The organism is Acutalibacter sp. JLR.KK004 (assembly GCF_036941085.1).
Lineage (GTDB): Bacteria > Bacillota > Clostridia > Oscillospirales > Acutalibacteraceae > Acutalibacter.
This window is the reverse complement of record NZ_JAYMNQ010000001.1, coordinates 2,361,355-2,475,448: the sequence shown is the minus strand read 5'-3', so window position 1 is coordinate 2,475,448 and position 114,094 is coordinate 2,361,355. Positions and strand designations below refer to the sequence as shown.

Sequence of the window (114,094 nt, the reverse complement as noted above, 5' to 3'; positions counted from 1 at the left end):
CCACGCGGATGTGCCGCACCCCATACAGGGTCTTGACGGGCATCCTGTAGGCCGGGTAGCGGTCGCTGACAATGGCCTGTGGCGTTCCTAAAGGCTTGGCAGCGTTCAGCACAGTAAAAGCCTGAGGGCTGTCCCGATGGCGGTCCAGGTGGAAGCCCAGGACAAAGCGTGTCTCGCTGTCCAGGATGAGCCAGAGGTAATATTTCTCGCCACGAATTTTGATGACAGTTTCATCGGCGTGCCACTCATCCGAGTTGAAATTCAGGGCTGGAATGAGCTGCAAGGCGATATTCTGGAACATGGGCGCGAACTTGGTGCACCAATTGCTGATGGTGGTGTGGGAGACCTGGACATTCATCACAGTACGCAGGATAAGGGCAATATTGCGGAATGAATTCTTGCCCAAGTAGAACATGCTCAGAGCCGTGAGGATTACATGGACAGGATAGCGCATCCGCTTGAAGTCTGTTTTTCCAAACAGCTTGGACATGGATGGGGCCGAGATGGCCGTAGGCTTTGGCACGAAGAAAGAGTGGCTGCACTTTTTGTCACAGCAGCGGTAGTTGCTGTAATACTCCTTATCGTGGTGCAGGAAAGCAGCTTTGCCGCAGACCGGACATGAGGGGTAATTTTTCGTTCTGGGCCGCCCGATCTCCCGCCTCGCTTCCGGCGCCCACTGATGCCGGCATTTCTTGCACTGGTACTTTTGATGTCCGTGGGCGTCTTTTCCGTAGCGATAAATGTCTGTTTTGTTGTTGCATTTCGGGCACCTTATTTGGTATCTATAAATGAGCAAATTCAAAAAGCACCGAGAGAGGACCTACAAAGACGAAGGCCACAGCAAAAGGGCAAAATACGACCAAGGCCAGAGGAAAATAAGAAATGAGCCAGAGCGAGGACGAGCAACAGCCGATCAATCGCTTTGGCAGCCCTGACCATGAAAGCGTTCAACCCCATATAGCGTTTGTGAGAGCGGAAGAATACCGCAATAGACCAACGGTGAGCATAATAATCCAGAATTGTTTCATCGGAGAGGGAGGTATCGGAGCACAGGAATACCCGGAGGGCCTTTTTCTTGCCAAAAGCCCCCGCCGGATAGGAAAACAGCACCACAGCATGATCAATTTTGTTCAGGGTCCCCTCGTAGTGATACACCATATAGGTACGGCCTTTCACCGTTACAGGGTGAAAACAGCCGATGTCGAGAGAGGAAGCCAGGTCGGAGGCGGAGATACGCTTTCCCTCCGGGTACAGGATACGGTTGGTTTTCATTGCGCCGATTCAGATGGCAGCCCTTCTCCCGGCAGGCATCAAGAACGGCGTGGCTGGTATACCAGCTGTCCACGAGGACGTAGGCATCCGGCTCCTCCGGAAGGGAGCGGATGACTTCCAGGGTCATGTCGATTTTTGTACCGCGCTCCGGGCAGCACCGCCTCAGGGAGTAGCACAGGGAGGTCTCCCCCGTCCCCGCCATTGCCGCGTGGATCTGGTGGCCGTAGATCACTTTCCCCTCCAGATGGGAATAGTGCCATCCGGCACCCTGCGTTGGCCGTTTCGCCTTGGAGGACGGCTTCGTTTTGGGCAGGACAGTGTCGTCAATGCAGACAAACACCGGCGTCCTGTTTGTCTGCGCAAGCTCTGTGACCGTCTGGAAGCTCTCGCGTTTTTGCGTTTCTTCCAGCCGGGCATCATCCCACTTCCCCTTTGACAGAAAATGGCTGTAGGTCGTCCGGTGGACCGGGCCGGTCTCTGCGTAGTCCGTCATTACACCTCTTGCGAAAATAAAAATGGTGCGATAAAATAGAAGCATGAAATACGAAAAGCTAGCGGAATATTCAAACACAAAATTTTGGAGAATTACCGGGGTAAAGCGAGTAACATTTGACAAGATGGTAGAAATTCTGCAAAAAGGATATGCGGAAAAGCATCGGCGCCGTGGGAGGACGCCAAAGCTGAGCATAGAGGATCTGCTGCTGGCCACCCTGGAATATCTGCGGGAATACCGTACCTATGCTCATATAGCAGCCAGTTATGGGATAGCGGAAAGTAATATCTACCGAGGGATCAAGTGGGTGGAAGACACGCTGATCCGGGACGGTACATTTTCGCTGCCAGGACGGAAAGCGCCGCTGAAAAGTGATGCCGAGTATGAGGTGATTCTAGTTGACGCAACGGAATCGCCCATTGAACGACCAAAAAAAAGCAAAAGCGATACTATTCCGGAAAGAAAAAGCGGCACACACTGAAAACACAGCTGCTTGTCAGCCTTCAAACCGGAGAAATCCTTGCACTGGCATTTTCTAACGGAAAGAAGCATGATTTTCAACTATTCAAGGATTCTCATGTCCATGTCAAGGCAGAAACTGTGTTGGAGGCAGATACCGGATACCAGGGGATTGCTCAGATACATGCCAATTCTCTTCTGCCGAAAAAGCGTTCCAAGAATCATCCGTTGTCTAAACAAGAACGCAAAGATAACCGCAAGATTTCAAGGGAACGTATCTTGGTTGAACACGCTATCCGCTTTGTCAAAAGGTTTCGTATTCTCTCTGAACGCTATCGCAACCACAGGCATCGTTTCACGCTTCGCTTTTCTTTGATTGCTGGTATCGGCAATTTTGACCGCTTTGCCTAATTTCGCAAGAGGTCTAATATCATTCCTCCTGTCTTTTAGGCAGAGAAAAGCAGCCCCGAAGGACTGCTTTTCTCTGTGAAATGGGTTTAGAATTGGCTTGGGGAATAGCGCACCGTCACAACGATAACGGTCTTTTCCGCCTCGTCCACACGAAAGACAGCGGTGTAATTTTTGACAAATAGATGACGGTAGCCTTTGTTGGCATACACGCCGGTCCTGCGGATGGGACAGCGGTTCGGGAAGTGTTCCAGAGACAGGATTTCCCGCTCAATTTCCTCCACCAGCTTTAAGGCCGTACCTGGCTGCAACAGAGTTTCTGCAATATACTTGTAGATACCATCAAGATCGCGCAGAGCGCGGCTCATCAGCTTTACCGTATAAGAATCAGCCAAAATGCTTCCTTCTCAGAGAAGAAAGGGCTTCTCTGGCGTCATGGAGCTTGCCGTCATGGGCAAACTCGGCCTCCGCCTCTGAGATGGCTGCGTCAACAGCAGCGGTTTCCAGCATTTCCTCATAGGTTTCAATGCTCATAACCACCAAATCGCCGTAGGGGTTTTGGCGTTCTGCCTTTGGAAAGCCAACCCTCTTTTCCCAAGGCTCCAGGCCCAGCTGGACTGGATCAACGCTATCATGCAGGAGGACGTCTCCGGCATACGGATTATCAAAGCCTGTGTCCGGGAGGTTTATGAGAAGGCTCGGTTCGGCAGGGCAAATGATGAACTCATCAAGACACAGCTGAAGGTACTGGTAATTTTTGCCTTTATGAATCCGGCCATAAACGCCCTGATGTACCTGACGACAGCCGTCATCTGCCTTTCCAGTTCCCGGCAGGTAACCAGCGGCGGCGCGACCCCTGGGGTCATTATGGCGGCCATCACTTATACCACACAGCTGCTTCACGGCATCCTTATGCTGGTCAGAGCGTTTGTTTACCGTCCTGGACGAACAAGAGGAGGATATGTCCGGGGAGCCTCTGGAACCCCACCGTGCGGCGGTGGAGTTTTCCCATGTGGACTTTGCCTACGCTCCAGGGCACCCGGTGCTTCGCGACTTTACCTTGCAGGTGCCTCCCGGGAAAAAGGTTGCTCTTGTGGGGGCAACCGACAGTGGAAAGACTACAGTGGTCAACCTGCTCCGGCGTATATTTGAAAGTGCAGATATACATGAATGACCTCCTGTTAGGTATAAAAAATACCGGCAAGGCAGACCTTGACCGGCTGAATAGGGGTATGCGGTTATCTTGACTGATCCCGCTGGCGGCGTTTCGCCCAGCCCTCCAGCAGCTTGATGATGGTTTCCTGCATCCGCAGGGGTGAGTAGGAACACGGAAAGTATTTACGCAGTACCTAGCCGGAAATGCTGATGCCGTCGTTTTCCGGCTTTTTCTGCTCCATCATAATCTCCAGCATGGTATCGTCGTTTAGCTCGCCGGATTGAGAGAGCTTTTTCATTCGCTGCGCCTGTGACAGCGAGGGCGTGGCCTGTTCGCTGTCAATGGCAAGGAAATAGGCGGTGCTGTTTTGGATATTCTCCGTATGCGGTTCGGCACTGCGGGGAAAGTGATCGCCGCGGATGGAAAGTCCATTCGCGGTACAGCAAAATCAGGGGAACCCCCACAGCCTGCTGCAGATTCTCAGCGCATATGTGACAGAAAACGGCGTGGTGCTGGCGCAAGAGGCCATTTATGAGAAAACCAGCGAGATCCCCGTTTTCCAAGAGATGCCCACCTATCTGGATGTCGAGAGGAAAACAGTCACCGCCGATGCCATGCACTGCCAGCGGGAAACCTGCCGCAAGGGGATTCAGCGCAAAGGAAACGGACAGATCCCAGACTGTAGAGAAGAACGCGGGATGTCTCCGCAAGGCAACGGATGGGCTTACCGGGGAGCATTGGAAAATGAAGTCCATGCACTGGCTTTTGGATGTGGCTTTTTCGGGAGATGATTGCCGCTTTCTGAGCGAAAACGCCAACCGCGCCATGAATGTTTTACACAAATTCGCACTGGCTGTCCATAAAAACTTCCTTGCCTGCCATCACAAGAAAGTTTCCATAAAGGCTCATATGTTTTCTGCTCTTTTGCACCTGCCTTCTTCCTCTCTATCCTTCGCTTTTTATGTGACGGGCGTGAAAATGAGTGCCAAACCATTGACACCGGGGCGGGATGCGGCTATAATAGGAAAGAAATACAGAAAAAGCGCAGGGAAGATGCCTTTTGCCCGATTGCAGAGAGGCGGCTGGTTGGTGAAAAGCCGCGGGAGGGAAAAGGCAGGCCGCCCTTTCTGTGCCAGCGGCACAGGCGCACCGGTGCGGGGAGCACCGGCGTTTCCCGGCGTTAACGGGGACAAAGAGGCAGAATGCACAGCTTTTAAGAGGGCGGTCAGGCTGCAATTTGGGTGGTACCGCGGGCTTGCCCGTCCCATGTGGACAGGCAGGCTTGTTTTATTTGTGCCTCCGCGCAAACAATGGGCAGGAAAGAATTCCCCCGCCGCGGGGCAGGGGAATGGGATACAGCTTTCCGGGTATTTCACATCAACATTTAGGAGGGAAGTATATGAAAAAATTTCTTTTAGGGCTGCTGGGCACAGCCTGGGCCTTGCTGCACATGGCTTTGTGCTTTACCCTTGCCTGGGGATTTATGGAGTACCTGCGGCACAGGGAGGGGGATTCGCAATGAAAAAGGTGCTTATCGGCGGCTTTTTATCCCTCATCGGCTCCCTCTGGTGCCTGGCGGGCTTCTTTGCCGCCGCGGCCAATGTGCAAAACGTCACCGAATGGTCAACCCCGCCGGGCCGCTTCGGCACTTCCATGCTGGAGTGCCATATGGTGTGGCCTGTGGTTCTGGGCGGTCTGCTGCTCCTGCTGGGGCTTGCCATCATGGGCATAGAGTATTTCCGGAAGGAAAAATAAAAAAGGCGGGTTGCCCCGCCCCTTTGCTCACTTCTGCTCCAGGCCCTTCAGATATGCAAACATCATTTTTTCCAGCTCATCGACAGTATATGTCTTTTCCGGATCCTGTTTGAGGATTTCCAGCAGGTCGAGTACAGTGGCCTTTTGGTACATAATGAGTTCTCTTTCTATAGGCATACAAGGGCCTCCTTTTCTCTTAGTTTATCTTTATTTTACTTTGTATTATGTTTTCTGTCAATCCAATAATCTTTATAGAAAGGCTGATTACACATGCAGTGGACAGGATTAAACGAATTGCGGGAAAAATATCTCGCCTTCTTCCAGTCAAAGGATCATTTGCGCCTTCCCAGCTTCTCGCTGATCCCCCAGGGGGACAACAGCCTCCTGCTCATCGGCGCGGGCATGGCGCCCATGAAGAAGTATTTCACCGGGGAGGCAGAGCCGCCCCGCCGCCGGGTCACCACCTGCCAGAAGTGCATCCGCACCCCGGACATCGACAGCGTGGGCATCACAGACCGCCATGGCACCTTCTTCGAGATGCTGGGCAACTTCTCCTTTGGCGACTATTTCAAGCGGGAAGCCATCTCCTGGGCCTGGGAGTTCTTCACCCGGGTGCTGGAGATGCCGGAGGAAAAGCTGTACGTCACCGTCTTTGAAACCGACAATGAGGCCTGGGACATCTGGACAAAGGAAATCGGCGTGCCGGAAAGCCACATGAAGCGCATGGGCAAAGAGGACAATTTCTGGGAGCATGGCTCCGGCCCCTGCGGCCCCTGCTCGGAAATTTATTTCGACCGTGGGGAAGAGCATGGCTGCGGCAAGCCTGACTGCGGCGTAGGCTGCGAATGCGACCGGTACGTGGAAATCTGGAACCTGGTGTTCTCCCAGTTTAACAGCGACGGCGAGGGCCACTATGAAGACCTTGCCCAGAAGAACATCGACACCGGCATGGGCCTGGAGCGCCTGGCCTGCGTCATGCAGGGGGTAGACAACCTCTTCCTGGTGGACACTGTGCAGAACATCATGAAGCGCATGAGCGAAATCTCCGGCGTGGCCTATGGCCAGGGCGCCAAGTCCGACATCTCCCTGCGGGTGATTACCGACCACATCCGATCCACTGTGTTTATGATAGGCGACGGCGTGCTGCCTTCCAACGAGGGCCGGGGCTATGTGCTGCGCCGCCTGCTCCGCCGGGCCGCCCGCCATGGGAAGCTTTTGGGGGTAAACGGCCTGTTTTTGGCAGAGCTGGCTGACACTGTTATACAGGAAAACGAAAAGGCCTATCCCGAGCTGCGGGAGAAGCGGGAAACCATCCGGAAAATCATCGGCTTTGAGGAGGAAAGCTTCCTGAAAACCATCGACCAGGGCCTTGCCCTGCTCAATTCCTTTATCGACAAGGCAGACTCCAAGGTGTTCTCCGGGGAGCACGCCTTCACCTTAAACGACACCTATGGCTTCCCCCTGGATCTGACCCGGGAAATTCTGGCAGAACGGGGCATGGACGTGGACGAGGATCGTTTCCGGGAGCTGATGAAGGAGCAGAAGGAGCGTGCCCGCAGCGCCCGGAAGGATGCCGGGGCCGACGCCTGGAAGGGCGAGGGCACTGCCGCCGCAGGCCTTGCCGCCACAGAGTTCACCGGGTATAGCGAACTGGAAACCCAGGCAGAGGTGATAGCCATCATCCAGGGCGGGCAGCGGGTAGAGTCCGCCGGGGAAGGGGCGGAAGTGTCCGTAGTGCTCTCCCAAACCCCCTTCTATGGGGAAAGCGGCGGCCAGGTGGGCGACAGCGGCGAAATCGTGGCCCAGGGCCTTTCCATGGACGTGGTGGACACCACCCGGCACCAGGGGGTGTTCCTGCACAGGGCTGTTGTAACCCAGGGCGCACTTGCGGCAGGGGATAAGGTCACAGCCCGTGTGGACGAAAAGCGCCGGGCCGCCATTATGCGCAACCACACCGCGGCCCATCTTTTGCAGGCCGCATTGCGCAAGGTGCTGGGCGGCCATGTAGAGCAGGCGGGGCAGCTTGTCAACGAAAAAGAGGTTCGCTTCGACTTCACCCATTTCTCCGCCATGACCCCCGAGGAGCTGGCGGCAGTGGAAATCCTGGTCAACGAGGAGATTTTAAAGGCTGTTCCTGTGGAAGTGAAAGAAATGCCTATTGAGGAAGCCAGGAAGAGCGGGGCTATGGCCCTGTTCGGGGAGAAATACGGGGACGTGGTGCGGGTGGCCTCTGTCACCGACGGCTTCTCCCGGGAGTTCTGCGGCGGCACCCACATGGACAACACCGCCAAGCTGGGGCTTTTTAAAATTGTCTCCGAGTCCTCCGTGGCGTCCGGCGTGCGGCGCATTGAGGCCGTTACCGGCAGCGGCGTGCTGGGGATGCTCACCGCCCAGAGCGTCACCCTGCTGGAAACCGCCCGCGCCCTGAAAACCCCCAACCCGGCGGAGCTGCCCATCCGGGCCAAGCAGCTTATGGGGGAAATGAAGGAAAAGGATAAGCAGATTGAAGCATTGAACCAGCAGGTTGCCAAAGCAAACCTCCAGGGCGTGTTCCAGAATGCCCAGGAGGTGGCGGGTATAAAGGTAGTGTTCGCCCTGCTTTCCGGCACAGCCCCAGACGCCCTGCGGGCCTTGTGCGACAAGGCCAAGGAATACGAAGAGCCTTTGGCAGCCGTGTTCGCGGGGATTGCCGGAGGCAAGGCCTCCCTGGCGGCGGCCTGCAACAAGGCGGCCCAGGAAAAGGGCCTGAAGGCCGGGCAGCTTGTGAAGGAGGTTGCCATGCTCACCGGCGGCAACGGCGGCGGCAGGCCCGATTTCGCCATGGCAGGCGCCAAGGATCAGACCAAGCTGGACGAAGCCCTGGCGGCTGTGCCGGAACTTGTAAAGAAGCAGCTTGGATAAACTGCAACTATATGCCTTCTGTGCAGGAAAAGTTTTTGAAAGGTTCTTAGGGAAAATTTTTGCAAAATTTTCCCTAAGCGGGGTTTGGGGCGGCGCCCCAACCAGAAAGGACGGTAATGTATGAAAGACTGCATTTTCTGTAAAATAGCGGCAGGGGAGATCCCCTCCAACAAGGTATATGAGGACGAAACCGTTATCGCGTTCCACGATCTGGAACCCCAGGCCCCAGTACACGTGCTGGTCATCCCCAAGGCCCACATCGCCTCGGCCCAGGAGATAACCCCGGAAAACAGCGGCGTTGTGGCCCATATCTTTGAGGTGATAGCAAAGCTTTCAGGAGAGCTGGGCCTGGAAAAGGGCTTCCGGGTCATCAACAACTGCGGGGAAGACGGGATGCAGAGCGTGCAGCACCTCCATTTCCACCTGCTTGGGCAGCGCAAAATGGGCTGGCCCCCCTTCCCGCCGGAGGAATAATTCTTGAAGGTAAAATTCGTAACCCTGGGCTGCAAGGTAAACCAATACGAGTCCGAGGCCATGCTGGAGTCCATGGAGCAGGGGGGCTTCCAGCCGGCGGAAAGGGAGGAGCAGGCCGATGTGGTGGTGGTAAACTCCTGCACCGTTACAGCCCAAAGCGACCAGAAGGCCCGGCAGGCCCTGCGGCGGGCGAAAAAGCAGAACCCCGGGGCTGTGGCAGTGCTTACAGGCTGCTGGCCCCAGGCTTTCCCCGGGGAGGCGGAGGCCTTCCTGGAAGCGGACGTGGTGCTGGGCACAGCCAACCGCCGGGCGCTGCTGCCCCGGGTGCTGGAATACCTTTCCACCAAGCAGCGGGTGGTGGACATCCAGGCCCACAGCCCGGGAGAGGGCTTTGAGAAGCTGTCAGTTTCCGGGCTGCAGGGGCGCACCAGGGCTTTCCTGAAAATTGAGGACGGCTGCAACCGCTTCTGCTCTTACTGCATTATCCCCTATGCCAGGGGCCGGGTGCGCTCCAAGCCCCTTTCCGACATCCAGGAGGAGGCCCGGCTGCTGGCAGGCCGGGGCTATCAGGAAATCGTGCTCACCGGCATCAACCTTCCTGCCTATGGGCAGGATATAGGCCTGCACCTGTGCGACGCGGTAGAGGCGGTCTGCGGGGTGGAGGGCATCTGCCGGGTGCGGCTGGGTTCTTTAGAGCCGGAACAGCTTACGCCCCCGGTAATAAAGCGGTTTGCCGCCCAGGAAAAGCTGTGCCCCCAGTTCCACCTGTCCCTGCAAAGCGGCTGCGGGGAAACCCTGCGCCGGATGAACCGCCACTATACCCCGGCGGAATATAGGAAGATTGTGGAAGATTTGCGGGAAGCCTTTCCCGGCTGCGCCATCACCACAGACGTGATGGTGGGCTTTGCCGGGGAGACGGAGGAGGAGTTTCAGGAATCCCTTCGGTTTGTAGAGGATATAGGCTTTGCCCGTGTCCATGTGTTCGCCTATTCCCGCAGGCCCGGCACAAAAGCCTATAACGCGCCGGATCAGGTGCCCGCCCCGGTAAAGGAAGCCCGGAGCAAAAGGATGTCGGCGGCGGCCCGGGCAGGCCAGCAGGCATATTACCAGGGCCAGTTGGGCAAAATCTATCCTGTGCTCTTTGAACAGGAAACAGGGGGGCAGATCTATGAAGGACACACCCCCCAGTACACCCCCGTCCGGGTGCAGTCCTCCCGCCCCCTGTCAGGGAAGGTGCTGCCGGTTCTGCTCACAGCAGCAGAAGAGGAATTCTGCACCGGGGTTTTAGCGGAAGAACAAGGCACATGAGCCTTAATAAAGAAACGACACCTGGAAGTATCCAAAGCGAATATTTAAAAACATTTGTGAAACACAAAAGTTTCGTCCACCTTTTCAAAGGTGGTGGGGTCTTTAGGGGCAAAGCCCCTAAACCGCCGGAGGCGGCACATGCGCCTTGGACACTCCCGAAACACCCCCAAGGAGGGAAAGCTATGGAATTTCACCATGAACGAAACCGGATCTATGCCGCCGGGCCAGACGGCGCCCTGCTGGCAGAAATCACCTTTCCGGAAAAAGAAGGCGTGGCTGTTATAGACCACACCTTTGTCCACGAAAGCCTCCGGGGCCAGGGGGTGGCGGGGAAGCTGATGGAAGAGGCTGTTGCCGCCATTGAAGCCCAGGGCTGGAAGGTGGGGGCCTCCTGCTCCTATGCGGTGTCCTGGCTGGAGAAGCATACCAGGCAGGAGAAAAAGACGTGAGCCTGCAGGTGCTCCGCTGCCAGTCTCCCATAGGGGAGCTGACCCTGGCGGCGGAGGACGGCGCCGTTACCCACCTGCTTTTTGGGCGCGTATCCTTCCCCGGCGCCATAGAAGAGGAAACGCCCCTGCTAAAAGAAGCCCGCCGCCAACTGAAGGAATATTTTGCCTGTGGGAGAAGGGAGTTTGCCCTTCCGCTGAAGCCCCGGGGCACGCCTTTTCAGGAAAAGGTGTGGCAGGCCCTCCTGACAATCCCCTACGGGGAAACCCGCACCTACCAGGACATAGCCCTGCTGGCAGGCTCTCCCAAGGCTGTCCGGGCCGTAGGCTCTGCCAACCATCACAACCCCATTTCCATCTTCATCCCCTGCCACCGGGTTATCGGCAAAAACGGATCCCTCACCGGATACGGCGGTGGGCTTCCCGCCAAACGCTTTCTGCTGGAACTGGAAAAGAACTAGGAAGAACGGGCATAAAAAACCAGGCTGCGCAAAACGCCGCCTGGTTTCATTTTTTCCCGGACATGCCGGCAGGGATCACCCCGCCTTTTCCGCATCCGTCACCCGGGCCGTAATATAGCCCCGCACCTCGCTGCGGGGGATCTCCAGGGCGGCGGCCAGCTCTCCGAAAAGCAAGTCCTCCGCCTGTTTGAGGAAGCGTTCGTCCACAGTGCCAAAGCGCCGCTTCTGCCGGTGCATGTTCTCCTTTTTCGCGTAGATGGACATGGTCAGGTCAATAAGATCCTCGCATTTGTGGGACTTCAGCATAGTGTCATAATGCTGTGCCAGCTCCCGGGTAGCCCGGTTGTGATACGCCTCGCACTTGCGCCCAGGTATCAGGCTGATAAGCCGCTCTGCCTCGTCTTTCGAGATAATGGGCCGGATAAACACCTTGTCCGAATCTACCGGCACAGAGATAACGCAGGACTGGTACAGGGGCTTCAGCACATAATACAGCCGCCTCTCTCCTGTGCTGGGAAAATCCTGGGTTTTGATTTCACTGACCCTGCACACGCCAGTGCTGCCATACAGCACCAATTCGCCGATTTCATACATTTGCACAACCCTCCTATACACATAATCTTTTCATAACTCCTTGCATTTTCTCATAATTTCGTGAATACCCAGGCTATTTATACATATAGTATACCACGTTTTGGGGTAAAATGGTAGCCTTCCCGTAAAAAATCCGGCTTCACTCCATCCAATTTTATTCTGCTTTTTTTGGTGGTTTTTTTGGCAGCTGCCCCCCCATAAGCAGGGCGGAAAAACAGCGGGGCGGCTTTTTAGGCCGTCCCGCTTTGAAATATATTATAGAGGCTGCACTCCGGGGCGCAGGCAGGGCTTAATCCCGTAGCTGGGGGTTAAAGACCCGATCCAGGCCTGTAATCTGGGGCAGCATGGAGTGGCGGAACACATACCTCACAATCTTCCTGTCCTTTATCCCCCAAAAGCGCCCCCTATGCGGTCCGGCATAGGGGGCGTTTTTATGGCAGGCGGATTTCCACCGGGCGGCGGGCCGTAAGGGAGGAGGGGGTAACCAGGCAGTCCACCGCGTGGAGGGCTACCCCCTTTGCCTGGGCCTCCCGGAGGGCCAGGGCAAAGGCCGGATGGGTGCGGGCATTCGGCGTAAAATAGGCCACGTCCGCCATCTGCACAATGAAAAGCGCCATGGCCCGGTAGCCCGCCTCCAAGGCGGCGCACAGCTCGTGCAGGTGCTTCACCCCCCGCTCCGTAGGCGCGTCTGGGAACAGCACCACTCCGTCCTCCTCCAGGGTGACTCCCTTCACCTCCACAAACCATTTTTCCCCTGCCGCTTCGGCGTAAAAATCGAACCGGGAGGAGCCAAAGGCGGTTTCCGGCCGCAGGAGGGTTAAGCCGGGCAGAAGGGTGGGCAGATATTCCGCCGCCGCCTTGTTGGGGGCCTGGCTGTCCATGTTGATAAGCCTTTCCCCCTTTTCCACGGCAATCAGGTCAAACCGTGTTTTCCGCTTAGAGTTCCCGCTCTCCTCCAGATACACCGCAGCCCCCTGCACCAGCAGCTCCCGGCAGCGCCCTGTGTTTTTCACGTGGCAGGTTTCCACCTGCCCGCCTGTCTCCACCAGGGCGATAAAGCGGTTGGGCCGGGCTAAAAACGTCCCCTTCACCACCTTCCCGTATGTCATAGCCTTCCCTCCCGGGCCACAGTGAGGATTTCCACTCCCTCCCGCCCCAGGGCCAGCCGGGATTCCTCAGGCAGGCCGTCGTCTGTCACCAGCAGATCCACTGCCCCTCCAAGCTGTAAGGGCACCACCCCGTGGCGGGTGAACTTTTCGCTTTCCGTCAGCACCGCCACATGCCCGGCTTGTGCCGCCATGTCCCGCACAGCCTGCGCCCGGAGGTGGTCGCTGTTGGTAAAGCCCATCCGGGGGGTATAGCCGTCTGTGCCGATAAACAGCCTGTTTACAAAGAAGCCCTGGGCGCCCTGGGCCACCAGGGGGCCAACCATCACCTGCGCGTCGTTCTGGTATACGCCCCCCAGCAGCACCACATGGGCATGGGGCTTCTGCCGCACAAAGCCCGCGATAAAGGCGCTGTTTGTCACAATGGTCACGTCCCGGCGGGACGTGCAGATTTCCTCCGCCAGCAAGGCGCAGCAGCTTCCGCTTTCAATCATCACCGTCTCCCCGTCCGCCACCAGCGCTGCCGCCCGTTTGGCAATCCGCCCCTTGCAGGCGTAGTGGTAGGCCAGCCGGCTGGAGAGATCGTCCTCGCTTTTTAAGAGGGCATAGCCATGCTCCCGCCGCAGCACCCCCTTTTCTTCCAGCGTGTCCAAATCCTTGCGCACCGTCACACTGGAAACCCCCAGCACCTGGGCCAGGGCCGCCACCTCCAGCTTTTTCTCTTTGGCAAGCAGCTCTAAAATTTTCGTTTCCCGTTCCTTCACCCGAATCCCCATCTGCGCCCCATACCTTCCCTTTCCCGTTTTCTAATCAGTATAGCGCTTTTTTCTTACAGTTGCAAGGGAATTCCTTTCAAAAAAAGCAAGCCCCCAACTGGAGGCCTGCCCTTTATTTAGGTTTAGTTTGCCTGGCTCTTTACATTGCCAAACACTTCATAGCCATTGGGGTTGTCGGCCAGCACCTCGCCGGTGCTCTTCTTCACAACCTCTATCCGGTCGGTAAACTGGTTGTTCTCCGCTGTCCACTGGGGGTCTACCGGCTCATCCACATAGAACCGGAAACTGATGGCCCACTTCGGCCCGGCGGGATATTCCATAAACTGCATGGTTTCCCGCAGGTCGGCACAGTCGCGCATATAGAGGTCGCGGCCGTTTTCATCGGTGTAGTGGTACGTGCCATATTCGGTCTTTTCCCATTTGTCCATGGCCGGGGTGCTCATGGTGCCCAGCAGCTCGCCGCCCCGGTAGAATCGCAGTTCCAGATCCGGGTCGTCCACGCCGCAGTATAAGTCTGCCTGGTAGGTCCAGCCGTTGAGGTCGGTTTCCGCGTCAGCGCCATAAGAATGGCGGTCTACATAGCGGTAAGGCTCTATGCCGCCAGAGCCCATCATATATCCTCCGGTGATATCCGGGGTGTGCTGGGTGTTGATATATTCCTCCACATCTATTTTTTCAAACCCGTCCGCCAGATAGGTGTCGCTGGGCACGGCCTCCCCGGTTTCCAGGTCAATGGTCAGCTCGGTAAACAGCTTGGGCTTGGGGGCGCCTTGGGAGTCGTATTGCCAGTTAAACAGGCTGTTATCAAATATGCGCAGCTTCACCTTTTTGCAGTCTGCCGGGGCGCCGTTGAAGCCAAGGGTATGCTCTAGCATCTCGCCCTTCTTGGGCCAGTCATGTTCGCCCTGCTTCGCCCCCGCCAATTTGGGGTCTTCCTCCCAAAAATTGGAGTTGCGCGCCAGCTCCTGGCCGTCCTCGGTGTAGAGGAAGCACTCGTTGGGAATGCCCTTCACAATGCCGAAATGGTACATTTCCTCGCCCTCATAGCCCCACATGGGGGACTCGATCTTTATCTTGATATACCCCGGCGTACTCTCCACTTCTTTGACGCTCACGCCGTTGTCCTGGCCCTCTCCCACGCTGATGTGGTTATGGCTGGTGTTCACAGTCACCTCAAATTCCGCCTCAAAGCCTACGGGGATATAATCTGGGGTGGCATACTTCTCATGGCCCTTTCCATAGTGGGCCTCCAGCGCCGGGATGGACATCTCCACAGTAACCTTCTCCCCGTTTTCCGGCATTTCCCCGCCGTGGACGGGGAGGGCATAGGCAAGGCCGATTTTCCCCTCTGCCGGGGATCCGGTTAGGCCGCTGCTTTCCACGCCTGTCACAGTGCCGTTTATGGTATATCTTGCAGGGGCATAGGGTTCATCCTCCTGGGAGAGGGAGCCTGCCCTGTCGTAGGGGAAGATAGCTTCATATTCTGCCGCGCTTTCCGGGCACTCCATCTCCAGGGTGAAATATACATAGTTCCCGTCGCAGAAGGCCTCGTCCACAGTCAGTTTATAGCCGCTGTCCTGCTCTGCAAGGGCCACCTGGCTCACCTGCTCCAAATCGTCATAAGTGTCTAAGTTGGTGCCCATGGGGTTTTTGCCGTTTATCTGGGCAAACAGCCCCCCCAGGCCCGGCAGGCTTTCAGTGAAGCCCGGATTCACAGTGTTCAGCCCCATCAGCAGCACCATTGCCGCCGCCATGGCCCCGCAGGCCCCCAGCAGCCCCCGCACCGCCCGGTGCATGGGCTTCACCTCAAAGGGCGTCACCTCCACGAAGTCATCTTCCGCCCCGTATACAGGCCCCTCATAGGTTTGAGGCATTTCCCCGGGCAGTTCCGCATATATCCGGCGCAGCCTGTTCTCCACAGCCGCCGGAACCGCCGGGATTTCCAGTTCTTTGAGAAGCCGCCGGGTTTCTTCGTTTCCTCTCTGCAAATGCTTCATGTGCAGTCTCCCTCCTGTCCCAGATAGATTTTCTTAAACCGCTGCCGGCTGCGCATCAGCCGGGTTTTCACTGTGCCCTCTTTCACGTCCAGCAGGGAGGCGATTTCCCGTATGCGCAGCCCGTCCATGTAGTGAAGCGTCAGCACCAGCCTGTCGTTTTCCGCAAGCTGGGAAAGGCTCTGGCGCACGTCCATGGCCCTGTCATAGTCCGGGGCCTGTGCCGCCACCTCTCCCAGGCCCTCCATGGGCGCGGTGCGGCGGTGGCCCCGCAGCAGGTCGCAGCAGTTGCGTATCAGCACCCGGGTCAGCCAGGTTTTAAAAAACCTCGGTTCCCGCAGGGTGCATAGCTGGGAGAAAGCCGCCAGCACCGTCTCCCCGATGGCGTCCGCCGCGTCCTCCTCGTTGTGCAGGATAGAAAGGGCTATCCGGCTCATGGAAAGCTTCTGGCTCTCCATCAGCGCGATGAAGGCTTCCTGATCGCCCTTTTTTGCCCTTCTCACCAGCTTTTCAATAGATTCCGCCATGTTTCCCATCCTCTTTTCTCCCGCAGAATTGCTTTCGCCGCGGGGCTTCCTAACTATCATTTACACCCATTAGACGGCCCGGGCATGGGAAAGGTTCGCCCCCTGAAAAAATTTTTTCATAAAAAAGCGGCACAGCCGAAGCCATGCCGCCGAAAGGACTATTGCGTTTTAGAAATTGCCGTTTGTCAAGTCCTCCACCACTAAGGTGCGGGGGGAGTTGTCAACAGCATTTGCTGCCGCCGGGGCCTTGGAAGCGGTAGCAGGAGCGGGCGCTTCCCGCTTCTCGGGATGATCCCGCCAGTCCAGGAACTTTGTGGCAACCTGCTGGAACAGGGCGTAGCTCAGCACGTCCTCCTCGCAGTGGCCAATGCCCTTTTCCTTGCACTCGGCCCGCAGCTTCTCCATTTCAGGCTCCAGCAAATCGGCAGGACGGCAGGTGATAACCTCCGCGTCGCCAATGGCCTTCTTCCGCACGTCCTCGTTCACAGGCGCGGGAAGCTGGCCATATTCGCCCCGCAGCAGGCCCTTGCTCTCCTTGGTCACCATCTTATAGCGGTCGCCGGAAAGCACGTTCAAAACAGCCTGGGAGCCTACAATCTGGCTGGTAGGCGTTACCAGCGGGGGATAGCCGAAGTCCTCGCGGACGCGGGGCACCTCAGCCAGCACGTCATAATATTTGTCCTCGGCGTTTGCCTGCTTAAGCTGGGAGATAAGGTTAGAAAGCATGCCGCCGGGCACCTGATACAGCAGGGTGTTCACGTCAACCTTCAGCACCTTGGGGTTGATGTCCAGCTTCTCCGCCACGCCCCGGAAATGGGCGGCGGCTTCAGACAGCTTTTCCATGTCAAGGCCTGTGTCGCGGCTGGTGCCCTTCAGGGTTGCCACCATGGCCTCTGTGGCGGGCTGGCTGGTGCCGTTTGCCAGGGGGGACAGGGCGCAGTCCACAATGTCCACGCCGGCCTGGGCAGCCATGAGGTTTGTCATGTCGCCGGTGCCGGTGGTGTTGTGGGTGTGCAGATGGATAGGCACGCCCACGTTTTCTTTCAGCTTCTTCACCAGGGAATAAGCGTCATAGGGCAGCAGCAGGTTTGCCATGTCCTTAATGCAGATAGTGTCAGCGCCCATCTTTTCAAGCTCCATAGAGAGCTTCACAAAGTATTCCTCATTGTGAACAGGGCTTTTGGTGTAGCTGATAGCCACTTCCGCCATGCCGCCATACTCTTTCACAAACTTCACAGCGGCCTGGACGTTTCGGGGATCATTCAGCGCGTCGAAAATACGCACCACGTCAATGCCGTTTTCAATGGACTTCTTCACGAAAGCCTCCACCACATCGTCAGCGTAGTGGCGGTAGCCCAAAATGTTCTGCCCGCGCAGGAGCATCTGCAGCTTTGTGTTAGGCAGGCCCTTCTTCAGGGTGCGCAGGCGCTCCCAGGGATCTTCATTTAAAAAGCGCATGCACACATCAAAGGTAGCGCCGCCCCAGCACTCCAAAGACCAGAACCCAATGCTGTCCAGTACGGGCAGGATAGGCTCCATGTCCTCAATCTTCATGCGGGTGGCAGCCTGGGACTGGTGGGCGTCACGCAGGATGGTGTCCATGATCTTTAAAGGATTCTTAGCCATAATGCGATTCATCGCCTTCCTTTCTCATGATTTCAATACCCCGCCGCCCGGAGGCGCCTAAAAGGCTCCCTCCGCGCCGCAAGGCATCCGTTTTTACAAAGGCTGTGGTGTATCTGCAAGGCCCCCCGCGGGGGAAAACATTGCCTTACCCACAACAGCAGTGCGCGCAGCGCACGGATGCGCGACTCGGATCCAGCGTCACGCTGGTTAGCCGAACAGGGCCAGTAGTACGCCTGCGGCTACGGCAGAGCCGATAACGCCGGAAACGTTGGGGCCCATGGCGTGCATCAGCAGGAAGTTGGAGGGATCCTCCTTCTGCCCTACCACCTGGGACACGCGGGCCGCCATGGGAACAGCGGATACGCCGGCAGAGCCAATCAGGGGGTTTACCTTCTCCTTGGCAAATACGTTCATCAGCTTTGCCAGCAGCACGCCGCCGGCAGTGCCCATGCCAAAAGCCACCACGCCCATAAGCAGGATGCCCAGGGTTTTCAGGTTCAGGAAGTTGGCGGCAGTAGCGGTAGCGCCTACGGAAATGCCCAGGAAGATGGTGACGATGTTCATCAGCTCGTTCTGCACGGTCTTGCTCAGGCGGTCAACCACGCCGCTCTCGCGCATCAGGTTGCCAAGCATCAGGCAGCCCACCAGGGGGGCTGCACTGGGCAGCATGAAGGAGACAAAAATGGTGACGATGATGGGGAAGAGGATCTTCTCCGTCTTGGAAACAGGGCGGAGCTGGCTCATCTTGATGCGGCGCTCCTCCTTGGAGGTGAGGGCCTTCATGATAGGGGGCTGGATAACCGGCACCAGGGCCATGTAGGAATATGCCGCCACAGCGATAGGCCCTAAGAGATGGGGGGCCAGGGTGGCAGTGGTGTAAATGGCGGTGGGGCCGTCTGCGCCGCCGATAATGCCGATAGAGGCGGACTCAGGGCCGGTAAAGCCCATCAGGTGGGCGCCGATGTAGGTGATGAAAATGCCAAGCTGGGCGGCAGCGCCCAGAAGCAGGCTCTTGGGGTTTGCAATCAGCGGGCCGAAGTCGGTCATAGCGCCAACGCCAACGAAAATCAGGCAGGGATAAATGCCCAGCTTCACGCCCAGATACAGGTAGTCAATCAGGCCGCCGTGCCCGGTGCCAAGCTCTGCCCAGTTGATAACGCCGTCTGCAAAATACTCGGCATGATACATGCCCGCGCCGGGCAGGTTTGTCAGCAGCATGCCAAAGGCAATGGGCAAAAGCAGCAGCGGCTCGAATTTTTTCACGATAGCCAGGTACAGCAGCGCACAGGCCACGACGATCATCACCAGGTTCAAGGGGTTTTCCCCGATGAGGGCGAAGCCGGTGCTCTGCAAGAAGTTCATAATAGCTTCCATGGATTCCACTCCTTATTTTTTGATTTCATCCGGTCGCGCTCAGGCGATGGTGCACAGGAGTGTGCCGCTCTCCACGGAGGAGCCCTTGGAGACGGAAACGGCTGTAACAGTGCCGTCCTTGGGGGCCATAATCTCGTTTTCCATCTTCATGGCTTCCAGCACCATCAGCACCTGGCCAGACTTCACAGCCTGCCCTGCGGCAACCTTCACGTCCAGGATGGTGCCGGGCATGGGGGCGGTAACCTGCTCGCCGGCGCCGGCAGGAGCGGCTGCGGGGGCCGGGGCGGGCGCGGGTGCAGGAGCGGCTGCGGGAGCGGCCACAGGGGCAGCGCCGCCCTTTACTTCTTCTACTGTAACTTCATAAGCGGTGCCGTTTACGTTTACATGATAGTTTCTCATAATACCAGTTACCTCTCAATCAAATTTAACTTCTGGCTGCAGCCTGCACGCCAGGCTCACAGCTTGCGGATAGAATGGATCTTAATGTGGTTCACGTCCGCGCCCATGTCTTCAGCAATGGCAGCCGCGATGGCAGCCACAACCTGCTGCTTGCTGCCTCCCGCGGCGGGAGCCTGCGCCACAGGGGCGGGGGCCGCGGCCGGTGCGGCGGCAGGGGCAGGGGCTGCGTTGCCGGTGAACTTCGTCATGATTGCGCCCATAATCTTGATGATGATAATGAGGCAGATCAGCACCACGAAAACCGTGCAGAGTCCCATTGCGATAACCTGTACAAAGCTGGGTTCGTTCATAAAAATGACCTCCTTTCCCCCAAGATTATTAAAAAAACATGATAATGAAGCGTGTTATAGCAAAAAACGGGACATTCTTTCAGGGTATCCCTGTTTTCTGCTAAACTGGCCCGAAGGGGAACCCCCTCCGGCGAATCTGCCCTCCCTTTCCCTGCAAAAAGCTATACCCGCAGGCAGGAGGGGCTTCTTTTTGACAAAATGCCCTTCTTCCGCATTTTATCAAAAATCAAATAAATCATAGCACACCCCAGGGATTTTTACAAGTAGCTCTGTACACAATTTGTTAAAATATTTTCAATCTTCCGGAAATGCCTCTTGCCTCCCCAGGCTGCCAACGGCTTTGCCAGGGCTGGCGTGTCTCCCAGCCCCCGGAAAAAAGAAACGGATGGGCAAAAACCCATCCGTCATGGGGCTGCGCCCACACCGGCAGCGCCGCTTTTTCCCGGGCGGCTTCAGGGCGCGGTTCCATTTAGCAAGCCCCTCCGCAAAGCGGAGGGGCAGCTATCGGCATCACGCACGCACCAGCAGCGCCGCCTTTTCCCGGGCAGCCTCATATTCATGGTTTAAAAGCAGGTAAGGCTTAGTGGGCTTTAAGGCCTCCGGGTCGGCGGGGCGCAGGGCATACCGGGCTGTCAGCACCTGCCCGCCCTCCTCCTGGGGCACAAAGCCCATAGCCGCAAAGAAGGCCCGGCCTGTCTCGTTGGGCAGGCCGATACGGGCAAAAACCTCCCGTCGGTTCCCCAGCTCCATCATGTCCCGCATCAGCGTCCACAAGGCCCGGCCCACGCCTATGCGCTGATACTCTGCCTTAACATAAAGCTGGAATTCCACAGAGAACAGATTTTCCGGATCATTCCGGTTTTCCGTCAGGTGGCAGAAGCCAGCCGGGGTGGAATCTATCTCGCACAGCAGCCATCCCAGCCCATACGTATAGGTATCTATGCGCCGGATATAGTCCTGCAGCTCTGGCAGGGCATCCTCCGGCGCCAGGGGCGTCCCCACATAGGGGGCATAAATTTTCAGCATGGAAGGCCCGTCCCATTCGTTAACGCGGCGCACCGCTACTTTTGCCATAATAATCGCCACACGATCCGGTTCTGCGCAAAAAGCCGGGAAAACAGCCCTTTGCCCCCGGTACCGCCCTTTCCTTTGGTTTCTGGATTGTATGAAATTATACCATATAAGCGGCAGGATCGCAAGCGGCCTGGGAAGCGGGAGGCTGCTTTCCGGCAGGATTTTTTCCTGTAGAACCTGTATTCACAACCAGTATCCGCCTTCTAAGCGGTCTTTTGGGAGCCGCTCTATGTTAAATTTTCCTGCCCAAAAAATTCTCGCTCATCCGGCAATTTTGATTATGAATACAGGTTCTTAATTTAATGGGCGCAAACGGTGTCCACCCTATCCTGCAAAACGGCTGCGCCATTTCATTGCAGGGTAGGATTTCAAACAAGCCCTAATCATAAGGAAGGCAGGCCCCGGGAGCGGGCCTGCCTTCCTCTTATGTCAGATAGTAAACGCACTTGAAAATCGGTATGTACCGATTTTCAAGCCGGACGGCTGCGCCGCCTGGTTCAAAAGAGGTATTCTGCCTCTTTTGAACTGCATGAACTATAATAGTATATTGCTTTTATCCAATCAGCATCCGGCCTTCAGGCAGGATGGAGCCGTTGGGCTTTTTGGCGCGCATCAGGATGGACAGGCCGAAGGACAGGGGGCCAACCCGCCCGATAAACATGGTCACGCACAGCAGCAGCCGGGATATCACGTCCAGCCGGGGGGTCACGCTGGCGCTCAGCCCCGCTGTCCCAAAGGCGGAAGCGCACTCATACAGCACGTCCAGAAAGGGAATCTGGGGGTTTAAAGCGCCGATAATGCCCGCGTCAATGAGAGTGACCGCCATGCCGCAGGCCACCACAGTCATGGCCTTGAACACCACTCCTGTGGCAAAGCGCCTGCCCAGCACCACCGCCTCGTCCCGGCCCCGGATGGTACACAGCAGGGTGGCAAACAGCACCACCATGGTGGTAACCTTCACGCCCCCGGCTGTAGAGCCAGGGCACCCGCCGATAAACATCAGCCCCACAGAGGCAGCCTTTGTAAAGTCCTTCATCCCCTGGATGTCCACCGAGGCAAAGCCGGCGGTGCGGGTGTTGGTAGATTGGAACACCGACGCCACCAGCTTTTCAAAGAAATTCAGGTGCCCCATGGTATTGTTATACTCGCAGATGAAAAACATCAGCGTCCCCGCCCCCAGCAGGATCAGCGTGCCCCGCAGGCACACCTGGGTGTGGAAGTTCAGCCGCTCCCTGTCCTTGCGGCGGAAAGCGGGGGCCAGCTTGCAGCGGTAAATATCCTGCACCACCACAAACCCCAGGCCCCCGGTGGCGATAAGGGCGCTGACCGTCAGGCTCACCAAAGGATCCCCGGCAAAGGCCGAAAGGCTCGCGTTGCCGGGCACAAAGCCCAAAATGTCAAATCCCGCGTTGCAGTAGGCGGAAACCGCCACAAACACAGAGGGCCATATGCCCCTTGTGCCATAGGCCGGCACCAGCCGCAGCATTAAAAGCCCGGCCCCCAAAGCCTCGCACAGGAAGGTAAAGCCCAGCATCAGCTTTAAAAGGGGCACAATCTCCTGCATGTCCCCGCCGGAAGCCTCCCGGGCCAGCACCAGCTCCCGTATCCCCAGCCGCTTGTGAACCAGCAGGGAAAAGCCGATGGCAAAGGTGGAAAGCCCCAGCCCTCCAATCTGGATGAGCACCAGCAGCACCCCCTGCCCGAACACGCTCCAGTGGGCGGTGGTGTCCACCACGGAAAGGCCCGTCACGCAGGTGGCGGAGGTGGCGGTAAACAGGGCGTCCAGCGGGTTGGTAAAGGTGCCGGAGGCGGCGGAAAAAGGCATAGTAAGCAGTGCTGTGCCCAAAAGGATGACCAGCACAAAGCTGCCCACAATCAGCCGCACCGGCGGCGTAACCTTCCGCTGCCCCTTGGCTTTGGCGGGTTTTGGCATGAAAAGCCCCCCTGTTCTCAAAAATAAGTATCGTTCCTATCAGCCCAGGGCCTTTTCCGCAATCCGGGTTTTCACCAGGGCAATCATCAGCGGATAGCCCAGCAGGGTGCAGACCACCAGCTCTCCCAGCCCCACAGACAAAGCTCCGGCCCCGAAAGCGGCGGGGGAGAAGTTCCCCCAGGAGAAGGCCCCGGCCTCTGAAAGGCAGGAAACCTCCAGCCCCACAATGAGCGCGTTCAGCACCACAGGGGGCAGGGGGGCCAGCACAGGAATCCCCCGCACCTGCACGCCGGAAAGCATCCGGGTGCCCAAAGCCGCCAGCAGGGTGGCGCAGGTGCCGAACACCCAGTCCACAATCCCCAGGGGGCTTAGGAGGTTTGACAAAAAGCAGCCCAAAGCAAGGCCCGGCACAGCCGCCGGGGTAAAGGCGGGCAGCACGGTGAGGGCCTCGGAGAAGCGGAACTGCACCGGGCCATAGGCCAGGTTCAGGCTTGCCGCCGCGTAGGTCAGCACCGTATACAGGGCGCAGATCATGGCGCTCTGGGCTAAGAACCGTGTTTTCTCGTTGTTTTTCATAGATTTCTTCCTCTCTGTTCCGAGGGCTGAAGCCTGGAAGCAGGCCCCGCCCCCTAGTTTTGTTTTAGGTCAGGATCTCCCGACTGACCCGGCCCCAAAAGGAGCCGCATGGGTAGGATACACCTTTTCCGGGGAAAATGCAAGAACTTTGGGCCTTTTTCTTGTGGTTTTGCGTGGCCCGCCCTTTCCACCCTTATACAAAAAAAGGAAGCCGCCTGGGCTTCCTTGGCTTTACGGCATCTATGGGTTTTCAGAACCAGCATGGGAAAAAAGTTCCTCCAGGATTTCCTCTGCCTGAGGCTTTTTCTCTGCGGGAACAAAAACTTGTAGCCGCTCCATAATCCCCGTCCGCATGACAAACCCAGCGCCATGCACAGGCAAAGACGTGCAGGGAATGCCATTTTCCTTTAAGGCCTGCATCAGCATTTCTGCCCACATGGCTTCTTTCTCAGAAAGAAACTCATAGCCTGTGCCGGAAAAACTCTTGTTCTCCATAACAAACTCCTTTCCAAACGGCGTTTCAGCCGCTTCCTGTCGAATTCCAGATTCTAATGCCGTCTCTATTTTAATTATAACACCGCGGCCCCCCCTAAAGCAAGGGGAGCGGAAACGGAATTTTTTTTCCTATTTGACGGGCGGCGTGGGATTTGCTATAATATGGGATAACGATATTATATGTTAAGAGAGGGCGAGACAGCTTGGCGGACAAAAGGGATTTTTATGAAGTGCTGGGCGTGCAGAAGGGCGCGTCCGAGGACGAAATCAAGAAGGCATACCGGAAGCTGGCAAAAAAATACCATCCCGACCTGAACCCTGGGGACGCCCAGGCCGAGACGAAATTCAAAGAGGTAAACGAGGCATACGAGGTGCTGTCCGACGGCGACAAGCGCGCCCGGTACGATCAGTTCGGCCACGCGGGGGTAGACCCCAACTTTGGCGGCGGCGCGGGGGGGAACCCCTTCCAGGGCGGCGGCTTCGATTTCACCGATATTTTCGACAGCTTCTTTGGGGGCGGTTTTGGCGGCGCCCGCCGCCAGAACCCCAACGCACCCCGGCGGGGCACGGACGTGCAGGCAAGTGTGGCCGTCTCCTTTGAGGAAGCGGCAAAGGGTGTGAAGAAAACCGTAGAATACCAGCAGATTGAAACCTGCGGCGACTGCCATGGCACAGGCGCGGCGGCAGGCACCACCCCCAAAACCTGCCCCCACTGCAGCGGCACAGGCCAGGTGCGCATTAACCAGCGCACCCCCTTTGGGGTGGTGCAGTCCTCCCAAACCTGCGACCGCTGCCGGGGCACAGGCAAGCTGGTTGAAACCCCCTGCAAAACCTGCGACGGCAAGGGCCGCGTGCGCCGGAAGAAGTCGGTGGAGATAAGCATCCCTGCCGGCATAGATGACGAGCAGATTCTGAACGTGGGCGGCAGGGGCAACGCCGGGGCGAACGGCGGGCCTAACGGGGATCTCCATGTATATGTCTCTGTGCGGCCCCATCCCATTTTCCAGCGCCGGGGCACAGACGTGCTGTGCGATATGCCTGTCACCTTCACCCAGGCAGCCCTGGGCGCAGACGTGGAAGTGCCCACCCTGGACGGCAGGGTAAGCTACCATATCCATGAGGGCACCCAGCCCGGGGATGTGTTCCGCCTAAAGGGCAAGGGCATCCAAAGCCTGAACGGGCGCTCCCGGGGGGATCAGTACGTCACCGTAACCGTAGAAGTGCCTAAAAACCTTTCCAAGCGCCAGAAGGAGCTGCTGGCAGAGCTGGATAAGGCTTCCGACGACAAGAATTACCAGAAGCGCAAAAACTTTTTCTCAAAGCTTAAGGGCCTTTTTGAGGACGGCATCTAAACGGCTTTGAGATTTCCCAGCTTCCCGGCCCCCGCAGATTTATGCCTGCGGGGGCTTTTCCTATAAAAAATCCTCCTGGCCCCCTGAGGTATAAAAGGACGCTCCCCTTAACGCGGGGGGCTTGCAAACCCTATGAAGGGATGGTATAATAGTTGCAGATAAAACTATTTTAGGAGTGAGAGCGTTGCATTTTGTAAATGCCCAGCGTGTGTGCAGGGGAATGGAAATGGGGGAGGTGCCCCCGGAGAAAACCATTATCCGGGACGTGCTCCATGTGGCCTGGCCCTCGGTGCTGGAGTCCTTTTTCGTAGGCCTTGCGGGCATGGTGGACACCATCATGGTAGGCGCGCTGGGGTCTTACGCCATTGCCGCGGTGGGCCTCACCACCCAGCCGAAATTCTTAGGCCTGGCCCTTTTCCTGTCCATGAACGTGGCGGTTTCTGCCATTGTGGCCCGGCGCAAGGGGGAAAACGACCGGGAAAGCGCCAACAGGGTGGTGCGCATGGTGCTGCTTATCACCGTCCTGCTTACGGCAGTGATAAGCGCGGCCTTTGTGGCGTTTGCAAGCCCCATTGTAGCCATGGTTGGCTCCCAGCCGGACACCCACGAATACGCGGTGGACTACCTGCGCATCATCATGGGCGGGCAGATTTTCTCCACTGTGTCCCTGGTTTTAAACGCCGCCCAGCGGGGGGCGGGGAACACCCGTATCGCCATGGTCACAAACCTGATTTCCAACATTGTAAACGTGCTGTTCAACTACCTGCTCATCGGCGGCAACTTCGGCTTCCCAGCCCTGGGGGTGCGGGGCGCGGCCTTAGCCACAGTGATTGGCACCATCTGCGCCTGCGTGCTCAGCATCTGCTCCGTATTACATAGGAACGGCTTCGTCTACCTGGGCGCGGTAAAAGGCTGGCTGGCAGACAAGCTCAGTGTCCGCTCCCTTTTAAGCGTTGGATCCAGCGCTTTTGTAGAGCAGGTGTGCCTGCGCATTGGCTTCCTGCTTTTCTCCATGACCGTGGCCCATCTGGGCACCACAGAGCTGGCGGCCCACCAAATCGGCATGAACATGATGCACATGTCCTTCACCTTTGGGGACGGGCTGTCCGTAGCCTCGGTCACCCTCATCGGCCAAAGCCTGGGGCGCAAGCGCCCGGACATGGCCAAGATATACGGCAGCGTGGCCCAGAAAATCGGCCTGATCTGCGCTTTTGTTGTGGCGGTGTTCTATTTCTTCTTTGGCAAATCCCTGTTCCTGCTGTTCTCAAACGAGCAGGTCATCCTGGATTATGGCGCAACGATTATGCGCGTCTTAAGCGTCATGCTTTTCTTCCAAATCCTGCAGGTGGTGCAGTTCGGCTGCCTGCGCGGGGCGGGGGACACCCGCTTCACCGCCATGGTATCCCTCATAAGCGTCACCTGCATCCGCCCGGGCATAAGCTGGCTGCTGTGCTATCCCCTGGGCCTGGGGCTTGTCGGCGCGTGGCTAGGCACCTTCTGCGACCAGTGCGTGCGGTTCCTCATGAGCTTTGTGCGTTTCCGCAAGGGCCAATGGACAAAGCTGAAGCTGTAACAAGGCCGTGGGATTCCATCCCACACCCTGCAAACCTTTTTTGAAAAAAGGTTTGATCCAAAAACCAAATAAAGTGCCCGCCCAAAAGCGGAACCCCGGAGATGGCAGTCTCCGGGGTTTTGAGTTTTAGCGCTTTTTGTCAAAACAGCCTTGCCCTTTTTCTTTGAGTGTGGTATAGTCAGGACAGTTGGAAACAGCGGCTATAGTTAACGCAGTTCAAAAGAGGTATTCTACCTCTTTTGAACCAGGCGGCTCAGCCGTTCAACTTGAAAATCGGGATCTACCGATTTTCAAGTGCGTTTACTATAAGCCGCGGGAAAGGACTGAAAAAACGCAGATGAAAAAAATCACCTTTATGGGCGCTGGCAGCACAGTGTTCGCCCGGAATGTGCTGGGAGACTGCATGTGCAGCGAGGTCCTGCGGGACTGGGAGTTTGCCCTCTATGACATCGACGGCGTGCGGCTTTCGGAAAGCGCGGAAATTTTAGGGGCCATGAACGAAACCCTGGGGGGCCATGGGAAAATCACCACCTACCTGGGGGTGGAAAACCGGAAGGAAGCCCTGCGGGGAGCGGCCTTTGTGGTCAACGCCATCCAGGTGGGGCTGTACGATCCCTGCACCATCATCGACTTTGAGGTGCCTAAAAAGTACGGCCTGCGCCAGACCATTGGCGACACCCTGGGCATTGGCGGCATCATGCGCGCCCTGCGCACCATCCCCGTAATGGCGGACTTTGCCCGGGATATGGAAGAGGTGTGCCCAGACGCCTGGTTCTTAAACTACACCAATCCCATGGCCATGCTCTCCGGCTACATGCAGCGCTATACAAATGTCAAAACCATAGGCCTGTGCCACAGTGTCCAGGTATGCAGCGAAGGGCTTCTCAAGGCCCTGGATATGGAGGATAAGCTTCCGGGCCGCAAGGAGCTTATCGCCGGCATCAACCACATGGGCTGGCTGCTTGAAATCAAGGACAAGGACGGGAATGACCTGTACCCGGAAATCCGCCGTCGGGCTAAGGAGAAGAACGCAAAGGAACAGCACAAGGACATGGTGCGCTTTGACTACATCGACAAGTTCGGCTATTATTGCACCGAGTCCAGCGAGCACAACGCAGAGTACAACATGTTCTACATCAAATCAAAATATCCCGAGCTTATCGGCCGCTTCCAAATTCCCCTGGACGAATACCCCCGCCGCTGCGTGGATCAGATTAAGAAGTGGGCCAAGCAGCGGGACGAGCTGCGCCAAAGCCACCAGCTTCAGCACCAGCGTTCCCGGGAGTATGCTTCCCACATCATGGAAGCCATTGTCACCGGTGATCCCTACCAAATCGGCGGCAACGTGCTGAACACCGGGGGCTTAATCGAAAACCTGCCCCAGGATGCCTGCGTGGAGGTGCCCTGTCTTGTAGACGGCATGGGCATACACCCCTGCCGGGTAGGCCGGCTGCCTGTGCAGTGCGCCGCTATGAACATGACCAACATCAACGTGCAGCTTCTCACCATCGAGGCCGCTGTCACCGGGAAGAAAGAGCACATCTACCAGGCCGCCATGCTGGATCCCCACACCGGCAGCGAGCTGGATATAGACGCCATCATCAAAATGGTGGATGACTTAATCGAAACCCACGGAAGCTGGCTTCCCCAGTACCACTAAAAACCACAGTAAAACGGCAGGGAACCGGGCAGCATGCGCCGCTGTTTCCTGCCGTTTTGTGCGTCTTAAAAGTTTTTGGGGATTCTTAAGGGGTGTTTTTCAAAAACACCCCTTAAGCCGCCGGAGGCAAAACCCCAGAGGCAAACCCCGGAAGCAAAAGCTAGTTCTTTCCCTCCAGCACGCTGCGGGGATCCATGCAGGCCCCGTCCCGGCGCACCTCCAGGTGGAGGTGGGGCTGCTGGGCAGCTTCCTCAGGCACAGCGGTGATGGTGCCGATAGCCTGGCCCATGGACACTACGTCCTCCGGCTGCACCAGGAATTCCTCTCCCACGCCGCAGTAGTAAAACATATAGTCCCCATGTTCCACAACAATGACGTTGCCCAGCATACTGTCCGTATACGTCTCCTTCACAATGCCGTTGCCGCAGGCCAGCACCTGCTCCCCGCTTTCAGCGGCAATGTCGCACCCAGCGTGGACGCGCCAATCCTTCATAGTTTCAGAGTACATAGGCGCCCCGGAGCTGTAGGCCTTGTCAATCTGCTTGGAGGCCACCGGATACAGCATTTCTGTGCTGATTTCATAGAGCGGGGCCGTAGCGGGCACCTGGGAAGCCTCGCTCTCCTCAGGCGCGGGAGTGGGAGATGGGCTTTTGGTGGGGGCAATTTTCTTAGGCGTGCTGCCGGCTAACTTCGCCCCGGCCGAGGCAGCGGAGGAGGTTTTCCCGGAGGGGACGGAGGAGCTGGCGCTTTCCTTTTTAGGCGCTTCCGGATCGTCGTCTTTCAGGACGTTCTGGCCGCTGCGCACGTCCTCTTCCTGCTGCTCAACCAGCGCGGGATCTGTAGAGGCGTCCTCCGGGCCAAGATAGTCCTGCACTGCGTCATAGGTGCTCCAGGCGGCAATGCCCACCGCCACCAGACAAACAGCCAGGGCCAGATAAAAGCCGTTGCGCCTTGCCTTACCTTCTGAGAATCGTTTTCCATTCATGGTGGTTCCATTCCTTTCGGAGTAAAATACATTTTGCATGGCAACTGTATTCTGGCCCGCCCAAAAAGGAAATATACACAAAAGGAAGAAAGGCCGAGAAACTTTCGGCCTTTCTTCCTTTTGCTTGAGGGGTATTATTGAGGAGGGTTAGTTCACGCGGCCTAAAAGAGGCAGCCTCTTTTGGGGGCGTTCACTATAGAACATGTATCTCAAGAAAAGGTGCGGTCCATTTCTTTTGAGTACACCTCTATTATAAACCTTTTTTCCAAAGAGTTGTTACGGCCTTGTGAATAAACCTTAAAGAAATTCTGCCGGATTTGTGAATTTTCCCGAAAACTGTCGAAAACGCACCAGAAAAATTTTGAAAAGTTTTCAAACAAACGTTTCATTTTCAGAGAACATATGATATAATACAAATAAGAAACCTTGGTGTGGCCTCTCATAGGGCTATACCCCTCGTATAATCCGGGCGCTTTCCCCTGCCCATTTTCCACAGGAGGCATGGCAATGGAACCCTTAACGAAAAGCCAGCAAAAAGTTTTTGATTTTTTACGGGAGCAAATGCCCTCCGGCATCCCCCCCACTGTGCGGGAGATCTGCAACGCCACAGGCTTGCGCTCCACCTCCACAGTCCACGCCCATCTGAAAACCCTGGAAAAGCTGGGCTACATCACCCGGGAAGCTGGGCTGAACCGCTCCATCCGCATTGAAGGCAGCGAAGCCGCCGTACAGGTGCCCATTATGGGCAAGGTAACGGCAGGGCTGCCCATCCTGGCAGTGGAGGACATAGAGGGCTACATCCCCTTCCCCCAGAAAACCGGCAAGGAGCTTTTTGCCCTCCATGTCAGCGGCCTGAGTATGCGGGACGCAGGCATCCTGGACGGGGATTACGTAATTGCGGAACGGGTGCCCACAGCGGAGGACGGGGACATTGTGGTGGCCCTGCTGGAGGATGAGGCCACCGTAAAAACCCTGTACCGGGAGGAGGGCCGCGTCCGCTTGCAGCCGGAAAATCCGGATTTCTCCCCCATCTACGCCAAAGACGTTTCCCTGCTGGGAAAGGTTATTGCCGTGATACGGTATCTGTAAAGGGGAACAGCTTTCAAACAGACAAGGCGTGATACTTGTGTAAAGCATCATGCCTTGTCATGTATAGCCGCTATCTGCCCACCCGCAAATAGGCTTCCAGTTCCCGCAGGTTTTCCCGCTCCGCCTTGCTGAAGGAAGAAGCCACCGTCTGGATCGCTTCCTGATCCTCCGGCGTGGGATTTTTCTTGGCGCCCAGCATCTTGCGGAAAGCAGCCATCATGGCCTTGTCCACAAAGCCCATTTTTTCATAATTCAGCCCGCCCCACAGGTAAAATGCAGGCACCCGCTCCCTCGCCTCTGGAGGGACATTTTGCTGGACAGCCCGTTCAATCCCCACCGGATCCGGGGGCATGGCCCCAGTAAAGAATAAAGCCAGGCGTTTCCCCTCCAGCCTTGGCGCTTGTCTAAAAAACCACTTGGCTCCAGGGAGAATCCCGGCCCGCAGGCCGCTGCCAAAGGCAATGGCGTCAAATGTGTCAAGGGATATAGCTTTACGGCCTTTATAGGGAACACACGCGCAGCTCAAGTCTTGGGCCAGCCACTGGGCATATTGGGCGGTAAAGCCTGTTTTCGAGTGGTAAAGTATCAAAGTTTTCATGGGTTTCCCTCCTCTGTTCCGGCGGCGAAGCCCTGCTGCCGGGTGAATTGCCGCAAATGTGCCATAAAGCGGGGCTGGGCTTCCTCCCAGCTTTCACAGGTGTGCAGCAGCAAAAACACCCCGCCGTAAAAGCCCAGCGCCATGGCGGCAGGATCTCCCTGGGGGCACTTGCCTTCTGCCATCAGCCGCCGGAAAATCTCTTCCTCCACCTGTAAAGGGTAATCCCTATACAGTTTTTGATACACAGCCCCAGCCAGCTCGTGGGCATATTGGCTTACCACCAGCAGCCGGCGGAACTGGCTGTTCCAGGGATCTTCAAAGAAATACCGGAATATTCCGGCAAGGGTTTCTCCCAGCGGGGCAAGGCTGGACTGCCCGAAAACGGAGAGGTCATCTTCGGTGGAGAAGGGCAGACCCTGTGCCTGGAAATATTCCTGGGCCTTTTCCCAGCATAACTCCACCAGGCTGTCAAAAATGGCCTGTTTGCCGGGAAAATAGTGGTACAGCGAGCTTTCCCGAATGCCCACAGCCCTTGCCAGCTCCCGCACTGATACTGCGTCATAGCCCCGCTGGGAGAAAAGCCCCAGTGCCTCCCACAAAATTTTTTCTTTCATCTGCAAACGTATTCCTCCAAACGAACAACCGTTAGTTTCTATTATTATACTAACGATTGTTCGTTTTGTCAAGGGGCTAGGGCTTGTTTGAAGATAGAGCGCCTGCAAAAAAGAGGGCGGCACCAGCCACCCTCTTTAGAACCTGCCTGCCATATTTCAACCGAGCATGACAAGTTATATAACTTTACACGATTTTCTGACAATAAAGGTTCTGCCTTTACATACAAAATCTGACAAGCAACACGCCTTTACAGCCTTGGCAGCACCGCGCCCAGCAGTTTTCCGGTCTTTTCTGCGGCCATTTTGGTGAAGGCTGGGAAATCCATGGGAGAATCGTCGTTGGCGCAGTCGGAAATGGCCCGGAGCACCGCGCAGGGCACGCTGTTCATATAGCACACCTGGGCAATAGCCCCGCCCTCCATCTCCACAGCATGGGCCTCAAATTTTTCCTGTAGGAACTGGTTCTTTTCCGCGTCAGCCACAAAGACATCCCCAGTGCAGATAACCCCAAAGTGCGCGCCGCCATAAATGCTGCGGGCTTCCTTCAGCAGCAGCCCGGCAGCTTCCTCGCAGCAGGGCAGCAGCAGGATATCCTCGTTTTCCCCGCTTGCGCGGCGGATAAACAGGGTGCCCAGGGGATCGCCCATGGCAGTGGTGTCGAAATCATACTGCACGCAGGCAGCAGCCACCACCAGATCCCCAATGTGTACCTGAGGCCCCACGCCTCCCGCCACGCCCACGTTGATAACAAGCCGGGGGCTGTACCGCAGCACCATAGTCTGGGCGCACACGGCGGCGTTCACCTTGCCGGGGCCGCATTCCGCCACCACGCAGGCCACGCCCTCCAGGGTGCCGCTGTGAAAGGCAAGCCCGGAAAATTCCTCCACCTTTTCTTCCTGCATGGCAGCAAGCAGGGCCTCCACTTCTGTCGCCATGGCGCCGATAATGCCGATAGGTTTTTCAGCCATAGGAAATACTCCTCCTCATTTAAATTAGTTCATAAAACAGTTTCGTCTCAGTATACCATAAATCGCGCCAGGGGAAAAGGGGGGAAGCAGTCGAAAAAAATTTGCAAAAGCTGTTGACTTTTATACCAGCAGGTGCTATAATAAACAAGCGCTCAGGAAAGGGCGCAGATGAATATGGTATGCAGGTATGGCGGAATTGGCAGACGCGTATGGTTCAGGTCCATATGAGCGCAAGTTCATGCAGGTTCAAGTCCTGTTACCTGCACCAAACCTGCGGTGGGCGATAGGCGCACCGCAGGTTTTCTTTATTTTCTGTAGCTTTCAGCAAGCGGTTCCTTTGGCTGGGGCCTGCTTTCTTTGAGAAAGCCCTTTGGCTTTGGGGACGCGGCGTCTTATCCTCATCTTGGAGAGGGACAGGCGGCTACAATATTGGTAAAGTGATATGGCCTGCTTTCCCTTTGGGGCGGGGCATATTAGGAGGGCTTTGGCCCTTTGGAAAGGGGAAGCTGTGTATGGCCGAGGTAATCGGGGTACGCTTTAAAAATACAGGCAAGGTATATTATTTTGACCCAGGCCAGGAGCGCCTGGAAAAGGGCGACATGGCCATTGTGGAGACAGCCCGGGGCGTGGAGTGCGGCGAGGTTGCCATGGGGAACCGGGAAATCAGCGACGAATCCATTGTGCAGCCCTTGCGCCAGATGGTGCGCAAGGCCACCCGGGAAGATATCCAGCGAGTGATGGAGAACCGGAAAAAGGAGAAGTCTGCTTTTAAGGCATGTGAAAGGCGCATTGCCAGCCGCGGGCTGGAGATGAAGCTGGTGGACGTGGAATACACCTTTGACAACAGCAAAATCCTGTTCTATTTTACCGCCGATGGGCGGGTGGATTTCCGGGAACTGGTAAAGGACTTGGCGGGGATGTTCCACACCCGCATTGAACTGCGGCAGATTGGCGTGCGAGACGAGGCCAAAATGCTGGGGGGCATGGGGATCTGCGGCAGGCCCTTCTGCTGCGGTTCCTTTTTAGGCGGCTTCCAGCCTGTTTCCATTAAAATGGCAAAGGAACAGGGGCTGTCCCTGAACCCGGTGAAGATTTCCGGCACCTGCGGGCGGCTGATGTGCTGCCTGAAATATGAGCAGGAGGCCTACCAGGATCTGCTGCGCACCACTCCCAAGGTGAATGCTTTGGTGTCCACCCCGGACGGCAAGGGCGTTGTGATAGACACAAACCTGCTGACCCGGAAGCTCACTGTGCGGCTGGACAAGGATCCGGACGCGGCGCCCAAGGTCTTTCATGCCGACCAGGTGAAGGTGCTGCGGGACGGCAGGGTGAAAGTGGACAAAAAGGAGATTGAAGAGCTGAAGGATCTGGAAAACTGAGGCTGGCCTCCGGCGGGGAAGGGGCATTGCCCCCTCCACCCCCACCACTTTTGAAAAAGTGGACAAAACTTTTGATTTATTGAAACTGTACTATATTGATTCTTCTCAAATAAATGCTTCTTTGAAGATTTCATAATGATATTGCGGCCCATGTACCCGGCTGGCCTGCGGGCGCATGGGCCGTTTTTCGGGATTTTCAAGTGCGTTTGCTATAGGACAGGGCGCGGCCCAGGCGCTTTTTGGACTTTTGCAAATGCCTGCACACTGTGGCCTTGCCGATGCCCAGGGCTTTGCCTGCTTCCTCCATGGTCATGCCCTGGAAAAAATACAGTTCCACGCACTGCCGCTGCCGGGGGGTCAGCTCCTGCCGGACGGCCAGCCGCAGCAGCCGGAGGGCGGCTTCCGGGGGCGGGTTGTCCTGGGGGAGGCCGCCGCCCTCTGTCAAAAAAAACTGGGCCTTTTCCCAGGGGATACGCTTTATTTCCATGGCAGGATCTCCTTTCAAACAGATGTTCTGCTTTCAGTATAGCAGATGAAAGGGGAAAGCGCAAGAGGATTTGGAACAAAAATTCGGGTTTGAGGTTTCTTCTGGGCAGACAGGCAAAATGCAGGATGGCACAAAAAATCCTGCAAAACAGGTTGTGAACAAACTGTGAATGATGGTAAAATGGGTCGATTTTTTGGAAAAAGAGGGGCGTTTTGTAAACAAATTGTCATCTTTGTAACCTGTTGTTACTTTCAGGAAATGACTGCCCCGCATCATACTATATAATATGGGGAAAGGCGCAAGTATGAAAAAGCTTTTGCTGATTGCCACAGGGGGCACTATCGCCTCCACAAAAACAGAAGGGGGGCTGGCACCGGGCCTGCCGCCGGAGGAGCTGCTGGGCCGGGTGCCGGACGCCAGGACGTTCTGCCAGGTGGACGCGGTTCAGCCCATGAACCTTGACAGCACCAATATCACCCCCAGCCATTGGCTGGGGCTGGCGGGGGTGGTGGAAGAAAACTATCACCGCTACGACGGGTTTGTAATTTGCCACGGCACCGACACCCTGGCATACTCCGGCGCGGCTTTGTCCTACCTCATCCAGGGCACCCGCAAGCCTATTGTGCTCACCGGCGCCCAGAAGCCCATTGACCGGGAGGATACCGACGCCAGGCAGAACCTGCTAGACAGCCTGCGGTTTGCAAGCTGCGGGGACAGCGGGGTGTGCATTGTCTTTGGGGGCCATGTGATTGCCGGGACGCGGGCCAGGAAAACCAGGACAAAAAGCTATAACGCTTTTTCCAGCATCAATTTTCCCGATTTGGCGGAGATACGGGACAGCCGGGTGGTGCGCTTTTTGCCCTGCGGGGAGACGGGGAAGCCTGTGTTTACAAAGAAGCTGAATGACCGGGTGGCCCTGCTGAAGCTGATTCCCGGCCTTTCCCCAGAGGCCTTTTCCGCCCTGGGGGCCTGGTGCGACGGGCTGATTATCGAAAGCTATGGGGTGGGAGGCATTCCGGATGCGTACCTCCAGCAGCTTGACATGCTGGTGAAGGCGGGCAAGACGGTGGTGCTGGCCACCCAGGTGCCCCAAGAGGGCAGCGACCTTTCTGTGTACCAGGTGGGGCACAGGGTGAAGGAGCGCTACCACCTGCTGGAGCCTTATGACATGACGCTGGAATCCACGGTGACAAAGCTGATGTGGGTGCTGGGCCAGACCGCCGATCCGGAGGAGGCGCGCCGGCTGTTTTACACCCCGGTGAATTATGATCTGCTGTTTTAGGGTTTGTCCCGCATAAAACCCGGGAGAGCCGCCTATGCTGTATTGCAGAGGGCAGGGCGCTTGACAGGAAGGCCCGGGATAGAGTACAATAAGAATAGTGGCAGGATTTCCCTGCATGGAAACGGCATGACTGCGGCTGCTGCCGCATGTGTATAGATACGGAAAACGTGAAGGATGGCCCCGGGCGGGGCGATCAGGTGAAAAGGCGGCTTTTCGGCCCGCTTCTGTCCCTGCTTGCAGGCAGGGAGGGCAGGCCCCGGTTTTGTGCTTCCTTTTTTATGCGCGCGAGAGGTTTTTGCGCCGACATCCTTCCGTGCATCCGCAGACGCAAAGGGCGGAAAGATACTGAAAAGCCCTGTTACGGTAAGCGTATTTCCAGGGCAGGCTGGCGTAACAGCCGGCGCGGTTTGCAAAGGGGCGGAAAACCCCTTTGGAACCGGCGGCAAAGCCGCTTGCTGATGAGAAACCGCTTGAGCATGATAATTAGGAGGAAAAGAAGTGGCAGAAAACGGAAAAAAGAATAACAGGCCCCTGCCCAAGGCGGAGAAGGCTTCGGGCGGGACGGGGGAAACGCCCCGCATTGGAAAGATAGCAGGCCCCAGAAGGCCCCAGCAGCAGGAGGGGCAGAAGAACTGGTGGCCCGGCAGGGGGCGGCAGAAGGCGGATCAGCGGAAAACAGAAGCACGATCCAAAGGGGAAGCCAGGCCGAAGGGAGAGGCCCGGCCGAAAAATGACACTCGCCCCAAGAACGAAGCCAGGCCCAAGGGCGAGGCCCGGGGCAAGGCAAAGCGGCCCTCCATTGGCAGCGCGCCTATTGCCCTCTCGCAGCAGCAAGGGGCGGCAAAAGCTTTCCCGCCTCCCCAGCAGAACAAGCGGGGAAGCCGGAACGGGCGGGGCAGGCGCTCCCAGAAGCCTGCCATCCGGGCATACTTTTTGGGCGGGCTGAACGAGATTGGCAAGAACTTCACCCTTTACGAGTGCCAGGAGGACATGTTCATTGTGGACTGCGGGCTTTCTTTCCCGGACGAGGAAATGCTGGGCATTGACATGGTGATTCCGGACTTCACCTTTGTGGAGAAGAACCGGGACAAAATCCGGGGCGTGGTGATTACCCACGGGCACGAGGATCACATTGGCGCGGTGCCTTACCTGCTGAAAAAGCTGAACGTGCCTGTGTACGGCACAGCGCTGACCATCGGGCTGATTGAGGGGAAGCTGAAGGAGCATGGGCTGACTGGCTCTGCCCAGCTTCACGTGACCCCGGCAGGCTCCCATATCCCCATGGGCTGTATGCGGGTGGAGCTGATACACGTGAACCACTCCATTGCCGACGCGGTGGCCCTGGCTATCCACAGCCCGGCGGGGGTGCTTGTGCATACAGGGGACTTTAAGATTGACTTTACCCCTGCCGAGGGGGCTATGATCGATTTGGCCCGGTTCGCGGAGCTGGGAAAGGAAGGGGTGCTGGCCCTGCTGGCAGACTCTACCAACGCTGAGCGCCCGGGGTATACCCAGACAGAGCAGACGGTGAACAACTCCCTGGATTCCCTGTTCATGCGGGCCGAGGGCAAGCGGATTATTGTGGCCACATTTGCCTCCTCCATCAGCCGGGTGCAGATGATTATCAACTGCGCGGTGAAATATGGCAGGAAGGTGGCCCTTTCCGGCCGCAGCATGATAAATGTCATTGGCATTGCCAGCGAGCTGGGGTATCTGGACGTGCCTGCCGGGGTGCTGATTGACATCAGCATGATAAACCGCTATGAGGCGGGGCAGATTGTACTGATTACCACAGGCAGCCAGGGGGAGCCGATGTCGGCTTTAACCCGCATGGCTTTTTCCGACCACAGGCAGGTTTCCATTAACCCCAATGACTTTATTATCCTGTCGGCCCGGCCCATCCCCGGCAACGAAAAGACTGTGGGCACAGTGGTGGACGAACTGTTAAAGCAGGGCTGCACGGTGATTTATGAGACAATGTATGAGGTGCATGTTTCAGGCCACGCCTGCCAGGAAGAACTGAAGATGATGCAGGCCCTGACAAAGCCGAAATTTTTCATCCCCGTCCATGGGGAGCAAAAGCACCTGCAGAAGCACGCGGGGCTGGCGGTTTCCATGGGTATGCCCAAGGAAAATATCTTTATCGGCAACATCGGCAACGCTTTGGAAATCCACGAGGACTACATGCGGCAGATTGGGGACGTGCCTGCCGGGGACGTGATGGTGGACGGCCTGGGCGTGGGCGATGTGGGCAGCATTGTGCTGCGGGACCGGAAGCACCTGGCGGAGGACGGCCTGATTGTGGCGGTGTGCTCCCTGGAGGCGGAGACGGGCCATGTGGCCGCGGGGCCGGACATTGTCTCCAGAGGCTTTGTGTATGTGCGGGAATCGGAAGCCATGATGGAGGAGGCCCGCAAGCTGGTGGAGCGGGTGCTGGAGGACTGCGCCGACCGCCATGTGCGGGACTGGGGCACTTTGAAGCAGAACGTGAAGGATGAGCTTTCCCGGTATGTGTACCGCAAGACCCAGCGCAGCCCCATGATCCTGCCCATTTTGATGGAGGTATAGCAACGTAACGTTGCATCTGTGACGCGGGGACGTTCGCAGCGCATTCGCTGCTCACTGCTAGGTGTAGGCCATTCGCCGCGAAAAGAGTTTTCGCGGCTTACACGAGCCAGCGCGTTTTATGCAAAGCTGCCGTTGGTTTTGCCTCCGGCGGCTTAAGAAACTTTTTTGTAAAAACGTTTCTTAAGAATCTTCAAAAAACTTTGTGTTTGGGTGCGGGACTGTGCCCGCCCGCCGACGGGCGGGCAATTCGGGGAGCCAATGTATACAGCACACAGTTTTTAAGAAAACAGGAAGGTTAGTTTTTGGATCAAACCTTTTTTCAAAAAGGTTTGCAGGGGGTGGGACGGAGTCCCACGGTCTTGTGCGGCGAGAGCCTGGAAGCCCCCAAAGCTTGAGGGCCATCTGAAGGAGGGCGGAGGAAGGTGCGGAGGAAAAAAGTTTGGGTTATATCGCCGCTGTTCTACCTGATGGCGGCGGCTATGGCGGCTATGGCGGTGCTGAGCCTGCCCCACAGCAGAGTGCTGTTTATCATTGAGGGTACAGCGGCGGCGGTTTCCGTTTTGGCGGTGGCTGTTTCTGACTATCTGTACCGCCGGAACATCACCACAACGGTGCGCAGCGTGAAGCGGGTGCTGTCTGCCGAGGAGGAGCGGGCTTTCCAGGAATTTGCCCTGCCTGTGGCTGTGGTGGCCCCGGCGGGGGACATTGTGTGGGCAAACGCCGCCTTTGTGCAGTCCCTCTGCCGGGGCGGGGCCTACCAGGGGGAGAATGTTTTAAAGTATATCTACCCCAAGACCTTCCGGCAGGTGATGGGGGAACGGGGCGCGGCTGTGGCCTACCGGGGCCGGGAGTATACGGTATATGGCGCAAGGGCGGAGGAAGGGTATCTTCTGTACTTTGTGGACGACACCTACTTTAAGGCTGTGAACAAGGAATACCGGGAGAAGCGGCCGGTGGTGTGCCTTGCCGCCTTTGACAACCGGGATGAGCTTATCCGGGACAGCCTGGGGGACGAGGAGTCCCGCATTACCGCTGGGGTGGAGTCTGCCCTGCGCGTGTGGGTTTCCGGGGAGATGGGCGGCTTTATCCGGCGCCTGAGCAACGGGCGGTATCTGTTTTTAACCGACGACGCCCACATCGAGGAGGCGAAAAAGAAGCGCTTCCGGGTGCTGGACGAGGTGCGGGAAGTGAAAAACAGCAAGAACAATATGAGCGCCACCGTTTCCATCGGCGTGGGCCGGGGGGCCTCTGACATTGCCCAAAGCGAGCGCTGGGCAAGGCAGGCCCTGGACATGGCTTTGGGCCGGGGCGGCGACCAGGTGGCAGTGCGTTCGGAGGGCGATACATACGAGTTCTTCGGCGGGCTGTCAAAGGGCGTGGAGAAGCGGGACAAGGTGCGCACCAGGGTGATTGCCGCCACGCTGACGGATCATGTGCGGGCCAGCGACAAGGTGTTTGTCATGGGCCACAAGAATTCTGATTTGGACAGCGTGGGCGCGGCTGTGGGTATGTGGGCCGTTATCAGAAAAGGCCTGGAGAAGCCGGTGCATATTGTCATTGACAGGGCGCGCACTCTGGCGGCCCCGGTGGCAGACATGGTGGCGGACGCTTACCCGGAGGAGGATGTGTTTATCAGCCCCCTGGAAGCCCTGCAGTCGGTTACGGACAAGTCGCTGCTGATTGTGGTGGACACCCATTCCGTAAACTTTGTGGAGAGCCACGAGCTTTTGCAGCGGGCCATGCGGGTGGTGGTGATTGACCATCACAGGATGATGGTTTCCCACATTAAAAACGCGCTGATTTTCTACCACGAGCCTTATGCCAGCTCTGCCTCGGAGATGGTGACGGAGCTGGTGCAGTATATCAAAGGTTCCGCCATTGACGGGGTGGACGCGGAGGCGCTGCTTTCCGGCATTATGCTGGACACCAAGAACTTTGTGCTGAAAACCGGCGTGCGTACCTTTGAAGCCTCCGCTTACCTGCGCAGGCGGGGGGCGGACACAGTGGCAGTGAAAAAGCTGTTTTCCAGCACCCTGGACAACTACAAGCAGAAGGCCCAGCTTGTCTCCGGGGCGGAGATTTACATGGGCTGTGCCATTGCCACCTCCACCTGGGAATATGAAGATTTGCGGGTGGCGGCGGCCCAGGCCGCAGACGAGCTTTTGACCATCTTAGGGGTGCGGGCTTCCTTTGTGCTGTACAAGGTGGGGTCAGACGTGAGCATTTCTGCCCGGAGCCTGGGGGATGTGAACGTGCAGCTTATTTTAGAGGAATTCGGCGGCGGCGGGCACTTGACCATGGCCGGGGCGCAGATTAAAAATATCAGTATGCAGGACGCCAAGCGTTCCCTGCTGCGGGCGCTGGATCAGAAGCTCTCAGAAGTAAGCCAAGCGTAACGGAAGCGTGACGAAACGCTTTGCGGAGCAATGCGTTTTTGCACCCTAAGACGCGGGACGCTGTGTTTTCCGGGCATTTCCGGGGCTGGGCGGTGGTTTCTGCCCCGCGGGAATTGACGGCAGGGGATTTTTGCGGTATGATGAAGGAAACGCGGCTGTGCCCGGAGAGGCCCCTGCCCGCCCGGGCGCAGCCAGGGCGGCCCGGCCGGAAGCCGGGGCCTGGGGGCGAAGCCCCCAGAGGCAGGGGCAAAGGCGCGGTTTAGAGACATAGAAGGGAGAGACAGAAGATGAAGGTAGTTTTATTGCAGGACGTGAAGTCCATTGGGAAGAAGGGCGAGCTTTGCAATGTGTCTGACGGGTATGCCAGGAATTTCCTGCTGCCCCGGAAGCTTGCCAAGGAGGCAAACGCCCAGGCTATGAACGAGCTGAAGAACGCGGAAGCTGCCAAAGAGTATAAAATCAAGACGGAGACAGAGCAGGCAAAGAAGAACGCGGACGCCATAAAGGGCAAGACCGTTAAAATCTATGCCAAGGCAGGCCAGAGCGGGAAGATTTTCGGTTCCGTCACAGCCAGGGAGATTGCCCAGGAGATTGGCAGGCAGCTTCATGTGGAGGTGGACAAAAAGAAGATTGTGCTGGAGGGCGATATCAAAGCCTTTGGTACGTACAATTTCGATGTGAAGTTTTATAACGGCATTTCCGCCACCATGAGCGTCGCCGTCTGCGAGGCAACGTGACGTTGCATCCGAGACGCGGGGACGCGCGCGACGCATACGCTGCGCGCTGGTCTGCGGAATGAGTTCGCTGCGTTACGTTGTACCGCGCTTAATGGGATGCCGCGTGCTTTGGGTTGCTCCCGGCAAGCGTGACGCTTGACCTGAGATGCGGGGAACGTGAGAGGAGAGTTTTTCAGGCGGGCCGTCGCGCACCCTGGGTGATTCCGGAGACGGCGTGTAGAAAAAGATTTACAGGGTGGGAACCGGGCGGAAATGGCTGCGGTTCCCGCTGTGCATGGTACGGCGGTTTTGGGATGGATGTTCCTGATGGGAATTGGCTGTACCCAAAGGACAGGGAAATAAATGAAGATAGTGAAATTAGTTTTAGGGTCAACCCCTTTTTTAAAAGGGGTTGTAGGGTGTGGGGCAAAGCCCCGCGACCTTGGAGGGGCGCATGGATTTTGAGACGGGATATCTGGACACACAGGCCCAGCCGGGGCTGCGGGTGCCCTTTAGCCTGGAGGCGGAGCAGAGCGTTTTAGGGGCGGTGCTGCTGGATTCCTCCTGCCTGCCGACAGTGGCGGAGATTCTGCCCAGGGCAGAGTTTTTCTACGGGGAGACGAACCGGCAGATTTATGAAACTGTGCTGGAGATGTTTACCTTAGGCCAGCCGGTGGACTTTGTGACGGTGCTGGAAAAGCTCCACGAATATGAGGGGTTCGACGAGGATACGGGGAAGGTGTATCTGGCGCAGCTTGTGCAGATTGTGCCCTCTATCAGCAACGTGGAGGCATACGCCAAAATTGTGCGGGACAAGTTCGACGTGCGCACCCTGATGCAGGCGGCAAGGCGGATTCTGGACGACGCCAGCGAAGGGGCGGAGGAGTCCTCCATTTTGCTGGACGCCGCCGAGCAGAGGATTTTCGACATCCGCCAGGGGAAAAGTACTATCGGGCTTCAGCCTGTGCGGGAAATCCTTTTAGACACCTTTGACAGGCTTGACCAGCTTAATTCCGCGGACAAGGACAAATATAAGGGGCTGCCCACAGGCATTGGGGAGCTGGACACTGTGATTACCGGGCTGAACCGCTCGGATCTGATTATTCTGGCGGCAAGGCCCGGCATGGGCAAAACCAGCTTTGGCCTGAACATTTCCCGGCATATCTCTGTGGCGGCAGGGCGGCGGGTGGCCTTCTTTTCCCTGGAAATGGGCAAGGAACAGCTTGCGGCCCGGCTGCTTTCCTCAGAGGCCCGGGTGGAGGGCAGCAAGCTGCGCACAGGGGAGCTGACAAACGAGGAATGGGCCAGGCTCATTGAGGCCGGGGACATTTTGAGCAAAGCAAACCTCTATTTTGACGACGCTCCCGGTATTACAGTGCCGGAGATGAAAGCCAAGGTGCGGCGGCTGAAAGATGTGGACATTATTATTGTGGACTATCTGCAGCTTATGAACAGCCCCAAGCGGATTGACAACCGGGTGCAGGAGATTTCAGAGATTACCAGAAGCTTAAAGCTGATGGCAAAGGATTTGAACATCCCGGTGGTGGCTATGGCGCAGCTTTCCCGGGCCAACACCCAGCGGGCCGACAAGACCCCCATGCTGTCGGATCTGCGGGACTCCGGCTCTATTGAACAGGACGCGGACATTGTGCTTTTGTTCCACAGGGAAAATTATTACCAGACCGGCATGGATGTGCCGGACGAGAACGCGGATCAGAACGAGTGCCAGATTATTGTGGCAAAAAACCGCCACGGGGAGACGAAAACCATCCTCACCCACTGGCAGGGCGAATTTATGCGCTTTACGGCCCGGGAGGTTATCCGGCATGAATAAGGCGGAAACATCCTTGCGGCAGGCCGACCCGGCCCTGCTGCCCTTACAGGGCCGGGTGGTGGCGGGCTTTTCCGGGGGGGCGGACTCTACGGCCCTGGCCCACTGGCTTTTGGGGCAGGCAGGGCGGGAAAGACTGCTGCTGGCCCATGTGAACCACGGCTTGCGGGGGGCGGAAAGCGACCGGGACGAAGCCTTTGCCCGGGACTTTGCCCGGAAGATGGGGGTGGAAATCCGGGTTTTGCAGGCGGATGTGGGGAAGCTTGCCCGGGAAAGGGGCCTGGGGCTGGAGGAATGCGGCCGCCAGGTCCGGTATGCTTTTTTTGATTCCCTGGCCCCAGGGGCGCGGGACTGTATCTGCACCGCCCACACAGCGGACGACAACGCGGAAACATTGCTTTTGCACCTGTGCCGGGGGGCTTCCCTCGCCGGGCTGTGCGGCATACCCAAAAGGCGGGGGAAGGTTATCCGGCCCCTTTTGGGAGTGAGCCGCCGGGAGGTGGAGGCGTACTGCGAAAGGCATGGCCTGAGATTTGTGACGGACAGCAGCAACCTCTCACTGGACTATGCCCGCAACCGGGTGCGGCGCCAGGCGGTGCCTGTTTTGAAGGAACTGAACCCCCGGTTCCTGGAGGCCTGCGGCAGGGCCATGGAGCAGCTTTCCCTGGACAGGGACTTTCTGGAGGGGGAGGCCGCAAGGCTTTTGGAGGAAGCCAGAAGGCCTTTCGGGCTGTGCTGCGAGGCTTTGCTTTGCGCCCATGAGAGCCTGAGAAGCCGGGCGCTGCGGCAGTATCTCACAGCGGCAGGGTGCCATGACCTGGAGGAAAAGCATGTGGCCCTGGCGGAAAAGCTGCTTGCCTGTGACGGAGGGCTTTCCCTGCCCGGGGGCGTGCAGGCCCAAAGCGGGCTGGGGCTTTTTTTTGCGGGGGATTTGGCAGGGACGGAGGGCTTTTTCCTGCCCGCGGGACTGGGGAAAACCCTGCTGCCCGGGGGGAAAGGGCTGGTTCTCACAAAAATTTCCGGCGAAAACAGCCAAAACAGCGGAAAAATTCAAAATTTGTTATTCAAAAACGGGCTGGACTATGCTACAATATACCCTAAAGGCCAGGCCGGGCAGCTTTTCGTGCGCACCAGAAAGCCGGGGGACAGGTTTTCCCCCAGGGGCCGGGGGCTTTCCAAGCCCTTGAAGCAGGTGCTGCGGGAAAAGGGCGTGCCGCCCTGGGCCAGGGACAGGGTTCTTTTGCTGGAGCTTTCCGGGCAGATCGTTTTCTGCGAGGGAATAGGCCCGGCGGAGGGCTTTGGGGCAGAAAGAGGAAAAGACGCGCTGATGGTTACTGTTAAGGCGTGACGGGAAAAGGGGAGAGGGAAAATGAAGGAAAAACTGGAAATGCTGGAGGATATTGAGGACGTATTGTTTACCGAGCGGCAGATCGCCGTGATGGTGGAGCGCATCGGCCAGGAGATCAGCCGGGACTATAAGGGCAAAAACCTGTTGCTGATAAGCGTTTTAAAAGGCTCTGTGGTGTTCATGGCGGACTTGATGCGGTCGATTTCCATCCCGGCCCGCATTGACTTTATGGCAGTGTCCAGTTATGGCTCCGGCGTGAAAACCTCTGGGGTGGTAAAAATTAACATGGATTTGAACTTGCCCTTGGAGGGGTATGATATTGTTGTGGTGGAGGACATTCTGGACAGCGGCAAAACCCTGCACTACCTGATGGAACTGCTGGAAGGCCGGAACCCCAACAGCATCCGGGTATGCACCCTCTTCGACAAGCCCGACCGCCGGGAGGTGGACGTGCAGGCAAGCTATGTGGGTTCGGTGATACCCGACGCCTTTATTGTGGGCTACGGGCTGGATTACGCGGAAAAATACCGCAACCTGCCTTTTGTGGGGGTTTTAAAACCCCAGGTGTACGAATAAGGCAGGGGGCATATTATATAGAAACATGTGCAATGAAAGTTTAGTAACTTAGGAGGACGAGCTTTGGACGGTAACAAGAGAAGGCTGCGCAACATGCTGCTGTACGCGGGGATTCCGGTGGTGGTACTCTTTATCATCTTCTTCCTGTTCAGAAACAGCGGGAGCCAGCAGGAAACCTACAAGTATTCCGACATTCTGGATCTCTTTGAGAGGGGGCAGGTGGCGAAGTACCAGTTGAACCTGGGCACTGGGGAGATGCTTTTGACCCTGGAGGGAAACAATCCCACCAAGGTGGGCTTTGCTTTGCCCAGCGTGGATCTGTTCTACCGGGACGCCAGCGACGACATTGCCGCCTATAACGCGGCCCACCCGGACAAGAAGATGGTGCAGGACATTATCCGCCCGGCGGAAACAAGCTGGCTGATAAGCCTTCTGCCCACCCTGCTGCTGTTCGGCGCGCTGATTTTCTTCTGGGTGTTCATGATGCGGCACCTGGGGGGCATGGGCGGCGGCGACAAGCAGATGAACTTCGGCAAGGCCAAGGTCAAGCAGATGAGCGACGAGAAGCGCAAGACCACCTTTGCCGACGTGGCCGGGGCCGACGAGGAAAAGGAAGAGCTTAGGGAAATCGTGGAGTTTTTGAAGAACCCTGCAAAGTATAACACCCTGGGGGCGCGGATCCCCAAGGGCGTGCTGCTGGTTGGCCCTCCGGGCACAGGCAAAACCCTGCTGGCCCGGGCTGTGGCAGGGGAGGCAGGGGTTCCCTTCTTCTCCATTTCCGGCTCTGACTTTGTGGAAATGTTCGTGGGCGTGGGCGCTTCCCGCGTCCGTGACCTGTTTGACAAGGCCAAGAAGAACCGGCCCTGCATTATCTTCATTGACGAGATTGACGCGGTAGGCCGCCAGCGGGGCGCGGGCCTGGGCGGCGGTCATGACGAGCGGGAGCAGACTTTGAACCAGCTTCTGGTGGAGATGGACGGCTTTGGCGCCAACGAGGGCGTGATTATGATTGCCGCCACCAACCGCCCGGACATCCTGGATCCGGCCCTGATGCGGCCGGGCCGCTTTGACCGGCAGGTGATGGTAGGCTCTCCGGACATTAAGGGCCGGGAGGAGATTTTGCGGGTACACGCCAAGGGCAAGCCTCTGGCCCCGGACGTGGTGCTTTCCACCATTGCCAAGTCTACCGCTGGCTTTACAGGGGCTGATTTGGAGAACCTGTTAAATGAAGCGGCCCTCCTTTCCGCCAGGAAGAACCGCAAGGCCATTACCATGGAGGAAATTGAGGAGGCCACCATCAAGGTGGTGGTGGGCACAGAGAAAAAGAGCCGGGTGATGACGGAGAAGGAAAAGAAGCTGACCGCCTATCATGAGGCAGGCCACGCCATTGCTTCCTACTACTGCAAGACCCAGGATCCTGTACACCAGATTTCCATTATCCCCCGGGGCATGGCAGGGGGCTATACCATGCACCTGCCTACAGAGGACAGATCATATAAGAGCCGCAACGAAATGCTGGAGGAGCTGATTGTCCTTCTGGGCGGCCGGGTGGCGGAAGCCCTGGTGCTGGATGACATTTCCACCGGGGCGTCTAACGACATTGAGCGGGCCACCAAGATTGTGCGGGCTATGGTGACAAAGTATGGTATGAGCGACAAGCTTGGGCCTATCACCTATGGCCAGGACGGCTCTAACCCCTTCCTGGGCAAGGAAATGGGCCATGTGAGCAATTATTCCGAGCAGACCGCTTCGGAGATAGACGGGGAGATCCAGCGGATCATTTCCACTGCTTACCAGCAGACAGAGGAAATCCTCAAGGAGCATATGGATGAGCTGCACAGGCTGGCAGGCGTGCTGTTTGAGCAGGAAAAGCTGGACGCGGAAGCGTTTTTGGAGGTTATGTCCGGGAACCTGCTGCCCGGCGGCTCTGCCGAGCCTGCCTTGGAGGAGCCGGAGGAAGAGCCTGAGGCCCTGCCTGCCCCTGATGGGGAAGGCGGCGGGGAGGAAGGGCAAGACCCCGGGACAGGGGAGTAGGGTCTTGGGGCTTCCTTCTTGCATCCCAGCCTGGTCGGTCGCTGTGTGCCAGTGGCACACAGCGACCCTGACCCCCCAACGTGCTGCCTGCTTTTAGGTTGCCTGCTGGGCGTATGGCAGAAGGACAGGCGGGCTTTGGAAATTCCAGATTTTTTTAGGGTCAAGCCCTTTTGAAAAAGGGCTTGTAGGGTGTGGGGCGAAGCCCCGCTGGCCCGGACGGAACACCCTGAAAATAGCGGTAGGAAAACGACCTGTTGCAGAGCTTCTGGCTTTGCAGCAGGCTTTTCTTGCGGGACAGGAGGTTTACTGGCATGGCGAAAAAACCAGCCTATGGCAACGACAGCATACAGAGCCTGAAGGGGGCAGACCGGGTGCGGCTGCGCCCCGCGGTGATTTTCGGCTCGGACGGCATTGACGGGTGCCAGCACTCGGTGTTTGAAATTCTCTCCAACGCCATTGACGAGGCCCGGCAGGGCTATGGCTCGGAGATTACGGTTACCCGGTTTCTGGACTATGGGGTGCAGATTGAGGATCATGGCCGGGGCATCCCGGTGGACTATAACAAGAAAGAGGAAAAGTATAACTGGGAGCTGGTGTTCTGCGAGCTGTATGCCGGGGGAAAATATAACAACAACGACGACGGGGGGAACTATGACTTTTCGTTGGGGCTAAACGGCCTGGGGCTGTGCGCCACCCAGTATGCCTCGGAATATATGGACGCGGACATCCGCTATGACGGCTTCCGCTATACCCTCCACTTTGAAAAGGGCGAGAATGTGGGGGGGCTGCAGAAGGAGCCTTACAAGAAGAAGGACACAGGATCCATTATCAGATGGAAGCCGGATTTGCAGGTGTTTACAGACATTAACATTTCCGCCGACTATTATAGGGACATTTTAAAGCGGCAGGCTGTAGTGAACGCCGGGGTTACCTTCCATTTCCGCAATGAGACAGCCCCCGGGGTGTTTGAGGAGACGGATTTCTGCTATGAAAACGGCATTTTAGACCATGCCCGGGAGCTGCTGGGAGACAACGGCCTGACCCAGGTGCAGCTTTGGCAAAGCGAGAAAAAGGTGCGGGACAGGGAGGACATGCCCCTGTACAACACGAAAATCAACGTGGCGGCGGCCTTTTCCAACCAGGTGCATGTGACGGAATATTACCACAACTCAAGCTGGCTGGAGCACGGGGGCGTGCCGGACAAGGCGGTGCGCAACGCTTTTGTGTACCAGATTGACGCTTATTTGAAGCAGAACGGCAAGTATAACAAAAGCGAGGGGAAGATTACCTACCAGGACGTGGAGGACTGCCTGGTGATTGTAATTTCTTCCTTCTCCACCCAGACCTCCTATGAGAACCAGACCAAGAAGGCTATTACCAACAAGGGCATTCAGGAGGCTATGGTGGAGATGCTGCGGCACAATCTGGAGGTTTATTTCATTGAGAACCCCCTGGACGCGGAGAAGATTTGCAGCCAGGTGCTGATTAACAAGCGCAGCCGGGAGGACGCGGAAAAGACCAGGCTGAACATCAAGAGCAAGCTGACCGGCAAGATGGACATTACCGGGCGGGTGGCGAAGTTTGTGGACTGCCGCTCGAAGGACGTGCATGAGCGGGAGCTTTTCATTGTGGAGGGCGACTCGGCCTTAGGCTCTGTGAAGCAGGCCAGGGACTCCAACTTTCAGGCCATTATGCCTATCAGGGGGAAAATCCTCAACTGCCTGAAGGCAGACTATGACAGGATTTTTAAAAGCGAGATTATTACAGACCTGATTAAGGTGCTGGGCTGCGGGGTGCAGGTGAAATCCAAGGCCAACAAGAACCTGGGGGTGTTCGACATGGACAGCCTGCGGTGGTCCAAGGTGATTATCTGCACGGACGCGGATGTGGACGGCTTCCAGATCCGCACCCTGGTGCTGACCATGCTCTACAGGCTGACCCCGGCGCTGATTGAGGCGGGGAAGGTGTATATTGTGGAGTCGCCCCTATATGAGATTACCGCCAAGGACGAGACGTATTTTGCCTATGACGAGCAGGAGAAGGCACAGTTTTTGAAGAAGCTGGAGGGGAAAAAGGTGGTTATCCAGCGCAGCAAGGGCCTGGGCGAGAACGAGCCGGACATGATGAGCCTGACCACCATGAACCCCGCAACCCGGCGGCTGATTAAGGTGAACCCCGGGGAGGCGGCCTATACGGCCCAGATGTTTGACATGCTGCTGGGCAATGATTTGGACGGGCGCAAGGAGTATATTGAGCGGCACGGGGCGGAGTATTTGGATGATTTGGATGTGAGCTGAAGCGCCGCCCGCAAACGCGGGGACGAAGCCCACGCCTGCGCGGCCTTGGGCCGCGGCAGCGGCGGTTCCGGAGGAACCGCCGGTTTGCGGGCGGGGCTGGAGGCGCGCTGGGGGGTTCAATATATGGCGCCAGCCCCAGAAAGGTTTTTGAAGATTTTTTAGGAAAGTTGCCAAAGGCAATCTTTTGAACTTCTTTCCTTAAAAAAGTTTCTTAAAGCGGGTTTGGGCGGCAGCCCAACCCAAAGGAGGAAGAAGATGGCAGGAAAGAGAGAGAAAAAGCAGCCTAAAGCGCCGAAGGCAAAGGGGTATATTGCCGGGGCGGGGGAGATTGTGGAGCAGGACGTGGGGGAAACCCTGCGGAAAAACTTTATGCCCTACGCCATGAGCGTGATTTTAAGCCGGGCCATCCCGGAGATTGACGGGTTTAAGCCCTCCCACCGGAAGATTTTATACACCATGTATAAGATGGGGCTTTTGGGGCCGGGCCGGAAAAAAAGCGCCACCATTGTGGGCGAGGTGATGAAGCTGAACCCCCACGGGGACACCGCCATTTACGACACCATGGTGCGGCTTTCCCGGGGCTATGAAGCGCTTTTGCACCCCTTTGTGGACTCCAAGGGAAACTTTGGCAAGTTTTATTCCCGGGACATGGCCTGGGCCGCCCCCCGGTATACAGAGGCAAGGTTGGACGATGTGAGCCGCGAGCTTTTCAAGGACATTGACCGGGACACTGTGGATTTTGTGGACAACTATGACAGCACCATGCAGGAGCCTGTGCTGCTGCCTGTGGGGTTCCCCACAGTGCTGGTGAACGCCAACACAGGCATTGCTGTGGGCATGGCCAGCAACATCTGCCCCTTTAACCTTACGGAGGTGTGCAAAACCGCCATTGCCCTGCTGCGGGATCCCCAGGCGGACTTGTTTGAAACCCTGCAGGCCCCGGATTTCCCCGGGGGCGGGCTGCTGGTGTTTGACAAGGCCCAGATGGAGAAAATCTATGAGACGGGCCGGGGCAGCTTTAAGGTGCGCAGCCGCTATGCCTATGACAAGGGGCAGAACTGCATTGACGTGACCCAGATTCCCCCCACCGCCACCATTGAGGTGATTGTGGAGAAGGTGGTGGAGCTGGTGAAGCAGGGGAAGCTCAAGGAGATTGGGGACATCCGGGACGAAAGCGACCTGGAGGGTTTGAAGATTACCATAGACCTGAAAAGGGGGACGGATCCGGACAAGCTGATGGCAAAGCTTTACAAGATGACGGCTTTGGAGGACAGCTTTGCCTGCAACTTTAACGTGCTGATTGCCGGCGCTCCCAGGGTGCTGGGGGTGCGCGCCCTTTTGGAGGAATGGACAGCCTTCCGGGTGGAATGCGTGCGCAGGCGCACCCACTTTGACCTGCGGAAGAAAAAGGAAAAGCTGCACCTGCTTTTGGGATTGCAGGCCATTTTGCTGGACATTGACAAGGCCATCCGAATTGTGCGGGAGACGGAGGAGGAGGCCGAGGTGGTGCCCAACCTGATGATAGGTTTTGGCATTGACCAGATGCAGGCGGAATATGTGGCGGAAATCCGTCTGCGCCACCTGAACCGGGAATATATTTTAAAGCGCACAGAGGAAACCAGCCAGCTTGAAAAGGACATTCAGGAGCTGGAAGGGATTTTAGGCTCGAAAACCAAGGTGAGGAACATTATCATCGCGGAACTGACGGAAATCGCCAAAAAATACGGCAAGCCCCGGCGCACCATGCTGCTGTACGCAGACGAGGTGGAGGAGGCGGAAATTTCCGAGGAAATACCCGATTACCCGGTACACCTGTTTTTCACCCAGGAGGGGTATTTCAAGAAGATTACGCCCCAATCTTTGCGCATGAGCGGGGAGCAGAAGCTGAAGGAGGGGGACGCTATTGCCCGGCAGGTGGAGTCAAGCAACGCCGCGGAGCTGCTGTTCTTCTCTGACAAGGCCCAGGTGTATAAGCTGCGGGCCTCTGACTTCGACGACACCAAGGCCAGCGTCCTGGGGGATTACATTCCGGCAAAGGCCCAGATGGACGAGGGGGAGCGCGCTGCCGCCATGGTGGTGACAAAGGATTACAGCGGCTTTGTGCTGTTTGTGTTTGAAAACGGCAAGGCCGCCAAGGTGGAGCTTTCCGCCTATCAGACCAAGACAAACCGCAGGAAGCTTTTAAACGCTTACTCGGATAAGTCCCCGCTGGTGTGCGCGCTGTATCTCCCGGAGGACAGGGAGGTGCTGATGACCGCCTCTTCCGGCAGGATGCTTTTGTTCCACACGGGGCTTATTGCTTCCAAGACCACCAAGAACACCCAGGGCGTCCAGGCCATGAACCTGAAAAAGGGCCAGCGGGTGCTTTCCTGCGCCCCCTTTGCGGAGGGGGATTTGCAGAACCCCGGCCGCTACCGGAAGAAGCTGCCCGCTTTGGGGGCGCTGCCCGACGGGGAGGAAACCGGCGGGGAACAGCTTAGCATGTGAGGCCTTGGGGCTTTGCCCCAAACCCCACAAACCTTTTAAAAAAAGGTTTGATCCAAAAACTAACGTGCAAAATGGCGTGGACGGCGTGGGACTCGGTGATGAGGTTTGTCTCATTACATTCCAGGGCGGCTATTCAAAGAGAGCGTCCAAAAGATATCCATAAGATATAGTATAAAAAATCAGTTTTAGGCTCAAGCCCTTTTTCAAAAGGGCTTGCAAGGTTCGGAACGGAGTTCCGAGGTCTTAGGAGGGCGGTTGAAGGCTATGAAGGAGATACTCAGGCGGACGTGGGCGGAGATTGATTTGGACGCGCTGGCGGCGGATTTCCAGGCAGTGCGGGCCTGCGCCGGGGAAGGCGCCCAGCTTTGCTGCGTGATTAAGGCCGACGCTTACGGACACGGGGCGGTGCGCATGGCCCGGGAGTTTGAAGCCCTGGGGGCGGACTGGTTTGCCGTTTCCAACATGGAGGAGGCTTTGCAGCTTCGCAACAGCGGGATTAAAAAGCCGGTGCTGGTGCTGGGGTTCACCCCGGCGGAGGAGGCCGGGGCCTTGGCCCGGTTTGACATTTCCCAGTGCGTGTTCTCCCTGGACTATGCCAGGGAGCTGTCGCTGTATGCCCAGCGGGCCGGGGCTGTGGTGAAAATCCACATTAAGGTGGACACAGGCATGGGGCGGCTGGGGTTCTGCTATCAGGATTTTCAGCGGGACAGCGGCGCTGTGGCGGAGATTAAAGAGGCCTGCACCCTGCCGGGGCTGTATCCCCAGGGAGCCTTCACCCACTTTGCCTCCGCCGACGAGGGGGCGGGGGGCGACGCCTTTACCATGCGGCAGTTTGGCTGCTTTAAGGAACTGCTGGAAGCCCTTCTGCGGGAGGGGGTTTCCTTTGATCTGCGCCACTGCGCCAACTCCGGGGCTGTTTTGGACTATCCCCTTTCCCATTTGGACATGGTGCGGGCAGGGGTGATTCTTTATGGCTTGTACCCCTCCGGGGAGGTGCGCAGGCGGCCTGCCCTTAAGCCGGTGCTGTCCTTGCGGTCGGTGGTGTCCCATGTGAAAACCGTGTATCCCGGGGCCACTGTCAGCTATGGCCGGGATTTTACGGCGGACAAGGAGCTGCGGGCCGCCACCATCCCTGTGGGCTATGCCGACGGCTATCCCAGGCTTTTGTCTTCCGGCGGGGCGCAGGTGCTCATTCGCGGCGTGCGGTGCCCTATTTTAGGGCGGATCTGCATGGATCAGATGGTGGCGGATGTTTCCGCCCTGCCCTCTGTGAAGCCCGGGGACATTGTCACCCTTATTGGGCGGGACGGGGACGGCGCCGTGACGGCTGAGGACCTGGCCGCATGGGAGGGCACTATCAATTACGAGGTGGTGTGCGCCCTGTCCAAGCGGGTGCCCCGGGTGTACATAAAGGGCGGGAAGATTGACAGCGTGTATAACCAGCTTGTGTAGAAGCTTGTTGAAGCGCAAAACCCCCGGCAGCCGGAAGGCTGCCGGGGGCAGTTGTTTTGTGGGGATGTTCTCTTCAGATGGGCTGGCTGTCCATGTAGCAGGCATCCGGGCATAACTCCACCTTGTTTGACCATACCTTTTCACTGTCAATTTCCGGGTTGATATCCCAGGCGATGCAGTGCTCGCTATCCACATAGACCTTCTTGAACCGTTCCAGATCCAGGAATGGGGCAAAGACAGTTCCAGGCTTTAAAAAAGGCTTGCAGTCCAGAAGGCGGGTTTCCTGGCTGTCAAAGGATATGGTGAGGGAAAAATCATCGTTGGCCTTGACTGCGGCAATGCGTTTCCGCCCACTGGCAAAGTATTCTGCGCTTCGGCGGTCAAAACCTCTATCCAGGTATTCTTCTACCCTTTTGGAAAAAGCAGCGTCAGTATGCGCCATAAAAGCACCTCCTCAGCGTAAAGGCTCAATGGGGAACAGTTCCTGCTGCTTTTCTGCCAGAAGCCAGTTTTCCATCAGTTCTTCCTGGTGGAACGCGGCCCAGCCCAGCAGCATTTTTAACTGCTTGTTTGGAAGCCCGCCCTCTATAGCTTCTAAATCCCGAATGGAGACGATGACCTCCTGTCCGCCATAGGTGGCATGGAAGTGGGGAGGCTGGTGTTCCCGCCAATTGATATAGATTTTAATGCCTCGGAACATGCAGATTGTGGGCATAGAATTCCTCCTTTTTGGGGTTGCCTTAACTATATGTACCCATAAGCAGTTTTACCAGGTGGACGGCGCTGCCGCCGGCGGCTTCGATGCCCCGGGTGCAGCGGTTGCAGGTGGTGACGGTGAGGGGGCAGGTGTACTTTTCGCGCTGCTCTTTCATCAGGGGGATTTGGGCTTCCTCTGGGATTTGCCACAGGGGGATGCCTGGATATTTTGCCAGCAGGGCAATGTTTTCCGCCTTCTTCGGCTCAAAGTGCAGGTTGCCGCAATAGACAGATTTTTCCCGGTTTTCCGCCATTTCCACAATTTGCACGCCCATTTTCTGGAGCAGGCTCCGGGCTGCGTCCGCGATTTCCGGGTGCTCCCTGTCCCGCCAGCAGTCCTGGACGTTTACGGTGAGGGCGCTGTAATCGGGGAAGGGGAAGTCTGGCAGGGCGTCCAGGTACACGAACAGGTTCTGGGTGGAGGGGCGGTTTGTTTCCCGGGCCTCCAGGGTTTCCCGGCAGGCCTGGCAGAAATAGACGGCAATAGTTTCCTCTGTCACCGGGGTTTTGTCCACCCGGCAGCAGCCCGCCGCGGGCATGGTTTTTGTAAGATAGGTCCGCAGGCGCTTGGCGGCTTCAGGGCTGGCTTTGGTGAAGTTGCAGCTTGGGAAATAGATGAGGTTTGACATGGGGCGCCTCCTTGTATGGGTGGTTGGGGGGGGGCGGGCCGCCGTGCCCCTGGCATGGCGGCGGCGCGGCAGCGCCGGAGGGCTTGCCGTGTCCTTTGGCAAGCCCTTGCCCGGCCCAAGCTGGCGGTTAGATGGCAGTTTTGCCGGAGAGGATGTCCTTGTAGTCTGTGAGGTTCTGCTTTAAGAGAGTGGGGGTGTCCAGGCCGTAGGGGCACTTTGATTTGCACTGGCCGCACTCCAGGCAGTCTTCCACCTTCATCATCATGGCCTGGGACTCCGGGGTGAGCCAGTTTGCGGAGGGGCTGCGGCGGATGAGCTGGCTCATACGGGCGCACTGGTTGATGGTGATGCCCACAGGGCAGGGCATACAGTATCCGCAGGCCCGGCAGAAGTTGCCGATAAGCTCTTTGCGGTCTTTGTCGATGACGGCCTTGATGGCGGGATCATCCATGGAAGGCGGGTTTTCCATATAGCTGATAAACTCGTCCAGCTCGTTTTCCCGCTGCACCCCCCAGATGGGCAGGGTGTTGTCAAACTGGGCCTGCCAGGCGTAAGCGGCGGCAGAGTTGGTGATAAGCCCGCCGGAAAGGCCCTTCATGCAGATGAAGCCCACGTTTTTCTCCTTGCACAGGTTTACTAAGGCGATATCCTTGTCTGTGGCAAGGTAGCAGAAGGGGAACTGGAGGGTATCGTACAGGCCGGACTCCACAGCCTCCTGGGCCACATGGAGCCGGTGGTTGGTAAGGCCGATGAAACGGATTTTCCCCTGGGCTTTGGCCTCCAGCATGGCCTCATAGAGTCCTGTGCCGTCTCCGGGCTTGGGGCAGAAGGAGGGGTTATGGAACTGGTAGATGTCGATATAGTCGGTTTTCAGAAGGCGCAGGCTGGTTTCCAGATCCTTCCAGAAGCCTTCCACAGTAGTGGAGGGGGTCTTGGTGGCGATTACGATTTTGTCCCGGACATCGGCCAGGGCCAGGCCCATTTTCTCCTCGCTGTCGCTGTAAGAACGGGCGGTGTCGAAGAAGGTGATGCCCGCGTCATAGGCTTTGCGCAGGAGCTTCCCCGCATAGTCCGGGCTTACCCGCTGGATGGGCAGGGCGCCGAAGGCATTTTTGTTGGACACAATCCCAGTGCGTCCCAATGTAACAGTTGACATACAAATCACCATGTGATACAGAATTCGCACAAAGAGCCATGAAAACGCGGCTTTTTGTGCCCGGTATCGTTCCTTTCTTCAGTATTTTTCACACTATCATTTTCTGAAAGTGTTCTTACCTTATATTATCGCCTGTACGGGGGGTTAAGTCAAGCCCTCTTTGCAAAGGAAAAGGGCGGCGCCGGAAAGGCGCCGCCCCAAAATATGATAAGAGGTTGAAAAGAAGGAACAAGGGTTTCAGGGCCTAATCAGAAGCGCCCTGGACATGGGTTTTGAAAGAAACGTTACGCTGCTTATTCGCAGTTCTTCTTCAGGGTGGCAAGCTCCTCGCGCAGGGCGGCAGGCAGCTTGTCGCCGAACTTCGTGTAGAATTCCTCTACACCCTCGGCTTCCTTGGCCCACTTCTGCTTGTCCACTTCCAGAATGCCCTTCAGGGTTTCGATATCGAAGCCATCCAGGCCCTCCAGATTGATATCCTCGGGCTTGGGTACAAAGCCGATGGGAGTCTCCACAGCGTCTACCTCGTTCTCGCAGCGCTTGATAATCCACTCCAGCACGCGCAGGTTGTCGCCGAAGCCGGGCCAAATGAAGTGGCCTTCCTCGTCTACACGGAACCAGTTGACGTTGAAGATCTTGGGAGCCTTGTCGCCCAGAGTCTCGCCCATCTCGATCCAGTGCTGGAAGTAGTCGCCCATGTGGTAGCCGCAGAAGGGCAGCATGGCCATGGGATCGCGGCGGACAACGCCTACAGCGCCGGCAGCGGCAGCGGTTGTCTCGGAGCCGGTGATGGAGCCGATGAACACGCCGTTATTCCAGCTGCGGGACTGGTATACCAGAGGCACAGTGTCGGGGCGGCGGCCGCCGAAGATGATGGCGGACACAGGCACGCCCTGGGTGTTCTCAAACTCGCTGGAGAGGCAGGGGCAGTTCTGTGCGGGGGCGGTGAAGCGGCTGTTGGGATGGGCCAGCTTGTTGCCCTCGGCAATATACTCGGGGCCGTTGACCTCGGCGCCCTTCCACTCCTGGGCGTTGACGGGAGGATTCTTGTCCAGGCTCTCCCACCATACGGTGTTGTCGTCCAGGTTGCGGCCGACGTTTGTGAAGATGGTGCCCTTCTGGGTGGAGATGAGGGCGTTGGGGTTGGACTTCATGTTGGTGCCGGGAGCCACGCCGAAGAAGCCGTTCTCGGGGTTGATGGCATAGAGGCGGCCGTCCTTGCCGGGACGCATCCAGGAGATGTCGTCGCCCACAGTCCAAACCTTGTAGCCTTTGGCCTTGTAGCCTTCGGGGGGGATCATCATGGCCAGGTTGGTCTTGCCGCAGGCAGAGGGGAAGGCGGCGCAGACATACTTGACCTCGCCCTTGGGATTCTCAATGCCCAGGATGAGCATGTGCTCGGCCATCCAGCCCTCGTTCTTGGCCTGGAAGGAAGCGATGCGCAGGGCAAAGCACTTCTTGCCCAGAAGCACGTTCCCGCCGTAGCCGGAGTTTACGCTGATGATATAGTTGTCCTCGGGGAAATGGCAGATGTAGCGCTTTTCAGCATCGATTTCGCACTTGCAGTGCAGGCCCTTCACCCAGTCGGTGCTGTCGCCCAGGGCTTCCCAAACCTTGTCGCCCACGCGGGTCATGATGCACATGTTCAGCACAACATAGATGGAGTCGGTCAGCTCCACGCCGATTTTGGCAAGGGGGGAGCCTACAGGACCCATGGAATAGGGGATGACATACATGGTGCGGCCCTTGTAGCTGCCGCGGGCAATGTCGAACAGCATTTTGTAAGCCTTTTCAGGCTCCATCCAGTGGTTGGTGGGGCCTGCGTCCTCTTCCTTCTTGGCGCAGATAAAGGTACGGTCTTCCACGCGGGCCACATCGTTTACAGCGGTGCGGTGGTAGTAGCAGCCGGGGAGCTTCTCCTCGTTGAGCTTCATCATCTCGCCGGTGCTGCAGGCTTCCTTGCGAAGGGCCTCGATCTGCTCCTCAGAGCCATCGATCCACACCATGTTGTCCGGTGTGACCAGGGCCTTCATCTCTTCGATCCAGCTTAAAACGGACTTATTTTGGGTCATTGCCATTAACTCCTTTCGCCGCCAGGGCAAAAATTTTTAAGAAAAAGCAAATACTATCCGGGCACTTGTTGCCCAGCTTCCATTCTATCACAGGTTCTGGAAATAATCAACGGGTTTTTGTTAAATTATCTACAACCATGGCGGGGTGTTTCCCGCTACAGAAGCCCGGCGAAAAACCGGAACACCAGCGTGCCGTCTACGGCGTCTGCCCGGCGGCGGGAGAGCATCATGCGCTCCGGGTGCCACTGGACGGCGTATATGCCCTTTTCCGGGCACTGGAGGGCTTCTGGGACGCCGTCCTCCGCCTGGGCCGCTAAGGACAGGGCAGGGGGGATTTTATCCGCTCCCTGGTGGTGGGCGCTGTTTACCGGGAAGCGCTCCCCGTAAAGCTTTAAAAGGAAGCTGCCGGGCAGGGCCTGCACCAGGTGCCGTTTGTCCCCGGTTTCCTCCTCCCAGGCATGGGCGCGGGCTGTGGGCAGGTGCTGCACCAGGGAGCCTCCCAGGACTGTGTTCAGCACCTGCAGGCCCCGGCAGATGCCTAAGATGGGCAGGCCAGCGTCCATAAACTGCTTTACCAGATGGAACTCTGCCTCGTCCCGCTCCGGATCGAAATTTTTGCTGCCTTTGTTTTCCTGGCCGTACCGATAAGGCTCTATGTCCCCGCCGCCGCAGAGCAGCAGGCCATGGCAGCCCCGGGCGGCTTTCAGATCGGCGGAGAACACAGGCTCCATGCCGAAGCTTTGAAGGGCTTCGGCGTAGTTGGACTGTTTGTGGGCGTCGGCGTATGCGAAAACTTTTTTCATGGGGTTGTCAGCTCCTATAAGAGAATTTTTTTGGAAAGTTCCGGGATTCCACAAAATCTGTGCCGGATTTTTCCTATTATACTGTATGCGGGGGACTGGGAAAATAGAGGGGAGTATGCTTTGCAGAAGGGGGAAGCAGATTTTGAAAAAGGACAAGAAGGACAAACACCTGACCGAACCGGTGGCGGCTTTTATCATCATTGCCGCGCTGCTTTTGACCATGGCGGTGAGTATGCTGGGGGGCTGGGAGGCAGAGCGGGCTGCCCGGGACGCGGCCCAGCAGACGGTGCAGGCCGGGGCGCAGGCAGGGCCTTTTGGGGGCTGCCGCCAGCTTTCCGATCCCCTGCTGGTGCTGGTGAACGGCCAGACGCCCCTGCCGGAGGGCTGGCAGGTTACGCCCCGGATGGTGGATGACGAGCTGGTGGATATAGCGATGTATGAGGACTATGCCGCCATGTGCAAGGCCGCGGAAAAGGAGGACGTGTGGTTCTGGGTGGCCTCGGGCTACCGCAGCGTGGAGGAGCAGGAGGAAGTGCTGGCCCGGGCCATAGAGGAGAACCGGAAGGCCGGCATGGGGGAGAAGGAGGCAGAAGAGGACGCCTTGCGCACCATTGCCCAGCCCGGATGCAGCGAGCACCACACGGGCCTTGCCATTGACCTCAATGAGGTGAGCGACGCCTTTGAAAAGACAAAGGCATATGCCTGGCTGCAGGAGCACAGCGCCGATTACGGCTTTATAGAGCGGTATCAGGCGGAAAAGGCTTCCATCACAGGCATTGACAAGGAGAGCTGGCACTACCGCTATGTAGGGCGCAAACACGCGGGGGAGATGAAGCGGCTGGGGCTGTGCCTGGAGGAATATGTGGTATACCTGCAAAAGCAGGGGGTGCGGTGAGGCGTGCCTGGAGTCTGTTTTAAAACCAGAGAAATGCCAGTATTTTTGTTCAGGGCGGGCGGTTTCAAGAGGAAGAACCGCAAACGCATACATGCGTTTAGAAAGGCCGAACATTCCGTTTACGGAATGTTTTCGTCTCATCGCGGATTTTTAGCACAGATACCGTTTGCCCATAAGCGGCCATATTCTGCGTCAAAAATTCGTCATTTCCTCTATTTTCAAACAAGCCCTAATGGAAGGGCGTATTGCTGAGGGTTTCTTACATGTTGTTTCCAGTGCCTTTTACTCTGGCGTTTTTCCCCGCTAGTGTGTCCGGGAGCAGAAGGCCGCATTCATGTTCCGCGCGCATACCGCCATATAGCGTTTCATCCCACAAGTCTGGCGCTTCCTGATGCCGCCAAGGGGCCTTTGTGCTCTTTTGGAGGCAGGCGCCTCCTGCCATCATGGAAGGTGTTGGGAAGTACCCATTGGGAAAAGAATCCACCAGAAAAAACAATTGAAAGGACATTCAAATGCTTTATTGCTGAGCATATGAATCAATAAAGCAGATTTTGCCATACCCACTATCATTGCGCAAATCATTATTTCCATGCCAGAAATGCACTTGAAAAATCGCAATAGTTTCTTTATAATATATTTAAAAACGATACGGGATGGAGGTGTGCGTGATGCGTCAGACCACGAAAGAGGTCATCGCCCAGGCCTTTGAGGGCCTGCTGGAAAAACGGAGCATTGACAAGATAACCGTCAAGGATATTGTGACAGAATGCGGCGTAAACCGTCAGACCTTTTACTATCATTTTCGGGATATCTACGACCTTATGGAATGGGCGCTGGCAAAAAGTATTGAAAAATACGCAGGGCTGCATCTGGCCGGAGAAATGGATTGGCGGGAGCAGATAAAGCTGCTCTTTCATTTTTTCTACCTGCACCGTATGGTCATCTTGCACGGCTACGACGCCACCAACAGGATGCAGTATGAGCGAGCCGTTGTCAAGTGGGTAACCCAGATGGTACGCGGGCGGATGGATACCTATCCCCAGGCAGCACAGGTGCCGGAGGAGAAAAAGCGGTTTATCTCCATAGTCTATGCCCGGGGATGTGCCGGGTTCCTTTTGGAATGGGTGGAGGAAGGAATGCCCGATGAGCGCCATGTACGGCTGGACGACTATTTCATCATGATAGACGGCAGCATCGGGCACGTTCTGGACAAATTCATAAAATCATGAAATAGGTTAATTTATGATCTGCATCATTTTTATACAAAGCAGCGCCTCTGTCTGTTTTTGCGACAGAGGCGCTGCTTTGTATATTGTTATCCCTCAATCTTATACTTATAATGATATCCATAAAATTCCTCACAACATAAGGAGGTCATAATATGGATACATCAAATAAAATCGTCCGATACGGATTAAAGAAAGCCTTCAGCTACATAGAGCGGGACCCGGAAGAAAACCTTCCCCGGCTCATGGATTGGGTAGACCGCTTCGCTCCGGCAGGCAGCCGGGGATTCCCGGTACAGCGGGCGGCGTTCCGCAAGGTCATCGAAAATCCGGACTGCGCTATGCACAAGCTGATGCACCGTATCTTTACCGAAACGGACAACGACGTGCTCAAGGCCATATTCGAGAATTTCATCATCAACGGCAATCTGGTGGGCTGGCCCCGGCAAGAGGAACTGCGGGAGGAATACGGCTGCAATATTCCATGGGCCATCCTGCTTGATCCTACCTCTGCCTGCAACCTGCACTGCACCGGCTGCTGGGCAGCGGAGTATGGCAATAAGCTGAATCTCTCTTTCGACGAGATAGACAGCATCATCACCCAGGGCAAGGAGCTGGGAGTGTACATCTACATATACACCGGCGGCGAGCCTCTGGTGCGCAAAAAAGACCTCATTGCCCTGTGCCGCAAGCACAGCGACTGCCAGTTCCTGTGCTTTACAAACGCCACCCTTATAGACGAAGAGTTTGCCGAGGCCATGCTCAGCGTGAAGAATTTCATCCCCGCCATCAGCGTAGAAGGCTTCGAGAGCGCTACAGATGGGCGCCGGGGCGGGGGCACCTACAGAAAAGTGGTGCAGTCCATGGCCCTGCTCAAGGAGAAGAAGCTGCCCTTTGGCATCAGTTGCTGCTACACCAGCCAGAACTTTGCCTCTATCAGCAGCGATGAATACTTCGACCAAATGGTGGAATGGGGAGCGTCCTTCGTGTGGTACTTCCACTATATGCCCATCGGAAATGATGCCGTGCCTGCCCTGCTTCCCACCCCGGAACAACGGGAATTCATGTACCATAAGATTCGGGAGGCCCGGCAGAACAAGCCCATCTTCGCCATGGATTTCCAGAACGATGGTGAGTTTGTGGGGGGCTGCATTGCAGGCGGGCGCAGATATTTCCACATCAATGCCAACGGTGACTGTGACCCCTGTGTGTTTATCCACTATTCCAACGCCAATATTCGAGACATGAACCTGCTGGATGTGCTGCGCTCCCCCATCTTCATGGCCTATCACGACGGCCAAGCCTTCAACGACAATCACCTGCGGCCCTGCCCAATGCTGGAGAACCCGGATAAGCTCAGAGAGATGGTGGGAAAGACTGGGGCCCGCTCCACCGACCTGCAGTCTCCGGAGAGCGTGGAGCACCTGTGCGAAAAGTGCGCCGGATATGCACGGGATTGGGCGCCCACAGCGGAGCGGCTCTGGCAGTGTTCCTGTCAGGAAAAGCAGGCGGCCGGGTCCGATAGCCATAGGCAGGCCGTTTAAGACGTGATTTTAACTTCTACAGAAGGGACAGGTGTGATTTTGGGAAGGATCGCCCGGGGTATCGTGCGCCGCCGCAGGCTGGTGTTGGTATTCAATGGCCGGCGCTGGCCATGAGCAAGGCGTAAACCATCTTCTGTTCGCAGACAAGATACCCGTCCGGTTTTTGATTTTTTCCCAAGTGGAACACGCCCCGTCCTTTGATTTCCTTTCCATTATAAAAGGTTTTGAAAAGAAAGACAAGCAGAGAACGGGGACTATATCCTGGACACGTGCCTCAGCAGCGGGGAAGCCGGAAGGCGTTACACCAATCTTAATACCCTTTGCCTTTGAACAGCCATACAAGCCTCCGGGCCGCTTCTTCTGTGTCCTGGGGATTGCCAAAGGTAGAGAAGCGGAAAAACCCTTTTCCACAGGCCCCGAAGCCCTCGCCGGGGGTGCCAATCACCTGGACCTCTTCTAACAGGTAATCAAAAAGCTGCCAACCCGTCATGCCGCCAGGGCATTTTAACCAAATATAAGGGGCATTTTTCCCGCCGCAGTACCATAGGCCCAGTTCATTAGCCGCACGCATAAAAACCTTGGCATTGTTTTTATATATCTGCAGGTTTTGCCGGATCTGCCGTTGGCCTTCCTCTGTAAAGACCGCCGCGCCGCCTTTTTGCAGGATGTAAGATACGCCATTGGTTTTAGTGGTGCGGTTGCGTACCCACATGGCGTGCAAATCCATACCGCCGCGCTGAAGGCCTTTCGGCAAAATGGTATAGCCTAATCTTGTGCCTGTAAAGCCTGCCGTCTTGCTTAAGGAACATATCTCAATGGCACAGGTGCGGGCGCCTTCCAGCTCAAAAATGCTGTGGGGCAGGTCGGGGTCCTCAATGAAGGCTTCATAGGCTGCGTCAAAAAGGATGAGTGCCTCTTTTTCATTGGCATAATCCACCCAGGCTTGCAACTGCTCTTTAGAAAAAACCGCGCCAGTGGGATTGTTTGGCGAACAGATGTAGAGGATGTCCCCTTCCAGACGGTCGTCTGGCTGCGGTAAAAAGCCGTTTTCCTCCCCCGCCGCCAGACGCACAATTTTACGTCCAGCCATAAGATTGGCATCCACATAAGCGGGGTAAGCCGGTTCCATAACCAAAGCCGTGCTGCTGCGGTCAAACAGATCAAGGATGTCGCCTAATTCATCGCTGGCCCCGCTGCTGACAAAAACCTCGTCTGCGTCCAACGGGACGCCGCGTTTTTGATAATGGGCTGCAATAGCCTCCCGCAGAAAGGGGGCGCCGCATTCGGGCATGTAACCGTGGAAGCGTTCTTTCACCCCTTGATCCGCCACCCCCTGATGCAGGGCTTTGACCACAGCGTCACACAGGGGCAGGGAAACGTCCCCGATGCCCATCCGGTACAGCTTTGCGTCTGGGTGGGCTTCCAAATAGGCTTGGATTTTCTGGGCAATATTATAAAACAGGTAAGAGTCTTGTAAATTCCCATAACATTTGTTTGGCTTCAGCATAGTTCCACTTCCCCCTCATATACCGTCACCGCCGGGCCGGTCATGACCACAGCGCCCTTTTCGTCTATCTCAATTTGCAGCGTACCCCCATCCAGTTCCACAAGGACTGGCCTGCCTTTAGGGCAATGGCCCATAGCGGCTGCTGCTGCCACACAGGCGCAAGCCCCAGTGCCGCAGGCCAGAGTAATCCCGCTGCCCCGTTCCCAGACGCGCATGCGCAGCCGTCCAGGCCCCAACACCTGGACGAATTCTACATTGACCCCGCCGGGGAAAGCGGGATGGCGTTCGATCTGGGGGCCAAGGGCAGACAGGGGGGCAGCGGCCATGTCTTCTACAAAGAGCACCGCATGGGGGTTCCCCATATCCACAGGCGTACAGGCAATAAGCGCGCCATCCAGGGAAAGGGATAGGGTATCCCCCACCTGGGCCGTACCCATATCCACCGCCGCGCCGACAGCCTTCCCGTTTTCGATTTGCAGGGCCAGGGTGCGCGGGCCTGCCAGCGTCTCGATGGTCAAGCGGGTCTTGGAGGTGAGGCCCTTGTCGTATACATATTTGCCCACACAGCGGATCCCGTTGCCGCACATATTGGCCTCGCTGCCATCCGCGTTGAAGATGCGCATTTTGAAATCAGCCGCCTTGGAGGGGCTGATCCAGATCATCCCATCGGCCCCGGCGCCGAAGTGGCGGTCGGAAAGCCTCTGGGAGAGGGCCTGCGGGTTTTGCGGTTCGCCGTAGACATAAAGGTAGTCATTGCCTAAACCGTGCATTTTTGTAAAATGGAGCATGTTCATCCCTTCCTCTTCTGTTTCTCCAACGCGGCCCGTACAAACCCGGTAAAAAGCGGGTGGGGCCTGTTGGGGCGGCTCTTAAATTCTGGGTGGTACTGCACGCCCACAAAGAAATCCTGGCCAGGCAGTTCGACAGCTTCTACCAGGGCGCCGTCTGGGGAAAGGCCGCTGAAGACCATACCGGCTTCTTCCAAGGCGGCCCGGTATTCGTTGTTGAATTCATACCGGTGCCGGTGGCGCTCAGAGATAGTGGGCTTGCCATAGCAGCGGGCCAGTGTGGTATGGGGGCGAATCTCACAGGGATAGGCCCCCAGGCGCAGGGTACCGCCTTTATCGGTTTCCTGGCTCTGGCCAGGCATGAAACTGATGACTTTATAAGGGCAGCCGCTGTCAAATTCCCCTGAATTAGCGCCGGGAAAGCCCCCGGCATGCCGGGCGAATTCTATGACGGCGATCTGCATCCCTAAGCATATGCCGAAATAGGGCACATGGTTCGCCCGGGCAAACCGCGCGGCCTCTATCATGCCCTCTATGCCCCGTCTGCCAAACCCGCCCGGTACCAGGATGCCGTCTATGCCGCCTAAAATTTCTCCGATGGCTTCCGGGGCGATCCCCTCGGAATCGATCCATTCTATCTCTACACGGGCGCCCAGGATAAACCCGCTGTGGCGCAGGGCTTCGGCTACAGAAAGGTAAGCGTCGTGCATCTGCACATATTTGCCCACTATGCCGATCCGTACTGTTTTATCGGCCGATTCCATACGCTGTACCATTGTTTCCCACTCCGAGAGTTCAGGGGCCGGGGTATGCAGGGCCAGCCGCCGGCAGACCACCCCGGAAAACCCGGAACGCTCCAGCATCAAGGGGACTGCGTAGAGGTTGGGGATGGTGCGGTTTTCAATGACGCAGTCGGGCTGTACATTGCAGAACAGGGAGATTTTCTGGAAGATAGAAGGTTCCAGCGGCTCATCGCAGCGCAGAACGATCAGGTCGGGGTTGATGCCCATGCCCTGCAATTCCTTCACGGAATGCTGGGTCGGTTTTGATTTGTGCTCATTTGACCCCCGCAGGAAAGGCACCAAGGTCACATGGATAAAGAGGCTGTTTTCCCGGCCGGCCTCCAAGGAAACCTGGCGCGCGGCCTCTAAAAAAGGCTGGCTCTCTATGTCGCCGATGGTGCCGCCAATCTCCGTGATGATCACATCGGCCCGGGCCTTTTGCCCTACGCTGTAGACGAAGCTTTTGATCTCATTGGTGATATGGGGGATCACTTGTACGGTTGACCCTAAGTATTCCCCCCGGCGTTCCTTATTAAGCACGTTCCAGTAGACTTTTCCAGTGGTGAGGTTTGAAAATTTGTTCAGGTCCTCATCAATGAAACGCTCATAATGCCCCAGGTCTAAATCGGCTTCTGCGCTGTCCTCTGTGACGTAGACCTCGCCATGTTGATAGGGACTCATGGTACCAGGGTCCACATTGATGTAGGGGTCCAGCTTTTGGGCCGCTACCTTAAGGCCCCTAGCCTTCAGGAGCTGCCCCAAAGAGGCCGCTGTGATTCCCTTGCCCAGCCCGGAAACCACGCCCCCCGTGACGAAGATGTATTTTTTATCCATCCGTATCATCCTGCCTTTCCGCCGCGCCGCAGCGCCTCTAATGCCCGCTTTCTCCATAGTTCCCCAGCACCCGGGCCGAAGGGTCGTTTACGCCGCAGCCTTCCCAATCCCGGTTTGGCATCCAAAAGTCCTGTATCATTTCACCCTGTCCAGGATAATATTTTTCAAAAAGCTCCCGGTACAACAGGCTCTCCTTTGTAAAGGGCGTGCCATGCCGGTATGCCCGCCGCCTTTCTTCCCATTCCCTGTCCGTATAGCGCCCTTCAGCGTATTCCTTTAAGTCTTCTACCATGCTATGCCCCACCGCGTCGGAAAACGCGGCTTTCTGCCGCCAAAGGATGTTTTCCGGCAATAACCCATCCCCTTCAAAGGCTTTGCGCAGCAGATACTTCCCTATGCCGTAGGTGTTTATTTTCAGATTAGGGTCGATGCCCATTACATACCGCACAAAGGCCAGGTCCCCAAAGGGCACCCGCGCTTCCAGGGAGTTGACGGAGATACAGCGGTCAGCCCGCAAAACATCGTACATATACAGCTCCCGCACGCGTTTTTCCGCTTCTTTCTGGAAGGCTTCCGCGCTTGGGGCATAGTCTGTATATTTGTAGCCAAAAAGTTCATCACTGATCTCCCCGGTCAGCAGCACCCGCAGGCCTGTCGTCTCGTGGATGGCCTTGCAGCATAAATACATCCCTATGCTGGCCCGGATGGTAGTAATATCCCAAGTGCCCAGCAGCGCAACGACCTCCTCAAGGGAGCCTACCACCTGTTCCCTTGTCATGATAACCTCGGTGTGGTCCGCGCCGATGAAATCAGCCGCCTGCCGGGCGTATTGCAGATCGATGGCATCGGAATCCATCCCAATGGCAAAGGTACGGATGGGCTTCTTCATAAGCCTTGCCGCTATGGCGCACACCAGACTGCTGTCCAGCCCGCCGGAGAGAAGGAAACCTATCGGCGCGTCTGCATCCAGCCGCTTTTCCACAGCCTTTATCAAGCGGTCGTGTATACCCTGGCAGATTTCTTCCACAGGCCCTGTATGGAGGACAGGGGCGGAAGCCGGATCGGCGTACCGCACAAACTCGCCCTGGGCGTAGTAATGCCCCGGCGGGAAAGGCTTGATCTTCCCGCACAGGCCCAGCAAGTCCTTTGCCTCGCTGGCAAAAGCCATAGAGCCGTCTGGTAAGGCCCCGTAAAATAGGGGCCGGATGCCAATGGGATCCCTGGCGCAGATGAAATCGCCCTTTTCACCATCGTATAAGATCATAGCGAACTCCGCGTCCAGCCTGGCGAACATGTCTAATCCATACTCTCGGTAAAGGGGCAGCAGCAGCTCGCAATCTGAACCGCTTTTAAAGCGGTAGCCTTTTCCCTCCAGCATGGCCTTGGCCTCCCGGAACCCGTACAGCTCCCCGTTGCATACGCAGGCCGTTTCGCCCAGGTAAAAGGGCTGCATGCCGCTTTCCTCCAGCCCCATAACAGCCAGGCGCTGGAACCCCAGATAGCCTGGCCCCACCTCCCGCACCCGTTCCCTGTCCGGCCCCCTGGAGCGGGTGCGGGAAAAACATTCCTGTAAGGTTTCTTTGCTTATCCCCCGGCGGGTAACCCCTATGATTGCGCACATATCCTTTCCTCCTTATCCTTTGATTTTTCCCTCAAACCGCGCCTTTTCTCCGTGGGCCGGGATCGCCGTCGGATAGCCGCCGCCAAAACACGCCAGGCACACCCTGCCGTCTGCGGCGTAGGCTTTGGCGTGCTCTAAGCTTAAATAGCCTAAGCTGTCCGCGCCTATCTGCTCCCCAATTTCCCTGACACTGAACTGGCTGGCAATAAGCGCGCCCGGGCTGTCGATGTTTGTGCCGTACCAACAGGGCGACACAAAAGGCGGGGCGCTCACCCGCATATGGATCTCTTTGGCCCCGGCCTGGCGCAGCAGGGTGATAATGCGCCGGCAGGTGGTGCCCCGCACGATGCTGTCGTCAATGAGCACTACCCTTTTTCCCGCTACAGCCGAACGTATGGGGTTGAGCTTTAAGTTGACCGCGGCTTCCCGCAGGGCTTGGTTCGGCGCAATGAAAGTCCGGGCAATATATTTGTTTTTGGTGAACCCCATAGCATAGGGGATACCGCTTTCCCGCGCATAACCAATGGCGGCGTCCAGCCCGGAATCCGGCACGCCAATAACCACATCCGCATCCACGGGATGTTCCTGAGCCAGCCGGGCCCCGGCTTTTTGGCGGGCCAGGCTGACGCTTACACCGTCTAGTACGGAATCGGGGCGGGAAAAATAAATATATTCAAAGGCGCATAAGGTCTTGGGGGATTTGTTGCAGTGCCGCTTATCGCTGCGGATGCCTCCCTTGCTTACCGTCACCACTTCGCCCGGCAAAAGATCCCGGACATAAACCGCCCCAGCAGCGTCCAGGGCGCAGGTCTCCGATGCGAACAACAGGGTGCCGTCGGGGCGCTTGCCCATGCACAGGGGCCTAAAGCCGTTGGGGTCACGGGCTGCCATAAGCTTGCGGGACGAACAGATTACCAGCGAGTAGGCCCCCACCAGATGCTCCATAGCCCGGCACACGGCCTCTTCGATGCTGCCACAGCGAAGGCGCTCCCGCACAATAAGATGGGCGATCACCTCTGAATCTGTAGTTGTGTGGAAAATGGAACCCTGTTCTTCTAAAAACGTGCGTAATTCATAGGCGTTGACCAAGTTGCCGTTATGGCACAGGGCCATACGCCCCTTATGGTGGTTAACGAGCAGGGGCTGCGCGTTGCGCCTGCTGTCGGCCCCGGTGGTGGCGTACCGCACATGGCCCACCGCCATGTTGCCCTGCCCCAATCCCGCCAACCGTGCCGGCGTGAAAATCTCGCTGACTAACCCCGTTTCCCGGCAGGCGGTAAAGCAGCCTTGGTCATTGAGGACAATGCCCGCGCTTTCCTGCCCCCGGTGCTGCAGGGCAAACAGCCCGTAGTAACAAAGCGCGGCCAAGTCTGTTTTAACCGGGGCGTAGGCCCCGAACACGCCGCATTCTTCATGCAGGGCATCCTGCTTTGATTCCATCTTGATCCCCTCCCGACAAAAAGCCAAAGCGGGGGCAGCCGTAAAACCGCCCCACAGGCTTGTGGCCGATATGCTTTTATCCCTTATCTTGCAAGGCTGCAAAGCCTTCCTCTCCGGTTCGGACTTTGACGACATTCTCCACATTATAGATAAAAATTTTTCCATCGCCGATGTGGCCGGTATACAGAGCTTTTTTTGCTGTCGCAATCACGTCCTGGACAGGGACAGCGCTGACCACGATACTCACCTGTACCTTAGGCAAAAGGCTTGTTTCCACCGCCACGCCGCGGTAATATTCAGGCTTGCCCTTCTGGACGCCGCATCCCATGACATGGGAAACTGTCATACCGGTAATGCCCAGCTTGGACATAGCTTCCTTGAGGGCATAAAGGCGTTCCTCTTTACAAACAATGTCGATTTTGGTGAATTTCCCCTCTGCGGGGCTTTCCGAAGCGGGCACCCAATCTGCGGGCAGGATCTCTGCGGGAGATGTGGCGCCGGCCGCCGGTACCAGGCCGCCTTCCAAGGCAAAACCGCTATAGCTGTCCACTGCCGGGGCGAAATCCGCATAGGCACTGGGCAGGCCGTGCTCGCTTGCGTCCAAACCGCGGAGCTCCTCTTCCATGCTGGCCCGCAGGCCTACCGTCCTTTTCATGATTTGGAAAGTGAGCACCATAGCGGCTGCCGCATAAGCCGACACGCTGGCAACACCTATAAGCTGTGTGCCCAATAGGGAAGCGCTGCCAGTGTATAGCAGCCCGGAAAGCCCTGCCGGGGCTGACGGCGCGGCCAACAGCCCCACCGCCAGTGTGCCCCAGATACCGTTTGCCATGTGCACCCCTACCGCGCCTACCGGGTCGTCAATATGCAGCTTCAAGTCAAGCGCCTCAACGACCACTACCACCAGGATGCCCGAAACAACCCCTACGATTGCCGCGCCAACCGCGTCCAGGGCGTCGCATCCGGCTGTGATGCCCACCAGGCCTGCCAGGGATGCATTTAAGCACATGGACACGTCCGGCTTGCCGTTTTTAACCCATGTATAAACCATCGTGGTACAGGTTGCCACAGAAGGGGCAATGGTGGTGGTGAGGAAAATAGCGGACAGCTCTGTGGCTGTGGTGGCCGCCGCGCCGTTAAAGCCGTACCAGCCCAGCCACAGGATAAACACCCCCAAAGCCCCTAAGGGGATCGAATGCCCGGGGATAGCGTTGACCTTCACCACTTTCCCGCTTGCGTCTTTAACATATTTGCCGGTACGCGGCCCTAAAATCACAGCGCCTACTAAAGCTGCGATGCCGCCCACCATATGGATGGCGCAGGAGCCGGCGTAATCATGGAAGCCCATTTGGGAAAGCCAGCCGCCACCCCAAATCCAGTGGGCCTCAATGGGGTATACCAGCAGGGAGATGACGCCGGAATAAACGCAATAGGAAGAAAACTTTGTGCGCTCGGCCATGGCGCCGGAAACAATGGTAGCGGTGGTAGCGCAGAATACTAGATTGAATACGAAATAGGAGGCGTCTGTAAATCCTTCTTGGGGCGCGGCGATAAAATCGCTAAAGTGGATGAATAAATCCAAATTAGGCAGGCCGATAAGGCCAAACAGAGCGTCTTCCCCCATCATCAATGTGTACCCCAGCAATGAAAACACAACGGTGCCGATACAAAAATCCATCAGGTTCTTCATGATGATATTCCCGGCGTTCTTCGCACGGGTAAATCCTGTCTCTACCATAGCAAACCCCGCCTGCATCCAGAACACAAGGGCCGCGCCGATCAAAAACCAAAATTCTATTGTCATTTTCTTTCACCTCTCAAGCGTTTTTCACACCCCGAACAATAAATCCCCATATGTCGGGAACGGCCAGTCTTTTTGGCCAACCATAGACTCGGCTTTGTCGCAGGGCTTCCGCAGGGCCTCCATGGCCGGGATGATCTCCCCCTTTACCAGGAGCGCCTGGGCGGTCACATCCACAGCCCTATCCAGTGCGGCAAGCTTTTCCGCAAGGGCATCCGCTGCCTGGTCAATCTCGTCCAGAAGCCCGGAGATCGCGGCGCTGGCTTTCTTCTCATATCCGCTCACAAGGGCTGGGTCAACTTTTGCCTTGTCGGCCATAGCCGCTGCCAAGCTTCCGGCGTACCGCTGCACAGCGGGCAAAATCTCCCGCCTGGCCATGTCCTCCATGGTCAGGGCCTCTATCTTGACTGTGCGGGTGTAGTTCTCCAGTTGGATCTCATAGCGGGAACGCAATTCCCCCTCTGTAAAGACCCCGTTCTTCAGCAGCATTTCCATATTCCCCTTGTCCAGCAGGTGCGCCATGGCGTCGGGCGTTGTAGGCAGGTTTAAAAGGCCGCGCTTTTCCACAGCTTCTTCTATCCATTGGCCATCGTAGCCGTTCCCATTAAAGAGGATGCGCTTGTGGGAGATGATGGTTTCTTTTATCAATCCATGCAGGATGGCGTCAAAATCGCCGGCCCCTTCCAGGATGTCGGCGAACTGCCGGAGGGCTTCAGCCACTGCCGCGTTGAGCATGATGTTGGCACAGGCGATAGAATCCCCTGACCCTACCATGCGGAACTCGAACTTATTGCCTGTAAAAGCAAAGGGGCTGGTACGGTTGCGGTCGGTAGTGTCCTGGGTGATGCGAGGCAAGGCGTCCACACCCAGCTTCATCTTTTTCTGGGCTGTCCCCTCATAGGGGCTGTCCATCTCGATAGCTTCCAGGATGGCCGAAAGCTCGTCACCCAGGAAGATGGAAACCACGGCGGGGGGCGCTTCGTTTGCCCCCAGGCGATGGTCGTTGCCCGCGGTGGCCACGCTTAAACGCAGCAGGCTCTGATATTCGTCTACCGCCTTGATGACCGCCACCAGGAACAGCAGGAACTGGGCGTTCTCATAAGGGGTCTCGCCGGGGGAGAGAAGGTTTACCCCGGTGTCTGTTGCCATAGACCAGTTGTTGTGTTTGCCGCTGCCGTTTACCCCGGCAAAGGGCTTTTCGTGCAGCAGGCACACCAGGCCATGCCTGCGGGCCACCTTCTTCATAATCTCCATAGTCAGCTGGTTGTGGTCGGTAGCCACGTTGGTACTGGCGTAAATGGGCGCCAGCTCGTGCTGGGCAGGGGCAACCTCGTTATGCTCGGTTTTCGCCAGGATGCCCAGCTTCCACAGCTCTTCATTGAGGTCATCCATATACGCCTGCACCCGGGGCTTGATGGAGCCAAAATAGTGGTCCTCCAGCTCCTGGCCTTTGGGCGGGTTTGCCCCAAACAGCGTGCGGCCTGTATAAATCAAATCCTTGCGCTTAAGGTACATGTCCCGGTCCACTAGGAAGTATTCCTGCTCCGGACCCACATGGGTGATGACGCGGCTGGCCGCTGTGTTGCCGAACAGCCGCAGGATACGCAGGGCCTGTTTATTTAAGGCTTCCATGCTGCGCAGGAGAGGCGTTTTTTTATCTAAGGCTTCCCCGCTGTAGGAACAGAACGCGGTGGGGATGCACAACGTCTTATCTTTAATAAAAGCAAAGCTGGTGGGATCCCATGCGGTGTAGCCCCGGGCCTCAAAGGTCGCCCGCAGGCCGCCGGAAGGGAAGGAGGAGGCATCCGGTTCGCCGCGGATGAGTTCTTTCCCGGAAAATTCCATAATAACCCGGCCGCCAGGAGCAGGGGTGATGAAAGAGTCATGCTTCTCCGCGGTGATGCCTGTCAACGGCTGGAACCAGTGGGTAAAGTGGGTTGCCCCGTTCTCTACAGCCCAAGTACACATAGCGGCGGCCACGGCATTTGCCAAGGATAAATCCAGCCGGACGCCCCGCCGGATAGTCTGCTTTAAAGAACGGTATACTTCTGGGGTCAGGCGGGCGCGCATGGCCTGTTCATCGAAAACTTTACTGGCGAAAAAATCCGGCACATGATGTGGGGTCTGCATAGCTCATCTCTCCTTTTAGGGAATAGGTTTTCTAAAAACGAAGAGAGGCAACGGCGTCTGCGGGGGGCTTTCCCGTAGACGCCGTTGTCTCTCAACGCCGACTAGCATACACTCATTTTTGCAAGTTGTCAAGCCGTTTTATGCATTTTTGTTTATATAAACAATTTTTAAGGCGGAACTCCGAAAAACCTTACTGCTATATGCAAGGTTGACAAACTCAAGTTGCATATCGTATAATAAGAGGCAAGGACAAAGGCGTTCGTGGAATTGCGTCTTTATGTCCTTTTTTATTTTGGGAGGGACTTACCTATGATACGACCGGAGCTTTTTGAAGGGCAAGTCCGCATCCCTTCCGGCTGCGCTATTTCAGCGGTGATCTCGCGGGAGGGGCGGCTTATCAGCGGCCAGACCATTGTGGACAGTATGCGCCCCATGCATGAGCGGTCAAACGGGTTGGGGGGCGGATTTGCGGGGTACGGCATTTATCCCGAATATAAAGATTTCTTTGCCCTGCACATCTTCTATGATACGGATGAGGCCCGTGCCGCCGTTGAAGCCCATCTGCGCGCTGTGCTGGAGATTGTCCGGGCAGAGAACATCCCCACCCGCAAGCACCCAGCCATCACGGCCGAGCCTTTTATCTGGCGCTATTTCGTGGCCCCCCTGCGGTCAGTGCTGCATAGCTGCCAGCAGGATGAGGAGGAATTCATTGCCCGCCTGGCCATGCGCGTCAATACAGGCTATCCAGGGGCATACGTGTTCTCCAGCGGGAAAAATATGGGCGTGTTCAAGGCCGTGGGCTACCCCGAAGACGTAGGCGAATTTTACCGCCTGGAAGAATACAGCGGCTACTGCTGGACTGCCCACGGCCGCTATCCCACGAACACCCCCGGCTGGTGGGGCGGGGCGCATCCCTTTGCGCTGCTGGACAGAACCATTGTCCATAACGGCGAGATTTCTTCTTACGACTGCAACCGCCGCACCATCGAGATGTATGGCTACAAATGCACCCTGCAAACGGATACAGAGGTCATCACCTACATTGCCGATTTTTTACAGCGCAAGCAGGGCCTCACACTAGAAGAAATGGCCTCGGTAATCGCCGCGCCCTTCTGGTCTACTATAGAACGGCAGCCAAAAGGCAAGAGCCGGGAGTTGGCGTATCTGCGCACAGTCTACTCCAGTTTGCTGATTACCGGGCCGTTCTCCATTATTTTGGGCTTTCGCGGCGGGCTGATGGCCCTGAACGACCGCCTGAAATTACGCAGCATGGTGGTGGGCGAAAAAGATGACAAGGTCTACATAGCCAGTGAAGAAGCGGCTATCCGCGCAGTGGAGCCAGGCGCGGAAAACATCTGGGCCCCGGCGGGGGGCCAGCCCGTGGTAGTGCGGGTGCGGGAGGGGGCATATTAAAAATGGGGCAATGGGAAGTTTATCCGGAATTTGAAGTGGTGCGCAGCAGCGCCCGCTGTACAAAATGTTTGGGCTGTGTGGCCCAGTGCGCTAACGGGGTGCATCAATACGACGGGGTACAACTGACCTGCGACAGCGCCAAGTGTGTGGACTGCCACCGCTGTGTAGCCATGTGCCCCACCCGGGCGCTGAAAATCGTAAAGGCGGACTGTGCCCTGCGGGAAAACAGCAACTGGGACAGCCAGACTATCAAAGAGATCTTTAAGCAGGCCCAGAGCGGCGGCGTCCTCCTGAGCAGCATGGGCACGCCAAAGCCCTATCCCGTCTATTGGGACAAGCTGCTGCTCAATGCCAGCCAGGTGACCAACCCCTCCATTGACCCCTTGCGGGAGCCTATGGAGACCCGCGTCTGTCTGGGCAAGAAGCCGGACAAGCCCCAGCGCGGGCCGGACGGCCGCTTTACCTGTGAGCTGCCGCCCCAGCTGAAGCTTGCTATGCCCATGCTGTTTTCAGCTATGAGTTACGGCTCTGTCAGCTATAACGCCCACGAGGCCCTGGCCCGGGCGGCAGAGGAACTGGGCGTCTACTATAATACCGGCGAAGGCGGCCTGCATGAAGATTTTTACGCTTACAGCCCTAATACCATTGTGCAGGTGGCGTCAGGGCGGTTTGGGGTGCACGAAGGGTACTTAAACGCCGGGGCGGCCATTGAAATCAAGATGGGGCAGGGGGCCAAACCAGGCATTGGAGGGCATCTGCCCGGGACAAAGGTGGGGGCCGATATTTCCCGCACCCGCATGATACCCGAGGGCAGCGATGCTATCTCCCCGGCCCCCCATCACGATATTTATTCCATTGAGGATCTGCGCCAGCTGGTGTATTCCTTAAAGCAGTCCACCCATCACAAAAAGCCCGTCATTGTGAAGGTGGCGGCCGTGCACAACATCGCGGCTATTGCCAGCGGCATTGCCCGCAGCGGCGCAGACATTATCGCCATAGACGGCTTCCGGGGCGGTACAGGCGCCGCCCCCACCCGAATACGGGACAATGTGGGCATCCCCATTGAGCTGGCCCTGGCGGCGGTAGACCAACGCCTGCGGGATGAGGGGATACGGAACCAGGTAGGCATCATCGCCGGAGGGAGCATACGCTCCTCGGCAGATGTGGCTAAAGCTATCGCCCTGGGCGCAGATGCGGTTTATATTGCAACGGCGGCGCTGCTGGCGCTGGGCTGCCATCTGTGCCGTACCTGCCAGACGGGTATGTGCAACTGGGGCATTGCCACCCAAAGGCCGGAACTGGTGGCCCGTTTAGACCCCAAAGAGGGGGCGAAACGCCTGGTAAACCTAATGACCGCCTGGAACCACGAGATTATGGAAATGCTGGGCGGCATGGGCATCAATTCTATAGAGGCCCTGCGGGGCAACCGTTTGATGCTGCGGGGCATTGGGCTAACGGCAAAGGAACTGGAGATTTTGGGCGTAGCCCACGCGGGGGAATGATCCCTGCGCAAAGTAAAGGAGGCGCGGTATAATGGCCTATAAAATAATGGCCCAAGGCTTAGACGCGGCCGGGCTGGGCAGGCAGATCCAAGCGCACCCCGGCCCGGTAGAGGTTGTGGGATGCCTGGGGCAGCGGTTTATCGGGGCGGGGATGCACGGAAAGAAAATTCGTGTTACAGGCATACCGGGAAACGCCCTGGGGGCCTACCTCAACGGCGGTGAGATAGAAGTGTGCGCAAACGCCCAAGACGCTGTAGGCGACACCATGAATGCCGGCACCATTGTGATCCACGGGGATGTGGGCGATACGGTAGGATACGCCATGCGGGGCGGGGAAATCTATGTGGAAGGCTCGGCGGGCTACCGGGCTGGGGTGCATATGAAGGAGTACCAGGACAAGGTGCCGGTAATGGTCATCGGCGGCCGGGCCGGCAGCTTCCTGGGGGAGTACCAGGCTGGCGGGGTGATCCTGGTGCTGGGGCTGACGGGTTCAGGCCCCATTGCCGGGAACTTCCCCTGTACAGGAATGCATGGCGGCAAGGTGCTGCTGCGGTGCCGACCGGAAGAACTCCTTTTCCCCGGCCAGGTGACGGCCCTTCCGGCATCTCCCCAAGACCTGGATGCCGTGCGGCCATATTTAGAAGAATTCTGCCGCCGCTTCGGCAAAGACCTGGCGTTTATTCTAAACGCCCCTTTTACCCTGGCGGTTCCGGACAGCCGGAATCCGTACCGGCAGATGTATGTAGCCAATTGACAGGAGGATGCCTATGGAATTTACCCAAGACGATGTATTGTGTTATGTGAAAAGCGAAGATGTGAAATTTATCCGTTTGGCGTTCTGTGATACCGAAGGGCGCCAGAAGAACCTGGCCGTTATGCCGGAGACGCTTCCCCGGGCGTTCTCCCAGGGTATTCCAGTAGATGGCCAGGCATTACCGGGTTTTGGAACCGAGCCTGTGCTTTTGCGCCCAGACCCCACAACTTTGCTGCAAATGCCCTGGCGGCCCCAGCACGGGCGGGTGGTGCACATGTTCTGCGATCTGCTGACCCTGGACGGTACGCCCCACCCCCAGGATATCCGGTGGCAGCTGAAAGAGCTTGCACAGCAGATGGAGTGTACTGTAGCGGCAGAGATGCTTTTTGCCCTGTACAAACTGGACGAGCAGGGCCGCCCCACAACTGAACCCCAGGACGAAGCCGGGTATCTGGACATAGCCCCCACAGACCGCGGGGAGAATGTGCGCCGGGCCATCTGCCTAACCCTGGAGCAGATGGGCATCCAGCCGGAAAGCTCCCACCACGGGGCGGGGCCAGGAAGGAACCTGATCCGCTACCAGGGCGCAGGCCCTCTAAAGGCTGCGGACAACATGGTAACTTTTCAGGCAGTGGTACGCACAATGGCAGACCAAAACGGGCTTTTTGCAGAATTCCCCCATCCTCCCCGGCTCTTCATAACCCAGGGGGCTAACGTGCGGGAAGCCGTACCCCAAAAGGGCTGGCAGAACCCGTACCGGCTCATGGCAGCTCTGGTACGAGGGCAGGTGTAAGCATATGGTATTCGAACCGGAGCCTTATAGTGTACTTATTGTCTCCCCAGGCGACCGCTTCCGGGAAAGCCTGTCCCCTCTTCTGCCTCCAGGTTCCTTTAACCCGGTTTGCGTTGCCCGCAGCTGTGCCGAAGCAAGGCGGAAGCTGCTGGAGCGGGGGTTTGATTTGGTTCTTATCAATTCCCCCCTGCCCGATGGCCCAGGCCTGCCTTTAGCGGAGGATCTGTGCGCCGAAACAGAAGCCGGGGTCCTGCTGTTGGTTCCGGCGGGGATCTACGAGGAAACCGCTGCCCAGGCCCAGCAGAGCGGGGTAATCACACTGCATAAACCCAGCAGCCGGCTTCTGGCTTCACACAGCCTGCAAGCCCTCTGCGCTATGCGGGAACGGCTGCGGGCACGGGGCCGCAGGCAGGTTGCGGTAGAAGAGAAGATCCGGGAGTTGCAGATGATTGACCGGGCTAAGTGGGTGCTGATAGATAAGAAGGGCTTTACAGAGCCGGAAGCCCACCGGGCCTTAGAACGTATGGCGATGGAACAACGCATAACAAAGGTGCAGGCTGCTCAGCGGGTAGTGGGGGGAATATCAATTTGACAAGGGCAGCATGACGAGGCGGGCCGCGTTTTGCGTCCCGCCTCAAAATTTTCCGCGCGGGTGTAAGTTTTCAAGACCCGCAAAACCCAGAACGGGCCTGCTTTTCGATATGCAAGAATATGGAAAAACCCGGGAACCCGCATAAATACTAGGGCTTGAGGGTCTGGTAATGGGTCAACACTTCCGCCTGGTATTGGCCTACCCGGCCCTTATAGGTAGTAAAGTCATTGATTGGTGAATGGATTATAGCATATTGGGATTATCGAAAAAAGGTCCGATGTCGATTTTGCCCGAAAATCCGCTTAATCTGTCCGGTTTTACGCATACATATACTGGGCGATCACATCCTTCACCGCCTGGGGCTGCATAACGCCCACATGGCTCTCGACCAGCTGTCCGTCCTTGTAAAAGTGTACGGTGGGCACGGCGGTTATCCCGTACTCCTCCGCCAGCTCCGGGTTCTCGGTGGTATTGAGCTTGACGATGTTCAAGAAGGGAATTTCCGCCTCAATATCCTCCAATATCTTGGAAAACAGCTTGCAGGGAACGCAGGTTGTGCCGTAGAAGTCCGCGATCACGAAATCCTCTCCGATCAGCTCTTTGAAATTGGTCTTGTCCGCGTTTTGAATCGCCATGATGGGTTCCTCCCTTAATAAAATTCTCTGATATAGTTTTTCAGCACTGTATAGGCGTGCCCGGTGTATTCGTTGAAAATGAAGTTCTCAAACGGGTTAGCCTCCCGGGCGTTTTCCTCGCAGACGCGCCAGGTTTTGGCATAGTCCGCGATAAACGCCTCATACTCCGCCTCGCCGGAGTGGAAACTGTCCGTTTCGGCGTACCGGCGGCCCAGCAGATAGCGGCAGAGATTGTCCCAACCATCATATTGGAGCATGGCTACCAGCTCATGGTAGCTTTTCACTGGGATGCGGCCCTGGAACTGCTCCGGCGTCATTTCCTCCAGGACCATGCCCTCCTGGCGGCACAGCGTCCGGCAGCGGTCCAGCTCCCGGTTGATAGCTTCGGCCCAGTCCTCCCTGTATAGGATAAACTCCGAGCCGCTTATCACCTCCCGGGTGAGTTTCTTCAGCGCTTCAAAGGAGTCTTGTCCGAAGGCGGCCTCCCGCTGCTGCTCCAGCAGGTAGGCCCGGTATTCCGCCACAGTATGCACGCCGTCCAGCTCCAGCTTCTCCACCATCTCATCACTGGGTTCCGGGGCCACGCGGTTCATCACCCCCGCCAGCGTAAGGGACACCTTCCCCTCCGGCAGGCCGGCCTCCCGGGTCTCGCCCACCCTCATGCCGATGGAGAGATTTTCCAGCTCCCTTTGAAACATCCCGCTTCCTGCCACGAAGCGAACCTTCTCCTTATTGTACCTGGGGCAGTCTGAAGATAACCGGCACACCACCTGTTCCCCGGCAGAAACCGCCTCGCCGGGTTTCCAGCGGATATACGGGTTAGTCAGCCGCCTCAGCTCCGCCTCCAGCGCCGCTTCATCCGGCACAAAGGGCTTGAGCAGCGGCCCCGCGTCCACCTCCCGGTAGTCCTTTACCTTCAATATTCTCGATTTCATTCCCGCGCCTCCATTTCTTGCAGGTATTCCACCGCGCTGTGCAGGGCCACGTTGCCCTCGCCTACCGCTTTTGCGTACTGATAGGGCCGTCCCGTGCAGTCCCCGGCGGCAAAGCAGCCCGGCAGATTGGTCCGCTGTCCCCGGTCCACCCGGATGTGTCCGCCCTCTGCCGCCAGTCCCGGCAGCAGCGCCGCCGGGGCCACGCAGGAACGCAGGCAGAAGATTCCGTCCGCCGCTACCGTCTCGCCGCCGCAAATCAGGCCGGAAGCCCTGTCCTCTCCCAGGATTTCCGTGGGATACCCCACCGTGTGCCGCACATTGTCCCGGTGAACGCCGCAATCCTTATATTCTGTACAGATAGCGGACGTTCTGTCCCAGTCCAAAGCCGGTATGAAAAAGCGGGGAGTTTTGGCGAATGGGACAGAATGGCCGGGAAAATGAACAGAATAGTCATAGCACCTTGCGCCAGAGGAGAAAAGCTCCTATAATATTGGTGTCTAAGCCGGATCGAACAAGAGGGAACTCACTATAAGGAGGCTATTATGGAAAAGAACAGTATCCTTTCAGGTTTTATTGTCCTAACCCAACAGCGTGTTGACGAGCTGGAAGCGAACCTCTGGCAGATGGAGCATCAAAAGTCCGGCGCCCGGCTGGTGTGGCTGGAGCGCGCGGAGGAAAACAAGACCTTCGCCATCGCCTTCCAGACCCAGCCCTGGGACGACACGGGCGTGTTCCACATTCTGGAGCACTCAGTCCTGTGCGGCTCGAAACGCTATCCGGTGAAGGAGCCTTTTGTGGAGCTGATGAAAAGCTCCATGAACACCTTCCTCAACGCTATGACCTTCCCGGACAAGACCGTCTACCCGGTATCCAGCCGGAACAGCCAGGATTTTATCAATCTCCTGCGGGTCTACATGGACGCGGTACTGCACCCGCTGCTCCACTCCAAGCCGGAAATTTTCAGCCAGGAGGGCTGGCACTACGAGCTGGGCGAAGACGGTGCCCTCTCCGTCAAGGGCGTGGTGTATAACGAGATGAAGGGGGCCTTCTCCTCGCCGGACGCCCTTCTGGAGCGGGAAGCGGCCCGCCGCCTGTTCCCGGATACCTGCTACCGCTATGTTTTTGGGGGTGACCCAGCGCATATCCCGGAGCTGACCTACGAAGCCTTCGCTGCCGCCCACAGCCGCCTCTACCACCCATCAAATTCCTATATATTCCTGGACGGCAACGTAGATATCGCGCAGGTTCTTGAGATTTTGGACAGTGAATACCTCTGTGCATACGAGCGCTGTCCCGCGCCGGAAGGGATACCTCTGCAAAAGCCCGTTGAGGCGGGCCTGTCCGCTATACGCTATGAGCTGTCCGCACAGGAATCCCCTCAGGGACGCGCCCGGCTGGCGGATGGATACGCCGCCTGCACCTTCCGGGACAGGGAGACGTTAATGGCGCTGCAAGCCTTATCGGACGTGCTGTGCGGGGACAACCAGGCCCCCCTGAAGCGGCGTCTTCTGGAAAGCGGCCTAGCCCGGGACGTCCGCCTGGAGCTTCACGACGGTGTACAGCAGCCCTGGTTCCTGCTGGAGGCCCGGGACATTGCCGAGGACAAGGCCGAGGAGGTGTCCGCCGCCCTCCGGGATGAGCTGGAGCGGCTGTCCCGGGAGGGACTGGACCATCGGCGGGTCCTGGCAGCGCTGGACAACCTGGAATTTGAGGCCCGGCAGCGGGACTATGGGCAGACGCCCCAGGGGCTTATGCTTTGCTTCCAGGTGCTGGAAAGCTGGCTCTACGGCGGCGACCCGGCCAATGCCATTAAGTTAAGCATTTTGTAAAAAGATAAAGAAACCGGCAAAAAGCCCTTGACAAAATGAGAAAAATATGCGGCGAAGCCCCTTGAAAAATAAAAACTTCAAGGGGCTTATAAAATGAAACAAACCGCAAAAAACTTACGAAAAAAGCTGCTGTCTCAGGTAAGGAAAATGGGAAAGAATCCCCAAATTTACGCCAGCCGGCCGGGACGGGATTTCACCCGCCGCAGGGCGCTGGATTTTGAAAATATCATTTTCTTCTTGCTCACCATGAGCTGTGAAAGCGTGGGCAAAAATCTCATGAAAGCTTTCCGTTTTCAAGAAAAAACACCTTCTGCCTCCGCCTTTGTGCAGCAGCGGAAAAAGCTTTTGCCTAAAGCCTTGGAGGACTTATTTCACAGCTTTTCAAATTCACTTACCCCCGAAAAGAAGTACCGGGGATATCGGCTGCTGGCAGTGGATGGAACGTCCTTGAAATCATCAGCATACCCTGCAGATTTGCTTTCTTATCTGCCCGGAACAGACCGCCAGCACGGTTGGAACAAGCACCTGATAAACGCTCTTTTTGACTTGGAAAACGGCATTTATACAGACTTAATTGTCCAAAAGGAACACGAGAAAAATGAAGGCAAAGCTCTGTGTGAAATGACAGACCGTTCGCGGATTTCAGAGCCGGTTATCCTTTTAGCTGACCGGAACTATGCGTCCCTGAACAACTTGGCGCATCTGGAAAACCGGGGATGGAAATATGTCATCCGCCTGAAGGAAAGGGATTCGGTTTTTGGTGTAAAACTTCCTTGTTTTCCCGAATTTGATATACCCGCAAGCCTCACTTTGGGGCGCCTCACAAAACGAAAACTGGAAACAAGAAATATCCCTGTTCCGGCAGATTATTATAAGCTTACAAGTCAGCGTGTTTTCGATTTCCTGCCTGTAGAAAGCGTTGGCTTTTACCGGCTTTCTTTCCGTATCGTACGCGTAAATTTCTGCAATGGAAAAACGGAAACCTTCCTGACAAATCTGAATAAAAATCAATTTCCGCCCGAAACTTTGAAAGCTCTTTACGCCAAACGCTGGGGCATCGAAACATCTTTCCGCAGCCTGAAATATTCAGTGGCGCTCATTCATCTCCACTCCAAAATTCCAGAACTTATTTTACAGGAGGTTTTTGCTGCTTTCCTGATTTTTAACTTTGCACAGGCAGCAGCCTGGAACGTGAAGCTTTCCTGCCACAACACAAAACAAAAACAGCGCCTCAATTTTTCCGACGCTGTCTTTGCCTGCTGTGCTTTCTTACGGAAACCTTTTCGAGAACTGGAAGGGTTGCTTTACAGAAAACGCTTTCCGGTAAGGCGGGGACGGGCTTTCCAGAGACCTGTTTCCTCGGGTAATCGGATTTCTTGGTTTTATCTTCCGGCACGATAGCGGGGCTCTTTGGGGGCGCTTAACTTAATGGCATTGGGCGACCCGGCCGCAAATCTCAGCGCCGGGACGCTCTTTGACGGCCTGCGGGACAAGTGCGGGACAGGCTGTTTTGAAGAACTGCTGAAGCGGCTCATTTTAGAGAATCCCCATCACTGCCGGATTCTGGCGCTGCCCTCCCACACCATAGGCCAGGAGCGCCAGGCCCAGGAGAGGGAGCGGCTCAGCGCCGTCCAATCCGGCTGGGAAACTGGGGAAGCCGCCGCCGCACGCCGCTTCCAGGAAGCTGTCGCCGCTTGGCAGAACACGTCGGACACGCCGGAGCATCTGGCGTCCATCCCCAGGCTTCGCCTTGACCAGATCCCCGCGGAGCCGGAAAAGCTGCCCATAGAGGAGGAATCCGTCGGCAGCATAACGCTCCTTCGTCACCGCCTGCCCACCAACGGTATCACCTATTGCAATCTTTATTTCGCGCTGGATGATCTGACCCCGGAGGAACTGGCTAAGGCGTCTTTCATGGCCCAGCTGTTCGGCTGTCTGGATACGGCGAAGTACACTCTGGCAGACCTGAGCCGGGAGATGCGCTCCCTGTTCGGGAATATCTGGTTCACGGTAGAAGCGTATGGGCGGCAAAACGCCCCGGACCGCTGCCGGACGTTCCTGTGCGTTTCCTGCAGTGTTCTGGACACGAAGCTGGAAAAAGCCCTGTCCCTCCTGACAGAGCTTTTAGTGGGGCAGCAGTGGGAGGATTCCCAGCAGGTGCTGGCATTTCTGCACCAGAGGCGGGCGGCAATGGCAGAGCAGATGGTCACGGCAGGCCACAGCGCCGCCATGTCCAGGGTCCTGGCCTGCTCCACCGCCGAGGGGGCCGTGCAGGAGCAGGCGTCCGGCATCACCTTCCTGCGGTGGCTGACAGCGCTGGAGCAGGACTTCCCCGCCCGCTTTCCTGCTTTGGCGCAAGACCTGAAATCTCTGGCCCAGCGCGTTTTCTGCCGCGCCCGCATGACGGTCAGCGTTACCGCCGGGAATGAAGCTTCTGCCAAAACTGTCACCCGCCTGCTTGCGTCCAGCCTGCCGGAGGGCAGCTTTGCCCTGCCCTGCGCGGGGGCTGTTCTGCCCTGGAAGCCCCGGCGGGAAGGGTTTGTGATTCCATCCGGCGTATCCTACGCGGCACTGGGCGGCGTTTTCCAGGGAGCCGGAAGCGGCGCGGCGAAGGTCATGGGCCGTACCGTCTCCCTTGCCCACCTTTGGAACACGGTGCGGGTCCAGGGCGGGGCCTATGGCACGGGAATGGTTTTACGGGATACGGGGTTTGCGGGATTCTACTCCTTCCGTGATCCCAGCGCCGCCCGGACGATTGACTGCTACCGCGCCTCCCCGGATTTCCTGAGAGGCATTGATATGGAGCTGGCTGGCATGATCATCGGCGCGGCGGCGGAGTCCGACCCGCTTCTGACAGCCCGCATGAAAGGCAGGATGGCAGACGCCCTCTACTGGCGGCAGATTGGCCACGGGGACCGGCTCCGGATCCGCCGGGAGATACTTGCCACCGTGCCGGAAGATCTTACCGCCCTGGCGGGTCCTGTGGAGGAACTGACAGCGCGGGGCAGCGTCTGCGTCCTCGGCTCCCGGCAGCAAGTAGACGCCTGCGCCGGATGGCTGGATCATATAATGGTGCTCTGATATGAGAGAGCTTGATTTGAAACGCTTGAAAAAAGCTTCGGAGGTTGGCTTTGCCATCATAGCTGGAAATGTACTGCTGGGGTTCGCGGTGGCGGCGTTCATCCTGCCCAGCGGCGTGATCATGGGAGGGGCCACGGGCGTCGGGGTTGTTCTGGCAAGGTTCATCCCGCTGGACACCGCCTTAATCGTTTTATGCGTGAACCTGCTGGCCCTGGCGCTGGGCTGGGCGGTGCTGGGATGGAAGTTCGTCCTGGCTACAGTGGCAAGCTCTTTGCTCTACCCCGTCTTCCTGGGCGCGGCCCAGAGGGTGCCGGGTATCGAAGGGCTGACTGCCGACCCGCTGCTGTCGGCCCTCCTGGGCGGCGTGCTGTGCGTAATCCCGCCCAGGAAGCTCTATGCCGCACAGTCGCTGATACAATCGGTTGACCCCCATGCGTTCCTTACCATCACGCAGATCAGGGAAGTACGGGGGCAGGGCTTTTCCAGCGAGCGGGTCTATGTGGAGCCGCCCGAAAGCCCTATAGAATAAGAGGAGGGTAAATTTATGTTGACTGCAGAAACAAAAAAAGCGTATCTGACTATTTTAAGGGAAGAGCTGGTTCCCGCCACGGGCTGTACGGAGCCCATTGCCCTGGCTTATGCCGCCGCCCGGCTCCGGGATATCCTGGAGGCCTGGCCGGAAAGGATACGGGCGGAGGTCTCCGGCAATATCATCAAAAACGTGAAAAGCGTGGTCGTCCCCAACACCGGAGGGCTAAAGGGCATCTCCGCAGCCATTGCGGCGGGGGTAGCGGCGGGGGAGGCTGAAAAGATCCTACAGGTCATTTCCACCGTTCCGGCGGAGCGGCACGGGGCCATCGCGGCCTATTGCCAGGATACCCCCATTGAGATCATTTGTGCCGACACTCCTCGGATGCTGGACATCTGCCTGACCGGCTGGGCTGGGGAGCATTCCGCCCAGGTACATATTGCCAACAGCCACAGCAATATTGTTCGGGAGGAAAGGGATGGCGAAGTCCTATTGGATAAGCCGGTAACAGATTCTGCCGAGGACAGCCTGACGGACAAGAGCGTGTTGAATGTGGCGGATATTCTGGAGTTTGCGGACACAGCGGAGCTTGAGGAAGCCATACCGTTATTGCGGAGGCAGATAGACTGCAACACCGCTATCGCGCAGGAGGGGCTGCAACATGACTGGGGCGCCAATATCGGCTCCGTCCTGCTGGCGGAGTATCCCGGGGACATCAAGACCGAGGCAAAGGCCTGGGCCGCCGCCGGGAGCGACGCCCGGATGAGCGGCTGCGAGCTGCCGGTGGTGATCCTCTCCGGCTCCGGCAACCAAGGGATAACAGCCTCTGTGCCGGTAGTCCGGTACGCAAGATTCCTGGGGGCAAGCCAGGAGAAGCTGTACCGGGCCTTGCTGGTCAGCAACCTGGTGACGATCCATCAGAAAAGCGGCATAGGCCGCCTCTCGGCCTACTGCGGCGCGGTCAGCGCCGGGGTCGGGGCAGGGGCCGGAATCGCCTATCTGCTGGACGGCAGCTACGAGGCCATTGCCCACACCATCGTCAACGCGGTGGCTATCATCAGCGGGACCATCTGCGACGGGGCAAAGCCGTCCTGCGCCGCCAAAATCGCTGCCAGCGTGGACGCGGGGATATTGGGCTACGCCATGTATAAGAACCATCAGGAGTTCAAGAGCGGCGACGGCATCGTGACCAAAGGCGTGGATGACACGATTGCGAATGTGGGCTTTTTAGCACAGCAGGGAATGCGGCAGACAGATCAGACGATATTGTCCATTATGACCGAGCGATGCAAATAACAGGAACATTCCCTGGGCAGTGACCTCGCCGTAGTGTGGTATGCCGATGCCCGCCTCACCCAGGTAGTCGTAGCCCGTCCAGGTGAAGTCGCCTATCACATGGGGGTTGTCCCGGACAATGGGCCACAGCCGTTAATTGTAGCCCGCCACGTCCACGCTGCTGACAGACGGCTCCAGACGTTGGGTGAGCAGTGGGCTTTCGGAAAACTTATCGGTCTGCTCCCACTGGGACGTGCCCATCATGCTGTTCAATGCTTCGCTGCCCGCCCCGGCGGCCCCAGCATTGACAGTTTCCTTCTTCTCCTGCTCCATCATGGAGCCTAGGCAGTCGGACACCGCCAGGAAGCCGTTGATGCCACATGTTGTGTTAGAGTTCGGGACTGTCCACGGTGATGCGCTGGAAGAAACCGCTTTCCCCGGGGGCCAGACACAGCATGGCGGAGAGTGGGGCCGCTCCATCAATAGCAATGCGCAGTTCAACGGTTTTGGGCTGGGTGCTCTGGTTCACGGCTATACCGTCCACACGGAGTACAGCGTAGCCCTCCTCAATAGACTCAGTGGTAATCTTGATAGCACTTATATACGCACCGCCGCCCTGCAAGAGATACACATCCCGGTAAATCCCCATACCGCTGTACCACCGGGAGGCCTTCTCCTGACCCAGCGCAAGCGCCTTCAGCTCGTTCTCCTGGCCGTAGCGGAGGTAAGGGGTCAGGTCGACGGTGAAGCCGGTGTAGCCGTAGGCGCGGCTCCCCAGAAACTCGCCGTTCAGGTAGGTCATGGCCTTCTGCATGACGCCCTCAAACTCCACCAGGGTACGCTGGCCCTGCCAAGTTTCGGGGGCAGTGAAAGTTTTGGTGTAAGTGTAGGACTTCGCCGGATAGAACCCTGCCTGCCCGCCGCCTTCGCACTTGGGATCGCGATCCTCCTCTATCATCGCGTCGTGGGGCAGGGTCACGGGCTTGCCCTGGGCCGCGCCGCCGAAGAGGGCGGAGAATGGGTCTTGGACTCCGGGCTTGACGGTCCAGTTTTCGTTGAATAATGTCTTTTTCATGGGTGCCTCCTTATATATTTGGTGTTTGCCATTGTCTAAATCGACCTGTGGAACCAGGCAAGCCATATTGTCCTTGACGCATACCTGCTCGCCATGACCGCCCAAATCCAGAATCGGCTCCCTACGGCTGGCTTTCCACAGAGTGTTATTGGCTATCACACAGCCCTAATGTTCCCGGACAAGCGCCGTACCCGGCAGTCCTCGATAACAAAGGCGTCCTCCTCCAGCCGCGCAAAAAAGGCGCACCGAAGCTTTCCGGTACGCCTTTCAAATTCCTTATTCCTGGGGCTTTGCCACAACCCCGTCGCTGGAGCCTGCCGAAGCAGTCTCCACGCCTGCGCCGGCCTGGATGGTAACCGCGTCAGAGAGGGTAACAGTGGCGGTATAGCTGCCCGACACCCAGCAGGCTTCCCCGGCAGTGCCGGAGATGGTAACGGCTGCGGGAGCCTCTATGCTGCCTGTGCGGTTTGCCACATTGGCCAAATCAATCTGCACAAAGATGGAATCCCCGGCCAGCTTCCCAACCTGGGCCTGGGGGCCAATCACTGAAACCTCCATGCTCCGGGTGGTCAGCCGGGCGTCCTTCCCGGCAGGGGGATTGAGAAGCTGGATGTTCGCCTCCGGCACAGTCAGCGTGGCCCGGCTGTAGCCGTTTAAGTTAATGGAAACCTTTGCCTGGGTAACGGTGTTCTCCCCGGCGTTTGTAATGTTGCGCACGCCGCTGGGCAGGGGGATCTCCATGTCAAAGGCGGCTGGGCGGGACAAATCCAAATCGGCAAAGTCAATGGCGCTGCCAAGGCAGATTTCGCTGATGCCGTCCAGCACCTCCTGGGAGCCTGCAATGGCAATCTCCGCCGGCTCTATGCTGATGCGGTTCTGGGCAAAGCTGTCAGGCTGGTGTACAGTGTTCACCACCAGGGGCACTGTCTTTCTCGCCATCACCGGGATGGTGGCCTGCACTGTGTCCACGCTCAGCGTAAGGTACAAGGAAGCTGTGTCCGTTATCTCCTGGTTGTTCTGGTCATACAGGCGGATGGGGCAGGAGAACTCCTGGGAGTCCCGCAGGGGAGCGTCCAGGGTGTAGCCCACCGCCGCCCGGCTCACCCGGTTCACAGCAGACTCCGGCCCGGAAATAGTCACGCTGTCCTGGGACAGCACAGGGGAGCCGGGATAAAAGCCCGCGTCCGCGCTGTACACAATCTCGTCCTCCAAAGGCAGGGTAACTTCCTTATAGCGGTCATACTCCAGGTTGATTTCCTCCGGGTTGATGGAAACAATGTCATATTCCGAAAGGGCAGAGTTTTTCACCGCCTGCACAGGCACCGTCATCTTCTGCAGGGTGTTGCCCGTCAGCTTGGTGGAAGTGGGGTTCAGGCTCACTGTCACCTTGAAGTCCTCCGCCGTCAGCTTGGAGGTAATCAGGCTGTTGCCGGAAACGTCGATGTCCGCCGCGGCATAGGACATGTTGAACACCCGCAGGCCGTCAGCCTCCGCCTCCGTAGAGGGCACCACCACAATAGGCACGTCCTGGATGGTAAAAGTGCGGTTCATGTCGCTGTTATAGGCCATCACAAACCATGTCACCAGGGCAATGGCAAAGGAAAAAACCAGCACAAAGGTGTTGTGGTAAAAAATATTCCGCAGGGAAAGCTTTCCCCGTTTTTTCTCCATGGGCTTTCCGTCTTTCATGGCTCAGCCCTCCTTCCGGCCGGAGCCAAAGCCCAGCCTGCCCAGAATGCGCTTGCTGCCGGAAGCGCCTTTGTCCTCCGCGCCGATAAGGTATTTCTCCAAAGCGTCGGAAAGGGCCGCCCTGGTGTAATCCCGGGTCAGCCTGCCTCCCACGGCAATGGAAATCTGGGCCGTCTCCTCAGAGACGACCACCACCACCGCGTCAGAGTTCTCGCTCATGCCCAAAGCCGCCCGGTGCCGGGTGCCCAGCTCCGCGCTTACGCTGTCGCTGCTTGTCAGGGGCAGGATGCACCCCGCCGCGTGGATCCGTCCGTCCCGTATCACCATGCCCCCGTCGTGGAGGGGGGCTTTGTTGAAGAAAATATTGGCAATAAGCTGGGCGGAAGGGTCGGCCTCCACAATGGTGCCTGTCTCCACAATTTCCCCCAGCTTGGTGCGGCGCTCAAACACAATCAGCGCCCCCATGCGGAGCTGCTGCAAAATGCCCACAGCCCCCACCACCCCGGCAATGGCCCGCCGGGTGCCAAGCTTGTCCCCGTCCCTGTCCTTGCCGCCGATAATGCCGCCCAGGGAGCTGACCTTGCTGTGGCCCACCTGCTCTAAAGCCTTGCGTATCTCCGGCTGGAAAAGGATAATCACCACAATAAAGGCAGACTGGAAGAAATACCGCAGAAGCTGGTTGAGCATCAAAAAGTCAAGGGCCTCTGTGGAGGAAATCAGGAACAGCCCCACCAGAAGGATAATGCCCTTGACAAGCTGCCCGGCCCGGGTTTCCCGCACCAGCTTGATAATGCCGTACAGCAGTACGGTTACAATAGCCACGTCGATAGCGTCTTTAAAGGTAAACTGCCGCGCCAGGTTCAAAAAGGTCTGCCCGAACCGCGCCGCGGCGTCCATCATGTCCCCCACTGCCGTCATCCCTTTCCGTATGTAGTGTGCCGCAAAAGCTTTTAGGGCCTGTCTGTGTCTTATTGTATCACAGGCAGGCCGCAAATAAAAGGCTTTTTTCGTTTTCTTTCAAAATTTCACAGGCCGCCCGGAAAACCGTCAGCCAGCCAAAGGCTTCCCCGGCGGGATATCGTAAACACACTTGAAAACCGGCATGTTCCGATTTTCAAGCCGAGGGGCTGCGCCGCCTGGCTCAAAAGAGGCATACTACCTCTTTTGAACTGTGTTAACTATGGCCCGCACCCTGCGGGCAAGGGCCTCCATCTCCTGGGGCCTGGTGAAGGCGGAAGGGGATACCCGCACAGTGCCTTTGGTGCCCATTTTCTCATGGGCGCAGGGCGCGCAGTGCAGGCCGCAGCGCACAGCAATGCCGGACTTTGCCAGAATCTGCCCTATTTCCTCGCTGGGGCGGTTTTCTATATTAAAGGAAAGCACCGGCACAAAATAGGGGATTGCCGGGGGCGGGGTGTAAAGCTTCACATGCCCCATGCGGGAAAGCTTTTCATATAAATAGGAAACCTTTCCCATTTCCTCCCGGTAAATCCGCTCCATCCCCATGGCGCTTACAAACCCCATGCCCGCGTAAAGGCCTATAATCCCCGGCACGTTCAGGGTGCCGCTTTCATAGCGCTCCGGCGGGTCGTCGGGCTGCAAAAGGCTTTGGGACTGGGTGCCAGTGCCCCCCTCTGTCAGGGTGGCAAGGGAAACCCCGGGATCCCGCAAAACCAGCAGCCCGGTGCCCATAGGCCCGTAAAGGCCCTTGTGCCCGGCGCAGCACAAAAAGTCTATGCCGCCTTCTGCCACGCTGATGGGAACCACCCCGGCTGTCTGGGCCGCGTCCACGCAGATTTTCGCGTCATACTGGTGGCACAGGGCCGCAATGCGCTCCACAGGCAGCCGCACGCCAAACACGTTAGAGCCTGCCGTACACACCACCAGCCTGGTGCGCGGCCCCATGGCCTTCCGGAAGGCGTCCACCGTGGCGTCGTTGTCCCCCGGCGCCACCACAGCCTTTGTATACGTGACGCCTTTTGCCTCCAGGGCCTGCAGGGGCCGCATCACAGCGTTATGCTCCATGTCGGAAACTACCACATGGTCCCCCGGCTTTAAATATCCCTTTATCACCAGGTTCAGGGCCTGGGTGCAGCTTGGCTGGAACACCACGCACTCCGGCCCCGGCGCGCCCAGCAGGGCCGCCGCCCGCTCCCGGCAGTTATACACTGCCTGGGAGGTGCGCACGCTCATATCATAGCCGCTGCGGCCGGGGTTTGCCCCCAGCTCCCGCAGGGCCTTCTGCATCTGCTCCCGTACCACAAGCGGCTTGGGGTACGTGGTAGCGCTGTTGTCCAGATAAATCACGGGCCATCCTCCTGCTCCATGCGGCGCAGAACCCGGATGCGGTTTTCCTGTAAAATCCGTTCCGCTTCGTCAGCGCCGGCCGGCACGTATATCCCATAGCCGCAGCCGGACTCCTCCGTTTGGGGGATGCGCTCCACATAGCCGCGGATCCCCCTGCGGAAGAGCAGATCCCGGCCCTTCATGGCATATGTGACGGAGCTTACCACAAGTAAGGGCTTGCCCAAAAAATCACCTCGTTTAGGGGCTTGCCCCCCAAGCCAGGGAACAAGCCCAGTCGTTTGCCGCTCAGAAGCTGTGCCAGAAAGGGCTGCCTTGCGCCCTGCTGGTACGGCTTCTCACTTCATCTTATGCGCGCCCCCTTCTTTTGTGCGCTTTTTCGAGGCTTTTTTCCGGAAAAGGGATTCCCTGTCCCCAGCCCCGCCCGGAAAATTCTTTTCCCGGGAAAAGAAAATCGTTAAAAATCCTATTTTCCTATAGAAATGTGCCGCACAATATGGTATAATAGGCAGGTAATTGACTACATGTTGTGATTTGCACAAAAACAGCGCTTTTACCCAGGCAAATCACATAAAAATATTTTTCGCAGCCGGCAGCCGGCCTGCTTTTTTAGAAAAGAAGGGGCGCCCCCTGCCAGGGCGCCTCCGAAAAAGGAGTTCGACGACATGACAAGCTTCATCATTGTTCTTCTCTGCTCAGCCGGACTTTTCGCCATCCTGATGCAGGACAGGTTCCGCTTTTGGACAACCCTCCTGGTAGGGGGGATTGCTTTCCTCCTGGCCCTTTTGGCGGGGGTACTCTTAGGCCGCCTGATAGAAGATCCGGCCCTGGGAAAGCTTCTGGCCTGCTGGGCAGGCACGCTGCTGCTTTTCGCCGCCTCTCTTGCCATACATAGCAATAATATCCTGCAAAAGCTTTTCGTGCTTCTGCTGTGCCCCTGCTGCCTGGTATACGCGGAGGTGCTTCTGCCCCAGCTTCTGGGAACCCTGCCGCTGCGCACCGCGGGGGTTGTGGGCGGCGTGGTTTCGGCGGCGGGCACGCTGCTGCTGTACCTGCTTCTGGGCCTCTGCCTGTACCGGCCCTTCCATCATTTCAGCGACCGCGGCCCTTCGGCCTTTATGGCAGGCATGTGCCTGCTGCTCTGCCTGATTTACCTCATCTGCACCGGAAAAGCGGATCTGCTCTTCCCGGCCAATGCCCTGGCAGGCCGCCTGCTGTTTTCCTCCCTGCTTTTCATCGTGCTGGTTTTCTGTTTCCGCAGCGTATACCAGGCTGGACGGTTCCGGACGGCTGTGCTGGAGGAAGCCACCCGCCGGAAGCTGCTGGACAAAGACGCGGAGGATTTCGGGGATCTGCTGGCGGCTGTGCGGGAGGCCCATGCCGTCCAAAAGAAAGGGGAATATGCCCTGGATACCATCTCCGTCATGCTCCAGGACGGTGTGCCCGAGCAGGTGCCCGCTTACATTTATATGGCAAAACATGCCGCTGCCCGGGAGCCTGTCCTGGGGGAATACCATGAAAACCCCTATCTGAACGGCGTCATTGCCGCTAAGGCTGCTTTTGCTTCCCAGAACGGCATAGAGTTTCAGTGCAATGCCTGCACAGGCAATGTCCCCCTGAAAACCTCCGAACTGTGCGTGCTTTTCCATGAAATGCTCAGCCACGCCTGCAAGGAAACCCTGGGCTATACCGGGGAAGAACCCCGCCGGGTGCGCTTCACCGCCATCCCCGGGGAGGATTCCCTGCGGCTGGAGGCTGTATATGCGGCCGTCCCTCCGGCAGGCCGTTCCTTTGGGCTGCAGGAGCTAAGGGAAAAGAAGCTTTCCGATGTGCTCCAGTGGCTTTTTGACGACCGCCCGGCTGAGGGCAGCGATCTTTCCGGCTTGGAGAACACCGCTGAAACCGTCCTGCTCCACAGCGGCAGGCTCACAGTTTCCAGCACGCCGGGGGAAACCATCCTGCTGGCAGAAATGCGCTTTTAGAACCTGTTCAGTATCTAAAAGGTATGCCGGATGTGAGGAGTTTTTTTGTCCGGCAAGGAAAAAACCGCAGAGAATACTGCCGTATTCTGAGGATTTTTGACACAGCCGGGCGGAAAAAGCCCCCTCAGACGGCGTGCCTTGTGATACTAAACAGGTTCTTAGCAAGGTGCGCGGGATACCCGCCATACGAGGTGCCAGCGCTTCTGCCCCTTCCCATCGCCTTTAACACTACCAGCCGCCCCGCCCGCAAACCAGGGGAAGCGCGGGGCGCTTCCCCTGCCCTGCGCCTTTGGCGCAGGGGCGTGCCTTCGGCACGCGTTTGCGGGCGGCCCTGGAGTCTGTCTTAAAACTCCGAAAAACCGCCCGCCCTGAACAAAAATACTGGCATTTCCCTGGTTTTAAAACAGATTCCAGGCTTTACCTAATATACTTCAAATACAGAAAGGACGCAAACTCCTATGGACAACAGCCTTTGCACCCCGGAAATCCTCGCGGCCTTCGGGCTTCCCCCCCAGTCCGATGTCTCTCCTTTATACGGCGGGCACATTAACGATACCTTTGTGGCCCAAAGCACCGCCGGCAGCCCCCGGTACACCCTCCAGCGCATAAACCGCTTTGTGTTTCCCTCCCCGGAGGATATCACCGAAAATATGACAGGGGTCACCTCCTTTCTCCGGGAAAAAATTGCCGCCCGGGGAGGGGATCCAGACAGGGAAACCCTTAGCGTGCGCCCCGCTGCGGACGGCAAATTCTTATATATAGACAAGGAGGGGAACCCCTGGCGGTGCCTGGGCTATATTGAAAACGCCACCTCCCATGAAACCCCGGAAACCCTTGCCATGCTGGAGGAGGCAGGCCGGGCTTTTGGGGATTTCCAATGCCTTTTAAGCGGCTATCCCGCCCACACCCTCCACGAGATTATCCCCAATTTCCACAACACCCCTGCCCGGTTTGCCCAACTGCTGGAGGCTGTGAAGAATGATAAGGCCGGGCGCGCCGGGGAGGTGGGGCCGGAGCTGGAGTTTGCCTATAAGCGGGAAAAGGCCTGCGCCCTGCTGGCAGATTTGCTGGAAAAAGGGGAACTGCCCCTGCGGGTCACCCACAACGACACGAAGATGAGCAATATCCTGCTGGACGACGTTACCGGCAAGGCGGTATGCGTTATTGACCTGGACACCGTGATGCCCGGCCTTTGCGCCTTTGATTTTGGGGATTCCATCCGGGCCGGGGCCGCCACCGCCGCGGAGGACGAAACAGATTTGAGCAAGGTGAAATTTGACCTGGAGCGCTACCAGGCCTATGCCAGGGGCTTCCTGTCTGCCGCCGGGGATATCCTGACCAAACGGGAGCTGGAAACCCTGCCGGACGGCGCCATCCTCATGACCCTGGAGGTGGGCCTGCGCTTCCTGGCCGATTACCTTAACGGGGACGTGTACTTCCGCACCGCCCGGCCCAGCCACAACCTGGACAGGGCCAGAAACCAGTTTAGGCTGGTGGAGGAGATGGAAGCCGCCCGGGAGGAAATGGGCCGCGTTATCCAGGAAATGATGGGATAAAATTCGGTATTAGGAAAAAATCCACGTCCCTGCCCCTCTTAAGCGGAGCAGGGACTGCTTGCCTGTAAATGGTTGTGTAAACTGCACATATTTTGAGGCTGATGTCTCCTTTGCAAAGATGACATTTTGTTACAGAGGTAACAAAATGTTTACAAAACTGCTGGGATTTACCAAAAAACAGCCGTTTTTCACCCTGTTTTTACCGGGGATGCCCTGTGGGGAAAAGGCGGAAAAATGCCGCCTTGTGCAGTTTGACGAAGGATTTCATGCAGATTGGGAGGGAACCGCGATGGTGGAAATCAGGGCCTGGGCAGAGAGTTTTGCCCGAAAACTTCAGGGGCATTTTGGCCCCCGGCTGCTGTTTGTGGGATACCAGGGCAGCTATGGCAGGGGAGAGGCCACCCCGGAAAGCGACATCGACATTGTAACTGTGCTGGACGCAGTTGCTCCAGCAGATTTAGACGCTTACCGAACGCTGGTGCAGGCCCAGCCCCAGGGAGAGCTGGCCTGCGGGTTCCTCTGCGGGAAAAAGGAGCTGCGGGCCTGGCCCCGGTATGATCTGTATGGCCTAATGCTGGACACAAAGCCGGTTTTGGGAGATTTGCCTGCCCTGCTGCCCCGGCTTACAGAGGCGGACGCCCGGGGGGCCCTGGCTATCGGCGCGGCCAACCTGTACCATGCCGCCTGCCACACCTTCCTGTACAGCCCTGCGCCGGAAAAAGCCCTGCCGGGGCTGGGAAAGGCCGCCTTCTTCTGCCTGCGGCTTTGGGCGCTGCTGGAGGACGGGGTTTACAGGGCCTCGAAAAAGGAACTGGGAAAGGTGCTTGCAGGCCGGGAAAGGGCGCTGCTAAGCCTTTCCCTGGAGCCAGAAAGCCTGGAAACCAGGAAAGCTTACGAGTTGCTGATTGGCTGGTGCGGCGACGTGCTGGAGGCGCTGGAAAGGGAAAAGCAGCCGTAAAAAGCGGCTTTGCGCGGGGCGTGGCGGAGATTTTCAGAGCGGCGCTGCAGGAAACAGCGCGGGAATTGTGGAACGCAGAAGCCTGTTAGCGGGACAGAACTTCTTCGAACCAGCGGCATGGCGTGCATGGGAAGCAGGAAAACGGCGGTTTTCCCTGGAATCTCACCACTTCTGACCAAGAATTCGTCCCCTCTATTTCAAGCCCTAAAAAAGGAGAGGCACAGCCTCTCCCTTTGGCTTTGCGCGGCGTTCAGCCGTCCCCCAGCCACATATGGCGCTTTAAATCCACCCGCCCGTCCGGCAGGAAAGCCACGCCTTCAGCCTCCAGCATCTGCCGCTGGATCTCCTTGCCGCCAAAAGCCTGGTCGCAGCAAAGGGCGCCGTCCCGGTAAAGGACACGATGGCAGGGAAGCCCCTGAGGGGCATGCAGCATGGCGGCCCCCACAATCCGGGAGGCCCGGGGACTGCCTGCCAGAAGGGCCACGTGCCCATAGGTACACACCTGCCCGCGGGGGATGCGGCTGACAATTTCATACACCTGCTTGTTAAAATTCATGGGGAAAGCCTCCTTACATGTACCAGAAGCAGCCGCTGTTGGTGGTTTGAAGCCAGGCGCCCCGGGGCACCTGGCGGCGCACGCAGGCTACGCACATATAATCAGGCATGGGGGACAAAAGACCCATGACTGCCAAGGGCCAGCACACCCCCATAATTTTGCCCCAGGAGGCAGGGGCAAACAGGAACGCCAGCAAGGGTACAAGGCCCAGTATAGCAGGCAGAAGGCTCATCACCATAAAGCGCCGCCAGGAAATGGGCACATGGCACACGGCAAAAGCCGCCATTTTCTTGGGGATAAGCCCTACATAGACGGTGGAGCCTTTGGGATAGCACACCCCGTGCAGGTATTCATGGACAGGGATAAGCAGCAGCCCCAGCAGGATGCCCAAAGGGATATACCCGGTTTCCATGGGAAAACGGCCCAGAAGCCAGGCCTTGAAAAACAACGCCCCAAAGCACAGCAGGAGGGGCAGAAGCCCATAGGGGAGGGTGGCGGCGGAAAACGGATCCGGAGCGCGCAGGGGCTTTGCCCCATAGGGCAGGGACTGCTCCGGGAAGGCTGCGTCCGCGTCTTTCATCCCCACCCATTTGATTTCCGGCATGGTAAAAACCCCCTTTTCTGCGGCAGACAGAAGAATAAATTTAGAATAGTATTTAAAGGCATAAACGTCCAGGCTGGACACCTTATGCCCTTGACAGGCTTTGCGGGCTGCGTGTATACTTTGTGGAAGGCTGCGGCCTGTTTTTTATGAGAATGGAAAGGAAGTGCGGCATGAGAAGGAAAGACCGGGAGATTACCGACACAGCACAGATAATGGAGATATGGAAAAAATGCCGCGTGTGCCGTCTTGCCATGGCGGACGGGCCGCGGCCCTATGTGGTGCCTATGAATTTCGGCGTGGAGGAGCAGGACGGGCAGTTTACCATTTACCTCCACTGCGCCCCGGAGGGCCGCAGGCTGTCCATTCTGGAAAGGCGGCCCGCTGTGTGCGTGGAGGCCGACTGCGAATACAGCCCTATTGAGAGCAACACCCCCTGCCGCTATAGCTGCACCTTTGCAAGCATTATCGGGGAGGGGAAGGCGGAAATTTTGCAGGCCCATGAGGAAAAAGCCCATGGCCTTTCAGTCATTATGGAGCACCAGGCAGGCAAAAGCTTTTCCTTCAGCCCGGCCCAGACCGGCATGGTGGCGGTTATCCGCATCCGGCTTCAACTGGTTACGGCAAAGCGCCGGGCATAGTTCAGGCGCCTATCGCCTATATTATATATAATATAGTATAGCATAGCTGCAATGGGCTTCGCCCCTTGCCTGCCGCTGGCGCGGCAGAAAAGCAACTGAAGCTGCTTTTGGCTAGTCTTTTATATCCTGCGGATATTATAGCACAGGAGGCGGGCCGCCGCAAGCTTTTTAGGGCGTGTTTAGATAAGATGGTATGTGGATTTTTGGCAAAGAAGATGGCAGGAATCCGCCAAAAAGACGCTTGCAAACGCTTATGTGTACACGCCTTGGGGCGGGGCAAGGGGAGTTCTGACAAAAAGGTTACAAAATAGAAGCAAAAACGTCTTTTCCCTTGAAAATTCCAAACGGGTTTGCTATAATACCATACGACAGCGGCGGCTGGGACATACTGGCTGCCGGAATTCTCATATTTGTTTCAGAAATTAGGAGGAAACAACCATGAAAAAAGTTTTAGCACTGGTATTGGCTCTGGCCCTGCTGTGCACCTGCCTGGCCGCCTGCGGCGACGGCGGCAGTTCCAGCAGCACCCCTGCCAGCAGCACCGCTTCCAAGGCTGAGGAGTCTTCCAAGGCTGACGAGTCTGCAAGCACTGCTTCCGGCGAGAAGATGAAGATTGGCATTCTGGCCCCTGCTGTTACCCATGGCTGGGTGGCTGGCGTGGCCTACTATGCCGAGGCCCGCTGCAAAGAGCTGAGCGATACAGTTGAGTACCGCCTGCTGACCAGCAGCAACGCTGAGGAAATGACCAACCAGATCGACGAGCTGAAAACCTGGGGCGCCCAGGCAGTTGTGGCGTTCCCCCAGTGGGAAGGCATGGAAGACCCCATTAAGAGCCTTATTGACGAGGGCATTCCGGTTGTAAACTTTGACATTGTCATTGACGTGGACGGCGTGTACCACGTGGCGGGCGACAACAAGGACATGGGCACCCAGAGCGCCCAGTATATTGTGGACAAGATTGGCACCACCGGCAAGGTTGTGGTGCTGGAGGTTCCCTCCTCCGGTTCTGTTTCCGAGCTGCGCAAGGCTGGCTTTGAGGAGAAGATGAAGGAGATCGCTCCCGACATGGAGCTGCTGACCTACTCCACCCAGTTCACCCGCGAGGACGGGCTGAAGGATTTTGCTGACATCCTCCAGGCCAACTCCCAGATTGACGCTGTGTTCTCCATGGACGACGAAACCTCCATTGGCGTGCTGCAGGCCATTGCTGAGGCAAAGCGTACCGATGTGAAGGTTGTCACCGGTGGCGGCGGGTGCCAGGAATACTTTGGCATGATGCCCGAGAACGAGGAAATCTGGATCCAGTCCGCTCTGTACAGCCCCAACATGGTTATGGACGCTGTGGATATGGCTGTGTCCCTCCTGAAGGGCGAGTCTGTTGACAAGGAAAAGATTATCCCCACCACTGTGGTGGACAGGGACAACTGCGCAGACTTCCTGGACGAGACTTCTCCCTACTAAAAGGGGCTGCCCGGAAAATATAGTTTGGTAAATGAAAGGCTATGGCGTACTCGTCATAGCCTTTTTCCAAAATGGAGCGAGGAGTACAAGCGTGGAAAATCTGAAGAAAGGAACGATACCGGGCACAAAAGAATGATGTTTTATCCTTTTTATGCCAGTTTGGTATCGCATGGCGATGACTATGACGCTGGAAATGCGCAATATTGTTAAATCCTTCGGGGCAAACGATGTGCTCAAGGATATCAGCTTTTCCATAGCAGGCGGGGAAATATGCGCCCTGCTGGGGGAGAACGGCGCGGGCAAGTCTACCCTGATGAACATTCTGGGCGGCGTGCTTCCCGCTGACGCCGGCACCATACTGCTGGACGGGAAGGAGGTGCAGTTTTCCACTCCCGCAAAGTCTTTAGACGCGGGTATCGCTTTCATCCACCAGGAGCTGAACCTGGTAAATGACCTGGCTATTTATGAGAACATGTTTATTGGCAGGGAAATCAAGCGTAAAGGCGGCTTTCTGGATGCCCCTGCCATGATAGAGAAGTGCCGGGAAGTTTTTGCGCGCATGGATGTGGATATTGACCCCTCCTTGATGGTGCGGGATCTGGACGCTTCTTACAAGCAGATTGTGGAGATTGCCAGGGCCTTATTGATGAAAGCCTCTATTATTATCATGGACGAGCCTACCACCTCCCTGACAGAGCCGGAGATTGAGCGGGTGTTCGACATGATGCGCACCCTGCAGGGCCAGGGGGTGGCCATGGTGTTCATCTCCCACAAGCTGAAAGAGGTGCTGGCGGTGTGTACCCGGTATACAGTGCTGCGGGACGGGGCCATGGTGGCAGAAGGCCCGGTGGAGGGCGTTACGGTGGATGAGCTTGCCACCCACATGGTGGGGCACCAGGTGCGTACCGAGTCCCTGCGCCAGGAGCGGGAGCTGGGGAAAGAAGTGCTGCGGGCAGAGGGGCTTAGCCAGGAGCGCTTCCACGACGTAAGCTTTTCCCTGCGGGCTGGGGAGGTGCTGGGCTTTACAGGCCTTCTGGGCGACGGGCGCAGCGAGCTTTTCCAGGCTGTGTTCGGCAGCGGGGGAAAGGTTCGGGGCCAGCTTTACCTGGAGGGAGAGCCTGTGCAGGTGCACAGCACCCAGCAGGCCCTGGCCCTGGGAATTGGCTATGTGCCCCGGAACCGGAAGGAAAACGGCATTATCAAGGACATGGACATCCTGGAAAACGGCTCTATTGTCACCTGGCCCCGGAACGCCAGGCTGGGCGTGATAGACTGGGGGAAGGTGCGGGAAGGCTTCCAGAAGCAGGCGCAGGGGCTGCGCATTAAGATGGACAGCGAGAAAAACCCCATTGGCAGCCTGTCTGGCGGCAACCAGCAGAAGGTGGTGCTGGCAAAATGGCTGAACGCGGATCCCAAGGTGCTGATTTTTGACAATCCCACCCAGGGCGTGGACGTGGGGGCTAAGGAAGATATATACGACACCATCCTGGCCCTGGCAAACCAGGGCGTGGCAGTGGTGGTGCTTTCCAGCGAAGCCCAGGAGATTATCCGCCTGTGCGACAAGGCCGTGGTGCTGTATCACGGCAGGGTGCAGGGGGAGCTTTCCGGGGAGGACATGACGGATCAGGAGATTATGCGCCTGGCTACAGGCGGAGAAATGAGAGAGAGGGTGGAGAGTGTTGGATAACGTGGAGAAAAACAAGGCTGGCCTGCTGGAACGGTTTAAGCAGGCATGGCGCCAGAACCCCCTGTTCAGCACAGGCATGGCGCTTATCGTGATGATCATTGTGCAGACCCTGGCGCTGACCATGAATTCCAATTTCGCGAGCTTTGGGGACTGGTTCCAGAACTGGCTGTTTAACTGGATTTCCCTCCTGCGCAACAATTCGGCTATCGGCATTATTGCCCTGGGCATGACCTTTGTGATTATTTCCGGGGGCATTGATTTGTCCGTTGGCTCGGTGTATGTGGCGGTGGGCGCTTTCACCATGATGCTGCTGGACACAGGCACAAACGGCTGGCTCCAGAGCATTGGCCTTACAGGCGTGCCTGCTATCCTCATCGCTTTGGTGCTTGCCATGCTGTTCGGCGGGATTTTGGGAGAGGGCAACGGCCTGCTGATTTCCTACGGCAGGATGCCCCCCTTTATTGCCACCCTGGGCGCCATGCAGATTCTGCGCAGCGTCACCCAGTATTTTATGAAGCTGCAAAGCCCCACCCTGCCTGACAGCTATAAGGGCATAGCCCGGCTGAGCATTGGCGGGCAGCAGTTGATGCCCATCCTCTACTGGGCCATTCTGGCGGGGGCCATGTACTTCATTTCCAGGCAGACCACCTTTGGGCGCTATGTGTTTGCCATTGGCTCTAACGAGCGCACCACCCAGTTGTCTGGCGTGAATGTGCGCAAGGTGAAGCGCCGGGTGTACGCCCTGACCGGCTTCCTGGTGGCCATTGCCGCCATTATCCAGACCTCCCGCATTGGTTCCATGGACTATGCCAGCGCAGGATCCGGCTTTGAGATGGACGCCATTGCGGCGGTTATTGTAGGCGGCACCAGCATGTCCGGCGGGCGCGGTTCTATTGTGGGCACCGTGTTCGGCACCCTGATTGTGGCGGTGATGAATAACCTTTTGAACCTTATCGGCGTGGATCCGTACCTCAGCGCCGCTTTCAAGGGGGCCATCATCATCGGCGCGGTGCTCTTGCAGCGCAAGGATAAGGCGTGAGCCTCCGGCGGCTAGGGGCTTTGCCCCCCGTCCCCTACCAGAGGGGCAAAGCCCCTCTGGACTTCCACGCTTCGCTTTCCGCGCAGGGACCCTGGCGCTATTGGCACCTATGCGGCCCGCAGTTGCAGGCGGGTGAATGAAATGTAATAGCATATGACCGAACTGTAATGGAAATCCCTCCTTTTATGTGGTATACTGGCTTTAGACAGATACCTGCAAAGGAGGGATTTTGTGAAGAAAATTTCTTTAATTTTTATATGCTTTACAGTTTGCCTTGGCCTGGGGGCCTGTTCTGCCGTTCGGAGCAGTCCACGTCACTCCTATCGCTTCTTAAAGGCTCTTCGTCGGGCTGCCTAACCTTTTCTCGTATATCTCTGGCTGCTGCGGTTTTCTGCCGTGCCTGTTTTTTACTGGAAAAAGAATAAGGACAGACCCGAATTCTTGGCATCTCAATGCAAATACAAACAGTAAAAGCCATAGTAACCTATCATCTGGAGAAGGTAATTCAGAATTCAATATATTTTCATTCAATCTTTCACAAAACAAGCATAGATATGTTGTTGCGTATACATGCAGTTTTTTGAAGAATGGCGGAGAGTAATTCAAATTGGATAATATGTACAAAATTGGCGCTAGAGTGTTGTGCGGATTCTGTACGACAATGTATTTAGACTCTCGTGAGGGATTATATTTTGGAAAGTTGTTAGGAAAAGAAAGTGTTCGAAGCGCCTTTCTTAATGCAGCGATGACATACCAACCGCAGCTCCCATTGAGAGATGTGGACGACAATTTAGTGCCGATAAAAGCACGTGCCATAGGATTGAAACGTGCAATTTATGAAAAAATAAATGCAGGTCAGCCTTTAGCTCCTAGTTATGTTAACAATAAGAGCCTTTTTGATATTTTGCAAACTTGTGATATACCTTACAAAGCAAATTACGATCCTGGATATAATTAACAGAAAGGAATGGATATAAACATGAAATATAGAAAACTTCTTGTAGGATCTATTTGCCTTGCCTTAGCCACATTTGTAGTAGGGGCCGCAGTAATAAAAACTCCAAGTTCCAACTTGCCAACGCCCACCATCCCGTTAAGTGGAAGTACAGAAGAAATAACCTATCAATTTTCGGACACTTTTGATACTCCGCAGGCGGAAACCGCAAAACTGTATGCGCTTGCTGTTCCCAAACCTGAGGTAATAAAGGAACAATTAACCAGCATAGTAGGTATAGAAAACCTTGAGGACTACTATCAATTCACCGGAGAAGGTTCGACATTTTACTATGTAGATGAACAAAATGCCACCATCACTATGGATACACAAAATGGTTTCTGGAGTATTACTGTTGAGGATGCGACTCAACCCTTTATCCCAGAAAACTTACCAAGCGATGCAGAAGCTGTTCAAATTGCAACAGATTACGTGAAAGAGCACAATCTTTTTGACGGCGATTTAGGCGAACCTGCTGTCGGTCATAGTTACACAGGAGATGAGTTAACTGGGGATAAACAAAATCTAGACGTTACAGTAGCCTTTTATCCTTCCATTGAAGGACATGAAGTTTATGGACTTTACCGCATTATGATAGTTGTTGGCAATGATGGCACAATCCAGAAAGTTTTTAAGCAGGCCAGCCCCGTCAAATCTTCTGAAGAAGTCCCTTTGAAGAGCAAGGAAGAAGTCATCGCGGAAGTTATGGAAAACCCCATGAGCTTTTCAACTACAGCTGATGGAATAGATGAAGGCATCATTACAGACTGTGAATTGAGCTATTATATGGACGGAGTAAGAATTTATTGTCTTTCCACAGCGCAAAGGAGCAGTCCCGGTTATCGCAGAAGAACCCTTTCTTGCCCTCATACACGGAAGCGCCGCAGCGGGGGCAGGTGCCCACCGCCTCCCGCCCGTTTTTTTGCGTCCGGGAACAGACTTGCGAAACATTCCTCCGGGGCAGTATGCTCCTTTACCAGCGCACGGCTCATGTCCGCGATCTGCCCCATAAAAACATCTGCTGCCAACTCGCCGCGTTCCACCTGTTTCAGCATGGATTCCCATTCCGCCGTCAGGACAGGGGATTTGATGTTATCCGGCAGCACCAGGATCAGGTTTGTGCCTTTCTCCGTGGGGATAAGCTGTTTCTTCCTGCGCTCCACAAAACCGGCAGATACCAGTTTTTCCAGTATGGCGGCACGGGTGGCCGGGGTGCCTAACCCCTTGCGCTCGACGTCCTCCGGCATCTCCCCGGCGCCGGCGGTCTCCATTGCCGCCAGAAGGGAATCCTCTGATAAGAGTTGTAAAGTGTTGACGTGGATTATTTATGATTTTTTTCAAGGCACTCATTGATAATCAGCTTTTGCACTCTGTCCTTAAAGGTTTTGTCAGAGTCCTTACTGAAATGTACTTTGACGGTGTAGATAAGGTAGAATAAGTTTCGCAAAAAGGAAAAGAGACATAGTTTGCAGAATTCTGGTAGAATGAAGTTACCACACACCATTCCGAAAAGAGACAGCAAACCATGTCTGAGAAGATTGTACAGCTAAACGAGGAAGTAATCAAGTGTCAGATCAAGGAACTTGTGCGAGGCAGCGTGGAGGAAACGCTGAACGAGCTGCTGGAGGCAGAGGCAGAGAAGTTGACCCAGGCGGCGCGGTACGAGCGCAATGAGCAGCGGCAGGGGTACCGCAGCGGCCACTACAGCCGTAATCTCACCACGACTTCCGGTGATGTCACCCTGAAGGTGCCCAAACTCAAGGGGATCTCTTTTGAGACTGCCATTATCGAGCGGTACCGCCGACGGGAGAGCAGTGTGGAGGAAGCGCTTATCGAGATGTATTTGGCTGGGGTGTCAGTCCGGCGGGTGGAGGATATCACCGAGGCGCTGTGGGGCAGCAAGGTATCTCCGGCCACCATCAGCGAACTGAACAAGAAAGCCTACGTCCATATTGAGGATTGGCGGAATCGGCCCTTGCAGGGCGGCAGATATCCCTACATTTATGTGGACGGGATCTATCTGCGGCGGAACTGGGGCGGAGAGTATGAAAATGTGGCAATCTTGGTGGCAATTGCGGTAAATGAGGATGGATACCGTGAGGTTTTGGGTGCCGCCGAGGGGATGAAGGAGGACAAGGCCAGTTGGGCCAGCTTCTTCCAATGGCTGCGTGGCCGCGGTCTGGACGGGGTCAAGCTGGTGGTTGGGGACAAGTGCCTGGGGATGCTGGAGGCTGTGGGAGAAGTGTTCCCGGAGGCCAAGTACCAGCGCTGTACGGTCCGCTTTTACCGCAATGTGTTCTCGGTAACACCTCGCTCCAAGGTAAAGCTGGTAGCCAAGAGATGCTCAAAAGATTTGCTTCGCAAACTTTGGCGATCCATGCTCAGGAGAGCAAAAAAGCCGCCCGGGAGAAGGCGAAAGCAGTTGTAGAGGAACTTCGTTCCATGAAACTGAAAGAAGCCGCCAAGAAGGTAGAAGATGGCATCGAAGAGACGCTTGCCTACTGCGATTTTCCCAGCGAACACTGGACGCGCATCCGCACCAATAATGTCATTGAACGGCTTAACAGGGAAATCCGCCGCCGCACCCGTGTGGTGGGCTGTTTCCCGGACGGAAACTCCGCCCTCATGCTGGTCTGTGCCAGGCTGCGCCATGTAGCCGGTACTCAGTGGGGCAGTAAGAGGTACATGAATATGAAGCACTTAGAGGCGAGCCTGGAAGGCGCATCTATCGCCGGCTGACTTCTTTCCCACAGAACCTGCTTACTATTTTGCGAAAAACTCTTGACACTACCACGGTGGGCTGTGGACAGCTTTTTTCGCTTTTTGAATGCCTGGGAGTTCGAGTCATGCGTGTTTCTGAAAACTCCAAAATTCCGCGGATTTGCATCTCCGGCGCGTTATTTTTATTTTACGCCTCTCGATTTTTTCAATGTGGAATAATTGTTCTTGATTTATTCGCATTTTATGAATTTATGTGCAAAAATCCCGCACCGAAGTGCGGGATTTTTGAGTGCATCTCGTTTGTCAACGAGACTTGGTGGGGGAGAGTGGATTCGAACCACTGAAGTCGTCGACAACAGATTTACAGTCTGCCCCCTTTGGCCACTCGGGAACTCCCCCATAAATTATGCAGTTTTATACAAGGCTTGTCCGGCCTCATCCTCGGGCCGGACCGCCCAGTTTGGAGCTGGTGAACGGACTCGAACCCCTGACCTGCTGATTACAAACAGTGTGGAGGGCCGAAATTTGGCTCCATTACGGCGTTTCTGGGCCTTTCTACTACACCAAAGCGCGGTATTTGACCCTGAATTTCCCACTGTGTCCACCCGTTTTTTTCGCCGTGTGGGTCAGGGTGTGGGTCTGGCGGCGGGGCGGCGTAATAAACGATTTTTCAATGGTGCAACCTTGTTGGTCAAAATTTGCGCCGCTAAACAAAGAAAGGTTTTACACCCAATGAAAAGATTCTCATACAGATACAAGAGTATGGCATCATTCTTTCTCTGCCATTCTGTCGAAGTTACATTAAGTATGCCATATACAAGATGGGGTGTCAAGTACAAATCACGCCGAGGAAAAATAAATAAAAGATTTGGTGAGTTTTCTCTAAAAATGTGTTATACTTATTTAAAAATATCCAGATAGATGTTTAGGTTGAAGGACAATAATGAGGTGAGACCATACTATGCAGTTAATAAGCCTGTATATAAATGCACAGCACAGGACGGATTAAACGGAGCGCATATTACTAAGGCGCGCAATAGCCAAGAACTATATCAAGAAATCATTTCTGAAATCTACGACTTTCTGTAGCTCTTCCTAAGCTGAAAAAGAAAAATTGGATATGCTTTAAAGAAGCCCCGGAACCCTTGCAAACACTGGGATTCGGGACTTTTACTTAAAAAATTGATAACTTCGGCCAAGGCCTGCAGCAAGGTCATGGGACTCTGTCCCACACCTCGCTTAGGGCGCTGCCCTAAGAACCCGCAGCCTTGAAAGGCTGGCGAACTTTTTATCGCCTCTCTCCGGCTTCTTTTCGTTACCTTTTTCTTCGGAAATGGAGCTTGGTGTCTGCCTTTTTTAATGCTGCTGCCCTGTGCGGACCCCAAATGTCAAGATGTTTTTAGAAAAAAGTTTTAAATGCAACGATGTTTGTAGAAGTACACAAAAGCACCCCTGTGTTGTTGTACAACAACACAGGGGTGCTTTTGTGCTGAAAGAGCATTTCACAGTTTTGGCGTACAGCAAACAAGCCGGAAAAGCCTCTGCTTTTTCGGCTGGCCCAGGCTGTTCAGTTTTGGTAGGTCAGGCAGAGGACATGAAAATGGACATCATGTCCTCTGCGGACTTCCAGCCAAGTATCTTCCTGGGGTACTGGTTCATCCAGTCCTGCACCTGCCGGACTGCCTTTTTCGTTACCTTGCTGAAATCTGTGCCCTTGGGAAAGAAACGGCGTATCAGGCCGTTGGCGTTCTCATTGCTGCCCCGCTCGTAAGCGCTGTAGGGGTGGCAGTAGTAGATTTTTGTGCGAGGGCCGCGTCCATAACGGGTGTGCTCCATGCCCTGGCAGTCCGCGAATTCACTGCCGTTGTCGCAGGTGATGGTCTTGAAGGTGCGCCGGAACTTGCGCCTGCCGTATTTCTTCTCCAAAACATCCAGGGCTTTCACCACGCTGCTGGCTGTCCTGTCTGGCAAAAGGACAATAATCTCATATTTTCTTATCTGGAGCCGTCTCCAAGCTGCACCCCAAAAAGAGCATTGCCCGGTTTTTAAAGCATTCTTTTAACTCTTTGACTAATGGGCGGCCTGTTCCATAGTGCCTGTCATACTGCGCTTTTGTAAACACAATTCTACTGTATTCGATCAGTCCGCCGGTTATAGAGCCGTGGAGCTTCAGCAGGCCGTTGGTTCCTCCCTCATGAAGCAACTCCCGGAGCAGTTCCGAGTGACCGGGAAGGAAAGTCCAAGCAAAGCGATGACCGCTTTCACTGTATACGGCCTCCAGCGTTTCATAGGCGGACTTCCGGGTGGTGCCGAACCGCTCCGAGAGTGCTGTGGCGTGGACGCCATGCACCTGCCACTCCCCGGTGGCGGCGCTGTAGAAGGCATGGGTGCGCATGGCGGCGGCAGGGGACAGGCCAAAGGCTTCCGCCATGAACTGGTCGATATACGCGGCTTCTATCCACACAGCCCCCAGGCGCACGTCGATTTCAGCGGCGGTAAGGGGCCGGGGCTGCACCCGTTCAAGGGCTTCCACATTGACCGTGTAATCGTCGGGGTAAAGCTTTGCCGAGCGCCTGGCCCACTCCAGCTTTTCCCGCACATTGCCGGATAAATACTCATCGGCGGACAGGTATTTTTCCTGCCCGGGACCCTGCCCGAACAGGGGGTTTAAGAAAATATCCCCTTTCAGTTCCTGATAGATTTCCTCCTCTGCCTTGCCCGTAAGCCGGGCCATAAAGGGCAGGTCTACTTTGGCCCGCTCCCCTAAAGACACAGCCAGGGCTTCGGCGGCGGTTTCCGTATGGGTAACGGGCCGGTGGGGCTGGATGGTGCGTTTGGTGAAGATATCCGCCCTGCGTTTTAATTCCCCGTTTTTGCCCACCTCCTCCAGGGAGCAGAGCAGATAGTAGCTGGAATCCCGGTCGAAAGCCCGGGCGTTTTTCCTGTCATTTATGAGGCCGAACCGTTCCAGAAAGCTGTGGTGGAACCGGTTCAGCTCCCCCTGGGCCTGCCGGATTTCTCCATCCGGGGCGTCCTCCATCTGAAGCCGCAGGAGCCGCCGGGTGCAGTCCCGCAGGGAAACCATGGCTTTCACCCGTTCCCCCGCGTCCCCCCGGAGCTTTGGCTTTTCCAGGGATTCCCCTTCCCGGTAGTATACCTCCCCGTCTATGACCGCAAAGCTGTAAGGCTTTACGTCCTCCAGGGAGACGGACTTTTCCTCCTCCTGGCGGGGGCTTGCCTCCTTGTATTCCCCATGAATATGGGTGACGGCCTGTGCAAGCTGCCCTGCCAGATCCGCGCCGGGCGCAGGGGCAACGGTGTAATCCTGCCCGCCGTACTGGCTGCTGGTACTCTGCTCTGCGCCCAGCACCATGTGGGGGTTGTCAAGGAAATACTGGTTTACCCGGAAGCCCAGGGCTGACTCCCCGGTCTGCACCCAGGCAGGCTCCTGTTCCGGCGGGGATTCCCGTTTTTGCAGGAAAAGGATATCGCTGACAACCTCTGTGCCCGCGTTATCTTTAAAGGTGTTGTTAGGCAGGCGGACGGCCCCCAGCAGGTCGGCGTGCTGGGCCAGGTATTCTCTGACCTTGGTATCCCGGCTGTCCAGGGTGTAACGGGATGTGAGAAACGCTACGATACCGCCGGGGCGCACCTGGCCTAAAGCCTTGGCAAAAAAGTAATTGTGGATGGAAAAACCCAGCCTGTTATAGGCCGGGTCGTGTACCTGGTACTGCCCGAAAGGCACGTTGCCGATGGCAAGGTCATAGAAATCATGGCGGCTGGTGGTTTCAAAGCCCGCGATTTTTATGTCCGCCTGGGGGTAAAGTTGCCGGGCTATCTGCCCGGTGATGCTGTCCAGCTCAACCCCGTACAGCCTGCTTTTTGCCATGCTTTCAGGCAGGCACCCGAAAAAATTGCCTGTGCCCATGGAGGGTTCCAGAATCCTGCCGCCCCGAAAGCCCATGTTTTCCAGGGCCTGGTACATAGCGCGGATAACTACGGGCGTGGTATAATGGCTGTTAAGGGTGGAAGCCCTGGCAGATTCATATTCCTCCGGGGGCAGAAGCCCTTTAAGCTCTTTGTATTCGCTGGCCCAGGCGGGCTTGCTTTCATCAAAAGCGTCCGCCAACCCGCCCCAGCCCACATATTTAGAGAGTGTGTTCTGTTCCGCCGGCGTGGCCTGCCGGTTTTCCGTCTGTAGCTGCCGCAAAAGCCTGATGGCTTCCACGTTCATTTTGTAGTGAGCTTTAGGGCCGCCTACACCCAGATTCTCATCTGTAATGCGGAAATTGGGTGCGGGTGCGGGCTTCTCCTGGCCGCCGGAACCAGTTGCCTGCACAGGGGCCGGAAAATGATTCTGCACGGCGGGATCTTCTGCGGAAACCAGCCAGCCGTCCGGATCCCGGACAGGGCCTTTCTCCTCCGGAGACGGCGGGGCGGCAGGTGTTTCCCGCTCCTGCCGGACAGCTTCCCGCAGGATGGGCACGATATCCCGGTACTTCTCATACTGGCTGAGGAAATCTATCACGCCGCCGTCCCCGTCTCCAATGTCCTGGCGCTCCGTATAGCTGCTGCCATCCGGCATACGCAGGGTGAATTTCACTTTATCATAGCCCAAATATGGGCCGTATTCCGGGTCGTCCGCAGCGTACACAGCCTGCCAGGAGCCGTATTTTTCGATTCCTTCTGCCTGTTTTTTTACATAATGACTGTCGGTTTCTTTCATCAGGCGGTCAAATTCAGCGAGGGAATAAGAGGTCTTATCCTGGAAAACTTCGCTTTCACTCCATTCGCAGAAGATATAGGGCCTGCTGGGATCTATGGACAGAGAAGGCGTGGGCGCACTCTCCTGTTCTTGCGGGGCAGGCGCTTTTTCCTCTGCGGTCGGTGGGGCCTGTTCGGGAACAGCCTTCGCAGAGGGGGTGGTTTTAACCTGTTCCTGGGCCTTTTCATCGGGGAAATGCCCGAAAACCCGCAGCCATTTTTTCTCCTGGAGGTCGTAGACGGCAGCGCCCTCATACTGAAAACCATCTTCTTCCATAGAGCCGTCAAGATGCCTCCGGGCGGCTTTTTCCGCTTCGGCTAAAGTGGGGTAATCCAGTTTCTCATCAAAGCCGTTTTCAAAATGGTGGTACACAACTACCTGATAGCGGGGCTTTGTTTCCTGTTTGTCTGCGGAAAGCGCAGGGTACGTTTCATCCCAAATATCCCGGTGCAGGCGGGCATGAAACCCCTGCATGTCATAGTAGAGCTTAGCAAACTGCAAATTACTAGCTGATGCCGCAACCCTTTTTATGGCAGCGTCGCACTCCAGGCGGGCGCTTGCTTCATCGGAATTGCGGCAGGCGTTGCGGTAGGCTGTGTCCTCCATCACAGCAGCCAGCACCATGGGCTTGTACTGCTGGTACAAGTCCCGGACAGTGGGGGCAGCGGTGGCCTCCTGCCCATCCGCTGCCGGCCCCTCCAGATACCGCCCCTCCAAAACCTCCTTATCCTCCGCAGAGAGGAAAGCGTCCTTTTTGATCAGTTCCTCTATACGTTTTCGTACCGCGCCCCATTTCAGCTCTACCTTGGCATAAGGCTCCACAATATCTCCATGGCTGAATTCCACCCCTTTAGAGGTATAGACAATATTGTCATTAACGCCATGGAAGCCGGAATACACCCCATGGATGCCTGACAGGTACTTTTCCCGTTCCTTTTTGTCCGGGTGCTGTTCAAAGAATTGATACACGCCAATGCGGTAATCGTGCCGGCCGGCATCTTCCCGCAGCAGCTTGTCTATCTCATCCTGGGAAATAAAGAGCCGCCGCTGGGGGGTGAAGCCCTCGGCGGCGGTGAATTTTATAGGCTCAAGCTGCAAGTCCTTTAAGCCCTGCAAAATCTCATCTGTCCTGTGGTAATGGAACCGCAGCAGTTCCCGGTCGTGGGCATAAGCGGATAGGAAAGCGCCGCACTCGTCCACCAGCCTTTGCAGGCTTTCCGGTTTCTCCATCCACTCTTTCACTTTGGCTAATTTGTCATAATGCCCCAAAAAGTCCTGAAAGGCTTTTCCCAGCGTGGGGAAATACCTGTCCTGGGCGTCCTCCGCAATATCCCTTTGCAGGAAAACCAGGGCTTCCGCCACCCGGCCCCGCTCAAAGGGCCAGGCCCGGTATACCATAAGCTGGCTGGCATATTCCCCTGCGTCCAGCAGTTCCCGGATACGGATTGCCGCCTGTTCCCAGGTCAAAGCTGTTGCAAAATTGCCATGGGCGCTCTCACCGGGGGATATCAGCATCCCGGCCCCGTCATACCAAAGAGAATATTTGCTCTCCCCCACATAGAAGCCAGCGCCGTTCTCCTTATAATGGGCCTGCAAAAACCGGACGTTTTCCTCCACTGGCTTATCCTTCATAAACTCCGCAATAATGCGCAGCCTGCTGCTGGGGTCGTTCGCGCCAATGCGCAGGGCCTCATCCAAGACGGTCTGGGACAGGCCTGCGGGTTTTAGGGATTCCTTTTCAGGCGGTGGGCTGTTTTTTTGAGGCGCGGGCGCTTCGGCCTTTTCCAGCTCCATGGAGAAAAAAGAAACCTGCCCCGGCGTCTGGGCAGGGGGGTGGCGCTGCCGCCTGTGGGATTCCAGCACGGTTTCCCGCACGGCCCGCTCCACCTGCCGCAGCAGGGCGGAACTGATCTGCACGGCAGTTCGCGCCGCCATGTGGATTTCCCGCCTGTCCCCCTCCAGAGGCAGGAACCGGGAGAAATCCTCTTCCGGCTGCTGCCCGCACCGGGAGAGCGCCATGTAACAGGCGCTGCTTTCTATAAACCTGCGGTATTCCCCGGCCTCCGGGAACTGCCTGTCCAAAAGCCTGCGGGCCGCGCTCTCTACAAGGGCCGGGAGGGTTTCCCCTCTGGCCCCATATGCCTGCCCCAGCGCTTTCTGTACAGTTTCCGCAAAACGCGGCCCATACTGCCAGTGGTGACGGTTTTTCCCACCCCGCCCTTTTGATTGCAGACCGCGATTACCTTACTCATGCTCTTTTCCCTCCAGTGTCAATTGATGGGGCAGCTCTGTCCGGGGCTTCCTTTTCCGGGCGTACAGTTCTGGGTTTGCCCGATAGTATGCCCTGCGGTACGCCGCCCGCTGCTCCTGGTTGGCGGCATTGTATGCCTTGTCATATTCAGCCCGGGCGGCTTTTTCCTCCGGCGTGTTCGCCGGGTGCGCCCGGTTCCACTCCCGCGCCCTGGCCCTGATGCGTTCCTGGTTTTTCTGATAGTAGTCCCGCAGGTACGTTTTGCGCCGCTCCTTTCGGGCCTGCTCCCGCTCCGTCTTTTGCCGTTCCAACTCTTCCGGAGAGGGAGGAGGGGAGGCGGGATCATGAAAGAATTCCGCAAAGCTCATGCCCGAAAGCTCCAGAAGGGGCCGTACCGTTTCCGGCTTTGGAAAGGTGTTTCCCCGCAGGATATTCCGCAGGGTGTTGTCTGGGATCCCCGTCTCCCGCGCCAGCTCCGCAATGGAAGTGTAGCCGCTCTCCAAAACCCACCTTGCGGCGTTGGGATAGGGCCACCTCCGCACAAGCTGGGCAAAGCCTGGGGTGACTGGCCCGCCCTCCATCCGGCATAAAAGATCATGGACAGCCTGACGGGTCAGACCGAACCGCTCCCCGATAGCCCGACAGCTTTCCCCTTCTGCCCACAGCCGGGCGATCTCCTGCCGCCGCTGCTGCCTCTGCCGCTCCTCCTCCGTCAGTTCTTTAAATGCTTTTGCCATGGAGCCTCCTTTCCTTACGCTTCATGGTACACGCAGGGGACATGTTCTCCCTCCGGGCAGTCCGCCCAGGCGTCATAGATACGGAAATTCCGGGGATTATGCCCCGCCT

General features: G+C 56.9%; 103 protein-coding genes, 2 tRNA genes and 3 pseudogenes (2 of these 108 running past the window's edge). 52 read left to right on the top strand and 56 right to left on the bottom strand.

The genetic code is table 11. The annotated features are described in order from the left end of the window. The 3 genes in view from VSQ30_RS13420 to VSQ30_RS13410 are tightly spaced (at most 8 nt apart) and all read right to left on the bottom strand, a layout consistent with a single transcriptional unit that may run on beyond the window. Positions 1-790: the 5' portion of an IS6 family transposase gene (locus VSQ30_RS13420; RefSeq protein ID WP_334464885.1), read on the bottom strand. The gene continues 242 nt to the left of window position 1, outside the view; only the first 790 of its 1,032 coding nucleotides appear in the window; it begins with the start codon at positions 788-790; its stop codon lies off the left edge, out of view. An 8-nt stretch (positions 791-798) separates the two neighbouring features. Then, positions 799-1,158: a hypothetical protein gene (locus VSQ30_RS13415; protein WP_334464582.1), complete on the bottom strand. Its 360-nt coding sequence runs from the start codon at positions 1,156-1,158 to the stop codon at positions 799-801. Further along, positions 1,121-1,765: a transposase gene (locus VSQ30_RS13410; RefSeq protein ID WP_334464580.1), complete on the bottom strand. Its 645-nt coding sequence runs from the start codon at positions 1,763-1,765 to the stop codon at positions 1,121-1,123. The genes VSQ30_RS13415 and VSQ30_RS13410 overlap by 38 nt, the downstream gene beginning before the upstream one ends. A 43-nt stretch (positions 1,766-1,808) precedes the next feature. Here VSQ30_RS13410 and VSQ30_RS13405 point away from each other — a divergent pair. Further along, positions 1,809-2,635, top strand: a protein-coding gene (locus VSQ30_RS13405) for an IS5 family transposase (RefSeq protein WP_334464578.1) whose coding sequence is annotated in 2 segments (ribosomal slippage) — positions 1,809-2,196 and positions 2,196-2,635 — 828 coding nt in all. Because the reading frame shifts where the segments join, the coding sequence is not laid out codon by codon here. Between the two features lie 86 nt (positions 2,636-2,721). On the opposite strand, the gene VSQ30_RS13400 is transcribed toward VSQ30_RS13405, so the two are convergent. Together VSQ30_RS13400 and VSQ30_RS20650 are read right to left on the bottom strand one after the other, a co-directional pair. Continuing rightward, positions 2,722-3,027 (bottom strand): type II toxin-antitoxin system RelE/ParE family toxin, encoded by a 306-nt coding sequence (locus VSQ30_RS13400; RefSeq protein ID WP_334464576.1) that lies wholly within the window; start codon positions 3,025-3,027, stop codon positions 2,722-2,724. Next, positions 3,020-3,166, bottom strand: coding sequence for a hypothetical protein (locus VSQ30_RS20650; RefSeq protein WP_350339947.1), 147 nt, complete (start codon positions 3,164-3,166; stop codon positions 3,020-3,022). Before VSQ30_RS20650 ends, VSQ30_RS13400 begins: the two co-directional genes overlap by 8 nt. A gap of 99 nt (positions 3,167-3,265) precedes the next feature. Between VSQ30_RS20650 and VSQ30_RS20645 the strand changes: the two are divergent. Beyond that, positions 3,266-3,472 (top strand): annotated as a pseudogene (locus VSQ30_RS20645) (ABC transporter transmembrane domain-containing protein); the annotation flags it as partial. 88 nt (positions 3,473-3,560) lie between these two features. Next, complete coding sequence (locus VSQ30_RS13390; RefSeq protein ID WP_334464573.1) at positions 3,561-3,806, top strand: hypothetical protein; 246 nt, start codon at positions 3,561-3,563, stop codon at positions 3,804-3,806. A 64-nt stretch (positions 3,807-3,870) separates the two neighbouring features. On the opposite strand, the pseudogene VSQ30_RS13385 reads toward VSQ30_RS13390, so the two are convergent. After that, positions 3,871-4,134: pseudogene (locus tag VSQ30_RS13385) on the bottom strand (ParB/RepB/Spo0J family partition protein); the annotation flags it as partial. Between the two features lie 73 nt (positions 4,135-4,207). On the opposite strand from VSQ30_RS13385, the gene VSQ30_RS13380 reads away from it, so the two are divergent. The 3 genes from VSQ30_RS13380 (at position 4,208) to VSQ30_RS13370 (ending at position 5,543) form a co-directional block, all read left to right on the top strand. Continuing rightward, positions 4,208-4,579 carry a hypothetical protein gene (locus VSQ30_RS13380; RefSeq protein WP_334464571.1) on the top strand — a complete coding sequence of 124 codons (372 nt, stop codon included), beginning with the start codon at positions 4,208-4,210 and terminating at the stop codon, positions 4,577-4,579. Between the two features lie 608 nt (positions 4,580-5,187). Continuing rightward, the gene (locus tag VSQ30_RS13375) at positions 5,188-5,310 is read left to right on the top strand and encodes a hypothetical protein (protein WP_334464569.1); all 123 of its coding nucleotides are present in this window, start codon (positions 5,188-5,190) and stop codon (positions 5,308-5,310) included. Next, on the top strand, positions 5,307-5,543 hold the full coding sequence (locus VSQ30_RS13370; RefSeq protein ID WP_160641869.1) for a hypothetical protein: 237 nt from the start codon (positions 5,307-5,309) through the stop codon (positions 5,541-5,543). Before VSQ30_RS13375 ends, VSQ30_RS13370 begins: the two co-directional genes overlap by 4 nt. 27 nt (positions 5,544-5,570) lie before the next feature. Here VSQ30_RS13370 and VSQ30_RS13365 read toward each other — a convergent pair whose 3' ends face one another. Then, entirely contained in the window at positions 5,571-5,720 is a 150-nt protein-coding gene (locus VSQ30_RS13365; protein WP_160641870.1) for a hypothetical protein, read from the bottom strand. A 93-nt stretch (positions 5,721-5,813) separates the two neighbouring features. Here VSQ30_RS13365 and alaS point away from each other — a divergent pair, with 93 nt between their 5' ends. From alaS to VSQ30_RS13340, 5 genes are all read left to right on the top strand, one after another. Further along, positions 5,814-8,444, top strand: coding sequence for an alanine--tRNA ligase (alaS, locus tag VSQ30_RS13360; RefSeq protein ID WP_334464567.1), 2,631 nt, complete (start codon positions 5,814-5,816; stop codon positions 8,442-8,444). A gap of 120 nt (positions 8,445-8,564) precedes the next feature. Beyond that, positions 8,565-8,918, top strand: coding sequence for a histidine triad nucleotide-binding protein (locus tag VSQ30_RS13355; protein ID WP_334464565.1), 354 nt, complete (start codon positions 8,565-8,567; stop codon positions 8,916-8,918). Positions 8,919-8,921: 3 nt separating this feature from the next. Next, positions 8,922-10,226, top strand: coding sequence for a tRNA (N(6)-L-threonylcarbamoyladenosine(37)-C(2))-methylthiotransferase MtaB (mtaB, locus tag VSQ30_RS13350; protein ID WP_334464564.1), 1,305 nt, complete (start codon positions 8,922-8,924; stop codon positions 10,224-10,226). 182 nt (positions 10,227-10,408) lie between these two features. After that, positions 10,409-10,675, top strand: coding sequence for a GNAT family N-acetyltransferase (locus tag VSQ30_RS13345; RefSeq protein ID WP_334464562.1), 267 nt, complete (start codon positions 10,409-10,411; stop codon positions 10,673-10,675). Next, positions 10,672-11,133, top strand: coding sequence for a methylated-DNA--[protein]-cysteine S-methyltransferase (locus tag VSQ30_RS13340; protein ID WP_334464560.1), 462 nt, complete (start codon positions 10,672-10,674; stop codon positions 11,131-11,133). The genes VSQ30_RS13345 and VSQ30_RS13340 overlap by 4 nt, the downstream gene beginning before the upstream one ends. A 75-nt stretch (positions 11,134-11,208) precedes the next feature. Here the strand turns inward: VSQ30_RS13340 and VSQ30_RS13335 are convergent, their stop codons facing one another. From VSQ30_RS13335 to VSQ30_RS13275, 13 genes are all read right to left on the bottom strand, one after another. Further along, entirely contained in the window at positions 11,209-11,727 is a 519-nt protein-coding gene (locus VSQ30_RS13335) for a CarD family transcriptional regulator (protein ID WP_160641876.1), read from the bottom strand. A gap of 431 nt (positions 11,728-12,158) precedes the next feature. Further along, positions 12,159-12,836 carry a DNA/RNA nuclease SfsA gene (gene sfsA, locus VSQ30_RS13330; RefSeq protein ID WP_334464558.1) on the bottom strand — a complete coding sequence of 226 codons (678 nt, stop codon included), beginning with the start codon at positions 12,834-12,836 and terminating at the stop codon, positions 12,159-12,161. Then, the gene (locus VSQ30_RS13325; protein ID WP_334464556.1) at positions 12,833-13,609 is read right to left on the bottom strand and encodes a DeoR/GlpR family DNA-binding transcription regulator; all 777 of its coding nucleotides are present in this window, start codon (positions 13,607-13,609) and stop codon (positions 12,833-12,835) included. Before VSQ30_RS13325 ends, sfsA begins: the two co-directional genes overlap by 4 nt. A 122-nt stretch (positions 13,610-13,731) precedes the next feature. Next, on the bottom strand, positions 13,732-15,606 hold the full coding sequence (locus VSQ30_RS13320; RefSeq protein ID WP_334464555.1) for a DUF4179 domain-containing protein: 1,875 nt from the start codon (positions 15,604-15,606) through the stop codon (positions 13,732-13,734). Continuing rightward, positions 15,603-16,130, bottom strand: a complete 528-nt coding sequence (locus tag VSQ30_RS13315) for a sigma-70 family RNA polymerase sigma factor (RefSeq protein ID WP_334464553.1) — start codon at positions 16,128-16,130, stop codon at positions 15,603-15,605. The genes VSQ30_RS13320 and VSQ30_RS13315 overlap by 4 nt, the downstream gene beginning before the upstream one ends. A gap of 168 nt (positions 16,131-16,298) precedes the next feature. Then, positions 16,299-17,756, bottom strand: coding sequence for a pyruvate carboxylase subunit B (locus tag VSQ30_RS13310; protein WP_334464883.1), 1,458 nt, complete (start codon positions 17,754-17,756; stop codon positions 16,299-16,301). A 207-nt stretch (positions 17,757-17,963) separates the two neighbouring features. Continuing rightward, on the bottom strand, positions 17,964-19,130 hold the full coding sequence (locus VSQ30_RS13305; protein ID WP_160641881.1) for a sodium ion-translocating decarboxylase subunit beta: 1,167 nt from the start codon (positions 19,128-19,130) through the stop codon (positions 17,964-17,966). Between the two features lie 39 nt (positions 19,131-19,169). Further along, entirely contained in the window at positions 19,170-19,529 is a 360-nt protein-coding gene (locus tag VSQ30_RS13300; protein ID WP_160641882.1) for a biotin/lipoyl-containing protein, read from the bottom strand. Positions 19,530-19,585: 56 nt separating this feature from the next. Next, positions 19,586-19,879 carry an OadG family transporter subunit gene (locus VSQ30_RS13295; RefSeq protein WP_237076170.1) on the bottom strand — a complete coding sequence of 98 codons (294 nt, stop codon included), beginning with the start codon at positions 19,877-19,879 and terminating at the stop codon, positions 19,586-19,588. A 510-nt stretch (positions 19,880-20,389) separates the two neighbouring features. After that, a complete protein-coding gene (locus tag VSQ30_RS13290; RefSeq protein WP_334464550.1) occupies positions 20,390-20,953 on the bottom strand; it encodes a GNAT family N-acetyltransferase in 564 nt (187 codons plus the stop codon). A 553-nt stretch (positions 20,954-21,506) separates the two neighbouring features. Then, entirely contained in the window at positions 21,507-22,886 is a 1,380-nt protein-coding gene (locus VSQ30_RS13285; protein ID WP_334464548.1) for a TrkH family potassium uptake protein, read from the bottom strand. A gap of 39 nt (positions 22,887-22,925) precedes the next feature. Further along, the gene (locus tag VSQ30_RS13280; RefSeq protein WP_160641888.1) at positions 22,926-23,462 is read right to left on the bottom strand and encodes a QueT transporter family protein; all 537 of its coding nucleotides are present in this window, start codon (positions 23,460-23,462) and stop codon (positions 22,926-22,928) included. Between the two features lie 240 nt (positions 23,463-23,702). Continuing rightward, positions 23,703-23,957 (bottom strand): putative signal transducing protein, encoded by a 255-nt coding sequence (locus VSQ30_RS13275; RefSeq protein ID WP_160641889.1) that lies wholly within the window; start codon positions 23,955-23,957, stop codon positions 23,703-23,705. A 203-nt stretch (positions 23,958-24,160) separates the two neighbouring features. On the opposite strand from VSQ30_RS13275, the gene dnaJ reads away from it, so the two are divergent. From dnaJ to VSQ30_RS13260, 3 genes are all read left to right on the top strand, one after another. Then, complete coding sequence (dnaJ, locus tag VSQ30_RS13270) at positions 24,161-25,309, top strand: molecular chaperone DnaJ (protein ID WP_160641890.1); 1,149 nt, start codon at positions 24,161-24,163, stop codon at positions 25,307-25,309. Positions 25,310-25,493: 184 nt separating this feature from the next. Next, entirely contained in the window at positions 25,494-26,882 is a 1,389-nt protein-coding gene (locus VSQ30_RS13265; protein ID WP_237076171.1) for an MATE family efflux transporter, read from the top strand. A gap of 337 nt (positions 26,883-27,219) precedes the next feature. Then, a complete protein-coding gene (locus VSQ30_RS13260; protein ID WP_334464543.1) occupies positions 27,220-28,542 on the top strand; it encodes an alpha-glucosidase/alpha-galactosidase in 1,323 nt (440 codons plus the stop codon). Between the two features lie 160 nt (positions 28,543-28,702). On the opposite strand, the gene VSQ30_RS13255 is transcribed toward VSQ30_RS13260, so the two are convergent. After that, on the bottom strand, positions 28,703-29,527 hold the full coding sequence (locus tag VSQ30_RS13255) for a peptidoglycan DD-metalloendopeptidase family protein (RefSeq protein ID WP_334464541.1): 825 nt from the start codon (positions 29,525-29,527) through the stop codon (positions 28,703-28,705). Between the two features lie 507 nt (positions 29,528-30,034). Here VSQ30_RS13255 and lexA point away from each other — a divergent pair. Beyond that, on the top strand, positions 30,035-30,616 hold the full coding sequence (gene lexA / locus VSQ30_RS13250) for a transcriptional repressor LexA (RefSeq protein WP_160641893.1): 582 nt from the start codon (positions 30,035-30,037) through the stop codon (positions 30,614-30,616). A 70-nt stretch (positions 30,617-30,686) separates the two neighbouring features. Here lexA and VSQ30_RS13245 read toward each other — a convergent pair whose 3' ends face one another. The 3 genes from VSQ30_RS13245 to VSQ30_RS13235 form a co-directional block, all read right to left on the bottom strand. Beyond that, positions 30,687-31,214, bottom strand: coding sequence for a flavodoxin domain-containing protein (locus VSQ30_RS13245; RefSeq protein ID WP_334464538.1), 528 nt, complete (start codon positions 31,212-31,214; stop codon positions 30,687-30,689). Then, a complete protein-coding gene (locus tag VSQ30_RS13240; RefSeq protein WP_334464881.1) occupies positions 31,211-31,828 on the bottom strand; it encodes a TetR/AcrR family transcriptional regulator in 618 nt (205 codons plus the stop codon). The genes VSQ30_RS13245 and VSQ30_RS13240 overlap by 4 nt, the downstream gene beginning before the upstream one ends. A gap of 248 nt (positions 31,829-32,076) precedes the next feature. Then, positions 32,077-32,796 carry a 5'-methylthioadenosine/adenosylhomocysteine nucleosidase gene (locus tag VSQ30_RS13235; protein WP_334464537.1) on the bottom strand — a complete coding sequence of 240 codons (720 nt, stop codon included), beginning with the start codon at positions 32,794-32,796 and terminating at the stop codon, positions 32,077-32,079. Positions 32,797-32,977: 181 nt separating this feature from the next. Between VSQ30_RS13235 and VSQ30_RS13230 the strand changes: the two genes are divergently transcribed. Both VSQ30_RS13230 and VSQ30_RS13225 read left to right on the top strand, forming a co-directional pair. Further along, positions 32,978-33,064 (top strand) — tRNA-Leu (locus VSQ30_RS13230). 244 nt (positions 33,065-33,308) lie between these two features. Beyond that, a complete protein-coding gene (locus VSQ30_RS13225) occupies positions 33,309-34,175 on the top strand; it encodes a PSP1 domain-containing protein (RefSeq protein ID WP_160641897.1) in 867 nt (288 codons plus the stop codon). A gap of 196 nt (positions 34,176-34,371) precedes the next feature. Here VSQ30_RS13225 and VSQ30_RS13220 read toward each other — a convergent pair whose 3' ends face one another. Continuing rightward, positions 34,372-34,662, bottom strand: coding sequence for an RNA polymerase sigma factor (locus VSQ30_RS13220; protein ID WP_334464535.1), 291 nt, complete (start codon positions 34,660-34,662; stop codon positions 34,372-34,374). Between the two features lie 304 nt (positions 34,663-34,966). Here VSQ30_RS13220 and VSQ30_RS13215 point away from each other — a divergent pair, with 304 nt between their 5' ends. From VSQ30_RS13215 to alr, 12 genes are all read left to right on the top strand, one after another. Then, on the top strand, positions 34,967-35,944 hold the full coding sequence (locus VSQ30_RS13215; RefSeq protein ID WP_334464533.1) for an asparaginase: 978 nt from the start codon (positions 34,967-34,969) through the stop codon (positions 35,942-35,944). Between the two features lie 498 nt (positions 35,945-36,442). Continuing rightward, positions 36,443-38,512, top strand: coding sequence for a ribonuclease J (locus VSQ30_RS13210; protein WP_334464531.1), 2,070 nt, complete (start codon positions 36,443-36,445; stop codon positions 38,510-38,512). A 422-nt stretch (positions 38,513-38,934) separates the two neighbouring features. Further along, positions 38,935-40,908 carry a DHH family phosphoesterase gene (locus tag VSQ30_RS13205; RefSeq protein WP_334464529.1) on the top strand — a complete coding sequence of 658 codons (1,974 nt, stop codon included), beginning with the start codon at positions 38,935-38,937 and terminating at the stop codon, positions 40,906-40,908. A 38-nt stretch (positions 40,909-40,946) separates the two neighbouring features. Then, positions 40,947-41,171 carry a hypothetical protein gene (locus VSQ30_RS13200; protein WP_334464527.1) on the top strand — a complete coding sequence of 75 codons (225 nt, stop codon included), beginning with the start codon at positions 40,947-40,949 and terminating at the stop codon, positions 41,169-41,171. Positions 41,172-41,195: 24 nt separating this feature from the next. Next, positions 41,196-41,645 carry a 50S ribosomal protein L9 gene (rplI, locus tag VSQ30_RS13195; RefSeq protein WP_334464525.1) on the top strand — a complete coding sequence of 150 codons (450 nt, stop codon included), beginning with the start codon at positions 41,196-41,198 and terminating at the stop codon, positions 41,643-41,645. Between the two features lie 433 nt (positions 41,646-42,078). Beyond that, the gene (gene dnaB / locus VSQ30_RS13190; protein ID WP_160641928.1) at positions 42,079-43,458 is read left to right on the top strand and encodes a replicative DNA helicase; all 1,380 of its coding nucleotides are present in this window, start codon (positions 42,079-42,081) and stop codon (positions 43,456-43,458) included. Continuing rightward, positions 43,451-44,803, top strand: coding sequence for a tRNA lysidine(34) synthetase TilS (gene tilS, locus VSQ30_RS13185; protein WP_334464524.1), 1,353 nt, complete (start codon positions 43,451-43,453; stop codon positions 44,801-44,803). The genes dnaB and tilS overlap by 8 nt, the downstream gene beginning before the upstream one ends. 39 nt (positions 44,804-44,842) lie before the next feature. Continuing rightward, the gene (gene hpt, locus VSQ30_RS13180; protein ID WP_160641929.1) at positions 44,843-45,379 is read left to right on the top strand and encodes a hypoxanthine phosphoribosyltransferase; all 537 of its coding nucleotides are present in this window, start codon (positions 44,843-44,845) and stop codon (positions 45,377-45,379) included. 93 nt (positions 45,380-45,472) lie between these two features. After that, positions 45,473-47,413 carry an ATP-dependent zinc metalloprotease FtsH gene (ftsH, locus tag VSQ30_RS13175; RefSeq protein ID WP_502876281.1) on the top strand — a complete coding sequence of 647 codons (1,941 nt, stop codon included), beginning with the start codon at positions 45,473-45,475 and terminating at the stop codon, positions 47,411-47,413. Between the two features lie 311 nt (positions 47,414-47,724). Then, positions 47,725-49,710: a DNA gyrase/topoisomerase IV subunit B gene (locus VSQ30_RS13170; RefSeq protein WP_160641904.1), complete on the top strand. Its 1,986-nt coding sequence runs from the start codon at positions 47,725-47,727 to the stop codon at positions 49,708-49,710. Between the two features lie 255 nt (positions 49,711-49,965). Next, complete coding sequence (locus VSQ30_RS13165; protein WP_334464520.1) at positions 49,966-52,197, top strand: DNA gyrase subunit A; 2,232 nt, start codon at positions 49,966-49,968, stop codon at positions 52,195-52,197. 264 nt (positions 52,198-52,461) lie between these two features. Then, the gene (alr, locus tag VSQ30_RS13160; protein WP_334464519.1) at positions 52,462-53,649 is read left to right on the top strand and encodes an alanine racemase; all 1,188 of its coding nucleotides are present in this window, start codon (positions 52,462-52,464) and stop codon (positions 53,647-53,649) included. Positions 53,650-53,722: 73 nt separating this feature from the next. On the opposite strand, the gene VSQ30_RS13155 is transcribed toward alr, so the two are convergent. The 6 genes from VSQ30_RS13155 to VSQ30_RS13130 all read right to left on the bottom strand — a co-directional run bounded on the left by VSQ30_RS13155 (position 53,723) and on the right by VSQ30_RS13130 (position 59,062). After that, a complete protein-coding gene (locus tag VSQ30_RS13155) occupies positions 53,723-54,091 on the bottom strand; it encodes a DUF2442 domain-containing protein (RefSeq protein ID WP_160641907.1) in 369 nt (122 codons plus the stop codon). Positions 54,092-54,103: 12 nt separating this feature from the next. After that, the gene (locus tag VSQ30_RS13150; RefSeq protein WP_160641908.1) at positions 54,104-54,364 is read right to left on the bottom strand and encodes a DUF4160 domain-containing protein; all 261 of its coding nucleotides are present in this window, start codon (positions 54,362-54,364) and stop codon (positions 54,104-54,106) included. A gap of 25 nt (positions 54,365-54,389) precedes the next feature. Beyond that, complete coding sequence (locus VSQ30_RS13145) at positions 54,390-55,034, bottom strand: hypothetical protein (RefSeq protein WP_334464518.1); 645 nt, start codon at positions 55,032-55,034, stop codon at positions 54,390-54,392. 127 nt (positions 55,035-55,161) lie between these two features. After that, entirely contained in the window at positions 55,162-56,190 is a 1,029-nt protein-coding gene (locus VSQ30_RS13140; RefSeq protein ID WP_334464516.1) for an aldo/keto reductase, read from the bottom strand. Between the two features lie 293 nt (positions 56,191-56,483). After that, positions 56,484-58,259, bottom strand: coding sequence for a phosphoenolpyruvate carboxykinase (GTP) (locus tag VSQ30_RS13135; RefSeq protein ID WP_160641911.1), 1,776 nt, complete (start codon positions 58,257-58,259; stop codon positions 56,484-56,486). A gap of 155 nt (positions 58,260-58,414) precedes the next feature. Continuing rightward, positions 58,415-59,062 (bottom strand): gamma-glutamyl-gamma-aminobutyrate hydrolase family protein, encoded by a 648-nt coding sequence (locus tag VSQ30_RS13130; protein ID WP_334464513.1) that lies wholly within the window; start codon positions 59,060-59,062, stop codon positions 58,415-58,417. A 142-nt stretch (positions 59,063-59,204) separates the two neighbouring features. On the opposite strand from VSQ30_RS13130, the gene VSQ30_RS13125 reads away from it, so the two are divergent. From VSQ30_RS13125 to VSQ30_RS13115, 3 genes are all read left to right on the top strand, one after another. Continuing rightward, positions 59,205-59,957: a M15 family metallopeptidase gene (locus VSQ30_RS13125; RefSeq protein ID WP_334464512.1), complete on the top strand. Its 753-nt coding sequence runs from the start codon at positions 59,205-59,207 to the stop codon at positions 59,955-59,957. 668 nt (positions 59,958-60,625) lie between these two features. After that, on the top strand, positions 60,626-61,186 hold the full coding sequence (locus VSQ30_RS13120) for a TetR/AcrR family transcriptional regulator C-terminal domain-containing protein (protein WP_334464510.1): 561 nt from the start codon (positions 60,626-60,628) through the stop codon (positions 61,184-61,186). 152 nt (positions 61,187-61,338) lie between these two features. Then, positions 61,339-62,727 (top strand): radical SAM/SPASM domain-containing protein, encoded by a 1,389-nt coding sequence (locus VSQ30_RS13115; protein ID WP_334464508.1) that lies wholly within the window; start codon positions 61,339-61,341, stop codon positions 62,725-62,727. Positions 62,728-63,037: 310 nt separating this feature from the next. On the opposite strand, the gene VSQ30_RS13110 is transcribed toward VSQ30_RS13115, so the two are convergent. The 7 genes from VSQ30_RS13110 to VSQ30_RS13080 all read right to left on the bottom strand — a co-directional run bounded on the left by VSQ30_RS13110 (position 63,038) and on the right by VSQ30_RS13080 (position 73,630). Beyond that, positions 63,038-64,234, bottom strand: a complete 1,197-nt coding sequence (locus tag VSQ30_RS13110) for an LL-diaminopimelate aminotransferase (protein ID WP_334464506.1) — start codon at positions 64,232-64,234, stop codon at positions 63,038-63,040. Further along, positions 64,228-65,022, bottom strand: coding sequence for a diaminopimelate epimerase (gene dapF / locus VSQ30_RS13105; RefSeq protein ID WP_334464504.1), 795 nt, complete (start codon positions 65,020-65,022; stop codon positions 64,228-64,230). Before dapF ends, VSQ30_RS13110 begins: the two co-directional genes overlap by 7 nt. 2 nt (positions 65,023-65,024) lie before the next feature. Beyond that, a complete protein-coding gene (gene pyrG, locus VSQ30_RS13100; protein ID WP_160641551.1) occupies positions 65,025-66,638 on the bottom strand; it encodes a CTP synthase in 1,614 nt (537 codons plus the stop codon). 37 nt (positions 66,639-66,675) lie between these two features. Further along, positions 66,676-68,259: an asparagine synthase B gene (asnB, locus tag VSQ30_RS13095; protein WP_334464502.1), complete on the bottom strand. Its 1,584-nt coding sequence runs from the start codon at positions 68,257-68,259 to the stop codon at positions 66,676-66,678. 12 nt (positions 68,260-68,271) lie between these two features. Then, a complete protein-coding gene (purF, locus tag VSQ30_RS13090; protein ID WP_334464501.1) occupies positions 68,272-69,699 on the bottom strand; it encodes an amidophosphoribosyltransferase in 1,428 nt (475 codons plus the stop codon). A 76-nt stretch (positions 69,700-69,775) separates the two neighbouring features. Further along, entirely contained in the window at positions 69,776-71,503 is a 1,728-nt protein-coding gene (locus VSQ30_RS13085; protein WP_334464499.1) for an ammonium transporter, read from the bottom strand. Positions 71,504-71,527: 24 nt separating this feature from the next. Further along, a complete protein-coding gene (locus VSQ30_RS13080) occupies positions 71,528-73,630 on the bottom strand; it encodes a glutamine synthetase III family protein (RefSeq protein ID WP_334464497.1) in 2,103 nt (700 codons plus the stop codon). A 309-nt stretch (positions 73,631-73,939) separates the two neighbouring features. On the opposite strand from VSQ30_RS13080, the gene VSQ30_RS13075 reads away from it, so the two are divergent. The 5 genes from VSQ30_RS13075 to VSQ30_RS13055 are packed head-to-tail and all read left to right on the top strand — an operon-like array spanning position 73,940 to position 78,684. Next, a complete protein-coding gene (locus tag VSQ30_RS13075; RefSeq protein WP_160641546.1) occupies positions 73,940-75,043 on the top strand; it encodes a class II glutamine amidotransferase in 1,104 nt (367 codons plus the stop codon). Between the two features lie 2 nt (positions 75,044-75,045). After that, a complete protein-coding gene (locus tag VSQ30_RS13070) occupies positions 75,046-76,545 on the top strand; it encodes a glutamate synthase-related protein (RefSeq protein ID WP_160641545.1) in 1,500 nt (499 codons plus the stop codon). Between the two features lie 31 nt (positions 76,546-76,576). Further along, positions 76,577-77,299, top strand: a complete 723-nt coding sequence (locus VSQ30_RS13065; protein WP_237076142.1) for a GltB/FmdC/FwdC-like GXGXG domain-containing protein — start codon at positions 76,577-76,579, stop codon at positions 77,297-77,299. Between the two features lie 13 nt (positions 77,300-77,312). Next, entirely contained in the window at positions 77,313-78,092 is a 780-nt protein-coding gene (locus VSQ30_RS13060) for a glutamine synthetase beta-grasp domain-containing protein (RefSeq protein WP_334464494.1), read from the top strand. A gap of 4 nt (positions 78,093-78,096) precedes the next feature. Beyond that, positions 78,097-78,684, top strand: coding sequence for an ANTAR domain-containing response regulator (locus tag VSQ30_RS13055; RefSeq protein ID WP_334464492.1), 588 nt, complete (start codon positions 78,097-78,099; stop codon positions 78,682-78,684). Between the two features lie 317 nt (positions 78,685-79,001). On the opposite strand, the gene VSQ30_RS13050 is transcribed toward VSQ30_RS13055, so the two are convergent. The 3 genes from VSQ30_RS13050 to VSQ30_RS13040 are packed head-to-tail and all read right to left on the bottom strand — an operon-like array spanning position 79,002 to position 80,637. Then, complete coding sequence (locus VSQ30_RS13050; protein ID WP_334464490.1) at positions 79,002-79,319, bottom strand: thioredoxin family protein; 318 nt, start codon at positions 79,317-79,319, stop codon at positions 79,002-79,004. 14 nt (positions 79,320-79,333) lie between these two features. Continuing rightward, on the bottom strand, positions 79,334-80,254 hold the full coding sequence (locus VSQ30_RS13045; RefSeq protein ID WP_334464487.1) for a trigger factor: 921 nt from the start codon (positions 80,252-80,254) through the stop codon (positions 79,334-79,336). Beyond that, positions 80,251-80,637 (bottom strand): FAD-dependent oxidoreductase, encoded by a 387-nt coding sequence (locus VSQ30_RS13040; RefSeq protein ID WP_334464486.1) that lies wholly within the window; start codon positions 80,635-80,637, stop codon positions 80,251-80,253. Before VSQ30_RS13040 ends, VSQ30_RS13045 begins: the two co-directional genes overlap by 4 nt. Before the next feature lie 159 nt (positions 80,638-80,796). On the opposite strand from VSQ30_RS13040, the gene VSQ30_RS13035 reads away from it, so the two are divergent. The 5 genes from VSQ30_RS13035 (at position 80,797) to VSQ30_RS13015 (ending at position 86,989) form a co-directional block, all read left to right on the top strand. Further along, positions 80,797-82,083, top strand: a complete 1,287-nt coding sequence (locus tag VSQ30_RS13035; protein ID WP_334464484.1) for an insulinase family protein — start codon at positions 80,797-80,799, stop codon at positions 82,081-82,083. Positions 82,084-82,176: 93 nt separating this feature from the next. Continuing rightward, a complete protein-coding gene (locus VSQ30_RS13030; protein WP_334461212.1) occupies positions 82,177-83,484 on the top strand; it encodes an IS4 family transposase in 1,308 nt (435 codons plus the stop codon). A 27-nt stretch (positions 83,485-83,511) separates the two neighbouring features. Then, positions 83,512-85,164, top strand: a complete 1,653-nt coding sequence (locus VSQ30_RS13025) for an insulinase family protein (protein ID WP_334464482.1) — start codon at positions 83,512-83,514, stop codon at positions 85,162-85,164. 16 nt (positions 85,165-85,180) lie between these two features. Next, positions 85,181-85,693 (top strand): YitT family protein, encoded by a 513-nt coding sequence (locus VSQ30_RS13020; RefSeq protein ID WP_334464480.1) that lies wholly within the window; start codon positions 85,181-85,183, stop codon positions 85,691-85,693. A gap of 15 nt (positions 85,694-85,708) precedes the next feature. After that, positions 85,709-86,989: an L-cysteine desulfidase family protein gene (locus tag VSQ30_RS13015; RefSeq protein ID WP_334464479.1), complete on the top strand. Its 1,281-nt coding sequence runs from the start codon at positions 85,709-85,711 to the stop codon at positions 86,987-86,989. A gap of 132 nt (positions 86,990-87,121) precedes the next feature. On the opposite strand, the gene VSQ30_RS13010 is transcribed toward VSQ30_RS13015, so the two are convergent. The 6 genes from VSQ30_RS13010 to VSQ30_RS12985 all read right to left on the bottom strand — a co-directional run bounded on the left by VSQ30_RS13010 (position 87,122) and on the right by VSQ30_RS12985 (position 92,263). Continuing rightward, positions 87,122-87,325: a hypothetical protein gene (locus VSQ30_RS13010; protein WP_334464478.1), complete on the bottom strand. Its 204-nt coding sequence runs from the start codon at positions 87,323-87,325 to the stop codon at positions 87,122-87,124. Between the two features lie 31 nt (positions 87,326-87,356). Further along, the gene (locus VSQ30_RS13005; protein ID WP_334464476.1) at positions 87,357-88,043 is read right to left on the bottom strand and encodes a sugar-binding domain-containing protein; all 687 of its coding nucleotides are present in this window, start codon (positions 88,041-88,043) and stop codon (positions 87,357-87,359) included. Between the two features lie 276 nt (positions 88,044-88,319). Beyond that, entirely contained in the window at positions 88,320-89,732 is a 1,413-nt protein-coding gene (locus VSQ30_RS13000) for a CdaR family protein (RefSeq protein ID WP_160643168.1), read from the bottom strand. Positions 89,733-89,735: 3 nt separating this feature from the next. Further along, positions 89,736-90,632, bottom strand: a complete 897-nt coding sequence (gene cdaA, locus VSQ30_RS12995; protein WP_237076312.1) for a diadenylate cyclase CdaA — start codon at positions 90,630-90,632, stop codon at positions 89,736-89,738. 255 nt (positions 90,633-90,887) lie between these two features. Beyond that, positions 90,888-92,039 (bottom strand): aminotransferase class V-fold PLP-dependent enzyme, encoded by a 1,152-nt coding sequence (locus VSQ30_RS12990; protein ID WP_334464474.1) that lies wholly within the window; start codon positions 92,037-92,039, stop codon positions 90,888-90,890. After that, positions 92,036-92,263 (bottom strand): putative Se/S carrier protein, encoded by a 228-nt coding sequence (locus tag VSQ30_RS12985; RefSeq protein WP_237076308.1) that lies wholly within the window; start codon positions 92,261-92,263, stop codon positions 92,036-92,038. The genes VSQ30_RS12990 and VSQ30_RS12985 overlap by 4 nt, the downstream gene beginning before the upstream one ends. A 438-nt stretch (positions 92,264-92,701) precedes the next feature. On the opposite strand from VSQ30_RS12985, the gene VSQ30_RS12980 reads away from it, so the two are divergent. From VSQ30_RS12980 to VSQ30_RS12970, 3 genes are all read left to right on the top strand, one after another. Then, positions 92,702-94,018, top strand: a complete 1,317-nt coding sequence (locus VSQ30_RS12980; RefSeq protein WP_334464473.1) for a hypothetical protein — start codon at positions 92,702-92,704, stop codon at positions 94,016-94,018. 458 nt (positions 94,019-94,476) lie between these two features. Further along, the gene (locus VSQ30_RS12975) at positions 94,477-95,574 is read left to right on the top strand and encodes a phosphotransferase enzyme family protein (RefSeq protein ID WP_334464472.1); all 1,098 of its coding nucleotides are present in this window, start codon (positions 94,477-94,479) and stop codon (positions 95,572-95,574) included. A gap of 145 nt (positions 95,575-95,719) precedes the next feature. Further along, positions 95,720-96,532 (top strand): nucleotidyltransferase domain-containing protein, encoded by an 813-nt coding sequence (locus VSQ30_RS12970; protein ID WP_334464471.1) that lies wholly within the window; start codon positions 95,720-95,722, stop codon positions 96,530-96,532. Positions 96,533-96,782: 250 nt separating this feature from the next. Here VSQ30_RS12970 and VSQ30_RS12965 read toward each other — a convergent pair whose 3' ends face one another. Continuing rightward, on the bottom strand, positions 96,783-97,088 hold the full coding sequence (locus VSQ30_RS12965; RefSeq protein WP_160643173.1) for an MGMT family protein: 306 nt from the start codon (positions 97,086-97,088) through the stop codon (positions 96,783-96,785). Between the two features lie 13 nt (positions 97,089-97,101). Further along, positions 97,102-97,692, bottom strand: a complete 591-nt coding sequence (locus tag VSQ30_RS12960) for a DUF3267 domain-containing protein (RefSeq protein WP_334464470.1) — start codon at positions 97,690-97,692, stop codon at positions 97,102-97,104. Between the two features lie 170 nt (positions 97,693-97,862). On the opposite strand from VSQ30_RS12960, the gene VSQ30_RS12955 reads away from it, so the two are divergent. From VSQ30_RS12955 to VSQ30_RS12935, 5 genes are all read left to right on the top strand, one after another. Further along, positions 97,863-98,330 carry a pyridoxamine 5'-phosphate oxidase family protein gene (locus VSQ30_RS12955; protein ID WP_334464469.1) on the top strand — a complete coding sequence of 156 codons (468 nt, stop codon included), beginning with the start codon at positions 97,863-97,865 and terminating at the stop codon, positions 98,328-98,330. A gap of 438 nt (positions 98,331-98,768) precedes the next feature. After that, positions 98,769-99,791 (top strand): ABC transporter substrate-binding protein, encoded by a 1,023-nt coding sequence (locus VSQ30_RS12950; RefSeq protein WP_334464468.1) that lies wholly within the window; start codon positions 98,769-98,771, stop codon positions 99,789-99,791. Between the two features lie 181 nt (positions 99,792-99,972). After that, positions 99,973-101,478 carry a sugar ABC transporter ATP-binding protein gene (locus tag VSQ30_RS12945; RefSeq protein WP_334464467.1) on the top strand — a complete coding sequence of 502 codons (1,506 nt, stop codon included), beginning with the start codon at positions 99,973-99,975 and terminating at the stop codon, positions 101,476-101,478. Beyond that, positions 101,468-102,517: an ABC transporter permease gene (locus VSQ30_RS12940; RefSeq protein WP_502876255.1), complete on the top strand. Its 1,050-nt coding sequence runs from the start codon at positions 101,468-101,470 to the stop codon at positions 102,515-102,517. The genes VSQ30_RS12945 and VSQ30_RS12940 overlap by 11 nt, the downstream gene beginning before the upstream one ends. A gap of 607 nt (positions 102,518-103,124) precedes the next feature. After that, a complete protein-coding gene (locus tag VSQ30_RS12935) occupies positions 103,125-103,475 on the top strand; it encodes a hypothetical protein (protein WP_334464466.1) in 351 nt (116 codons plus the stop codon). Between the two features lie 902 nt (positions 103,476-104,377). On the opposite strand, the gene VSQ30_RS12930 is transcribed toward VSQ30_RS12935, so the two are convergent. Further along, the gene (locus VSQ30_RS12930) at positions 104,378-104,758 is read right to left on the bottom strand and encodes a DNA topoisomerase (RefSeq protein WP_334464876.1); all 381 of its coding nucleotides are present in this window, start codon (positions 104,756-104,758) and stop codon (positions 104,378-104,380) included. Positions 104,759-105,036: 278 nt separating this feature from the next. On the opposite strand from VSQ30_RS12930, the pseudogene VSQ30_RS12925 reads away from it, so the two are divergent. Next, positions 105,037-106,250 (top strand): annotated as a pseudogene (locus VSQ30_RS12925) (IS256 family transposase). Positions 106,251-106,546: 296 nt separating this feature from the next. Here VSQ30_RS12925 and VSQ30_RS12920 read toward each other — a convergent pair. Then, positions 106,547-106,631 (bottom strand) — tRNA-Tyr (locus VSQ30_RS12920). 126 nt (positions 106,632-106,757) lie between these two features. Here VSQ30_RS12920 and VSQ30_RS12915 point away from each other — a divergent pair. Then, positions 106,758-107,153: a hypothetical protein gene (locus VSQ30_RS12915; RefSeq protein ID WP_334464465.1), complete on the top strand. Its 396-nt coding sequence runs from the start codon at positions 106,758-106,760 to the stop codon at positions 107,151-107,153. 660 nt (positions 107,154-107,813) lie between these two features. On the opposite strand, the gene VSQ30_RS12910 is transcribed toward VSQ30_RS12915, so the two are convergent. The 5 genes in view from VSQ30_RS12910 to VSQ30_RS12890 are tightly spaced (at most 20 nt apart) and all read right to left on the bottom strand, a layout consistent with a single transcriptional unit that may run on beyond the window. After that, positions 107,814-108,203, bottom strand: coding sequence for an IS30 family transposase (locus tag VSQ30_RS12910; RefSeq protein WP_334464464.1), 390 nt, complete (start codon positions 108,201-108,203; stop codon positions 107,814-107,816). A gap of 13 nt (positions 108,204-108,216) precedes the next feature. Then, the gene (locus VSQ30_RS12905; protein WP_334464463.1) at positions 108,217-113,079 is read right to left on the bottom strand and encodes an LPD25 domain-containing protein; all 4,863 of its coding nucleotides are present in this window, start codon (positions 113,077-113,079) and stop codon (positions 108,217-108,219) included. 20 nt (positions 113,080-113,099) lie between these two features. After that, entirely contained in the window at positions 113,100-113,249 is a 150-nt protein-coding gene (locus tag VSQ30_RS12900) for a ParA family protein (RefSeq protein WP_334464462.1), read from the bottom strand. Further along, entirely contained in the window at positions 113,242-113,985 is a 744-nt protein-coding gene (locus VSQ30_RS12895) for a helix-turn-helix domain-containing protein (protein WP_334464461.1), read from the bottom strand. The genes VSQ30_RS12900 and VSQ30_RS12895 overlap by 8 nt, the downstream gene beginning before the upstream one ends. A gap of 14 nt (positions 113,986-113,999) precedes the next feature. Further along, a protein-coding gene (locus VSQ30_RS12890; protein ID WP_161880199.1) for a hypothetical protein crosses the window boundary here: on the bottom strand, positions 114,000-114,094 show its 3' end. The gene runs 124 nt beyond the window's last position; 95 of the gene's 219 nt are visible here — the last part of the coding sequence; its start codon lies off the right edge, out of view; its stop codon occupies positions 114,000-114,002.

What these genes read in the sequence shown, in the direction of transcription:
- VSQ30_RS13415 (WP_334464582.1), bottom strand. Translation starts at nt 1,158, where the DNA reads ATGGTGTATCACTACGAGGGGACCCTGAACAAAATTGATCATGCTGTG.
- VSQ30_RS13410 (WP_334464580.1), bottom strand. Translation starts at nt 1,765, where the DNA reads ATGACGGACTACGCAGAGACCGGCCCGGTCCACCGGACGACCTACAGC.
- VSQ30_RS20650 (WP_350339947.1), bottom strand. Translation starts at nt 3,166, where the DNA reads ATGAGCATTGAAACCTATGAGGAAATGCTGGAAACCGCTGCTGTTGAC.
- VSQ30_RS13380 (WP_334464571.1), top strand. Translation starts at nt 4,208, where the DNA reads ATGGAAAGTCCATTCGCGGTACAGCAAAATCAGGGGAACCCCCACAGC.
- VSQ30_RS13375 (WP_334464569.1), top strand. Translation starts at nt 5,188, where the DNA reads ATGAAAAAATTTCTTTTAGGGCTGCTGGGCACAGCCTGGGCCTTGCTG.
- VSQ30_RS13370 (WP_160641869.1), top strand. Translation starts at nt 5,307, where the DNA reads ATGAAAAAGGTGCTTATCGGCGGCTTTTTATCCCTCATCGGCTCCCTC.
- VSQ30_RS13365 (WP_160641870.1), bottom strand. Translation starts at nt 5,720, where the DNA reads ATGCCTATAGAAAGAGAACTCATTATGTACCAAAAGGCCACTGTACTC.
- alaS (WP_334464567.1), top strand. Translation starts at nt 5,814, where the DNA reads ATGCAGTGGACAGGATTAAACGAATTGCGGGAAAAATATCTCGCCTTC.
- VSQ30_RS13355 (WP_334464565.1), top strand. Translation starts at nt 8,565, where the DNA reads ATGAAAGACTGCATTTTCTGTAAAATAGCGGCAGGGGAGATCCCCTCC.
- VSQ30_RS13345 (WP_334464562.1), top strand. Translation starts at nt 10,409, where the DNA reads ATGGAATTTCACCATGAACGAAACCGGATCTATGCCGCCGGGCCAGAC.
- VSQ30_RS13335 (WP_160641876.1), bottom strand. Translation starts at nt 11,727, where the DNA reads ATGTATGAAATCGGCGAATTGGTGCTGTATGGCAGCACTGGCGTGTGC.
- sfsA (WP_334464558.1), bottom strand. Translation starts at nt 12,836, where the DNA reads ATGACATACGGGAAGGTGGTGAAGGGGACGTTTTTAGCCCGGCCCAAC.
- VSQ30_RS13325 (WP_334464556.1), bottom strand. Translation starts at nt 13,609, where the DNA reads ATGGGGATTCGGGTGAAGGAACGGGAAACGAAAATTTTAGAGCTGCTT.
- VSQ30_RS13320 (WP_334464555.1), bottom strand. Translation starts at nt 15,606, where the DNA reads ATGAAGCATTTGCAGAGAGGAAACGAAGAAACCCGGCGGCTTCTCAAA.
- VSQ30_RS13315 (WP_334464553.1), bottom strand. Translation starts at nt 16,130, where the DNA reads ATGGCGGAATCTATTGAAAAGCTGGTGAGAAGGGCAAAAAAGGGCGAT.
- VSQ30_RS13310 (WP_334464883.1), bottom strand. Translation starts at nt 17,756, where the DNA reads ATGGCTAAGAATCCTTTAAAGATCATGGACACCATCCTGCGTGACGCC.
- VSQ30_RS13305 (WP_160641881.1), bottom strand. Translation starts at nt 19,130, where the DNA reads ATGGAAGCTATTATGAACTTCTTGCAGAGCACCGGCTTCGCCCTCATC.
- VSQ30_RS13300 (WP_160641882.1), bottom strand. Translation starts at nt 19,529, where the DNA reads ATGAGAAACTATCATGTAAACGTAAACGGCACCGCTTATGAAGTTACA.
- VSQ30_RS13295 (WP_237076170.1), bottom strand. Translation starts at nt 19,879, where the DNA reads ATGAACGAACCCAGCTTTGTACAGGTTATCGCAATGGGACTCTGCACG.
- VSQ30_RS13290 (WP_334464550.1), bottom strand. Translation starts at nt 20,953, where the DNA reads ATGGCAAAAGTAGCGGTGCGCCGCGTTAACGAATGGGACGGGCCTTCC.
- VSQ30_RS13285 (WP_334464548.1), bottom strand. Translation starts at nt 22,886, where the DNA reads ATGCCAAAACCCGCCAAAGCCAAGGGGCAGCGGAAGGTTACGCCGCCG.
- VSQ30_RS13280 (WP_160641888.1), bottom strand. Translation starts at nt 23,462, where the DNA reads ATGAAAAACAACGAGAAAACACGGTTCTTAGCCCAGAGCGCCATGATC.
- VSQ30_RS13275 (WP_160641889.1), bottom strand. Translation starts at nt 23,957, where the DNA reads ATGGAGAACAAGAGTTTTTCCGGCACAGGCTATGAGTTTCTTTCTGAG.
- VSQ30_RS13260 (WP_334464543.1), top strand. Translation starts at nt 27,220, where the DNA reads ATGAAAAAAATCACCTTTATGGGCGCTGGCAGCACAGTGTTCGCCCGG.
- VSQ30_RS13255 (WP_334464541.1), bottom strand. Translation starts at nt 29,527, where the DNA reads ATGAATGGAAAACGATTCTCAGAAGGTAAGGCAAGGCGCAACGGCTTT.
- lexA (WP_160641893.1), top strand. Translation starts at nt 30,035, where the DNA reads ATGGAACCCTTAACGAAAAGCCAGCAAAAAGTTTTTGATTTTTTACGG.
- VSQ30_RS13245 (WP_334464538.1), bottom strand. Translation starts at nt 31,214, where the DNA reads ATGAAAACTTTGATACTTTACCACTCGAAAACAGGCTTTACCGCCCAA.
- VSQ30_RS13240 (WP_334464881.1), bottom strand. Translation starts at nt 31,828, where the DNA reads ATGAAAGAAAAAATTTTGTGGGAGGCACTGGGGCTTTTCTCCCAGCGG.
- VSQ30_RS13235 (WP_334464537.1), bottom strand. Translation starts at nt 32,796, where the DNA reads ATGGCTGAAAAACCTATCGGCATTATCGGCGCCATGGCGACAGAAGTG.
- VSQ30_RS13225 (WP_160641897.1), top strand. Translation starts at nt 33,309, where the DNA reads ATGGCCGAGGTAATCGGGGTACGCTTTAAAAATACAGGCAAGGTATAT.
- VSQ30_RS13220 (WP_334464535.1), bottom strand. Translation starts at nt 34,662, where the DNA reads ATGGAAATAAAGCGTATCCCCTGGGAAAAGGCCCAGTTTTTTTTGACA.
- VSQ30_RS13215 (WP_334464533.1), top strand. Translation starts at nt 34,967, where the DNA reads ATGAAAAAGCTTTTGCTGATTGCCACAGGGGGCACTATCGCCTCCACA.
- rplI (WP_334464525.1), top strand. Translation starts at nt 41,196, where the DNA reads ATGAAGGTAGTTTTATTGCAGGACGTGAAGTCCATTGGGAAGAAGGGC.
- dnaB (WP_160641928.1), top strand. Translation starts at nt 42,079, where the DNA reads ATGGATTTTGAGACGGGATATCTGGACACACAGGCCCAGCCGGGGCTG.
- tilS (WP_334464524.1), top strand. Translation starts at nt 43,451, where the DNA reads ATGAATAAGGCGGAAACATCCTTGCGGCAGGCCGACCCGGCCCTGCTG.
- hpt (WP_160641929.1), top strand. Translation starts at nt 44,843, where the DNA reads ATGCTGGAGGATATTGAGGACGTATTGTTTACCGAGCGGCAGATCGCC.
- ftsH (WP_502876281.1), top strand. Translation starts at nt 45,473, where the DNA reads ATGCTGCTGTACGCGGGGATTCCGGTGGTGGTACTCTTTATCATCTTC.
- VSQ30_RS13170 (WP_160641904.1), top strand. Translation starts at nt 47,725, where the DNA reads ATGGCGAAAAAACCAGCCTATGGCAACGACAGCATACAGAGCCTGAAG.
- VSQ30_RS13165 (WP_334464520.1), top strand. Translation starts at nt 49,966, where the DNA reads ATGGCAGGAAAGAGAGAGAAAAAGCAGCCTAAAGCGCCGAAGGCAAAG.
- alr (WP_334464519.1), top strand. Translation starts at nt 52,462, where the DNA reads ATGAAGGAGATACTCAGGCGGACGTGGGCGGAGATTGATTTGGACGCG.
- VSQ30_RS13155 (WP_160641907.1), bottom strand. Translation starts at nt 54,091, where the DNA reads ATGGCGCATACTGACGCTGCTTTTTCCAAAAGGGTAGAAGAATACCTG.
- VSQ30_RS13150 (WP_160641908.1), bottom strand. Translation starts at nt 54,364, where the DNA reads ATGCCCACAATCTGCATGTTCCGAGGCATTAAAATCTATATCAATTGG.
- VSQ30_RS13145 (WP_334464518.1), bottom strand. Translation starts at nt 55,034, where the DNA reads ATGTCAAACCTCATCTATTTCCCAAGCTGCAACTTCACCAAAGCCAGC.
- VSQ30_RS13140 (WP_334464516.1), bottom strand. Translation starts at nt 56,190, where the DNA reads ATGTCAACTGTTACATTGGGACGCACTGGGATTGTGTCCAACAAAAAT.
- VSQ30_RS13135 (WP_160641911.1), bottom strand. Translation starts at nt 58,259, where the DNA reads ATGACCCAAAATAAGTCCGTTTTAAGCTGGATCGAAGAGATGAAGGCC.
- VSQ30_RS13130 (WP_334464513.1), bottom strand. Translation starts at nt 59,062, where the DNA reads ATGAAAAAAGTTTTCGCATACGCCGACGCCCACAAACAGTCCAACTAC.
- VSQ30_RS13120 (WP_334464510.1), top strand. Translation starts at nt 60,626, where the DNA reads ATGCGTCAGACCACGAAAGAGGTCATCGCCCAGGCCTTTGAGGGCCTG.
- VSQ30_RS13115 (WP_334464508.1), top strand. Translation starts at nt 61,339, where the DNA reads ATGGATACATCAAATAAAATCGTCCGATACGGATTAAAGAAAGCCTTC.
- VSQ30_RS13110 (WP_334464506.1), bottom strand. Translation starts at nt 64,234, where the DNA reads ATGCTGAAGCCAAACAAATGTTATGGGAATTTACAAGACTCTTACCTG.
- dapF (WP_334464504.1), bottom strand. Translation starts at nt 65,022, where the DNA reads ATGCTCCATTTTACAAAAATGCACGGTTTAGGCAATGACTACCTTTAT.
- pyrG (WP_160641551.1), bottom strand. Translation starts at nt 66,638, where the DNA reads ATGGATAAAAAATACATCTTCGTCACGGGGGGCGTGGTTTCCGGGCTG.
- asnB (WP_334464502.1), bottom strand. Translation starts at nt 68,259, where the DNA reads ATGTGCGCAATCATAGGGGTTACCCGCCGGGGGATAAGCAAAGAAACC.
- purF (WP_334464501.1), bottom strand. Translation starts at nt 69,699, where the DNA reads ATGGAATCAAAGCAGGATGCCCTGCATGAAGAATGCGGCGTGTTCGGG.
- VSQ30_RS13085 (WP_334464499.1), bottom strand. Translation starts at nt 71,503, where the DNA reads ATGACAATAGAATTTTGGTTTTTGATCGGCGCGGCCCTTGTGTTCTGG.
- VSQ30_RS13080 (WP_334464497.1), bottom strand. Translation starts at nt 73,630, where the DNA reads ATGCAGACCCCACATCATGTGCCGGATTTTTTCGCCAGTAAAGTTTTC.
- VSQ30_RS13075 (WP_160641546.1), top strand. Translation starts at nt 73,940, where the DNA reads ATGATACGACCGGAGCTTTTTGAAGGGCAAGTCCGCATCCCTTCCGGC.
- VSQ30_RS13070 (WP_160641545.1), top strand. Translation starts at nt 75,046, where the DNA reads ATGGGGCAATGGGAAGTTTATCCGGAATTTGAAGTGGTGCGCAGCAGC.
- VSQ30_RS13065 (WP_237076142.1), top strand. Translation starts at nt 76,577, where the DNA reads ATGGCCTATAAAATAATGGCCCAAGGCTTAGACGCGGCCGGGCTGGGC.
- VSQ30_RS13060 (WP_334464494.1), top strand. Translation starts at nt 77,313, where the DNA reads ATGGAATTTACCCAAGACGATGTATTGTGTTATGTGAAAAGCGAAGAT.
- VSQ30_RS13055 (WP_334464492.1), top strand. Translation starts at nt 78,097, where the DNA reads ATGGTATTCGAACCGGAGCCTTATAGTGTACTTATTGTCTCCCCAGGC.
- VSQ30_RS13050 (WP_334464490.1), bottom strand. Translation starts at nt 79,319, where the DNA reads ATGGCGATTCAAAACGCGGACAAGACCAATTTCAAAGAGCTGATCGGA.
- VSQ30_RS13045 (WP_334464487.1), bottom strand. Translation starts at nt 80,254, where the DNA reads ATGAAATCGAGAATATTGAAGGTAAAGGACTACCGGGAGGTGGACGCG.
- VSQ30_RS13035 (WP_334464484.1), top strand. Translation starts at nt 80,797, where the DNA reads ATGGAAAAGAACAGTATCCTTTCAGGTTTTATTGTCCTAACCCAACAG.
- VSQ30_RS13030 (WP_334461212.1), top strand. Translation starts at nt 82,177, where the DNA reads ATGAAACAAACCGCAAAAAACTTACGAAAAAAGCTGCTGTCTCAGGTA.
- VSQ30_RS13025 (WP_334464482.1), top strand. Translation starts at nt 83,512, where the DNA reads ATGGCATTGGGCGACCCGGCCGCAAATCTCAGCGCCGGGACGCTCTTT.
- VSQ30_RS13015 (WP_334464479.1), top strand. Translation starts at nt 85,709, where the DNA reads ATGTTGACTGCAGAAACAAAAAAAGCGTATCTGACTATTTTAAGGGAA.
- VSQ30_RS13005 (WP_334464476.1), bottom strand. Translation starts at nt 88,043, where the DNA reads ATGAAAAAGACATTATTCAACGAAAACTGGACCGTCAAGCCCGGAGTC.
- VSQ30_RS13000 (WP_160643168.1), bottom strand. Translation starts at nt 89,732, where the DNA reads ATGAAAGACGGAAAGCCCATGGAGAAAAAACGGGGAAAGCTTTCCCTG.
- cdaA (WP_237076312.1), bottom strand. Translation starts at nt 90,632, where the DNA reads ATGATGGACGCCGCGGCGCGGTTCGGGCAGACCTTTTTGAACCTGGCG.
- VSQ30_RS12980 (WP_334464473.1), top strand. Translation starts at nt 92,702, where the DNA reads ATGACAAGCTTCATCATTGTTCTTCTCTGCTCAGCCGGACTTTTCGCC.
- VSQ30_RS12975 (WP_334464472.1), top strand. Translation starts at nt 94,477, where the DNA reads ATGGACAACAGCCTTTGCACCCCGGAAATCCTCGCGGCCTTCGGGCTT.
- VSQ30_RS12970 (WP_334464471.1), top strand. Translation starts at nt 95,720, where the DNA reads ATGTTTACAAAACTGCTGGGATTTACCAAAAAACAGCCGTTTTTCACC.
- VSQ30_RS12965 (WP_160643173.1), bottom strand. Translation starts at nt 97,088, where the DNA reads ATGAATTTTAACAAGCAGGTGTATGAAATTGTCAGCCGCATCCCCCGC.
- VSQ30_RS12960 (WP_334464470.1), bottom strand. Translation starts at nt 97,692, where the DNA reads ATGCCGGAAATCAAATGGGTGGGGATGAAAGACGCGGACGCAGCCTTC.
- VSQ30_RS12955 (WP_334464469.1), top strand. Translation starts at nt 97,863, where the DNA reads ATGAGAAGGAAAGACCGGGAGATTACCGACACAGCACAGATAATGGAG.
- VSQ30_RS12950 (WP_334464468.1), top strand. Translation starts at nt 98,769, where the DNA reads ATGAAAAAAGTTTTAGCACTGGTATTGGCTCTGGCCCTGCTGTGCACC.
- VSQ30_RS12945 (WP_334464467.1), top strand. Translation starts at nt 99,973, where the DNA reads ATGACGCTGGAAATGCGCAATATTGTTAAATCCTTCGGGGCAAACGAT.
- VSQ30_RS12930 (WP_334464876.1), bottom strand. Translation starts at nt 104,758, where the DNA reads ATGCCGGAGGACGTCGAGCGCAAGGGGTTAGGCACCCCGGCCACCCGT.
- VSQ30_RS12900 (WP_334464462.1), bottom strand. Translation starts at nt 113,249, where the DNA reads ATGAGTAAGGTAATCGCGGTCTGCAATCAAAAGGGCGGGGTGGGAAAA.
- VSQ30_RS12895 (WP_334464461.1), bottom strand. Translation starts at nt 113,985, where the DNA reads ATGGCAAAAGCATTTAAAGAACTGACGGAGGAGGAGCGGCAGAGGCAG.